Annotated in this window: 105 protein-coding genes, 3 pseudogenes and 2 riboswitches (2 of these 110 only partly in view); of the genes and pseudogenes, 46 read left to right on the top strand and 62 right to left on the bottom strand. The window is 72.2% G+C overall.

The window, feature by feature from the left end; all coding sequences use genetic code 11:
- On the bottom strand, positions 1-1,145 hold the 5' portion of the coding sequence (locus tag ACZ6WH_RS31210) for a HelD family protein (RefSeq protein WP_469732715.1). Its footprint begins 1,096 nt before the window's first position; only the first 1,145 of its 2,241 coding nucleotides appear in the window; it begins with the start codon at positions 1,143-1,145; its stop codon lies off the left edge, out of view.
- 202 nt (positions 1,146-1,347) lie between these two features.
- Entirely contained in the window at positions 1,348-2,721 is a 1,374-nt protein-coding gene (locus tag ACZ6WH_RS31205) for a purine-cytosine permease family protein (RefSeq protein WP_432860521.1), read from the bottom strand.
- 59 nt (positions 2,722-2,780) lie between these two features.
- Positions 2,781-2,877, top strand: a riboswitch (TPP riboswitch).
- A gap of 3 nt (positions 2,878-2,880) precedes the next feature.
- Between ACZ6WH_RS31205 and thiM the strand changes: the two genes are divergently transcribed.
- Positions 2,881-3,717: a hydroxyethylthiazole kinase gene (gene thiM / locus ACZ6WH_RS31200; RefSeq protein ID WP_469732523.1), complete on the top strand. Its 837-nt coding sequence runs from the start codon at positions 2,881-2,883 to the stop codon at positions 3,715-3,717.
- Positions 3,714-4,400 carry a thiamine phosphate synthase gene (gene thiE / locus ACZ6WH_RS31195; protein ID WP_469732521.1) on the top strand — a complete coding sequence of 229 codons (687 nt, stop codon included), beginning with the start codon at positions 3,714-3,716 and terminating at the stop codon, positions 4,398-4,400. Before thiM ends, thiE begins: the two co-directional genes overlap by 4 nt.
- Positions 4,401-4,574: 174 nt before the next feature.
- Here thiE and ACZ6WH_RS31190 read toward each other — a convergent pair whose 3' ends face one another.
- The 4 genes and pseudogenes from ACZ6WH_RS31190 to ACZ6WH_RS31175 form a co-directional block, all read right to left on the bottom strand.
- On the bottom strand, positions 4,575-5,351 hold the full coding sequence (locus ACZ6WH_RS31190) for a DedA family protein (RefSeq protein WP_469732519.1): 777 nt from the start codon (positions 5,349-5,351) through the stop codon (positions 4,575-4,577).
- Positions 5,344-5,874, bottom strand: a pseudogene (locus ACZ6WH_RS31185) (lysophospholipid acyltransferase family protein); the annotation flags it as partial. The gene ACZ6WH_RS31190 and the pseudogene ACZ6WH_RS31185, both read right to left, overlap by 8 nt.
- 282 nt (positions 5,875-6,156) lie before the next feature.
- Positions 6,157-6,657, bottom strand: a pseudogene (locus ACZ6WH_RS31180) (GNAT family N-acetyltransferase); the annotation flags it as partial.
- 216 nt (positions 6,658-6,873) lie between these two features.
- On the bottom strand, positions 6,874-7,617 hold the full coding sequence (locus tag ACZ6WH_RS31175) for a GNAT family N-acetyltransferase (protein ID WP_469732517.1): 744 nt from the start codon (positions 7,615-7,617) through the stop codon (positions 6,874-6,876).
- A gap of 960 nt (positions 7,618-8,577) precedes the next feature.
- Between ACZ6WH_RS31175 and ACZ6WH_RS31170 the strand changes: the two genes are divergently transcribed.
- Positions 8,578-10,215, top strand: a complete 1,638-nt coding sequence (locus ACZ6WH_RS31170; protein ID WP_469732515.1) for a penicillin-binding transpeptidase domain-containing protein — start codon at positions 8,578-8,580, stop codon at positions 10,213-10,215.
- A 22-nt stretch (positions 10,216-10,237) separates the two neighbouring features.
- Here ACZ6WH_RS31170 and ACZ6WH_RS31165 read toward each other — a convergent pair whose 3' ends face one another.
- Together ACZ6WH_RS31165 and ACZ6WH_RS31160 are read right to left on the bottom strand one after the other, a co-directional pair.
- Positions 10,238-11,005: a dienelactone hydrolase family protein gene (locus ACZ6WH_RS31165; protein WP_469732513.1), complete on the bottom strand. Its 768-nt coding sequence runs from the start codon at positions 11,003-11,005 to the stop codon at positions 10,238-10,240.
- 27 nt (positions 11,006-11,032) lie between these two features.
- Positions 11,033-11,485: a DUF3662 domain-containing protein gene (locus ACZ6WH_RS31160; RefSeq protein ID WP_469732511.1), complete on the bottom strand. Its 453-nt coding sequence runs from the start codon at positions 11,483-11,485 to the stop codon at positions 11,033-11,035.
- Between the two features lie 177 nt (positions 11,486-11,662).
- Here ACZ6WH_RS31160 and ACZ6WH_RS31155 point away from each other — a divergent pair, with 177 nt between their 5' ends.
- Complete coding sequence (locus ACZ6WH_RS31155; RefSeq protein ID WP_469732509.1) at positions 11,663-12,133, top strand: STAS domain-containing protein; 471 nt, start codon at positions 11,663-11,665, stop codon at positions 12,131-12,133.
- Between the two features lie 57 nt (positions 12,134-12,190).
- Positions 12,191-12,595, top strand: a complete 405-nt coding sequence (locus ACZ6WH_RS31150) for a four-helix bundle copper-binding protein (protein ID WP_432860501.1) — start codon at positions 12,191-12,193, stop codon at positions 12,593-12,595.
- A 48-nt stretch (positions 12,596-12,643) separates the two neighbouring features.
- On the opposite strand, the gene ACZ6WH_RS31145 is transcribed toward ACZ6WH_RS31150, so the two are convergent.
- Positions 12,644-13,465, bottom strand: coding sequence for an alpha/beta fold hydrolase (locus tag ACZ6WH_RS31145; protein WP_469732507.1), 822 nt, complete (start codon positions 13,463-13,465; stop codon positions 12,644-12,646).
- Between the two features lie 228 nt (positions 13,466-13,693).
- Here ACZ6WH_RS31145 and ACZ6WH_RS31140 point away from each other — a divergent pair, with 228 nt between their 5' ends.
- On the top strand, positions 13,694-14,536 hold the full coding sequence (locus ACZ6WH_RS31140) for an alpha/beta fold hydrolase (protein WP_469732505.1): 843 nt from the start codon (positions 13,694-13,696) through the stop codon (positions 14,534-14,536).
- Here the strand turns inward: ACZ6WH_RS31140 and ACZ6WH_RS31135 are convergent.
- Together ACZ6WH_RS31135 and ACZ6WH_RS31130 are read right to left on the bottom strand one after the other, a co-directional pair.
- Positions 14,520-15,821, bottom strand: coding sequence for an amidase family protein (locus ACZ6WH_RS31135; RefSeq protein WP_469732503.1), 1,302 nt, complete (start codon positions 15,819-15,821; stop codon positions 14,520-14,522). The genes ACZ6WH_RS31140 and ACZ6WH_RS31135 overlap by 17 nt on opposite strands.
- Before the next feature lie 100 nt (positions 15,822-15,921).
- A complete protein-coding gene (locus ACZ6WH_RS31130; protein WP_469732501.1) occupies positions 15,922-16,632 on the bottom strand; it encodes a ribonuclease H family protein in 711 nt (236 codons plus the stop codon).
- 173 nt (positions 16,633-16,805) lie between these two features.
- Here ACZ6WH_RS31130 and ACZ6WH_RS31125 point away from each other — a divergent pair, with 173 nt between their 5' ends.
- Together ACZ6WH_RS31125 and ACZ6WH_RS31120 are read left to right on the top strand one after the other, a co-directional pair.
- Positions 16,806-17,387 carry a TerD family protein gene (locus ACZ6WH_RS31125; protein ID WP_469732499.1) on the top strand — a complete coding sequence of 194 codons (582 nt, stop codon included), beginning with the start codon at positions 16,806-16,808 and terminating at the stop codon, positions 17,385-17,387.
- A 146-nt stretch (positions 17,388-17,533) separates the two neighbouring features.
- A complete protein-coding gene (locus ACZ6WH_RS31120; RefSeq protein WP_469732497.1) occupies positions 17,534-18,310 on the top strand; it encodes a class I SAM-dependent methyltransferase in 777 nt (258 codons plus the stop codon).
- A gap of 127 nt (positions 18,311-18,437) precedes the next feature.
- On the opposite strand, the gene ACZ6WH_RS31115 is transcribed toward ACZ6WH_RS31120, so the two are convergent.
- Complete coding sequence (locus tag ACZ6WH_RS31115; RefSeq protein ID WP_469732495.1) at positions 18,438-19,028, bottom strand: hypothetical protein; 591 nt, start codon at positions 19,026-19,028, stop codon at positions 18,438-18,440.
- 195 nt (positions 19,029-19,223) lie between these two features.
- Positions 19,224-19,703: an ATP-binding protein gene (locus tag ACZ6WH_RS31110; RefSeq protein ID WP_469732493.1), complete on the bottom strand. Its 480-nt coding sequence runs from the start codon at positions 19,701-19,703 to the stop codon at positions 19,224-19,226.
- Positions 19,704-19,876: 173 nt separating this feature from the next.
- Here ACZ6WH_RS31110 and ACZ6WH_RS31105 point away from each other — a divergent pair, with 173 nt between their 5' ends.
- Positions 19,877-20,728, top strand: coding sequence for a helix-turn-helix domain-containing protein (locus tag ACZ6WH_RS31105; protein WP_469732491.1), 852 nt, complete (start codon positions 19,877-19,879; stop codon positions 20,726-20,728).
- Entirely contained in the window at positions 20,725-20,934 is a 210-nt protein-coding gene (locus ACZ6WH_RS31100; protein WP_469732489.1) for a DUF397 domain-containing protein, read from the top strand. Before ACZ6WH_RS31105 ends, ACZ6WH_RS31100 begins: the two co-directional genes overlap by 4 nt.
- 72 nt (positions 20,935-21,006) lie before the next feature.
- Here ACZ6WH_RS31100 and ACZ6WH_RS31095 read toward each other — a convergent pair whose 3' ends face one another.
- From ACZ6WH_RS31095 to ACZ6WH_RS31085, 3 genes are all read right to left on the bottom strand, one after another.
- The gene (locus ACZ6WH_RS31095) at positions 21,007-22,281 is read right to left on the bottom strand and encodes a hypothetical protein (protein WP_469732487.1); all 1,275 of its coding nucleotides are present in this window, start codon (positions 22,279-22,281) and stop codon (positions 21,007-21,009) included.
- A 212-nt stretch (positions 22,282-22,493) separates the two neighbouring features.
- Positions 22,494-24,023 (bottom strand): glycine betaine/L-proline transporter ProP, encoded by a 1,530-nt coding sequence (gene proP / locus ACZ6WH_RS31090; RefSeq protein ID WP_469732485.1) that lies wholly within the window; start codon positions 24,021-24,023, stop codon positions 22,494-22,496.
- A 366-nt stretch (positions 24,024-24,389) separates the two neighbouring features.
- The gene (locus tag ACZ6WH_RS31085; RefSeq protein WP_469732484.1) at positions 24,390-25,226 is read right to left on the bottom strand and encodes an AraC family ligand binding domain-containing protein; all 837 of its coding nucleotides are present in this window, start codon (positions 25,224-25,226) and stop codon (positions 24,390-24,392) included.
- 110 nt (positions 25,227-25,336) lie between these two features.
- On the opposite strand from ACZ6WH_RS31085, the gene ACZ6WH_RS31080 reads away from it, so the two are divergent.
- Positions 25,337-26,323: a DMT family transporter gene (locus ACZ6WH_RS31080; protein ID WP_469732482.1), complete on the top strand. Its 987-nt coding sequence runs from the start codon at positions 25,337-25,339 to the stop codon at positions 26,321-26,323.
- Here ACZ6WH_RS31080 and ACZ6WH_RS31075 read toward each other — a convergent pair.
- Positions 26,295-27,062 carry an aminoglycoside adenylyltransferase family protein gene (locus ACZ6WH_RS31075; RefSeq protein WP_469732480.1) on the bottom strand — a complete coding sequence of 256 codons (768 nt, stop codon included), beginning with the start codon at positions 27,060-27,062 and terminating at the stop codon, positions 26,295-26,297. The two genes, ACZ6WH_RS31080 and ACZ6WH_RS31075, sit on opposite strands and share 29 nt — an antisense overlap.
- A gap of 108 nt (positions 27,063-27,170) precedes the next feature.
- On the opposite strand from ACZ6WH_RS31075, the gene ACZ6WH_RS31070 reads away from it, so the two are divergent.
- Positions 27,171-27,434, top strand: coding sequence for a GlsB/YeaQ/YmgE family stress response membrane protein (locus ACZ6WH_RS31070; protein WP_432860467.1), 264 nt, complete (start codon positions 27,171-27,173; stop codon positions 27,432-27,434).
- Between the two features lie 153 nt (positions 27,435-27,587).
- Here ACZ6WH_RS31070 and ACZ6WH_RS31065 read toward each other — a convergent pair whose 3' ends face one another.
- Together ACZ6WH_RS31065 and ACZ6WH_RS31060 are read right to left on the bottom strand one after the other, a co-directional pair.
- Positions 27,588-28,001 (bottom strand): tellurite resistance TerB family protein, encoded by a 414-nt coding sequence (locus ACZ6WH_RS31065; protein ID WP_361561427.1) that lies wholly within the window; start codon positions 27,999-28,001, stop codon positions 27,588-27,590.
- A gap of 171 nt (positions 28,002-28,172) precedes the next feature.
- A pseudogene (locus tag ACZ6WH_RS31060) lies at positions 28,173-28,397 on the bottom strand (ArsR/SmtB family transcription factor); the annotation flags it as partial.
- A gap of 255 nt (positions 28,398-28,652) precedes the next feature.
- Between ACZ6WH_RS31060 and ACZ6WH_RS31055 the strand changes: the two are divergent.
- Positions 28,653-29,228, top strand: coding sequence for a TerD family protein (locus ACZ6WH_RS31055; protein ID WP_399712956.1), 576 nt, complete (start codon positions 28,653-28,655; stop codon positions 29,226-29,228).
- Between the two features lie 25 nt (positions 29,229-29,253).
- On the opposite strand, the gene ACZ6WH_RS31050 is transcribed toward ACZ6WH_RS31055, so the two are convergent.
- The 7 genes from ACZ6WH_RS31050 to ACZ6WH_RS31020 form a co-directional block, all read right to left on the bottom strand.
- A complete protein-coding gene (locus ACZ6WH_RS31050; RefSeq protein ID WP_469732478.1) occupies positions 29,254-31,638 on the bottom strand; it encodes a molybdopterin-dependent oxidoreductase in 2,385 nt (794 codons plus the stop codon).
- A 542-nt stretch (positions 31,639-32,180) separates the two neighbouring features.
- Entirely contained in the window at positions 32,181-33,740 is a 1,560-nt protein-coding gene (locus ACZ6WH_RS31045; protein WP_469732476.1) for an amidase, read from the bottom strand.
- Entirely contained in the window at positions 33,737-34,960 is a 1,224-nt protein-coding gene (locus ACZ6WH_RS31040) for an MAB_1171c family putative transporter (RefSeq protein WP_469732474.1), read from the bottom strand. The genes ACZ6WH_RS31045 and ACZ6WH_RS31040 overlap by 4 nt, the downstream gene beginning before the upstream one ends.
- An 11-nt stretch (positions 34,961-34,971) precedes the next feature.
- Positions 34,972-35,544, bottom strand: coding sequence for a hypothetical protein (locus tag ACZ6WH_RS31035; protein ID WP_469732472.1), 573 nt, complete (start codon positions 35,542-35,544; stop codon positions 34,972-34,974).
- Complete coding sequence (locus ACZ6WH_RS31030) at positions 35,541-35,978, bottom strand: hypothetical protein (RefSeq protein ID WP_432860456.1); 438 nt, start codon at positions 35,976-35,978, stop codon at positions 35,541-35,543. The genes ACZ6WH_RS31035 and ACZ6WH_RS31030 overlap by 4 nt, the downstream gene beginning before the upstream one ends.
- Positions 35,979-36,116: 138 nt before the next feature.
- Complete coding sequence (locus ACZ6WH_RS31025; RefSeq protein ID WP_469732470.1) at positions 36,117-36,284, bottom strand: hypothetical protein; 168 nt, start codon at positions 36,282-36,284, stop codon at positions 36,117-36,119.
- Positions 36,281-37,219: a hypothetical protein gene (locus ACZ6WH_RS31020; protein WP_469732468.1), complete on the bottom strand. Its 939-nt coding sequence runs from the start codon at positions 37,217-37,219 to the stop codon at positions 36,281-36,283. Before ACZ6WH_RS31020 ends, ACZ6WH_RS31025 begins: the two co-directional genes overlap by 4 nt.
- A 188-nt stretch (positions 37,220-37,407) precedes the next feature.
- Between ACZ6WH_RS31020 and ACZ6WH_RS31015 the strand changes: the two genes are divergently transcribed.
- The 9 genes from ACZ6WH_RS31015 (at position 37,408) to ACZ6WH_RS30975 (ending at position 45,202) form a co-directional block, all read left to right on the top strand.
- On the top strand, positions 37,408-37,707 hold the full coding sequence (locus ACZ6WH_RS31015; RefSeq protein ID WP_469732466.1) for a heavy-metal-associated domain-containing protein: 300 nt from the start codon (positions 37,408-37,410) through the stop codon (positions 37,705-37,707).
- A gap of 94 nt (positions 37,708-37,801) precedes the next feature.
- Positions 37,802-40,075 (top strand): heavy metal translocating P-type ATPase, encoded by a 2,274-nt coding sequence (locus ACZ6WH_RS31010; protein WP_469732464.1) that lies wholly within the window; start codon positions 37,802-37,804, stop codon positions 40,073-40,075.
- Between the two features lie 13 nt (positions 40,076-40,088).
- A complete protein-coding gene (locus tag ACZ6WH_RS31005) occupies positions 40,089-40,370 on the top strand; it encodes a metal-sensitive transcriptional regulator (protein ID WP_361560975.1) in 282 nt (93 codons plus the stop codon).
- A 148-nt stretch (positions 40,371-40,518) separates the two neighbouring features.
- A complete protein-coding gene (locus ACZ6WH_RS31000; RefSeq protein WP_361560973.1) occupies positions 40,519-40,917 on the top strand; it encodes a BlaI/MecI/CopY family transcriptional regulator in 399 nt (132 codons plus the stop codon).
- Positions 40,914-41,852, top strand: a complete 939-nt coding sequence (locus tag ACZ6WH_RS30995) for a M56 family metallopeptidase (protein WP_469732461.1) — start codon at positions 40,914-40,916, stop codon at positions 41,850-41,852. Before ACZ6WH_RS31000 ends, ACZ6WH_RS30995 begins: the two co-directional genes overlap by 4 nt.
- A gap of 122 nt (positions 41,853-41,974) precedes the next feature.
- Complete coding sequence (locus ACZ6WH_RS30990; RefSeq protein WP_432860443.1) at positions 41,975-42,451, top strand: GNAT family N-acetyltransferase; 477 nt, start codon at positions 41,975-41,977, stop codon at positions 42,449-42,451.
- Between the two features lie 177 nt (positions 42,452-42,628).
- Positions 42,629-43,483 (top strand): class I SAM-dependent methyltransferase, encoded by an 855-nt coding sequence (locus ACZ6WH_RS30985; protein ID WP_469732458.1) that lies wholly within the window; start codon positions 42,629-42,631, stop codon positions 43,481-43,483.
- Positions 43,484-43,577: 94 nt separating this feature from the next.
- On the top strand, positions 43,578-44,633 hold the full coding sequence (locus tag ACZ6WH_RS30980; RefSeq protein WP_469732713.1) for a helix-turn-helix transcriptional regulator: 1,056 nt from the start codon (positions 43,578-43,580) through the stop codon (positions 44,631-44,633).
- 137 nt (positions 44,634-44,770) lie between these two features.
- The gene (locus ACZ6WH_RS30975; RefSeq protein ID WP_432860439.1) at positions 44,771-45,202 is read left to right on the top strand and encodes a Fur family transcriptional regulator; all 432 of its coding nucleotides are present in this window, start codon (positions 44,771-44,773) and stop codon (positions 45,200-45,202) included.
- Between the two features lie 58 nt (positions 45,203-45,260).
- On the opposite strand, the gene ACZ6WH_RS30970 is transcribed toward ACZ6WH_RS30975, so the two are convergent.
- The 6 genes from ACZ6WH_RS30970 to asnB form a co-directional block, all read right to left on the bottom strand.
- Positions 45,261-45,560, bottom strand: coding sequence for a hypothetical protein (locus ACZ6WH_RS30970; protein ID WP_469732456.1), 300 nt, complete (start codon positions 45,558-45,560; stop codon positions 45,261-45,263).
- Positions 45,561-45,705: 145 nt separating this feature from the next.
- The gene (mshA, locus tag ACZ6WH_RS30965; protein WP_469732454.1) at positions 45,706-47,133 is read right to left on the bottom strand and encodes a D-inositol-3-phosphate glycosyltransferase; all 1,428 of its coding nucleotides are present in this window, start codon (positions 47,131-47,133) and stop codon (positions 45,706-45,708) included.
- Positions 47,134-47,237: 104 nt separating this feature from the next.
- Positions 47,238-48,803 carry a class I tRNA ligase family protein gene (locus tag ACZ6WH_RS30960; protein WP_469732452.1) on the bottom strand — a complete coding sequence of 522 codons (1,566 nt, stop codon included), beginning with the start codon at positions 48,801-48,803 and terminating at the stop codon, positions 47,238-47,240.
- Positions 48,804-48,872: 69 nt separating this feature from the next.
- Entirely contained in the window at positions 48,873-49,616 is a 744-nt protein-coding gene (locus ACZ6WH_RS30955; RefSeq protein ID WP_469732450.1) for an SDR family oxidoreductase, read from the bottom strand.
- 130 nt (positions 49,617-49,746) lie between these two features.
- The gene (locus ACZ6WH_RS30950) at positions 49,747-50,703 is read right to left on the bottom strand and encodes a PrpF domain-containing protein (protein ID WP_469732448.1); all 957 of its coding nucleotides are present in this window, start codon (positions 50,701-50,703) and stop codon (positions 49,747-49,749) included.
- Positions 50,700-52,505, bottom strand: a complete 1,806-nt coding sequence (gene asnB, locus ACZ6WH_RS30945; RefSeq protein WP_469732446.1) for an asparagine synthase (glutamine-hydrolyzing) — start codon at positions 52,503-52,505, stop codon at positions 50,700-50,702. Before asnB ends, ACZ6WH_RS30950 begins: the two co-directional genes overlap by 4 nt.
- Before the next feature lie 175 nt (positions 52,506-52,680).
- Between asnB and ACZ6WH_RS30940 the strand changes: the two genes are divergently transcribed.
- Complete coding sequence (locus ACZ6WH_RS30940) at positions 52,681-53,421, top strand: PIG-L deacetylase family protein (RefSeq protein ID WP_469732444.1); 741 nt, start codon at positions 52,681-52,683, stop codon at positions 53,419-53,421.
- Positions 53,422-53,457: 36 nt separating this feature from the next.
- Here the strand turns inward: ACZ6WH_RS30940 and ACZ6WH_RS30935 are convergent, their stop codons facing one another.
- From ACZ6WH_RS30935 to ACZ6WH_RS30860, 16 genes are all read right to left on the bottom strand, one after another.
- The gene (locus ACZ6WH_RS30935; RefSeq protein ID WP_469732442.1) at positions 53,458-54,120 is read right to left on the bottom strand and encodes a maleylpyruvate isomerase family mycothiol-dependent enzyme; all 663 of its coding nucleotides are present in this window, start codon (positions 54,118-54,120) and stop codon (positions 53,458-53,460) included.
- 19 nt (positions 54,121-54,139) lie between these two features.
- On the bottom strand, positions 54,140-55,561 hold the full coding sequence (gene ahcY, locus ACZ6WH_RS30930) for an adenosylhomocysteinase (protein ID WP_469732440.1): 1,422 nt from the start codon (positions 55,559-55,561) through the stop codon (positions 54,140-54,142).
- Positions 55,554-56,417, bottom strand: coding sequence for a methylenetetrahydrofolate reductase [NAD(P)H] (gene metF / locus ACZ6WH_RS30925; protein WP_469732438.1), 864 nt, complete (start codon positions 56,415-56,417; stop codon positions 55,554-55,556). The genes ahcY and metF overlap by 8 nt, the downstream gene beginning before the upstream one ends.
- Positions 56,414-59,878, bottom strand: coding sequence for a methionine synthase (gene metH / locus ACZ6WH_RS30920; RefSeq protein ID WP_469732436.1), 3,465 nt, complete (start codon positions 59,876-59,878; stop codon positions 56,414-56,416). Before metH ends, metF begins: the two co-directional genes overlap by 4 nt.
- Positions 59,875-60,858, bottom strand: coding sequence for a carbohydrate kinase family protein (locus tag ACZ6WH_RS30915; protein ID WP_469732434.1), 984 nt, complete (start codon positions 60,856-60,858; stop codon positions 59,875-59,877). The genes metH and ACZ6WH_RS30915 overlap by 4 nt, the downstream gene beginning before the upstream one ends.
- Before the next feature lie 20 nt (positions 60,859-60,878).
- Entirely contained in the window at positions 60,879-62,084 is a 1,206-nt protein-coding gene (metK, locus tag ACZ6WH_RS30910; RefSeq protein ID WP_469732432.1) for a methionine adenosyltransferase, read from the bottom strand.
- Between the two features lies 1 nt (position 62,085).
- On the bottom strand, positions 62,086-62,328 hold the full coding sequence (locus tag ACZ6WH_RS30905; RefSeq protein ID WP_362216837.1) for an acyl carrier protein: 243 nt from the start codon (positions 62,326-62,328) through the stop codon (positions 62,086-62,088).
- Between the two features lie 10 nt (positions 62,329-62,338).
- Positions 62,339-62,779 (bottom strand): holo-ACP synthase, encoded by a 441-nt coding sequence (locus ACZ6WH_RS30900; RefSeq protein WP_469732429.1) that lies wholly within the window; start codon positions 62,777-62,779, stop codon positions 62,339-62,341.
- 58 nt (positions 62,780-62,837) lie between these two features.
- Positions 62,838-63,740, bottom strand: a complete 903-nt coding sequence (locus ACZ6WH_RS30895) for a class-II aminoacyl-tRNA synthetase family protein (protein ID WP_469732427.1) — start codon at positions 63,738-63,740, stop codon at positions 62,838-62,840.
- 86 nt (positions 63,741-63,826) lie between these two features.
- Positions 63,827-64,717 carry a diiron oxygenase gene (locus ACZ6WH_RS30890; RefSeq protein WP_469732425.1) on the bottom strand — a complete coding sequence of 297 codons (891 nt, stop codon included), beginning with the start codon at positions 64,715-64,717 and terminating at the stop codon, positions 63,827-63,829.
- Positions 64,718-64,746: 29 nt separating this feature from the next.
- Complete coding sequence (locus ACZ6WH_RS30885; RefSeq protein WP_469732423.1) at positions 64,747-65,838, bottom strand: methyltransferase domain-containing protein; 1,092 nt, start codon at positions 65,836-65,838, stop codon at positions 64,747-64,749.
- Positions 65,835-66,674: an SAM-dependent methyltransferase gene (locus tag ACZ6WH_RS30880; protein WP_469732421.1), complete on the bottom strand. Its 840-nt coding sequence runs from the start codon at positions 66,672-66,674 to the stop codon at positions 65,835-65,837. Before ACZ6WH_RS30880 ends, ACZ6WH_RS30885 begins: the two co-directional genes overlap by 4 nt.
- Positions 66,675-66,717: 43 nt before the next feature.
- On the bottom strand, positions 66,718-67,230 hold the full coding sequence (locus tag ACZ6WH_RS30875; protein ID WP_432860403.1) for a MaoC family dehydratase: 513 nt from the start codon (positions 67,228-67,230) through the stop codon (positions 66,718-66,720).
- A 125-nt stretch (positions 67,231-67,355) separates the two neighbouring features.
- A complete protein-coding gene (locus ACZ6WH_RS30870; protein WP_469732419.1) occupies positions 67,356-68,585 on the bottom strand; it encodes a trans-sulfuration enzyme family protein in 1,230 nt (409 codons plus the stop codon).
- 182 nt (positions 68,586-68,767) lie between these two features.
- Positions 68,768-70,216 (bottom strand): MFS transporter, encoded by a 1,449-nt coding sequence (locus ACZ6WH_RS30865; protein ID WP_432860399.1) that lies wholly within the window; start codon positions 70,214-70,216, stop codon positions 68,768-68,770.
- A 299-nt stretch (positions 70,217-70,515) separates the two neighbouring features.
- Positions 70,516-71,229: a TetR/AcrR family transcriptional regulator gene (locus ACZ6WH_RS30860; protein ID WP_469732416.1), complete on the bottom strand. Its 714-nt coding sequence runs from the start codon at positions 71,227-71,229 to the stop codon at positions 70,516-70,518.
- Positions 71,230-71,390: 161 nt separating this feature from the next.
- Here ACZ6WH_RS30860 and ACZ6WH_RS30855 point away from each other — a divergent pair, with 161 nt between their 5' ends.
- The 5 genes from ACZ6WH_RS30855 (at position 71,391) to ACZ6WH_RS30835 (ending at position 76,339) form a co-directional block, all read left to right on the top strand.
- Complete coding sequence (locus tag ACZ6WH_RS30855; protein WP_469732414.1) at positions 71,391-72,566, top strand: FAD-dependent oxidoreductase; 1,176 nt, start codon at positions 71,391-71,393, stop codon at positions 72,564-72,566.
- Positions 72,567-72,791: 225 nt separating this feature from the next.
- Positions 72,792-74,003: a cytochrome P450 gene (locus tag ACZ6WH_RS30850; RefSeq protein WP_469732711.1), complete on the top strand. Its 1,212-nt coding sequence runs from the start codon at positions 72,792-72,794 to the stop codon at positions 74,001-74,003.
- Positions 74,004-74,008: 5 nt separating this feature from the next.
- A complete protein-coding gene (locus tag ACZ6WH_RS30845; protein ID WP_469732412.1) occupies positions 74,009-74,821 on the top strand; it encodes a TetR/AcrR family transcriptional regulator in 813 nt (270 codons plus the stop codon).
- Complete coding sequence (locus ACZ6WH_RS30840; protein WP_432860391.1) at positions 74,805-75,005, top strand: ferredoxin; 201 nt, start codon at positions 74,805-74,807, stop codon at positions 75,003-75,005. The genes ACZ6WH_RS30845 and ACZ6WH_RS30840 overlap by 17 nt, the downstream gene beginning before the upstream one ends.
- A 68-nt stretch (positions 75,006-75,073) precedes the next feature.
- Positions 75,074-76,339 carry a cytochrome P450 gene (locus tag ACZ6WH_RS30835; RefSeq protein WP_469732410.1) on the top strand — a complete coding sequence of 422 codons (1,266 nt, stop codon included), beginning with the start codon at positions 75,074-75,076 and terminating at the stop codon, positions 76,337-76,339.
- 113 nt (positions 76,340-76,452) lie between these two features.
- Here the strand turns inward: ACZ6WH_RS30835 and hglS are convergent, their stop codons facing one another.
- The 3 genes from hglS to ACZ6WH_RS30820 form a co-directional block, all read right to left on the bottom strand.
- Positions 76,453-77,886: a 2-oxoadipate dioxygenase/decarboxylase gene (gene hglS, locus ACZ6WH_RS30830; protein WP_469732408.1), complete on the bottom strand. Its 1,434-nt coding sequence runs from the start codon at positions 77,884-77,886 to the stop codon at positions 76,453-76,455.
- A gap of 74 nt (positions 77,887-77,960) precedes the next feature.
- Positions 77,961-79,133, bottom strand: a complete 1,173-nt coding sequence (locus ACZ6WH_RS30825; RefSeq protein ID WP_469732406.1) for an NAD(P)/FAD-dependent oxidoreductase — start codon at positions 79,131-79,133, stop codon at positions 77,961-77,963.
- Between the two features lie 187 nt (positions 79,134-79,320).
- The gene (locus tag ACZ6WH_RS30820; protein ID WP_469732404.1) at positions 79,321-80,751 is read right to left on the bottom strand and encodes a sugar porter family MFS transporter; all 1,431 of its coding nucleotides are present in this window, start codon (positions 80,749-80,751) and stop codon (positions 79,321-79,323) included.
- Positions 80,752-80,931: 180 nt separating this feature from the next.
- Here ACZ6WH_RS30820 and ACZ6WH_RS30815 point away from each other — a divergent pair, with 180 nt between their 5' ends.
- Both ACZ6WH_RS30815 and ACZ6WH_RS30810 read left to right on the top strand, forming a co-directional pair.
- Positions 80,932-81,918 (top strand): LacI family DNA-binding transcriptional regulator, encoded by a 987-nt coding sequence (locus tag ACZ6WH_RS30815; protein WP_469732402.1) that lies wholly within the window; start codon positions 80,932-80,934, stop codon positions 81,916-81,918.
- A 160-nt stretch (positions 81,919-82,078) separates the two neighbouring features.
- Positions 82,079-82,312, top strand: coding sequence for a hypothetical protein (locus ACZ6WH_RS30810; RefSeq protein ID WP_432860379.1), 234 nt, complete (start codon positions 82,079-82,081; stop codon positions 82,310-82,312).
- Positions 82,313-82,389: 77 nt separating this feature from the next.
- Here the strand turns inward: ACZ6WH_RS30810 and ACZ6WH_RS30805 are convergent, their stop codons facing one another.
- The gene (locus tag ACZ6WH_RS30805) at positions 82,390-83,310 is read right to left on the bottom strand and encodes a LysR family transcriptional regulator (protein WP_469732399.1); all 921 of its coding nucleotides are present in this window, start codon (positions 83,308-83,310) and stop codon (positions 82,390-82,392) included.
- Between the two features lie 177 nt (positions 83,311-83,487).
- On the opposite strand from ACZ6WH_RS30805, the gene ACZ6WH_RS30800 reads away from it, so the two are divergent.
- Both ACZ6WH_RS30800 and ACZ6WH_RS30795 read left to right on the top strand, forming a co-directional pair.
- On the top strand, positions 83,488-84,693 hold the full coding sequence (locus tag ACZ6WH_RS30800; protein ID WP_469732397.1) for an MFS transporter: 1,206 nt from the start codon (positions 83,488-83,490) through the stop codon (positions 84,691-84,693).
- A 170-nt stretch (positions 84,694-84,863) separates the two neighbouring features.
- Positions 84,864-86,294, top strand: coding sequence for an MFS transporter (locus tag ACZ6WH_RS30795; RefSeq protein WP_469732395.1), 1,431 nt, complete (start codon positions 84,864-84,866; stop codon positions 86,292-86,294).
- A 127-nt stretch (positions 86,295-86,421) separates the two neighbouring features.
- On the opposite strand, the gene ACZ6WH_RS30790 is transcribed toward ACZ6WH_RS30795, so the two are convergent.
- The 5 genes from ACZ6WH_RS30790 to ACZ6WH_RS30770 all read right to left on the bottom strand — a co-directional run bounded on the left by ACZ6WH_RS30790 (position 86,422) and on the right by ACZ6WH_RS30770 (position 91,715).
- Positions 86,422-87,474 carry a chitinase gene (locus tag ACZ6WH_RS30790; protein WP_469732393.1) on the bottom strand — a complete coding sequence of 351 codons (1,053 nt, stop codon included), beginning with the start codon at positions 87,472-87,474 and terminating at the stop codon, positions 86,422-86,424.
- Positions 87,475-87,624: 150 nt separating this feature from the next.
- A complete protein-coding gene (locus ACZ6WH_RS30785; RefSeq protein WP_469732391.1) occupies positions 87,625-88,542 on the bottom strand; it encodes a pirin family protein in 918 nt (305 codons plus the stop codon).
- Positions 88,542-89,363, bottom strand: coding sequence for a DeoR/GlpR family DNA-binding transcription regulator (locus ACZ6WH_RS30780; RefSeq protein WP_432860364.1), 822 nt, complete (start codon positions 89,361-89,363; stop codon positions 88,542-88,544). Before ACZ6WH_RS30780 ends, ACZ6WH_RS30785 begins: the two co-directional genes overlap by 1 nt.
- Positions 89,364-89,391: 28 nt before the next feature.
- A complete protein-coding gene (gene pdxA, locus ACZ6WH_RS30775) occupies positions 89,392-90,396 on the bottom strand; it encodes a 4-hydroxythreonine-4-phosphate dehydrogenase PdxA (protein WP_469732389.1) in 1,005 nt (334 codons plus the stop codon).
- Positions 90,393-91,715 (bottom strand): four-carbon acid sugar kinase family protein, encoded by a 1,323-nt coding sequence (locus ACZ6WH_RS30770; protein ID WP_469732387.1) that lies wholly within the window; start codon positions 91,713-91,715, stop codon positions 90,393-90,395. Before ACZ6WH_RS30770 ends, pdxA begins: the two co-directional genes overlap by 4 nt.
- A 230-nt stretch (positions 91,716-91,945) precedes the next feature.
- On the opposite strand from ACZ6WH_RS30770, the gene ACZ6WH_RS30765 reads away from it, so the two are divergent.
- The 12 genes from ACZ6WH_RS30765 to ACZ6WH_RS30710 all read left to right on the top strand — a co-directional run bounded on the left by ACZ6WH_RS30765 (position 91,946) and on the right by ACZ6WH_RS30710 (position 104,588).
- The gene (locus ACZ6WH_RS30765) at positions 91,946-92,953 is read left to right on the top strand and encodes an aldo/keto reductase (protein WP_469732385.1); all 1,008 of its coding nucleotides are present in this window, start codon (positions 91,946-91,948) and stop codon (positions 92,951-92,953) included.
- 33 nt (positions 92,954-92,986) lie between these two features.
- The gene (locus ACZ6WH_RS30760) at positions 92,987-93,790 is read left to right on the top strand and encodes an HpcH/HpaI aldolase family protein (protein ID WP_469732383.1); all 804 of its coding nucleotides are present in this window, start codon (positions 92,987-92,989) and stop codon (positions 93,788-93,790) included.
- Positions 93,787-94,761, top strand: a complete 975-nt coding sequence (locus tag ACZ6WH_RS30755; RefSeq protein WP_469732381.1) for a phosphoglycerate dehydrogenase — start codon at positions 93,787-93,789, stop codon at positions 94,759-94,761. Before ACZ6WH_RS30760 ends, ACZ6WH_RS30755 begins: the two co-directional genes overlap by 4 nt.
- 111 nt (positions 94,762-94,872) lie before the next feature.
- Complete coding sequence (locus tag ACZ6WH_RS30750) at positions 94,873-96,294, top strand: Nramp family divalent metal transporter (RefSeq protein WP_469732379.1); 1,422 nt, start codon at positions 94,873-94,875, stop codon at positions 96,292-96,294.
- Positions 96,295-96,332: 38 nt separating this feature from the next.
- A riboswitch (cobalamin riboswitch) is annotated at positions 96,333-96,515 on the top strand.
- Positions 96,516-96,545: 30 nt separating this feature from the next.
- Positions 96,546-97,250, top strand: coding sequence for an energy-coupling factor ABC transporter permease (locus tag ACZ6WH_RS30745; RefSeq protein ID WP_432860349.1), 705 nt, complete (start codon positions 96,546-96,548; stop codon positions 97,248-97,250).
- Entirely contained in the window at positions 97,247-97,615 is a 369-nt protein-coding gene (locus ACZ6WH_RS30740) for an energy-coupling factor ABC transporter substrate-binding protein (protein ID WP_469732376.1), read from the top strand. The genes ACZ6WH_RS30745 and ACZ6WH_RS30740 overlap by 4 nt, the downstream gene beginning before the upstream one ends.
- A gap of 6 nt (positions 97,616-97,621) precedes the next feature.
- Positions 97,622-98,371, top strand: a complete 750-nt coding sequence (cbiQ, locus tag ACZ6WH_RS30735) for a cobalt ECF transporter T component CbiQ (RefSeq protein ID WP_469732374.1) — start codon at positions 97,622-97,624, stop codon at positions 98,369-98,371.
- Positions 98,368-99,219, top strand: a complete 852-nt coding sequence (locus ACZ6WH_RS30730; protein WP_469732372.1) for an ATP-binding cassette domain-containing protein — start codon at positions 98,368-98,370, stop codon at positions 99,217-99,219. The genes cbiQ and ACZ6WH_RS30730 overlap by 4 nt, the downstream gene beginning before the upstream one ends.
- Before the next feature lie 181 nt (positions 99,220-99,400).
- Complete coding sequence (locus tag ACZ6WH_RS30725; RefSeq protein WP_469732370.1) at positions 99,401-100,198, top strand: IclR family transcriptional regulator; 798 nt, start codon at positions 99,401-99,403, stop codon at positions 100,196-100,198.
- Between the two features lie 134 nt (positions 100,199-100,332).
- On the top strand, positions 100,333-102,015 hold the full coding sequence (locus tag ACZ6WH_RS30720; protein WP_469732368.1) for an OPT/YSL family transporter: 1,683 nt from the start codon (positions 100,333-100,335) through the stop codon (positions 102,013-102,015).
- A gap of 105 nt (positions 102,016-102,120) precedes the next feature.
- The gene (locus tag ACZ6WH_RS30715; RefSeq protein WP_469732366.1) at positions 102,121-103,185 is read left to right on the top strand and encodes a 2,5-dihydroxypyridine 5,6-dioxygenase NicX family protein; all 1,065 of its coding nucleotides are present in this window, start codon (positions 102,121-102,123) and stop codon (positions 103,183-103,185) included.
- Between the two features lie 104 nt (positions 103,186-103,289).
- Complete coding sequence (locus tag ACZ6WH_RS30710; protein WP_469732364.1) at positions 103,290-104,588, top strand: alpha/beta fold hydrolase; 1,299 nt, start codon at positions 103,290-103,292, stop codon at positions 104,586-104,588.
- A gap of 31 nt (positions 104,589-104,619) precedes the next feature.
- On the opposite strand, the gene ACZ6WH_RS30705 is transcribed toward ACZ6WH_RS30710, so the two are convergent.
- Both ACZ6WH_RS30705 and ACZ6WH_RS30700 read right to left on the bottom strand, forming a co-directional pair.
- Positions 104,620-105,549, bottom strand: coding sequence for a phytoene/squalene synthase family protein (locus ACZ6WH_RS30705; RefSeq protein WP_469732362.1), 930 nt, complete (start codon positions 105,547-105,549; stop codon positions 104,620-104,622).
- A 112-nt stretch (positions 105,550-105,661) separates the two neighbouring features.
- Positions 105,662-106,372: a GntR family transcriptional regulator gene (locus tag ACZ6WH_RS30700; protein ID WP_469732360.1), complete on the bottom strand. Its 711-nt coding sequence runs from the start codon at positions 106,370-106,372 to the stop codon at positions 105,662-105,664.
- 306 nt (positions 106,373-106,678) lie between these two features.
- Between ACZ6WH_RS30700 and ACZ6WH_RS30695 the strand changes: the two genes are divergently transcribed.
- The gene (locus tag ACZ6WH_RS30695; protein ID WP_469732358.1) at positions 106,679-107,209 is read left to right on the top strand and encodes a hypothetical protein; all 531 of its coding nucleotides are present in this window, start codon (positions 106,679-106,681) and stop codon (positions 107,207-107,209) included.
- Here ACZ6WH_RS30695 and ACZ6WH_RS30690 read toward each other — a convergent pair.
- Complete coding sequence (locus tag ACZ6WH_RS30690; RefSeq protein ID WP_432860325.1) at positions 107,175-107,585, bottom strand: Fur family transcriptional regulator; 411 nt, start codon at positions 107,583-107,585, stop codon at positions 107,175-107,177. The two genes, ACZ6WH_RS30695 and ACZ6WH_RS30690, sit on opposite strands and share 35 nt — an antisense overlap.
- A gap of 360 nt (positions 107,586-107,945) precedes the next feature.
- Between ACZ6WH_RS30690 and katG the strand changes: the two genes are divergently transcribed.
- A complete protein-coding gene (gene katG / locus ACZ6WH_RS30685; RefSeq protein ID WP_469732355.1) occupies positions 107,946-110,174 on the top strand; it encodes a catalase/peroxidase HPI in 2,229 nt (742 codons plus the stop codon).
- A gap of 66 nt (positions 110,175-110,240) precedes the next feature.
- Here the strand turns inward: katG and ACZ6WH_RS30680 are convergent, their stop codons facing one another.
- Entirely contained in the window at positions 110,241-111,125 is an 885-nt protein-coding gene (locus ACZ6WH_RS30680) for a geranyl diphosphate 2-C-methyltransferase (protein WP_432860321.1), read from the bottom strand.
- Between the two features lie 14 nt (positions 111,126-111,139).
- Positions 111,140-111,980: the 3' portion of a family 2 encapsulin nanocompartment cargo protein terpene cyclase gene (locus tag ACZ6WH_RS30675; RefSeq protein ID WP_469732353.1), read on the bottom strand. 464 nt of this gene lie beyond the right edge of the window; 841 of the gene's 1,305 nt are visible here — the last part of the coding sequence; the start codon falls outside the window, past its right edge; the stop codon is at positions 111,140-111,142.

Genomic DNA, 111,980 nt, shown 5'->3' with positions numbered 1-111,980 from the left:
CCGCTGGCCGCGACGCCCTTGCCGAGCTGGGCGATGTCGTCGGGCCCGAGGAAGTTCGGGCCACCGTACGGGTCGGCGCCGAGCCGGTCGGCGAGCTGGGCGGTCAGCGCGTCGATGATGCGGAAAGCGAAGTGCGGGCGGGCGAGGTTGTGCGGCAGCCTGGTCTCGCGCGCCTGGTGGCGGGCCTCCAGGACGATGTCGGCGTCCAGCAGCAGATCGCCGTCCTCGTGCGGGACGATCGTGTCCGGCTCGGGCAGCCGCTGCCGGTCGCGTACGTACGCGGCCAGCGCGTCGGCCATCGCGGCACCGCCCTTGACCGCGGCGGCCCGGGGCGTGTCGGTCCCGGTGGCGGTGACGCCGGGGAAGAGTTCGCCGGGCGAGGCGAGCAGCACGCCGGTCTCGCCGAGCGCGGGCAATACCTCGCCGATGTAGCCGAGGAACGCCGGGTTGGGGCCGACGATGAGGACCGCGCGCCGGGCGAGCACTTCGCGGTGGGCGTAGAGCAGGTACGCGGCGCGGTGCAGGGCGACGACGGTCTTGCCGGTGCCGGGGCCGCCCTCGACGACCATGACGCCGCGGTGCGGGGCGCGGATGATGCGGTCCTGCTCGGCCTGGATGGTCTGCACGATGTCGTGCATGCGGCCGGTGCGGGCCGCGTCCAGCGCCGCGAGCAGCACGGTGTCGGCGTCGGTGCCCTCGTGGCCGGTGCGCACCGTGTCGGCGAGGTCCATCAGCTCGTCGTGCAGGGCGGTGACGCGGCGCCCTTCGGTGGAGATGTGGCGCCGGCGGCGCAGCCCCATCGGGGTGTGGCCGGTGGCGAGGTAGAAGGGGCGCGCGACGTCGGCGCGCCAGTCGATGACCAGCGGCGTGTGCTCGGCGTCGTCGCGCCGGATGCCGATCCGGCCGATGTGGTGGTCGCTGCCGTCACGGAAGGAGAGCCGGCCGAAGCACAGGCCGTGCTCGCCCGCGTCGAGGGCGGCGAGCACGCCGGCCTGCTCGGCGACGGTCACGTCCCGCTCCAGCCGCGCCTGCATCGTGCCGGCGTCGGCGACCGCGAGGGCGCCCTGGACCGCGGCGCCCGCCCCGGCGCGCAGCTCGCCGAGGCGCTCGTAGAGCATGTCGATGAATTCCTGCTCGCGGCGCATCTCCTCGTCGGCGGCCCGGTCCGGCCCCACGCCCGATTCCCCGCCCGGCACCTGGATTGACAATTCGACTCCCGCCTGGTTAAGATGACTCCAGTTAGCTTCGCCCTGCCTGAAATATTTCTTGGCATGCGAATCTCCCAATATACGCGGAAGTCCACCCCGGCCGCCAATGCGACCGGGGTTTTGTTGTGTCCGGCAGAGGTCAGTCGCGGCGTGCGCGGCGCAGCCGAAGCGGCGCGTAGACCGCCACCGAGACGACGAAGGCCACGTAGTACGCCAGGTCCGCGCCGTGCAGCGCCTCGGCGACCGGGCCGACGTACAGCGAAGTGTTCATGAAGGGCACCGCGACGGCGAACGCACCTACAAAGGCGAGCACCGCCGGCCACCACGGCTGCGGACGGGCGAATTCCTCGTGCACCTCGACCGGCCGGCCGCCGCGCGCCCTCGCGCGGGCGAGCCAGTCGACCACGACGACACCGATGAAGCCGGGAATCCAGTAACCGACGAAGAGCAGCACGTTCTGGAAACGGGCCGTGGTGTCGGCGGCGTGCATCCACAGCACGAGCAGGAAACCGAGCACGGCGGCGACGGCCGCGGCGAGCGGCCGGGGGATGCGCACGCCCGCCGTCTGCAGCGCCAGCGAGCCGCTGTAGTCGTTCATGGCGTTGCTGCACACCGCGGACGCGGCGATGGCCAGCAGCCCGAAGGCGCCGAGCGCCCCGCCACCGAGCAGTTCCTGCACGCCCGCCGCCGTCTGGTCGGTGAACAGGCCCGCGGCCCACAGGCCGAGCGTCTGCACCCAGAGGTACGCGGCGGCCATGCCGAGCAGCGTGTACCAGAACATCCGCTGCCGGGACGCCGAGCGCGGCAGGTACCGGCTGAAGTCCGAGGCGTACGGCGCCCAGGAGATCGCCAGGCTCAGCGCGACGGTGGTGGTCAGCAGGAACGCGCCGGCCCGGTCCGCGCCGTGCGCGCTGGCGGCCGACGGCAGCGGAACACCGTTCAGGAGCTTGACGCTGAGGGCGAGGAAGGCCGCACCCAGCACGAAGGTCATCACGGTCTGGAGGCGGTGGATGGCCTCGTACCCGAGGACGCCGACGACGCCCTGGAGCAGCAGCACCGTCAGCGCACCCAGCCAGAACGGCCAGCCCACCAGCCGGGCCAGCGCATCCCCGCCGAACAGTCCGATCAGTGCGTCCCAGGCGATGGAGGACAGCCATTGGAGGACGCCGGGCAGTACGACACCGCGGCCGAACGCCAGCCGGGAGAGCGGGAGTTGGCCGGTACCGGTGAGACTCCCCCACGTGCCGAGGTACGCGGACGGGGCGGCGCCGAGCAGCGTGCCGAGCGCCATCGCGGCGAACGCCGTCCAGAAGTCGAGCCCGAGGCCGATGCCGACGGTGCCGGTGAACACGCCGGTCATGGTCAGGTTGGGCGCGAACCACACGGTGAAGAGGCGGCCGGGCCGGCCGTAGCGGTTGCCCTCCGGCACCGGGCCGATGCCGTGCCGCTCGACGGACAGATCGCCGGCTCCGGCGGGCATGCGCCCGTCGAAGACGGGCCTCTCGATGGTCATGGGGTTTCCAGAGGTCGGGGTTCCCGATCGGGAACGGGGTGCGGGTAGCATGGTGAGGCACACGAGACACGGGGTGCCCCATCTCAAGGGCTGAGATCACACCCGTCGAACCTGATCTGGATCGCACCAGCGAAGGGAATGTCACGGAGGAATGCCCCTATGACGCGTCCGGCCGACGACCTGCTCGCCTTCACCCGGCAGGCCCTCAACCGCGTACGCCATGAAACACCACTGGTCCAGTGCCTCACCAACCAGGTGGTCGCCAACTTCACGGCGAACGTCCTGCTCGCACTGGGCGCGGCCCCGGCGATGGTGGACATCCCCGAGGAGGCCGGCCCGTTCGCCGGCGCCGCCTCCGGGGTGCTGGTCAACCTGGGCACCCCGCACGCCGAGCAGCGCGCGGCCATGACCGAGGCGGTCGCTTCGGCGGCCGCCGCCGGCACACCCTGGGTGCTGGACCCGGTCGCGGTCGGGTCGCTGCCCGTGCGGACCGCGCTGGCGCGCGAACTCGTCGCCCAGGGCCCGGCCGTCGTCCGCGGCAACGCCTCGGAGATCATCGCGGTTGCCGGGACCGGCGGCGGCGGGCGCGGCGTGGACGCCACCGACGAGGTCGAGTCGGCGGCCGCCGCCGCGGGTGAGCTGGCCCGCGCCACGGGTGCCGTGGTCGCGGTCTCCGGCCCCGTCGACCTGCTCACCGACGGCGAGCGGGCCGTACGCGTCGCCAACGGGGACCCGCTGCTGACGCGGGTGACCGGCGGCGGCTGCGCGCTGGGCGCGGTGCTCGCGGCGTTCGCGCCGCCGACCACGCCGGAGGACGCGGCGCGGGCCGACCGGCTCGCCGCCGCGACCGCCGCCGTGGCGGTCTACACCGTGGCCGCCGAGATCGCGGCGGAGCGCAGCGGCGGACCCGGGAGCTTCGCGGCCGCCTTCCTGGACGCGCTGTACGGCCTGGACGAGGAGACGCTCGGCAAGCGGGCGGCGATCTCGTGGGCGTGAACGGCACTCCCGCTGACGGCACTCCGGCCGCGCACCCCGACCTCTCCGTGTACCTGGTCACGGACGCGGCGCAGGCCGCGGCGTGCGGCCGGGACGTACCGGGCACGGTCGCCGAGGCCGTGGCGGGCGGCGTCACCGCCGTGCAGGTGCGCGAGAAGGACACCGACGCACGGGTCTTCCTGGAGACGGTGGTGCGGATCGCCGCGGTGCTGCCGGAACGGGTCGCGCTGTTCGTCAACGACCGGGTGGACGTGTACCTCGCGGCGCGTGCGGCCGGGGCGCGGGTGACCGGGGTTCATGTCGGCCAGTCCGACCTGCCGGTGGCCGCCGTCCGCTCGCTCGTCGGGCCGGACGCGGTGATCGGGCTGAGCGCCGCGACGGAGGAGGAGCTGCGGGCCGCCGCCAAGGAACCGGCCCGGGTCGACTACGTCGGCATCGGCGCGCTGCACGCGACCCGTACCAAGGCGGACGCGCCGCCGGAGCTGGGCGTCGAGGGCTTCGGCCGGCTGGCGCTGCCCACCCCGCTCCCGGCGGTCGCGATCGGCGGGGTGACGGTGGCGGACATGCCGCTGCTGCGGGCCACGGGCGCGGCGGGCGGTGCGATCGTCTCGGGCATCTGCGCCGCCCCCGAACCGCGGACCGCGGCACGCGCGTACGCGAAGGCCTGGTCCGGTAGGGCCTGACGGGCGGGTTCTCCCGGCGCCCGCCCGTGACGCAAGTCAGCTCGGCCAGTACCGGCTGACGGACACGGGCGGGGACTTCCCCGCGCGCCCGCCCGTGACGCACCTCAGCTCGGCCGGTACTCGGCCGGTGCCACCTGACGGGCAGGGACGGGGACATCCCAGCGCACCCACCCGTCACGCGCCTCGGTTGTACCGGTCCGCCCGTACCGCCGTCGGGCCGTCCGTCGGGCCATCCCTCGGGCCGTCCGGCAGGAGCGAGCCCTCGGAGGCATCCGGCAGGAGCGTGTCCTCGGCGGCAGGGGGGACGGTGCCGGCGACGACGGTCGTGCGGCCGGACGCGGCGCCCCGGCGTCGGGCGACCAGCCGGCGGGTGGCCTCCAGCAGTCCGACGATCACCAGGGCCAGCGCGAAGGCGAGCAGCAGTCCCTTCACCGGGTCCTCGGCGAAGGCCGCGCCGCCGAGGTACCCGATGGCCGTGCTGAGGACCGCCCACAGCGCGGCGCCTGCCGCGTCCAGCAGCACGAAGCGGCGGAACGGGAAGCGCAGGCTGCCGGTGGACAGCGCGGACGCCACCCGCCCGCCGGGCAGGAAGCGGCCCGCGACCACCAGCGACGTGGCGTGCCGCCCGACCATGGCACGCCCCCATGCGTACCGTTGCCGCCCCTTCTCGCCGCGGAGCAGCCGGCCGATCGCCTTCGGCCCTGCCCAGCGGCCGATGCAGTGACCGAGGCAGTCGCCGCCCAGCGCGCCCAGCGCGGCGACCACGGCCAGCAGCGCGAGCTGCGGAAGGTCGGGGCCGGTCAGCACGGCCACCGTCACCACCGTCGTCTCGCTCGGCATGAACGGCAGCAGCGCGTCCAGGCCGGCCACCAGCAGCACGATCAGCCAGAGCCAGGGCGAGTCCAGCTGCGTCTTGACCAGCTCGGCGAACTGGCCGAACAGCTCAGACATGGACCGGCGGCCGGCTGCCGCGGATCGCTGCGTGCGCCTCGGCGGCCAGCGCGCGCCGGTCCCCCGCGGGCTCCAGCCGGGGGTGCGCGGTCGCCCGTACCGTGAGGCCGTCGGCGCCGATCACTCTGTGCAGACAGCCGGCGAAGTCCTCCTCGCCGAGGAACGCGGCCACGGTGCTGGGCGCGCCGTGCTGCGCGTAGGTGATCGTCACCGGGCGGACGGGCGCCCCGGCGTCGAGCGCGGCCTGGAACGTCGCCCGCCGGAAGCCGCCGGTCTCCGTGCACCAGGTCGTGCCCTGCGGGAACACCAGGACCGAGCGGCCGGCGCGGAGCGTGGCGGCGAGCCGGCCGACGGTACGCGGCAGCGTGCGCAGCCCGTCCCGGTCGATGAACTCCGTCCCGGCTCTGCGCGCCGGCGTGCCGAAGAACGGCCACCCGGCGACCTCGCGCTTGGCCAGCGGGGTGGCGGACTCCACCGCCAGCACGGCGATGACGTCGAGCCAGGAGATGTGGTCCGCGACGATCAGCGTGCCGGGGCCGCCGGGACCGCGCGGCACACTGAGCGCCGGCGTACTGGTCTCCAGCCGCAGGCCGAGCGCGCGGAGCACGGCGCGGGCCCGGAGCCGCATGATCCGGGGGTCGGCGAGGCGCGGTCCAGCCGCCGCGCCGCGGGCCAGGGCCGCGTACCGGCGGGCCCGCTCGGCGCGGGGCACGAGGGGCACGGCGTGCGCGGTCGCTCCGCACACCCGGGCGCCGAGCCGCAGGTAGCCCCGGAAGAGCGGCGGGACGCGGGGGAGGGAGGGCTTGGCGGCGCACAGGGACCAGGCGCTCGCCGCGTCCGCTCCGCCGTCGCCGAGCGATACGGAGGCGCAGCCCGCGAGGTAGCGGTGGCCGGACAGCAGGACGTAGCGGGCGAGCGCGGCCCACATCAGGTTGATCACCGCGCCCGAGCGGTGGTCGGGGTGGACGCAGGAGCGGCCCGCCTCGATCATCGAGGAGCGGATGCCGGCCAGCGCACCGAGGTCGAACTCGCCGACGGAGCAGGCGCGTTCGGTACGGCCGGGCGGCAGCTGCCGGTAGGTGCCGACCACGTCGCCGGTGGCGGCCTCGGTGACGATCAGGTGGTCGGCGAGGTCGTCGAAGGCGTCGGTGTCGTGACCGGCAAGGGCCGGATCGAGGGTGGCGCCCAATTCCTCGCCGAACACCAGGTGACGGAGGCGCTGGGCGGCCCGCGCCTGCGCGGTGGAGTCCGCGAGGGAGGTGACGTAGGTGCTGGTCCCGGTGGTGGCGGGTGGCATCGTCGGCATGGTCTCGCGTCTCCGGTTCACTGGGTTTCCGCGGCGTGGGAGCCGGTCCTCGGCGGCCACGCACCCTTCCGAACCGACGGTAGGAGCGGGGTGCGTGGCGCCACAGTGCCCGAAGATCGGAGCCCGCCCCCGACCTTCGTCAGGGGCCGGTTCCACCGGCCGGAGGAGCACGGTTCCGCGGTGTCAGGGCGAACCCCTGGCCCTCCGGGAAAACCCTTACTCCCCCGGGAAGTGGCGTCGGTGGCGGTCGTCCATCCGTTCCGTGTCCAGCAGGAGAAAGAAGTCCGCGACACCGGAGTCCGGGTCGTGCGCCGGCGCTCCGCACATCCACGCGCCGGCCCGCAGGCAGCCGCGGAGCAGCGGCGGCAGCAGCGCGTAACTCGGCTCGTTCTCGCTCACGCCCTTCGGCGTCCAGGGGCGGTACGGGTGGACCCGCAGCTCGACCGGTACGCAGTGCTTCACGTTGCCGAGCAGCCAGGCGCTGGACGCGGCCTGGCCGCCGTCGTCCAGCGGGACGGACGCGCACCCGGCCAGGTAACGGGCGCCGTTCAGCAGGACGTACCGCGCGAGTCCGGCCCACATCAGGTCGAGCACCGTGCCGGTCCGGTGTCCGGGGTCGACGCACGAGCGGCCCGCCTCCACCAGCCGGCCGCGCAGCGGCTGGAGTGCGCGGAGGTCGAACTCGTCCTCCGCGCGCAGGGTTTCGGCGCGGCCCGGCGGCAGCAGCCGGCAGGTACCGACCACGTCGCCGCTCGCCGTGGCCGTCACGATCAGATGGTCCGCCGACGCGTCGGATCCGTCGGCTTCACGGCCCGCGCGCCGGGTGCGTGCGGTTGCTCCCTTCGCCTCGGCGAAGACCCGTTGGCGCAGCCGCTGGGCGGCCCGTATCTCCCCGGCCGTGTCGGCGATCGAGACGACATACGAACCGGTGGCCGCGACTGCGGTGGATCCCGAGAGCATGTGAAACGTTCTCCCTTCCTGGAGACGACCGGGCGCCGGCACAGCGCGCCCGGCGGAGCCGCACGCCGGGCGGCTGTTGCGCCGCTGGACCATGAAAGCCACGCGCGGCCCCCGGGGCCCGGCATCGGCCGAAAGCCACCGCCCGCGCCCGGCTTCCGGCAGGGCCTGTCGGAGTACCCCGGCAACGCGCCCGACAGGCCCTCCGGCCCGCTGTCCAGAGGCCGACCGGCCCATGCCCGCCGACCGCCGGCGGTGGCAGAATCCCAGTCGCTCCCGCGTCGCCCCCGCGTCGCGCCACGGCGGGCCGCGACGGCTAGTCCCAGCAGGTCCTGATGCCGAGGGAGACCGCGATGACGTGGACCGCTCCTTCCCTGCACCCGTGGTGGGCCGCTGTTCGCCACCGTCTCCGCACACAGCTCGTGCCGGTTTCCGCCCGGCCGCCCGTGGCGGGCGGTGCCGCGCTGTCCGGTCCCGCCGCCGCGCCGACCGGGCCGTCCCCGGTCGCGGTACGCCGGTACGCCGACCGCACCGTCATCGAGGTGCACCGCCCGATCCGCCCGACGGCCGAACCGCATCTGGGGCGGCTGCTCAACGCCGTCATCCGTCCCGGCAGCGGCAACGTGGTCGTCGATCTGCACCGGGTGGGCCGGGCCGGCGACACCGCGGCGCTCGTACGGCTGGCCGAAGTCCTGTGCGCCCACCACGAGGTGGAGTGCTCCATCGAGTACGAGGCCGCTTCGGCACCGGCGGTGCAACGGGCGCCGGAGGCCGTCGCCCGGTCGGCGCCGAGCAGACGCGGCCCGCCGCCGAACGGACCGCCCCGCTCCGGAACGGTATCCGTAGATCGCTATCCCATAACGGACTTCCGTTCGAATGCCTCGGTCACCCCATCTGCCCCGTACCGTACCTCTCGTTGCCCTCTTGAACTTGTTCAAGAGGCACTCAGGGGAGGGAGCGCGGATGCGCAGCGGGGTGAAGATCACCATTGTCGGCGGGGTGCTGACCGTCGTGGGCGGGGGCGTGCTGTACCTCGGCTACAACCTGGTCAACGGCGTCATGGGGTACGGCGGTTCGGAGACCACGGCACAGGCGGCGCCGGTACGGACCGGGCCGCCGAGCGCCGACGAGACGACGAAGACGGCCACGGCCTTCCTCGCCGCATGGGCGAAGGGCGACAACGCCACCGCCGCCGGCCTCACGGACAACCAGGCGGTCGCCCGCACCGAACTGGCCGGATTCCATGACCAGGCGCACTTCACCCACGTCGTGATCAAGCCCGGTGAGCGGAGCGGCACGACCGTTCCGTACACCGTCAAGGCCGAGGTGTCGTACGACGGGCGGACCAAGCCCCTGTCGTACGCCTCGGAACTGCGGATCGTGCGGGGCCGGACCACGCACAAGCCGCTGGTGGACTGGCGGTCCTCGGTGCTGCACCCGCAGCTCAGGGACGGCGAGTACCTGGTGACGGGGGCGAGCGAGACACCGGAGATCCGGGCCGTCGACCACGCGGGGCGGACGCTGACCAAGGAGGAGTACCCCTCGCTGGGCCCGCTGCTGGACGGCCTGCGGGAGAAGTACGGCAGGAAGGCCGGCGGCACGGCCGGCATCGAGTTGCGCATCGACAACGCGTCGGGCGAGCCCGCGCGCACCCTGCTCACCCTCCGCAAGGGCCGGGCCGGGACGCTGCACACGACGCTGGACGCGGACGTGCAGGCGGCGGCGGAGCGGGCGGCGAAGTCCTATCCGGAGTCGTCGGTGGTGGCGGTCCGGCCGAGCACGGGCGAGATCCGGGCGGTGGCCAACAACCGCGCGGACGGCTACAACGCGGCGATGCTGGGCAAGGTGGCGCCCGGCTCCACCATGAAGATCGTCACGGCCGCGATGATGATCGAGAACGGGGTCGCGGACGCGAACGCCAAGGTCGCCTGCCCGCCCACCGTCAGCTGGGAGGGCTACACCTTCCACAACCTGGACGACTTCTCGATCGCGGACGGCACCCTCACCGATGCCTTCGCCCGGTCCTGCAACACCGCGTTCATCAAGGCGGTCAAGCCGCTCAACGACCGGGGCGTCGCGGGCACCGCGCTGGGCCGGACGGCCCGCGACTCCTTCGGCCTCGGCGGGGACTGGCAGACCGGCTTGCCGTCCTTCGACGGCAGCGTCCCGGAGTCGTCCGGGGTGGAATCCGCCGCCTCGTACATCGGCCAGGGCAAGGTGCAGATGTCGCCGCTGGCCGTGGCGTCGGTGACCGCGACCGTCGTCAACGGCGGCTTCCGGCAGCCCGTCCTCGTACCGCAGTCGCTGGACGGCCGGACCCTGGCGACCGCGCGCCCGCTGCCCCCGTCCGTCACCCGGCAGCTGCGGCAGATGATGCACGCGGCGACCGTCGGCCGGGGCACGGCCGTGGCCGCGATGGCGGGCGTCGGCGGGGCGAAGGGCGCGAAGACCGGCTCCGCCGAGAAGGACGGGCAGTCCCGGTCCAACAGCTGGTTCACCGGCTACAGCGGCGACCTCGCGGCCGCGGCGCTCGTCCAGTCGGGCGGCCACGGCGGCGACGCGGCGGGACCGGTCGTCGCGCAGGTGCTGCGCGCCGGGTAGCGCCGCGTCGCGTGACGCATCGTCAGGCCTGCTTCAGCGTACGGGCGAAGAGGTCCAGCAGCGCTTCCCAGTGCCGGGCCAGGCCCGCCTCGCTGTACGCGGCGGTGTCGGACATGGTGAAGCCGTGGACGGTGTCCGGGTACACCTCGGAGCGGTACGTCACGCCAGCGGCGTCGAGCGCGGTCTCCAGCCGGGAGATGTGCTCGGCGTTCATGGAGTCGTCCTCGGAGGCGTGCCCGAAGTACAGCTCGGCGCGGACGTCACCGGCCGACCGGTGCGGGCTGTCCGGCGCCTCCGTGGCGAGGTGGCCGCCGTGGAAGCTCGCCGCCGCGGCCACCCGGTCGGGGAACCGCGCCGCGGTGCGCAGGGAGAGCACCCCGCCCATGCAGTAGCCCGTCAGCCCCACCGGGCCGCTGCCGACCTGGTCCTGGGCGGCCAGGAAGCCGAGGTAGCTCTCGGCGTCGCGCAGCGCCAAGTCCGGCGTCAGCGCGTGGACCAGCGGCATGACCTTCCCGAAGAACTCCGCCCGGCGCTCCGGGGTCGAGAGGTCGCCCACCTCCACCACGGGCGCCGGGCCGCTGCGGTAGAAGAGGTTGGGCACCAGTACGTAGTACCCGTGGGAGGCCAGCTCGCGGGCCATGTCCTCCAACACCGGACGCAGGCCGATGGCGTCCATGTAGAACAGCACCGCGGGGTGCGGGCCGTCCCCCGCCGGGCGCGCGACGAAGGCGTCGCACGAGCCGTCGGGGGTAGCGATCGTCACCGACCTGGATTCCGTCTTCACTGCCACGTTCTCTCCTCACCGGGACCTGCATCGTCAAGATGCATCATGCACCGATGGTGGGTCGTGGAACGCATCCGGGGGGATGTTCGGCAAGGCTTGGCTGGTTATGCGGTAGCGCCCGTTGGGCAGCGAGTGGCCCGACTCGGCCACATGGACGGTGAGCGGGCCCGCCCACTCGTAGCCGCGTTCCGCGGCGTGCCGGGCCAGCGTGTCGGTCAGCGTCTGCGCGACGACCTCGTCCCGTTCGCCGAGTCTTTCGTGGACGTACGGGGCGAGTTCGACGTCGTAGGCGTTGGGCACCAATATCCGGTTCTCGCTGCAGACGACGGCGTGATCGTCGCACTCGCGTTGCAGCGCGTCGACCAGCTGCACCGGATCACTGCGGAACACCCTGTTGACCAGCGTGTGCTCCCAGTGCTCCACCGCGTCTTCCCATTGCGTGAGCAATCCCATGGGGTGTCGGGTGCCCTGGATGAAATCCCTCATGCGGGCCGGAAACGGTGCCGCCGGACGAAACCCGCGGAGTCACTGGCCGATCACCGTGCGCATCATTCCGGCCATTACCACGCTTGGCAGGAAATCACACGCTTTCCAAGAACAAGACCCGCTACTGTCAGCAACGTGAGAGTAGCTCACAACTCCCCCGCACGATGAGGTAGTCAGATGCCGCTCCCCGACGGCTTGGAGATGACCGCGCTCGCCTCCGGTGACGACTGCGTGGTCCTGCAGATCAGCGGCGAGCTCGATCACTTTACCGAGCAGCCGTTCCGCGCGTCCGTCGGCGCCTTCCTGGGCCGCGGGCACCGCCATGCCGTCCTGGACTGCTCCGCGCTCACCTTCTGCGACTCGCGCGGGCTGAACTGCCTGCTCAGCGTCGAATGGCTGCTGGAGCGGCGGCAGGGCAGGCTGCTGCTGGCGAGGGTGCGTCCCAACGTCGCCCGCGTCCTGCAGCTGACCGGCACCCTGCTGCGCACCTTCCCCACCGTCGAGCGGGCCCTGGCGACCCTGCCCCCGGAGCAGCGCCCCGCATGGCCTCCACCATCCGGCCGGCACCGACTTCCCGGCGGCCACTCGGAATCTGCCGCGAGCGGGGCTCCGGTGACGCGCCACGGGTCTAGCGTGGAGGCAGGCTGAGGCGGCTCCGCAGGACCGCAGGAGTCGGCCGCCCCGGCACGAACCGAGGAGGGGGCCATGCTCCAGACCCGCGAACTGTTCGACACGATGGCCGCCAAGGGCGGGTTCGACAGTGCCGTCCTCGCCGATGCCGTCGATGTCCTCCAGGAGTGCGAAGAGGCCGTCATGGCATGCGCGACGGGCATGCTGGCGGGGTCCGACGCCGCGCAGACGTCCGGCATCGGCCGTGACCTGGACTGCGCCGACGTCGCCGGGACGACCCGCCGGGTACTGACGCGGAGCGGCGGCCCCGACGACACCCTGGTCCGCACGCAGCTGGAGGCTTGCGTGGTGGCGTGCGAGCGCAGCAACGAAGTGTGCGGTGCGCAGGCCGGCCACCACGCACACTGCCGCATCTGCGCGGAGACCACCCGCCGCTGCGCCGAGATGTGCCGCCGCCTGCTCGGTACGCTCCCCGGCTGAGGCCGCCGGCCGTTGCGCCCCCGGCCCCCGAGCCGCCGCCCCCGGGCCTCAGTCCTTGAGGAAGGCGAGCAGGTCGCGGTCGAAGGTCTCCTCGTATTCACCGGTCAGGCCGTGCGGCGCACCGGGGTAGACCTTCAGCACCGCGTCCTTCACCATCGGGGCCGCCTTGTGTGCCGCGGCCCCGATGGGCACGATCTGGTCGTCCTCCCCGTGGGCGATGAGCGTGGGTACGTCGATGCCGCGCAGATCCTCCGTGAAGTCCGTCGCGGAGAACTGCTCCACGCAGTCGTGCGCGGCCTTCATCCCGACCTGCATGCTCATCAGCCAGAACGCGTCCCGCGTGCCCTGCGGGACGTCCGCGCCCGGCCGGTTCGCACCGTAGAAGGGCGCGCTCAGGTCCTGGTAGAACTGCGACCGGTTGTGCAGCACCCCTTCACGGAGGGAGTCGAACACCTCGCCCGGCGTGCCCTCCGGGTTGGCCTCCGTGCGGAGCATCAACGGCGGTACGGCGCCGAGCAGTACGAGCTTGGCGACCCTCGCCGAACCGTGCCGCCCGAGGTAGCGCACCACTTCCCCGCCGCCCGTCGAGTGCCCGACCAGGACCACGTCGCGCAGGTTGAGGATTTCGAGGAGCCGGGCCAGGTCGTCCGCGTAGGTGTCCATGTCGTTGCCCTGCCACGGCTGCCCGGAGCGCCCGTGGCCGCGGCGGTCGTGCGCGAGGGCGCGGTAGCCGTGCTCGGCCACCAGGCGCAACTGCGGGTCCCAGGCGTCCGCGTTGAGCGGCCAGCCGTGGCTGAAGACGACGGGGCGTCCGCTGCCCCAGTCCTTGTAGAAGATCTCGGTGCCGTCCGCCGTTGTGAACGTCCCCATGACGACCTCCTGTTGTCGGTCCACTGCCGTGCGCCGCGGGACCGAACCTAGAGGGCCGGGGCGCCCGCCGCCCACTGCCCGGCGGCGGAACACGCGGCGTACTTTGCCTACGCCACCGGCCCGGACCGCTACAAGTAAGGAGTAAAATGAATTACACTCCTTAGCAAGGATCCGGCGGCCCGAGGGCTCGTCCGTCCCCGTCCGCCCCCGCGCGAAAGGACCGGTCCGTTGTCCGAGACCCGCACCTGGCAGTTGAGCAGGACCTTCCGGAGCACCGCCGGCACGGTGCGCTGGGAACGGCTCGGCCCGGAGGACGCCGAGCCGGTGGTGCTCCTGCACGGCACGCCCTTCTCCTCGTACGTCTGGCGGGAGATCGCGCCCGCGCTGGCACGGCGGTACCAGGTGTTCGTCTGGGACATGCCCGGCTACGGCGCGTCGGAGAAGCGGCAGGGGCAGGACGTCTCGCTGGCGGCCCAGGGCCGGGTCTTCACGGAACTGCTGGAGCACTGGCGGCTGTCCCGGCCGTCCGTCGTCGCGCACGACTTCGGCGGGGCCGTGTCCCTCCGGGCCCACCTGCTGCACGGAGTCCCCTACCGCCGGCTGGCCCTGGTCGACCCGGTGGCGCTCGCGCCCTGGGGCTCCTCGTTCTTCCGGCTGGCCGGTGAGCACTCCCCGGTCTTCGAGCAGCTGCCGCCCGCACTCCACCTCGGGCTGGTACGGGAGTACCTCCGCTCGGCGAGCCACCGGGGGCTGCGCGACGACGTGGCCGAGGAGCTGGCCCGCCCCTGGTCCGACGAGGCGGGCCAAGCGGCCTTCTACCGGCAGATCGCCCAGGCGGACCAGCGGTACACCGACGAGATCCAGGACAAGTACCCCGGCATCGATCTCCCCGTCACCGTCTGCTGGGGCACCGAGGACACCTGGATCCCGGTGGCCAAGGCACACGAACTGGCGGCGGCGATTCCGGGAGCACGGCTCGAACTGATCCCGGACGCCGGGCATCTGGTGCCCCTCGACGCGCCGGTACGGCTCTACTCCGCCCTGCTCGACTTCCTCAGCGCGCCGGCGTGACGCTCGGGGCGCACAGTCCGGCGGCCCGCTCGGCCGCCTCGGCGACGGCCAGCAGCAGGGGCTCGGCCCCGTGCGGGGCCACGACCTGGAGGCCCACCGGGCAGCCGTCCGCGCCGAACCCCGCCGGGATGCTCGCCGCCGGATGCCCGCTGAGGTTGAACGCCCAGGTCAGTGCGGTGCTGTAGCGCTCCCCCGGCCCTTCGTGACCGTGCGGCGGATTCGGGGTGGCGGGCGTGAGCAGGAGCGGCACGCGGGCGAAGAGCGCGGCGAGCCGCCGGTCGTTGTCCGCCCGTACCCGCTCCGCCGCGGCCGGGTCGGCGCCGGGGGTCCGCAACGCCTGCCAGGCGGCCCCCGGGTCGGCCAGCCGGACGGGCTCGTCCGTCACGAAGCGGACGACGCCCGCCTCGGCGAGCCGCTCGGCCGCCCGGCGGGCGATCGCCGCCGGCTCCCGGTCCGGCCGCGCGAACCCCAGGTCGTCCGACCAGACGGCGGCGAGGGGCAGCGCCGCGCCCGCCGGGCCGGACAGCGCATTCGGGCCGGGCACTGCGTGCGGACCGGGTGCCGCATCCGGGCCCGGAGGCCGCTCGGCGCCGGCCGGGCCGCCCGCGCCGCACACCACGCGCCAGAAAGCCGCCATGTCCGCCGCGGACCGGGCGAGCACGCCGGGCGCTGCGAGGCCCGTACGGTCCGGCGAGGGCAGCAGGCCGTTGGTGACCTTCAGCCCGAAGACCCCGCACCAGGCGGCCGGGATGCGCACCGAGCCCGCGCCGTCGCTGCCCGTGGCCAGCGGCACGAGACCGGCCGCGACCGCAGCGGCGGAACCGGCCGACGAGCCGCCGGGCGTCCGGTCGGCGCGCCACGGGTTACGGGTCCGTCCGCCCCCGCCCAGCCCCCAGGTCTGCCACGGGGTGCCGGGCCCCGGTACGGACGTCGCCCCGAGCGGCACGCAGCCGGCCGCCACCAGCGCCCGTGCCGCCGCGGCCCGCGCGCCGCGCACGCCCTTGACCCCTATCGGCACCCCCGCGAGGGGCAGCTCCGCCCCGGCGGCGACCAGCCGGTCGACCTCCGCCGCCCGCTCCAGCGCCGCTTCGCCCCACACCTCGTGGAAGGCGTGCAGCTCCGGCTCGATCTCCGCGGTCCGGGCGAGCGCGGCCGTGACCGCCTCGACGGCGGTGAGCTCCCCTGCCCGTACGGCCGAGGCGATCCCGGCGGCGGTGAGCGACGCATCGCCGTCCCGGCCGGGCCGCGGCCCGGCGGACGGTCCACCGACGTTCTTGTTCGACATGACGGGCCCCCTGGATCTCCGAAGTTGTCCGGGCTGTCGCCCACGGGGGGGCGTCACCCGCCGTCCCGGCCGCCGGCAGGCCGGCGCCGCTGTCTCTCCGCTACCCCTCCGCCGCCGCGGTGCGGCAGGCCGGGTGGCCCCAGCCCTCGGAATTCTTCGCGATGGACTCGCCGGCCGTGTAAGCGCGCCCGCAGCGGCAGCGGCCCGGGAACTTGGCCTTGAGCGTACGAGCGGTCGAGCCGCGCCGCTTCGACGCGCCCGCGGAGGTCTTCGCGCCCGCACCGGAGGACTTCGGGCCGGCGGCGCGGCGGGTCGAGGCGGGGGCGGGCGGCGGGTGCGGGGAGCCGTGCTCGCTGCCGGCGGGCTGCTGTGCGGTGGCGGCCTGGCTGGCGGCCCGGTCGGCGAAGTCGTTCAGGACGTCGCCGTCGACCTGGTGGGCGGGCACGTACTGGAAGTCCACCGAGCGGCCCGTGAGCAGCGCGTCGATGCGGACGACCAGCTCCTGGTTGGCGACCGGCTTGCCGGCGGACGTCTTCCAGCCCTTGCGCTTCCAGCCGGGCAGCCAGGTGGTGACCGCCTTCATCGCGTACTGGGAGTCCATCCGGACCTCCAGCGGGACATCCGGGTCGACCGCCGTCAACAGCCGCTCCAGGGCGGTGAGTTCGGCGACGTTGTTGGTCGCCGTGCCCAGCGGGCCCGCCTCCCAGCGGGCGGGTTCGCCCGCCGCGTCGGCGATGACCCAGCCCCAGCCGGCCGGGCCGGGATTTCCTTTCGACGCCCCGTCACACGCGGCGATCACACGTTCAGCCATGCCCCGATCATCCCAGTCCGGCGGGGTGCCGTGCGCCAGGGCCTCCCGGATGCCGTGGGGGACGATGGGGTACGACAACGGCTGGGGCGCCGATTCCGGATCTCTACACTGCTGTAGATTCGCACCCGGCTCCACCCACCGCCGGGACCCCGACACGAGCGAGGCTTCTCCGAATGTCCGTGAACCTGAACAAGGGCCAGCAGATCAGCCTGAGCAAGTCCGACGGCGGCACGCTCAGCACGGTACGCATGGGGCTGGGCTGGCAGGCGGCCCAGCGCAAGGGCTTCTTCGCGAAGCTGGCCGGCGCCCGGGAGATCGACCTGGACGCCTCGGCGGTGCTCTTCGCCGCGGGGCAGGGCGTCGACGTCGTCTTCTTCCAGCACCTGACCAGCAACGACGGTTCGGTCCAGCACAGCGGGGACAACCTCGTCGGCGGCACGGGCCAGGGCGACGACGAGTCCATCGCGGTCGATCTGCGGCGGGTTCCGGCCAATGTCGACCAGATCTTCTTCACGGTGAACTCCTTCACCGGCCAGACCTTCGAAGAGGTGCAGAACGCCTACTGCCGCCTCATCGACGAGTCCACCGGGGAGGAGCTGGCCCGCTACACGCTCACCGGCGGCGGCCGGCACACCGCCCAGATCATGGCCAAGGTGTACCGCTCCGGCACCACCTGGCAGATGACCGCCCTCGGCGAGCCCGCCACCGGCCGCACCTTCCAGGACCTGATGCCGTCCATCAGCCGCCTGCTCTGACCTGCCCGGTGGGGGCCGCGCGAGGCCCCCACCGTCCGCACGCCACCCGCACCGCGCCTCACTCCACCCATCTATACACCGAATGTATACGTGCCATGTATAGTCCCCGGCATCCGGCGAACCCGCCTCACGTTGGAGAACACCACATGGCTTCGAAGAAGAACCTGGTCGCCAACCGCGCCGCCCTCGCCCACAAGGTGCGCTACGCCGTCGGCCATCCGCAACGCATCGCCCCGTACGTCAAGCGGGCGGCCCGGGACCGCTGGCTGGCCTTCAAGCACCCCGACCACGTCGGCTACTACCGGGCGGTCATGGCGTCCGACACCCGGCGCAACCCCGAGGCCGCCGTCGGCAGCCAGACCCACGACCGCTGGCTCGCGCTCGGCCGCATGCAGTTCGACTACCTCCGCGAGCACGGGCTGAAGCCGGAGTCCCGCATGCTCGACATCGGCTGCGGCAACCTCCGCGCCGGCTGGCACTTCATCGAGTACCTCGACGCCGGCAACTACTACGGCATCGACATCTCCCCCGACATCCTCGTCGCCGCCAAGCAGACACTGACCACGCAGGGCCTCCAGGCCAAGCTCCCGCACCTGACCATCACGCAGAACCTGACCCTGGACTTCCTGCCCGACGCGCACTTCGACGTCGTGCACGCCCACAGCGTCTTCTCGCACTCGCCGATAGAGGTCATCGACGAATGCCTGGCACACGTGGGACGGGTGCTCGCCCCCGGCGGCTTCTTCGACTTCACCTTCGACCGCACCACCGGGGCCGAACACCACGTCCTGCGCGAGGACTTCTACTACCGCACCGAGACCCTCGTCGACCTCGCCGCACGGCACGGCCTCACGGCCCGCTTCATGGACGACTGGGAGACCCGCCGGCACGGCCAGTCCAAGATCCGCGTCACCGCGTCCTGACGGGCCCGCGGCGCTGTCCAAGCCTGCCCTTGCCCCCGTTGGCATACCGCCGCACCATCGGCACTCCGCGCGGCTCGCGGGGTCGCGGGCCGTTCCGGCAGGCTGTGGTGGTGCACTGGTTCCGGAGCTAGGTCCGGGCAGGAATATCCAGCTGTTCCGAGTGGTCCCATGCAAAGGTGTGATCCGGTTCCAGCCGGGCACTGCCCCAGTGGACGGCGTGTATGCCGCCCTCCGGATCGGCCGTGAAGAACACGGACACCAGCCGGGCCGTCCGCCCCAGCTCCTCGAACGCCTCGTGCAGTTGCTCGTACTCCTCGCTGGTCAGTTCCTCGTCCAACGGGAACAGCCCCTCCTGCCCCTCAGGGCCGTGCGCGTGGTACAGCCGCTGCCGGGTCATGGAGGCGTGGGGCATCCGCGCCCGGCCCAGCGGAAGCGGCCGGTCCGCGTACTTGTACGGGAACAGCACGTGGTCGTTGAGCACGGCGTACGTGTATCCGTGCAGCTCGCGGGCGTCCCCGCCCAGGGCCTGAGCGCCCTCGGCAAGCTCTTCGCGCGCGGCCTCCAGCAGGGTCCGCCCGTACGGGCCGCGCCGCTTCAGCCCCGCCCCGAGATGCGCGGCGAGGGCCCGCTCGTGGGCCCGGAGCAGCCGCTCAGGTACGGCCGCGGCGAGAGGGGCAGCGGCTTCGCCGAAACAGCGCCGGGCCCATGACGAGGGCACGGAGCCGCCGTGCTCCCCACCACTGCCACCCCGGCCGTCTCCCCGCTGCCCCCCGCCGTCGTGACCCCGTGCACCGCCCTGGCTCCGCGCGTACGACATGGCACGTCCCTCCCCCATCGGCTCACCGTTCCCGCCACTTCCTGTTTGGCATATGCCGAGACGTCCGACAAGGGCGCGCATCAGGCGCACGACCGGTCAGCGAGCGCGGTACCGCGCCCATACCGTCTTCCCCGGCGCCCCGGTGCGCGGCCGCATCCCCCAGGCGTCGGACAGCGCCGTGACCAGGAGCAGCCCCCGACCGGACTCGGCGTCCGCGGGGGCCTCGGCCACACCGCCGACGACCGGGGCGACCGGATCGGGCATCCGCTCACCGCGGGTATCGGTCACCTCGACACGCAGCCTGTTGCCGCACTCTTCGGTGAGCCGAAGGTGGAAGTCCCTCCCCGGTACGTGTCCGTGCCGCACGGCGTTCGCTGCCAGCTCGGCGGCGATGAGGGTCACCACCTCGTTGGCCGTCGAGTCGTACGGGTGCCCCCAGTCGTCGAGCCGGTGCGAGACGAGCCGCCGTGCGAGGCGTGCGCCTCGAGGAGTGGAGGTGAACCGCATACCGAAGTCACGCTCGCCGGCTGCGGGTTGCTGTCCCGCTGTCACGTAAGGAGGAATCGCTCCGTTCATGCGGAAGACCCTCCCGGCGTGTGCGTACGGTGACCAGCAGGGACGCGCCGACGGGCACGGGTTGTACGCGTCGGCGCAGGTCTTGTACGCGGCACGACGCGTGCCTCGACGCGGAGCGTGGCGTTGGGGCGTACGAGTGCGGGATGCGGCAGCGGTGCGGGAGGTACCGGCACATGGACGATCGGCAGCCGTCCGGGCAAGAGGACGGAGGCGAGCACGAGTACGGACCCGGCTCAGGCACGCTGCACGTCTTCGGGCAGCAGCTCAAACTGTGCCGTCTGCGTGCGGGGATGGAGCGGTCCCGGCTCGGAGCGCTGACGGGGTACTCCGCGTCCACGATCGCCTCGTTCGAGCAGGGCCGCCGCATCCCGCCGCCGAAGTTCATCGACACGGTGGACGACGTACTGGACGCGGGCGGCGTACTGAAGGCCGGCAAGGAGGAGATCGCGCGGGCGCAGTACCCGGCGTTCTTCCGCGATGCGGCGCGGTTGGAGGCGAGAGCGGTTGCCCTCCATGTGTACGCGACCAAGGCCGTTCCTGGCCTGCTTCAGACGGAGGAATACGCGCGTGCGGTGTTCGCCATGTGGCGACCGCTGCTCGACGAGGCAACCGTGGCCCAGCGGGTCGCGGCGCGGCTGGCACGCCAAGAGATCTTCTCCCGCTTGCCGCTGCCCACCATCAGCTTTGTCGTTGAGGAGTTCGTATTGCGGCGTCCTCTGGGGGGACGTTCTGTTATGCGGGGACAACTGGAACAGGTCCTGATGCATGGGCATCGCCGCAACGTCGAAATCCAGGTCATGCCGATCGAGCGTGAAGAGCACGCTGGGCTCGAAGGTCCCTTCACCTTGATCGAGACGGGGGAAGGGCAGAGGATCGCGTACGTGGAGGCCTACAAGGACAGCCGCCTCTACACCGATCGGACGTCGGTCCGGGAGATCGAGGAGCAGTACGGCATCCTCCGGGCACAGGCGCTCCCACCCCGCGAATCGCTGGCCTTCGTCGAGAACTTGCTGGGAGAAGCATGAACGTCAAAGAGACCGGACAGTCGGCACGGCGCGAGTCGGCCTGGTGCAAGAGCAGCTACAGCACCGGCTCGGGCGGCGAATGCGTAGAGGTGGCGCAGAGCGCGGACATGGTCCGCATCCGTGATTCGAAGGACGAGGCGGGGCCTGTGTTGTCCATAGCCCCGGCCGGATGGGCGGCCTTCGTGGAGTTCGCGGCGCGGGGCTGACCGCGCACCGCACAGCGGGCGGCGCCCCGCCTCCGGCAATGATCCGGTGGCGGGGCGCCGCGTTCGTGCGCGTCAGGACTTCTTGACCGGCCTGCGGTCCTGCGGCCGCTGGAGGTCCTTGAAGTCGTCGAAGAACCCGTACCCGTGGGCCGGCAGGCCGCCGCCCGGGTTCTCGACGGTGCGGTTGGCGTAGAGGCTGTTCAGCAGCCAGGGCTGCTTGTCCGGCCCGAAGTTCTCCGTCATGGCCCTGGCCTGGGTGACGCCGTACGTGGCCACGGCGAGGCGCCCGGTGTCCCGGAAGCGGCGCACCTGGTTCTGCAGGAAGTGCTTGTGGTTCTCGAACCAGGGGCTCATGGCGAGGAAGTCCCTCCACTGGTCCGCCGGTACGGGGTGTTCGATGGCCTGCTTGATCACCTGCCACACGCGGGTGTCCTGCGGCAGGCCGTAGCGGCGCGCGTACGGGGCGGGCACAACGTCCTTCATGTGCTGCTCCCACAGCTTCACCAGGGAGAACTCGGTGACCAGGAACTTCTGCTCCTTGCGCATCCGGGGCAGCACATAGTCGAGGTACGCCTGCACGTTCTCGGGCCCGGCCACGTGGGGGTGGATGTCCACTCCCTCGATCTCCGGGGTGTCGCGCGTGTAGGACAGCCAGCGCTCGGTGGCCTTCGTCCGCTTGTCCGGCTGGTCGAGGAAGTTGAGCGCACCCATGTAGAGGTGCGTCCGGCAGCCCTTGGGGAAGTGCTTCTTGCGGTACGCGATGACGTGCGCGGCGACCTTCTCGTAGAACGCGTTGAGCGCGCCCGAGTCGCGGTCCGGCTGAAGACTCTCGATGAACGGCTCGTTGCCGATGGCCAGCACGTCGACGGAGTCGAGGACGGCGTGCAGGACCTTGTCGACCCGGTCCAGCTCCGCGGCCATGGCCGGGGAGTCCGGCCGCGGCAGGGGCCGGTTGTTGTACGGGAACTTCAGGGAGAGCACTGTGCCGTACTTCTGCCGGTGGGCGTCCAGCAGCTTCTTGACGGCGCGCTGCTGGGAGGCGTCGTCCTCGACCTCGGGCATCGGGACGAAGCCCCGGAGCCAGCTCGCGGAGAGCTCGCTCAGCTCGTCGAACGTCACGCTGTCGGGGTCCTCGTTGAAGTTCGCCCCCAGGATGCCGGCCGGGCCGCCGGCGCCTCCCCCTGCGGCGGCCTTCCCGGTGACGTCGCTGCCGGCGACGTCACGGCCTTCCTTCCCCGCGGACTGTTTTTCACCCGACGAGCACCCCGCGACCACAAGAGCCCCGCCCGCCAGTGCCAGAAGACGCCGCCGCGTAACCAAACCCCACTCGCTTTCCTGCTGGTGCATGCGATCCGGCCACGGCGTCCCGTCCGGCCGCCGCGGCCCCAGTGGCCACCGTAGGCCCCTGACCGGTCGCCCGCCCCGCCCGGCCGCTCCGCCGGACACACTCTGCCCTCAAGTACATCCGTGCCCGCCGGTCGGGTAAGGACCGGCGGGCACAGGAGCGGCGGAACCGTAGGGCTTTCCCGGAAGCGCGGGTTTCTTCCGGAATTGTGGGGCTATTCGTCCTTCCGCTCGTGGTGCCGCGGCAGGCGGCCGTGCCGGAGACCGATCCAGACGTCGCGGGCGCGGCGGCCCGCGCGGGTACGGCTGCGGGCGACCAGCTGGCGGGCCTGAAGTTCGTCCTCGACCATGTGCGAGGAGCCGCGCAGCGGCTTGCCCGCCGTTTCGTGCAGGAAGAACGCCGAGATGACGCCGATGACGCCCGCCGCCATCAAGTAGTAAGCGGGCACCATCTTGTCGCCCGTGGACTCCACCAGCGCCGAGGCGACCAGCGGGGTCGTACCGCCGAAGATCGAGACGGAGACGTTGAAGGCGACGGAGAGACCGCCGTACCGCAGGTGCGTGGGGAAGAGCGCGGGCAGGGTGGACGCGCTCGTCCCCGCGAAGCAGACGAGCAGCAGGCCGAGGATGACGCAGCCCAGGGCCGGGAACAGGATGCCGCCCTGCTTGATGAGCAGGAACGCCGGGATGGCCAGGACCACCATCGCCGCGCCCGCCCACAGGAACATCGGCCGGCGTCCGAAACGGTCCGAGTACCGTCCGACGGTGGTGATCGTCAGGACGACCAGGACCATCGTGCCGAGGACGAGCAGCTGGGCGGTCAGGCTCGGTTCGCCGAGGGTGCTGGTCATGTAGGTGGGCAGGTAGGAGGTGACCATGTAGTTGGTCACGTTGTAGAGCAGCACCAGGCCCATGCAGATGAGCATGGCCTCCCAGTGGTGGGTGAACAGCTCCTTCAGACGGCCCTTGCCGGACATCCGGGCCTGTTCGACCGGGTCCTCGTCCGGGGAGCCGCCCTGCTCGGCCGCCGCCTTGTGCTTGGCCTCGACCTCCTGGAAGGCCGGGGTCTCCTCCAGCTTCATCCGCATGTAGAGGCCGATCAGGCCGAGCGGCCCGGCGACGTAGAAGGGGATGCGCCAGCCCCAGGAGAGCATCTGCTCGTCGCTGAGCACGGCGGTCAGGACGGTGACGAGGCTGGAGCCGAGCGAGTAGCCGACGAACGTGCCGAAGTCGAGCCAGCTGCCGAGGAAGCCGCGCTTGCGGTCGGGTGAGTACTCCGCGATGTACGTCGTGGCGCCCGCGTACTCGCCGCCGGTCGAGAAGCCCTGCACCAGTCGGCAGAGGAGAAGCAGTATCGGGGCGGCCAGCCCGATGGCGCTGTAACTCGGCAGGAAACCCACCGCGAAGGTGCTGATCGCCATCATGATCATGGTGGCGGCGAGCACCCGCTGCCGGCCGATGCGGTCACCCAGCGGCCCGAAGACCAGGCCGCCGAGCGGCCGCACCAGGAAGGCCGCGGCGAACGTGGCGAAGGTGGAGATGACCTGCGCGCCGGGCGAGCTGGAGGGAAAGAAGACCTTGCCGAGGGTGGACGCGACATAGGCGTAGACGCCGAAGTCGAACCACTCCATGGTGTTGCCCAGCGCCGCGGCCGAAACGGCCCGTCTGACCTGGGGTTTGTCGACGACGGTGACGTCCTCGGGATCCACCGAGTTCTTGCGTCGGCGGAGCAGCGTGCGCACCATGCGCTCGGTCCGTACGCTGCCCGATCCGTACCCGGCGGACTGCGTTCCCTTGCGCGCTTGCCTGGATCGTTCGTTCTGCCCGTGTTTCATGGCTCCGCGTACTCGTCGTCGGGTCGGGTGGCGTGGGCGGGTGCCGTCCGGAGCGTGGATGATCGCAGCGACTGGCACGCTTTCGTCATCCTATTGCCGTTTTGCCCCACTGGGCACAGTTTGCCAGCTCGCGTGCCGTGCGTACCGTAAGCTCCCACCGGCCCCCGTCTACCCACATGTACGCGGGCAAACGACCTTGGTTGCGATCGAGGGGTCCGGACGCACCGTCACCCGATCGGGCGCGGGGCCCCGGGCGCGCCCCGCGGCGCTCGCGGGTCAGCCGCGGAAGACGGCCGGGGTCACCCCGTACACCCGCTGGAACCAGCGGGTGAAGTGGGGCTGGTCGGCGAAGCCGGCGGCGGCCGCGGCGTCGGCCGGGGTCGCACCCGCTCGCAGCAGCGAACGGGCCCGGCGCAGGCGCAGTTGGCGCTGGTAGTCGCTGGGGGCGAGGCCGTATTCGGTGCGGAAGGCGCGGTAGAGCGCGAACCGGCTGCAGCCGGCGGCCGCCGCCAGCCGCTCGGCGGGCACGGGGTCCAGGTACCGCTCGTCCAGGAACGCGCGCGCCCGGCGGGCCGCCTGGCGCCGTGCCCGGTCGGCCGGCGTACGGACGGCGAACGCGGCGGGCCGGGTCGCGGTGGTGCCGCGGCGGGTCATCGCGATGACGGCCGCGGTCAGCCGCTCGTCGCGGACGAGCGGATCGGTGGTGCCGGCCAGCGCGGCGTGCAGCCGGGCGAGCGCGTCCGCGAGCTGCGGGTCCGTCAGCACGGGGTGCGGGAAGAGCGGGAGGGCGCCGGACCGGCCGTCGGTGGCGTCGGCGAGCACGTCGCTCACCACGGCGGGGCCGAGGTGCACGATGCGGTACTGGTAGCCCAGCTCGGCCGCGGCCCGGCCGTCGTGCACCTCGTCCGGGTTGAACGCCATCACCATCCCGGCGCCGCTTGTGTGGGCCCCGCCCCGGCAGCGGAAGCGCTGCGCACCGGCGTCGGTGATGCCGAACGAGTACGTGTCGTGGCTGTGCGGCGGGTAGACGTGGTCGCGGAAGTGCGCGTGCATCGCCTCCACGGGACGGGTGCCGTCCCGCCAGTACCGCACCCAGCCGCCGCGCGTCGCCATGGCCGCATTATGACCCGTGACCGGCGCGGCGGGGCCGCCCGGCCGGATCGGCCGCCGGGCGCGCACCAGCGTTCAAGACGGGGCCGGGTGCCGGGCGCCAGAGTCGGGGCATGCCAGCGAAGAAGGGCGTGCACAGCCCGTATCTGATGTTGTCGGTGACGATGGTGCTGTGGGGCAGCGCCTTCGCCAGTTCCAAGTCGGTGGTGGCGTACGTACCGCACTCCGTCGCCGCGTTGCTGCGCTTCGGCGGTGCCGCGCTCGCCCTGCTGGTGGCGCTGTACTTCTTGGGTGACCGGCGGGCGGCGCCGAAGGGCGCGGGCCGACGCGCCGCGCTGGCGGGCGTCCTCGGGGTCTTCGCCTACAACAGCGCGTTCTTCTGGGGGCTTTCGCTCGCGCCCTCGCTCGACGCCGGAATTCTCATCCCCGTCATGAGCCCGGTACTCACCAGCCTGTTCCTGCTGGTCACCAAGCGCGAACGGGCCTCGTGGGCGCGGCTGGCGGGGCTGGCGCTCGGGCTCACCGGAGCGGTGGTCTTCTTCCTCGGCGCGGGCGGCAGCGACCGGGGAAGCCCGTCACGGCTCGCGGGGGACGCACTGTTCCTGCTCAGTGCGGCGTGCTGGGCCGCGTACACGCTCGCGGGGCCGCGGGTACTCGCCGGCGTCGACCCACTGCGCGCCACGACGTACGCCACCTGCGCGGGCGCCGTGCTGCTGGGACTGGTCGCCGCGCCCGCCGTGCCGGACGTGCGCTGGGCCGAACTGCCGCCGGGCGTCTGGCTGAACGCGCTGTACCTGGCCCTGGGCGCAGCCGCCGTCGCCAACCTCCTCTACTACCGCGGCGTGGGCGCGGTGGGCCCCGCCTCCGCCTCGCTGATGATGTTCACCGTCCCGGTGGTCAACACCCTCTGCGGCACCCTCTTCCTGGACGAGTCCTTCGCCCCGGCACAGGCCGCGGGCGCGGCGGTCCTGCTCTGCGGCGCCGTACTCGCCGCGACCCAGGGCCGATTGCCGTGGCGCCGGACATCCACGCCGACGTCCCTGGAGCGCGCCCCCTCCGAGCAGCCGGCGGCTACGCGTCTCCCCCGGTCAAGTGAGTGATCTCGGTGGTGACACGGGTGGCGTACGGGTGGAGTCGGGGGCGGAGGTCGGGCCAGTGGTCGGGGGTGCGGCCCAGGTAGACGTCGCGGGCGCGGGTGGGTACGGGGTGGTGTTCCGGGGGGAGGCGGGTCAGGGCCCAGTCGGCTGCCGCGTCCTTGGTGGTGAGGGTGCCGGTGGCGAGCGTATGCCAGATGCGGGCCAGGGTCAGGACGACGTTGCGGGTGTCCTGTTCGAGGTCGGCCAGGAGTTCCGGTACGCCGGCGACCAGCGCGCGGCGGAGGTCGGCGGGCGGGACCGGGGCGAGTACGCGGGCCGGCGGTGGGCCGGTGAGCGGTGTGTTGCCCTGGAGCGCCATCGTGATCAGCGGCGCGAGGTCGGGGCTCGGTGCCGGCCGCGGTAGCAGGCCGCGCGCGAACTCGGCGCGCAGCCACTCGCCGTACTGGAAATCGCAGCGGGGCGGGTAGCGCCAGGGACGGATGTCGCCCTGCGCGACAACGGTGAGTTCGACGGGCCGCAAGGGGCCGGGCTCATCGGTCGGCGCTGAGATCGCCCGCAGGCCGTCGGTCAGGGCCCGCCGTTCCGGCGGCGTCATGCGGCGCCGCGACACGACGAGCAGGTCGAGATCGCTGTACGGCCGCGTGCGGCCAAGCACGGCGGAACCGTGCAGGTAGATTCCCACGACGGCGTCCGCGCCGAGCACTTCGCGCACCAGGCGCACGGTGTCGTCCGTCTGCGTCATCGCCGCTTCCCCGCCTTCCTCGTGCGTCGGTGCCTGGGTGCCGGGACGACTGGGAGCGGATCCCGGGGGCACACGTCATGGCACAAGCCGGGCGACGGGAGATCGAGCATGGAAGCTTCAAGCATCATCGGCGCCATCGTGATCGGCATTGTCATCGGTGCCCTGGGCAGGCTCGTCGTCCCCGGGCGCCAGCACATCGGCATTCTCTGGACGATGCTGATCGGCATCGTCGCGGCGTTCGTCGGCGCGTGGATCGCGATGGGTCTCGGCGTCGCCGACACCAGGGGCGTCGACTGGATCGAGTGGGGCATCCAGGTCGCCGTGGCGGCCCTCGGCGTCATGGCCATGGAACGCGTCCTGGTACGCCGCTGAATTCTGCCGCGTACGCCGCCGACCCTTGCGCGTACGCCGCTGACCCTGCCGCCTGTGGGTCCCGAGCGGGGCCCACAGGCCGTTCGCGACCAGGGCACACAGGCCGTTCAGGCCGTTCATCGGCCACCCGTGCTCGCTCCTCAGGCCCGCCGCTCACAGGCCGAATTCCCGCGGCGCCAGCCCCAGCGTCCGGCACGCCTCGCGCACGACGGCCTGCTCGCTCTCGACGAACTCGCCGTCGGCCACGCCGATGACGATGCCGATCTGTACGACGGCCCGGGCCTCGGACGGCTTCTTCACCCTGGCCACCTCGTGCAGCACGGCGGCCGTGCCCGCGCGGAAGTCGGGGGTCAGCCGGTCGAGGTTCTCCTCGAAGCGGCGCTGGAGGTCGTCCGCCGCGAAGTTCTGCAGCACCTCGTTGGTGGCGATCAGTTGCGCGACCCGGCGCCGCTCCGCCGGGTCGATGATGCCGTCGGCTGCGGCGACCAGCGCGCACATGGCCATGCTCGCGTCACGGAACGCACCGCTCCGCAGCTCGTTCTTGCGCGCCACGAGCTGCGCCTGCATGGCCGACACCGACCCCTTGAGCCGGTCCCACACCGTGTGGCGCCCGCCCGCCGTACGGCCACCGCCGGGTACGTGCCCGTCCGCGCGGCCCTGCCCGTCCCCCGGGCCCGTGGGCGGTAGCCGGCAGTGGTCGAGGTAGTCGTGCAGCACCGACAGCCGGTGGTCCACCGCGGGGCTGTCGATCCGGTAGTAGATCTGCTTGCCCTCCTTGCGGGCTTCGACCAGCCCGCCGCGGTGCAGCAGACGCAGGTGCTCGGAGGCTGTGGAGGGCCGCAGCCCGCTGCGTTCGGCGATCTCGCCCGCGGTGAGTTCGCCGACGCCGGAGAACTGGGCCAGCATCTGCTGCCGGGTGTCGCTCGCGAGTGCCTTGAGGAAGACCGCCGTCGCCTCGTCCATCGCCGCCTCCTCATGGTCGCGTGGGAAAGTTCACCTTCTCATGGGGGCGGGGGCGTCTCCGGCCCGGCTTCGGGCCGCAGACGCCCCCGCGGGAAGGCCCGGGGCGACCGGTCCACCCGGCCGGTCCACGCAGCCCGCCACGCGGGCACCCCCACCGTTAACTTCTACAGTGCTGTAGATTTTACTGACACCCCGCAGACCACCAACAAGCACCACCAACACACCATCAGCAGACCACCAGCGGAGGAGAACGACGTGGCAATTTCCCTGGCCAAGGGCGGCAATGTCTCACTCAGCAAGGAAGCACCGGGGCTGACCGCGGTCGTCATCGGCCTGGGCTGGGACGTGCGCACCACCACGGGCACCGACCACGACCTGGACGCCAGCGCCCTGTTGTGCGACACGTCCGGCAAGGTCGGCTCCGACCAGCACTTCGTCTTCTACAACAACCTCAAGAGCCCGGACGGCTCGGTCGAGCACACCGGTGACAACCTCACCGGCGAGGGCGAGGGCGACGACGAGCAGATCAAGGTGAACCTCGCCGCCGTCCCCGCCGACGTGGCGAGCGTCGTCTTCCCGGTCTCCATCCACGACGCCGAGGCCCGCGCGCAGAACTTCGGCCAGGTGCGCAACGCCTACATCCGGGTGGTCAACCAGGCCGACGGCCAGGAGATCGCCCGTTACGACCTCAGCGAGGACGCCGCCACGGAGACCGCGATGGTCTTCGGCGAGCTGTACCGGCACGGCGCGGAGTGGAAGTTCCGCGCCGTCGGCCAGGGGTACGCCTCCGGTCTCGCCGGTATCGCCGCCGATTTCGGCGTCAACGTCTGAGATCCAAGGGGGAGTTGAGTACGCCTCAGGGCCGGACCGGCGCAGGGTCGAAGGCCGTCACCGGGAGTGGTTCGCCGTCGTAGCGTTCGATGCCGACGAGGGTGGTGCCGGACGTCGGGCCCTGCGCGAGGCGGGAGGTGCCGAGGTCACGGGTGAGCACGTTGGGGTTGCCGTGCTTGTCCAGGCTGCCGGCGGTCCGCGCGTCGGCCGGGTCGTACCAGGCGCCGGTCGGCAGGGCGAGGACGCCGGGCCGGATGTCGTCGGAGAGTGCGGCACCGGCCAGGCACGCGCCACGGTCGTTGAAGAGGCGCACCACGTCGCCGTCGCTGATCCCGTGGGCCGCCGCGTCCTGGCGGTTGACCGTCACGGGTTCGCGCTCGTGGATCTTGCCTGACCTGCTGTGCGCACCGTGGTCGTACTGGCTGTGCAGTCGGTTCGCCGGCTGCGGCGAGATGAGGTCGAAGGGGCGGCGCCGCCGGGCGTCGCCCCGCCATTCGCGGGGCTCCAGCCACACCGGGTGGCCGGGGCAGTCGTCGTAGCCGAAGCCGGCGACCGTCCGGGAGAAGACCTCGATGCGGCCCGACGGCGTGGCGAGCGGATGGGCGTGGGGGTCCTCGCGCAGCAGCTGGAACTGGTTCGGCCCGTCGGGCACCGGCGGCGTGACGACATGACCGTCCGCACTGCTCCGGCCCCGGCCCCGGCGCGTGCCCGGGTCCCGGCCCGCCGCCCAGAAATCCGCGAAGGCCGGCAGGTCCACGCCCGTCTCCGCCAGCCGGGCACGGGTGCGCTCGTACAGTTCCTCGACCCACTCGTCGGCGGTCCGCCCCTCGGTGAACTCCTTCTCCAGCCCCAGTTTCCGGGCGATCTCGCTGAACGCGTCGTAGTCGGTACGGCTCTGCCCCGGGGGCTCGGCCGCCCGGTGCATCGCGGAGAGCGACAGGTCGGTCTTGCCGGCGGCGAAGTCGTTGCGTTCCAGCATGGTCGCGGCGGGCAGGACGATGTCGCAGTGCCGGGCGAGCGGATTCCACCAGGGCTCGTGGCAGATGACGGTTTCCGGCCGCTGCCACGCGCGGACCAGCCGGTTCAGGTCCTGGTGGTGGTGGAAGGGGTTCCCGCCCGCCCAGTAGACGAGGCGGATGTCCGGGTAGCGCAGCCGGCGGCCGTCGTAGTCGAAAAGCTCTCCGGGGTGCAGCAGCATGTCGGCGACGCGCGCGACCGGGATGAACGTCCCGACCGCGTTGTGCCCCTGCGGCAGCGACGCGATGGCGTGGCGCTCGCGCTCCACACCGGTCTGCGAGATGCCCAGCGCGGCCGCGAAGCCGCCGCCCGGGCGCCCCATCGAACCGGAGAGGGCCGCCAGCACGACGGCCGTCCAGTACGGCTGCTCGCCGTGGTCCTGCCGCTGCACCGAAAAACTGACGTTGATGACGGTCCGGTGGCGGCCGATCCGCCGGGCCAGGCCGACGATGGTCGCGGGGTCGACCCCGGTGAGCTCCGCGGCCCAGGCCGGGTCCTTGACGACGCCGTCGCTCCGGCCCAGGACGTACCGCTCGAAGACCTCGAAGCCCGTGCAGCAGCGCACCATGAAGTCCGTGTCGTACCGCCCCTCCGTGATCAGTACGTGGGCCAGCGCGAGCATCAGCGGGACGTCGGTGTTGGGCCGCAGCGGCACCCAGTCCGCGCCGAGTGCCTCGTGCGCGTCCGCCCGCCACGGCGAGACGTTCACGAACGCCACGCCGTTGTCCCGGCACCGCCACTGCCAGTCCACCGCCTGGTGGCGGCCGACCCCGCCGGAGTTGGCCTGGGCGTTCTTGGCGGCCAGGCCGCCGAAGGAGACGACCAGCTCGCCGTGGTCGGCGATCTCCCGCCACAGCGGGTTCTGCGCGACGGCGTTCCACGGCCCGCCGCCGATCACATGCGGCATGACCGCCTCCATCGCCGCGGCGCTGTACGACCCGACGGAGGAGGTGAAGCCGCCGAGCACGTTCAGGAAGCGGTGCACCTGGCTCTGCGCGTGGTGGAACCGCCCGGCGCTCCCCCAGCCGTACGACCCGCCGTAGATCGCCTCGTTGCCGTACGTCTCACGCACCCGGTCCAGCTCGGCGGCGATCAGGCTGCCCGCCTCGTCCCAGGAGACGGGGACGAAGGGCTCCGCGCCCCGGCCCCCGCCGTCGTACCGCGGCCCGTGCTCCAGCCAGCCCCGGCGCACCATCGGCTGGAGTATCCGGTTGCGCGCGTGGTGGGCGTCCGCCACGCCCCGCCCGATGGGCGAGGGCCGGGGGTCGTCCGCAGCGGGCTCCAGCTTGTCGATGCCGCCGTCACCGTCCGTGACGACCTCGTAGTTGCCCCAGTGGGTGGCCGTGGGAACGCGCCGGGGGGTGCCGGCGCCGGGGTTCGGGGTCGAGGTCACTGTGTCGCCTCACGTCCGTGCGGTGGTGCGGGGAGCGGGTCGGCAGGTCGGGATGGTGTGGACCGGGTGCCCGCCAATCGCGACGGGTATCAGCCGACCGAGCCGACACCCCCGAATGGCTGCATGCGGGCAGGGTGACCCGGGGTGACGACCACCGTGGCCAAAGGCCGCGCCTCGCCCCTCCACGGCCGGGGAGACGGCGCTTCCGGTGTGTCCGGCATCCCGGCACCCACGACGGCGCCGGCGCTGACGGAGGTCAGTCGTCCCGGTAAGGGCCTCGTCCGTGGTGGAACCGGTCGGCGATCCGCGGTTTTCGGCCCCTGGCTGTCCGTCCGGCGGGGCGTCCGGCTAAGCTGATCACTGGCCCGGATGCCGCATCCCCCGTCGGTATCCGGGCCCTTCGCATGCCATCAGGCGCTGCTGCCCATGCCGGCGGACAGCGCAGAGGGCCCCGGGCTGGTTCGCCCGGGGCCCTCTGCTGTGCGGGCTCGTCCTGCCCCACCCCCGTGGAGGCGGGACGAGCCCGGGTCAGTGGGGCCCGCTCATGTGGTGAAAGCGGGCGGCCGTACGGGCTCGGGCAGGAGCCGCGCGAGGTGCCCGGCCACGTCGAGGACCGTGCGGTCGGCCAGGTAGGGGCCGATGATCTGGACGGACAGAGGCAGCCCGTCGGCGGTCTTTCCGGCGGGGACGACGGCGGCCGGGAGCCTGACGTGGCCGGCCAGGTTCAGCCAGGTCGTCTGGGCGTAGTACGGGCGCTTCTCGCCGTCGACGGTGATGTACCGCTGCGGCACCGGGACGGCGGTCTGGTCCTCGACTGCCGCGGTCGGCGCCGCGGGCGTGATCAGCACGTCGTGGCGGGCGAAGTAGCCGGCCCAGCGGGCCCGCAGCTTTTCGCGCGCCTCGTCGGCGAGCAGCCAGTCCCGGTGCCGCATGGTCCGCGCCCGCAGGTAGGGGGCGTTCGGGTCGTCGGCGGGGGTCGTCCGCGCGGCCGCGACGTCGGCGGCGAACTCCTCGTCGGTGGCGGTCGCGCTCGCCGTGGCGTACATCAGGCGCTGGAACAGCTCGTCGCTGTCGGCGAGGTCCACAGGGCGGGTGGTGTCGTCGACGGTGGCGCCGGCGGTCCGTACGCGCTGCCCGACCGTGTCCAGCAGGGCCCGGGTCTCCTTGTCGACGGGGCAGTACGGGTCGTCCCGCCAGATGCCGATCCGGTAGTCGGCGAGGCGGCGGTGGCGCGGCGCCGGGAGATCGATCCGCCAGGCCGGGGCGTCGGCGGGGGCCGGCGCGGCGAGCACGTCCAGGAGCAGACCGAGGTCCTCGGGCGTACGGGCGAGGGGGCCGAGCGTGTTCATGTCGGAGCTGGTCAGCCAGCCGGGCGGGCGCGGGATGTGGCCGCGGGTGGGCACGATGCCGAAGCTGGTGCGCAGCGCGTACACACCGCAGTAGGCGGCCGGGAGGCGGAGGGACCCGGCGAGGTCCGAGCCGACTTCGAGCGCGGTGAGGCCGGCGGCGACGGCGGCGGCCGGGCCACCGGAGGAACCACCCGCGGTCCTGCTGCCGTCGTGGGGGTTCGCCGTTTTGCCGAAGACGGGGTTCGACGTCTGGATGTCCTGGCACAGGGCCGGCACGTTGGTCTTGCCGACGAGGACGGCGCCGGCCGCGCGCAGCCGGGCGACGGCGTCGGCGTCCCGGGCGGGCACGTGGTCGGCGAGGCCGGGCGAGCCGCAGGTGGTGCGCAGCCCCTTCGTCTCCAGCGCGTCCTTCACGGTGAGCGGCAGGCCGTGCAGCGGGCCGAGCGGCTTGCCGGTACGGGCCAGGTGGCGGTCGGCCCTGTCGGCGGCCGCGCGGGCACCGTCGGCGTCGAGGGTGACGATCGCGTTCAGGCCCGGGTTGGCCGTGGCGATGTGCCGGAGGTACTGCTCCAGCAGGTCCCGGCTGGTGGTCCTGCCCCGGCGCAGCGCGGTGAGCTGTGCGCGGGCGGGTGCCAGGTGCAGGGCGCGGCGGGCGGCCTTCCCGGTGCCGGAGCGCGGGCGGGCGGCCGCGGAGGAGGTCATGGCGGCCGTCGCGGCGGCGGCCGTGGCGAGCAGGCTGCGGCGGCGGATCACGGGCGGGCTCCCGGGGCGGCGCTGTGCGCGGCGGAAGCGGCGGCGGAGCCGTCGGCCGGCGGGGTGAAGTACGCGGCGACGCGCTGAAGGTGCGTCAGCTCGTCCTCGGTGGTGTCGAGGGGCAGTTCGGCGTCGGCGTACTCGGCCGGGGTGTCGACCGGTTCGTCGGCGCGGTGCCGGAGGAGTGCGTCGTGGATCTGGTCGGCGGTGACGGCCGCGGCGAGGCCGGCGCCGGTGAGACCCTCGGCGCCGCGCCGGGCCGTGGACTCCTCCCGTACGGCCGGGTCGAGGTAGCGGCGGAGCAGCTTCTGGCCCTGGCGGATCTCCACGCGGCGGCGGAGCAGCGGGAAGTGTGCGCTGCGGCCGCGCAGCAGGGCGGCGCGCTGCGGGGCCGGGCGGCGCAGGGTGATGCCGGGGTCGGCCTGGTCCAGCGCGGCCCACAGGTGGCGCAGGCGCCGGTAGTGGAGGTGCGCGGTGGTCCAGTCGCGGGCTGCGGCGGTCCGGCGGGCCAGTGTCGGGAGGAAGTATCCGATCTGGGTGGCGGTGGCGCCGATGTCGCCGCACGCCCAGGCGAACGGGTCCAGGTGCCGGACGTCGAAGCCGACTTCGGCCCCGACGACCGCGCCGATCCGGATGGTGCTGTATCCGAGGGTGATGATGGCGCCGACCGTGATGAGCCGCAGGCCCCACGCGATCGACGGGTTGCTCGCGGTGCGGGCGTACTTCCAGCAGGAGCGCGCCAGGTAGACCTCGGCGACGGTGTACGTGCCGAAGTACAGCAGCACGTACGCCTGGTAGAAGGGGTCGTGCGCGTAGTACGTCGCGAAGTCGGCGGGGCGGGTCGTCGCCGGGGTGAGCAGCGCGAACAGTACGGCCATGCCGGCGATGACGGCGGCGGCCGCGATGAGCAGGATCCGTCCGCGGCGGCGGGCCTCGGCCGCCGGCTTCGACCAGTACGCGAGGACGGTGGCCTGGAGCGCGAAGACGAGGATCACGCAGCTCTGGGCGAGCGGTACGGAGAAGTTGGTGATGCCGAGGACCCCGTCGATGCGCACCCATACCCAGGTGAGGGAGACGGCGTAGCTGATCGCGGAGAAGCCGTAGGTGAACGCCAGGGCGACCAGGGCGCGGTCGCGGCGGCTCCTGCCGAGGTCCCGCAGGAGGAAGAGGAACCCGGTACCGGCGATCGCCAGACACAGGGGGTGGAGTATGTCTTTCACAGCCTGATCCGTCAGCGCAGGAGGGTACGGGCGATGGGGTCGGCGTCCCGCGAAGTGCGGGAGGCCGCGGCACGCGAGACGCTCACGTGCTCCTGCAGCAGTGATCCGAGCATTTCGGCTTCGAACTCCTCGGGTTCGTTGTAGCGGGTCCGGCCCAGGACGAGCTGGACGATGCTGGGGTCGATGCCGGTGATCAGGCCGCCGAGGTTGCCGGTGTCGACCGGCGACTTGCCGCGGTGCCGCCTGAGCATGTGCGCGAACTCGTGGCCCACGATGACCTCGGCGTGCGCGCGGCTGATGCCGGTGTCGTAGAAGACGTAGTCCGTCGTTCCGGTGGCCAGCCACATGCCGCAGGGGGCCGAGGAGTCCAGGGAGTCCGGGTCGGACGGGTCCGGCGTGAAGGGCATGAGGCGGATCGACCGGCCGAACCGATTCTCCATGAACGGCACCAGGTCGAGGACGCTGTCCACGGGCGGCAGGTCCAGCTCCGCGACGAACTCGCGGTTGCGGCGCTCCACTTCGTCGCCCGCGCGGTCACGCCGCGCGCGGCCGCCTCGCCACATCGGCATCCTGGGGCCCGTCACGGCGAGCCCCTCTCGGGGTCGTCGGGCAGCCCTTCCAGCTCCCGGACGGCGTCGATCGCCTCCAGGACCTTGCGCTGGCTCCTGTCGGACAGCCCCATCGCGCGGAGGGCGATCTCCCGCACGCCGGCTTCGCTGAGCTTCCGCAGGAGTTCGAACTGGTCCGCGACCTTGCGCGTGATCTCGTCCTCGACGAAGTAGCCCGCCTCCACACCGAAGAACCGCGCGAGGAGCGGCACGAGGGTGATGGTGGGGGTGCGCTCCCCCTTGCGCAGCATGCCGAGGTAGGCACCGGTGAAGCTGTCGTCACCGTAGGACGAGATCGTCCGCGCCACGTGCGCGTTGCTGAACTCCTTGGCGCCCGGCGCGCGTACGCGGTCGAAGAGGAAGTTCAGCCGGTCGGCGAACGGAGCCCCGGGGGCGGGTACGGGAACCACGGGTTCCTCCCCCGGCGTCCCGGCATCGACTCTGTCATCCACTGCGGCCACGTGCTGCTCCCTCTCGATCGCCTTAAACTATAGTTGACGATCGAGAGTGCGGAAGCCCCCGTTCCCAGCCGTGAGCGAACCGAGACGTCAGCGGGCCCCACCGGCCCGGTGCCGACAGGCGGCACACGCCCGCGAGCCGCCCTCACCGGCGGCCTTCCCCAGGTGGGTCGCGACGGCCTGGAGCAGCGCGACGGCCACCAGCCTCGTCACGGGGTGCTCGACGGCCCGGCGCAGCGCCGCCGTGCGCGAGGTCATCGGCTTCCCCCCGCGTGGACGGTGAAGGCGGCAGTGCGGACCGTGCCCTCGTGCCGGAAGTCCAGGAAGAGCCGGTACGTGCCCTTGCTCGGCGCCGTCGCGGTGAAGGAGACCTCCGGTCCGGGCTTCGTCCGCCCGTCGCCCGGTTCACCGTTGGGGTGGACGTGCAGATACGCGAGGTCACCGGCGCGCAGGGCGACGAGGTGGCCGTAGGCGCCCAGGTAGGGCTGGAGGTCGCGGACCGGCTCGCCGTCCTTCGTCACACGCAGCGACAGCTCGCCGGCCTTGCCCGGTACGAGGTGCCCGTCGAGCCGGACGTCGTAGCCGTCGACGGTCGCGGTGGTGGTGTGTTCAGGCAGTTCGGTCCGCTCGGCGGAGCCGCTCACGGCGAGGTCCGAGCCGAGGGTCAGCCCCTCCTTCTCGCCCTTCGGCGTGAAGTCGGCGAAGACGCGGTACCCGCCGGCCTCGGGCAGCTCGACCGGCGTGGACCATGTGCCGTCCGCCGCGCGGATCGGGTGGAGGTGCCGGTACACGGTCAGGTCGCGCGAGGCGACGATGAGGTGCAGCTCCTTGCCGTGCTCCTGCTGGTACGCGGTCACCGGCCGGCCCGTGCCGTCCCGGACGATCGCGAAGCGCAGCTCGGCCGGGGCCCCGGCCTTGATGTCCGGCTTCTTGAGGTCCAGCGTGTAGCCGCGCTCGGCGACCTGGAGTCCGCCCGGCGTCGCCGCGCCGTGCCCGGTGGCCCCGCTCTCGGTGCCGCCCTCCCCGTGCCCGCCGTGCGCGCCGCCCTCCTTCTCCGGGCCCGCGGCGTGCTGCCCGTGCCGCGTACCGGTCTCAGCCACGACCGGGTCCACCGCGTTCCCGGCTCCGTATGCCGCACCGAACGTCGCGGCGAGCGCTGCGGCGAAGACGCCGACCTTCACTCCGGTGTGCATGGCGCACTCCCTCCTTCGGGGCCGCCCGGCGGGCGACCGACAAGCTCACCATACCCCTGGGGGGTATTACGTCAAGCGGGTCGAGCCCTTGCCACACATACCGGCAGGGGGTATACATGGAGCCACGCCGACAGATACCCCCCTAGGGTATACGGCAGACCGTTACGGCCCTGCTACCGGAGGAACCCATGTCGTCCTGCTGCACCCCTGATGGCAGCTGCCACACCAACAGCACCGCCACGCCGGAGGCCGGCACGGCCACCACGACCGCCGAGGGCCGGACCGTCGTCTACCGGGTCAACGGCATCGGCAGCGCGCACTGCCAGGGCGTCGTCGCCAAGGCCGTCGGCGGGCTGGACAGCGTCGTCGACGTCCAGGTGGAGATCGGGACCGGCCTGGTCACCGTCACCACCGGCGGCGAGCCCGACGACACCCTCATCGCCTCGACGGTCGACGAGGCCGGCTACGAGTTCACCGGCCGGGCCTGACCGCCGAGGGAGAACAGGGGGACGGGCGGGGCCATCCCAACCCCCGCGCCCCGCCCGTCCCCCGTCCGCACACCGTGAGCTGCGAGGAGCAGACATGACCACCACCAGCCCCGGCGCCGCCGAGGTCGAGCTCGCCATCGGCGGCATGACCTGCGCCTCCTGCGCCGCCCGCATCGAGAAGAAGCTCAACCGCATGGACGGGGTCGAGGCCACCGTCAATTACGCCACCGAGAAGGCCAAGGTCACGCACCGGAGCGACATCTCCGTCGGCGACCTGATCGCCACCGTCGAGGCCACCGGTTACAGCGCGCAGGAGCCCGCTCCCCCGGCCGGCGCGCCGGGCGGCGGCGACGGTACGGGCGAGGCCGGCCAGGAGGCGGACGACGAGCTGCGGCCGCTGCGCCAGCGCCTGATCACCGCCGTGGCGCTCGCCGTACCGGTCATCGCGATGGCGATGGTCCCGGCGCTGCAGATCGAGTACTGGCAGTGGCTCTCCCTCACCCTCGCCGCGCCCGTCGTCACCTACGCCGCCTGGCCCTTCCACCGCGCCGCCTGGACCAACGCCAAGCACGGCGCCGCCACGATGGACACCCTGATCTCGGTCGGCACGACGGCCGCGTTCCTGTGGTCGCTGTGGGCTCTGTTCTTCGGCACCGCCGGTACGCCGGGCATGACACACCCCTTCGAGCTGACCATCGCCCGCAGCGACGGCGCCGGGAACATCTACCTGGAGGCCGCGGCCGGCGTCACCGCCTTCATCCTGGCCGGCCGCTACTTCGAGGCCCGCTCCAAGCGGAAGGCCGGCGCCGCCCTGAAGGCCCTGCTGGAGCTGGGCGCCAAGGACGTCACCGTGCTGCGCGACGGCGGGGAGCGGACCATCCCGGTCGGCGAACTGCGCGTCGGCGACCGCTTCCTGGTCCGCCCCGGCGAGAAGATCGCCACGGACGGCACGGTCGTCGAGGGCGCCTCGGCGGTGGACGCCTCGATGCTCACCGGCGAGTCCGTACCCGTGGAGGTCACCGCCGGCGACGGCGTCACCGGAGCCACCCTCAACGTCGGCGGCCGGCTCGTCGTCGAGGCGACCCGCATCGGCGCCGACACCCAGCTCGCCCGGATGGCCAAGCTGGTGGAGGACGCACAGAACGGCAAGGCCGCCGCCCAGCGCCTCGCCGACCGGATCTCCGCCGTCTTCGTCCCCGTCGTCATCGCGCTCGCGCTGGGCACGCTCGGCTTCTGGCTGGGCAACGGCGCGGGGCTGACCGCCGCGTTCACCGCCGCCGTCGCCGTCCTCATCATCGCCTGCCCCTGCGCCCTGGGGCTGGCCACGCCCACCGCGCTGATGGTCGGCACCGGCCGCGGCGCCCAGCTCGGCATCCTCATCAAGGGGCCCGAGGTCCTGGAGACCACCCGCAAGGTCGACACCATCGTGCTGGACAAGACCGGCACGGTAACCACCGGGCGGATGACGCTGCTGGCCACGCACGCCGCGGACGGCACGGACGAGACCGAAGTGCTGCGGCTGGCGGGCGCGTTGGAGCACGCCTCCGAGCACCCCATCGCCCAGGCCGTCGCCGCGGGCGCCGCCGCCAGGACCGGCACGCTGCCCACCCCCGAGGACTTCACCAACGTCGCGGGCCTCGGCGTCCAGGGCGTGGTCGAGGGCCACGCCGTCCTCGTCGGCCGCGAGAAGCTGCTCGCCGAGTGGGCCATCACGCTGCCGCCGGAGCTGGAGCGCGCGAAGGCCGAGGCCGAGTCGGCCGGGCGTACCGCCATCGCGGTGGCCTGGGACGGCGAGGCCCGCGCCGTCCTCGAAGTCGCGGACGCCGTCAAGGAGACGAGCCCCGAGGCGATCCGGCGGCTGCGCGCCCTCGGCCTGACCCCCGTCCTGCTCACCGGCGACAACCAGGCGGTCGCCCGGTCCGTCGCCGCCGAGGTGGGCATCGCGCCGGACCAGGTCATCGCCGAGGTGCTCCCGCAGGACAAGGTCGACGTGGTCAAGCGCCTCCAGCAGGAGGGCAGGTCCGTGGCCATGGTCGGTGACGGCGTGAACGACGCCGCCGCACTCGCCCAGGCCGACCTGGGGCTGGCGATGGGCACCGGCACCGACGCCGCGATCGAGGCCGGCGACCTCACCCTCGTACGCGGTGACCTGCGCGCCGCGGCCGACGCCATCCGGCTCTCCCGCAAGACGCTCGGCACCATCAAGTCCAACCTCTTCTGGGCCTTCGCCTACAACGTGGCCGCCCTGCCGCTCGCCGCCTCCGGCCTGCTCAACCCGATGATCGCGGGCGCGGCCATGGCGTTCTCTTCGGTCTTCGTCGTCGGCAACAGCCTGCGGCTGCGGGGATTCCAAGCGGCGGACCACTGACACGGAGGCCACGATGCCCGGGTACCAGGAACAGCGGGACGGCGTCATCAGGCGCCTGCGGCTCATCGAGGGCCAAGTGCGAGGCGTACAACGGATGGTCGAGCAGGACACGTACTGCATCGACGTCCTCACCCAGATCTCCGCGACCAACGCAGCGCTGCGGTCCGTCGCCCTGGTCATGCTCGACGAGCACCTCAACTGCTGCGTCACCGAGGCCATCGTGGAGGGCGGCGAACAGGCGAAGGCCAGAGTCGGTGAGGCGTCCGCGGCCATCGCCCGCCTCGTGCGGACCTGACGGAGACACCCTCCGTACCCACCACGGGTATGGAGGGTGTCTCCATGTCCCAAGTGCCCACAGCGCCATACGATGTGGCACATCCGAACAGTCCCGAGCAGTCCTGATTTCGGTCCATAGCGGTGAAGCCCTGGGAGGGGATGCGGTCGTGCGACGGCTGGGCGATCTGGAAGCTGAGATCATGGACCGCCTCTGGCGATGGCAACGGCCCACGACGGTCCGCGCGATCGTCGACGACATCAACCGCTCCCGGACCGTGGCGTACACGACGGTGATGACGGTGGCGGACATACTGCACCGCAAGGGCTGGCTCCGGCGGCAGAAGGTCGGCCGGGCCTGGGCGTACGAGCCGGTGCGCGGCCGCGAGGACTACACCGCGGGGCTCATGCAGGACGCGCTCGGACGCAGCGAGGACCGGCAGGCCGCCCTGATGCGCTTCGTCGAGCACATGTCCCAGGAGGACTGCGCCGCCCTGGACGCGGCCCTGCGCGCCGTCGGGCGCGAAGCCGCGGGCGAGCCCTTCGGCGTCAGCGGTGACCGGTCATGAACCACCACGTCCTTCCCTCGCTGCTCGTCGCCCTGCTCAGCGGGGTGCTCTTCCCCCGGGTGGTGGCCCGCTCCCGCTGGACGCGCGAGGCACCGCGGACGGCGGTCGCCGGCTGGCTGCTGCTCTCCGCGTCCTTCGTGCTCGCGGTGGCGACCGGCGTCCTGCAGCTGTTACTGCCGTACGCCAGCAGTCACGCGCTCGCCGACCGGGTGGCCGCCTGCCTCCCGTGGACCCCGGAGGGCTGCCGGCTGCCCGGCGCGGCGTCCCTGGCGGGGCTGTCGGCCGAGGAGTACGTCGCGGTGGGCGGGGCGGCCGCCGCGCTCCTGCTGCCGGGGGCTGCGCTCTGCCACCACCTGGCGCGCGCCCGGCGCAGCCGGGCCGAGCACTCCTCGGTGCTGCGGCTGGTGGGACGCGCGGATCCCGCACTGCGCGCGGTGGTCATCGATCACGACACCCCCGCGGTCTACTGCCTGCCGGGCCGCGCGGCCCGGATCGTGGTGAGTTCGGGCGCCCGGAAAACTCTCACCCCGGCGCAATTGGCCGCGGCATTGGAGCACGAACGGGCACACATCGCGGGCCGCCATCATCTCCTGATCTCGGCCGCCGAGACATTCGGCGGGATATTCCGAAGGCTGCCGCTGGGCCGAATGGTACGTACCGAAGTCCCGCTGCTGTTGGAAATGGCGGCCGACGACCGCGCTTTGCGCCGTTGTTCGCGCGACGCACTGGCCACCGCGCTGTACGCGATGGCGACCGGACAGCAGACGCCGCCGATGGCGTTCGCGGCCGGCGGGCCGTCCGCCGCGCTGCGCATGCGGCGCATCCTCACGCCGCACCGCCACGGCCACCCGGCGCTGCGCGGGATCCTGGCGGGCGCGCTCGCGGCGGCCGCCGTCACCCCCCTCGTCCTGGCCTGCTGCTCCCAGCCCGGCTGAGCCTCTTCTACGTATTTACTTCGTAGCTTCGTAATTGCGGCTTCGCGGCCCGGAGCGGTAATTCACCGCTATTGTTGGGCTGGTTGGGGCGGCAGTTGGCGCCCCCGGGAGGGACAGACGATATGCGCCCGGTGGAGGTGCGGCCGGCCGTTCCGGCCGATGCGACCGCGATATCACAGCTGCTGGGCCAGGTGATTCGCGACAGCTATTCGGGGATTCTCAACAAATCAGCCGTACAGCGACTGGTCGGCACGCATTGCTCGCTCAGCCGCCTCCGCGCCGAAATCGGAATTCCCGGCGGGGCGCCCGGGTGGCTGGGCTGGCTGGTGGCCACCGACGGCGGCGGCCGGATCATCGGCGCCGCGGCGGGCGGCGTGCCGATGCCGGGCGAGGGCGAGCTGTACGCGTTGGGCGCCGCCACGGACAGCCGGTACCGGAAGGTCGGCGCGACGCTGCTCTCCGAGGTCACCGACCGGATGCGCGAGCACGGCGCGGTACGGCAGGGCTTCTCGCTGCCCTGCGATCAGGACCCCGCGCTCCCCTTCTTCACCCGGCACGGGTTCGAGCGGTCCGGGAACCGGCTCGTCCGCTTCGTCTGACGCTCCGTCCGACAGTGCGTCGCCCCCTGGCGGATCCACGCCATAGCGTGGACGCGCAGCGGTTTCGGCTGGTCCGGCGGCATGGGGCCGGGACACGATTTCCTCGGCGGCGAGGTCCCGGCGGCACGGGGCCCCGCCCGGAAGGCAGGGACCGAGACCGAGCCCCCTGGAGGAACGATGCACACCCCGTCGAGCGTGCCGGCGCCCGTTGCGCCCGGTCCGGCCCTGCCCCGGCACCACCTCCCCGTCCTCCCCGCGTACCTGCCCGGACTGGAGTCCACGGCGCCCCACGAGGAGGAGAGCGTGTGGCTCCACGACGCGCTACTCGGACCGTTCAGCGCGGACATCGTCGAGTACCTGCGGCTGGCCAGGAAGACCGCGGGCCCCGTACTCGACCTCGGCTCCGGTGCCGGGCGGCTGGCGGTTCCCTTCGCCCGGCACGGGTTCCCCGTCGAGGCCGTGGACCGCGACCGCCGCAGCCTGCGGCGGCTGCGCGCCTGGGCGGCGCGGATCGGCCCGCACGTCGAGCGGCTGGTCACCACGACCCCGGCCGACCTGCGCCGGCTCCGACTGCACCGCCCGTATCAACTCGCCCTGCTGGCCGGTGCGATGCTCACCGCGGTGCCGCCGCGGGACCGCTCCGGGCTGCTGCGCGAGATCGCCGCGCATCTCGGTACCGGCGGGGCCCTGGCCCTCGACTACACCGAGCACGAGCCGGCCGGTCTCGCCGCCGACCCCCGGCGCACATGGACGTTCCCGGTCCCCCGGGTCGACGGCGTCACGGAGTGGGTGGTGGCGCGGCAGGTGTTCGATCTCAACACACGGATCGAACACATCACTTACTATTGCGAGCGCGCTGAAAAGTCACGTATCCGCAGGTCCGTCCTGACCACGGACAAGTGGATCGTCGACCGGGGTCGTTTGACCGAGGAGCTGACCGCCGCGGGACTGCACATCACCGACCGCCGGCAGCAGCAGCTCGACGAGCGGACCCGGAGCGTGCTCCTCGTCTGCCGTCCCAAAGGTGACTAGGGTCACACCGGCTGTCGGGGGCTGAGAACGGTCGTTGCAGCTGTGACAAAGTGTGACGAGCGTGACCGACATCAGGACATGGGGGGCCTTGAGCGTGGTCAAAGCCGGTGGCAAGGTGCGGACGCAATCCACTGACCTGGCACTCGCCCTCTACCAGGAACTGCGGTCGCGCGGCGCGTCCAGCTTCGACGCCGTGGTGTCCGACATGGCACTCGGCCAGGAGGAACGGGAGCGATGTCGCAGCGAACTGCTCGACCTCGGTTTGATCGTCCACACGGGAACGACGCACGACGATCAGATCTCCCTGGCCTCGGGCAAGCAGGCCGAGGCCGACACCGACGCGGTCGCGGTCATCGACCCCGAAATCGCCCTGCTGCGCCTGCTGGAGAAGGAGCGGCTGCGGCTGCGTGACCACCTCCACCAGGCCGACGAGGCGTACAGCACCCTGGAGACCCTGGCCGGCAGCTTCCTGCGGGCGGGTGCCATCGCCGGATCCGAGGTCGAGGTGGAGGTCCTCACCGACTACCGGCGCATCCAGCAGGTCCTGGAGGACATCACCGACGTCATCCAGCACGACCTCGCCTCGATGCACCCCAGCGCCCTGCAACGGGAGGTCCCGGAGCGGGCGTTGAGCCGCGACCGTCGCCAGATCGAGAACGGCGTACGCGTGCGCACCGTCTTCAACCAGCGGTTCGCCTCCGTGCCGGACATGGCCGAGCACTTCCGGCAGAAGGTGGAGCTGGGCGTCGAGCTGCGCCTCTCCCCCGTCGTGCCGATGAACATGGTCATCGCGGACCACCAGTTCGCGGTGCTGCCGGTCGACCCCGAGGACAGCGCGGCCGGTGCCATCCTCGCGCGCGGCCCCGCCCTGGTCCGCTCGTATCTCGCACTCTACGAGCACTGCTGGCATACCGCCGTGCCCTACGGCGAGCAGCTGGCGGCCGAGCGCGGCGGCGACGGGCTCTCCGAGCAGCAGCGCGCCGCGCTGCGCATGCTCGCCTCCGGCATGAAGGACGAGAAGATCGCCCGCAGCCTGGGCGTTTCCCTGCGTACGGTGAGCCGCCTGCTGTCGGAGCTGATGCAGGAGCTGGGCGCGTCCAGCCGCTTCGAGGCCGGGGTGCGCGCCACCCGCCTCGGCTGGCTCGACTGAGCCGTACGGCTCCGGTACAGCCACCCCCCTTTTCCGGCCCTCCGCGCCGGTCCGCCCTGCCCGTACGCCCCGGTCCCTTCTGGCGACGCAAGAGGTACGATGCGGGCAAACTTTTGGTCTCACCAGATGGCGGCGCGATGACACGAGAGACGGCGACGGCGAGCGGACGGGACGCGGCGATCCAGCGACTCCGCGACGTCGGCCTGCGCGTGACGGGCCCGCGGCTCGAAGTCCTGCAACTGCTGTCCGCGGGCGGCCACTTGGACGTGGAAGGCCTGACGGCCGCTGCCCGCGAGAGGCTGGGCACACTCACCAGCCAGGCGGTCTACGACATGTTGCGGCACTTCCTGGACACCGGACTCGTCACGAAGTTCGAGCGGCCCGGTTTTCCCGCCGTATTCGAAATCGCGGGAGAGCCGCATCAGCACGCGCTCTGCACGGGCTGCGGCCGCGTGGAGAATGCCGAATACGAGGATCCGGTTCCACCGGAAAAGGCTTTTCGGGACTGGCGGATGAACGGCGCCGAGATCATTTTCAAGGGCCTGTGCCCCGACTGCAGAAAGGCATGAAAAGGCTCCGGCCCGCTCCATGGAAGAGCGGACCGGAGCCCGGGTGTCACCGCGGCCGTTACGCGGCCGGCGCCACCGGCCAGGTGTTGTCCGTGCCGTCGCCGGCGGCGACCGGCTGGACCGGCCAGGTGTTGTCCTCGCTGCCCAGCGAAGCGGCCGACAGCATCGTCGTTCCGGGCTGCACGGGCCAGGTGTTGTCCTGGTCACCGGCCATGACGCGGGCGGTGGCGCCCGCCAGTGCCGGCACGCCCGCGGGCGCGGCCACCGCACCGCACAGCACGGCCGCCACGGCGAACTGCCGGACCACGGTGCGCAGCCGGACCGCGGGGACGGTGTGAACTCGGGTGGCGACAGACATGATTCCTCCAGGACACGAAATTGAATGGTCGGTGCTTCCCTCACCCGTGCCGCCGGGTGCCGGGGAAGACACTTAGATAATCTCCCGCCGGCACCCCGGGAACCAGAGTCATCAGACGTCGCATCCGCGCCATGGCAAAAGTGCGTCAGACTTTCTCGCAGTTATTGTCGGCGGCCACCGGAATTACGTACCGAGGAGTCGTAATTGGGTTGCACCATTCTTTTGGTGCAACAAAGAGGGCTGCTAGGCTGGAACCGCGGCGCTCCCTTTCCTCCAGGGCGGGGGCGCCCACTGGGGCAGGGGCGTGCCGCCGCCTCTGCCCCGCTTCTGTCGCCGGCGAGCCAAGTGCGCGCCCGTACACCGCGAGCATCGCGTCCGCCGCCACCCGCCAGCTCATGCCCTCCGCGTGCCGCACCGCCGCATGCCCCAGCGATGCCACCGCGCCGGGATGCCGGGCCAGCCACGCCAACCGCCGTGCGTAGTCGGCAGGTTCATGCCCTCGTACCAGGATTCCCGTCACCCCGTCCCGTACGGCCGTCCGCAATCCGCCGACCGCGGCGGCCAGTACCGGCGTCCCGCACGCCTGCGCCTCCAGCGCCACCAGGCCGAACGACTCGCTGCGCGACGGCATCACCACGACGTCGGCCGCGCGGTACCAGTCGGCCAACCGGTCCTGCGGGACGGCCGGTTCGAAGCGGACGCGGTCGGTGATCCCGAGTTCCCGGCAGAGCGCGGCGAGCCGGCCGGGGCGGTCGGCGCCCGTACCGCTGAGGCCGCCGATGACCGGCACGAGCAAGCGCCCGCGCAAGTGCGGTTCGAGATCCAGTAGTTCGGCTGCGGCGCGGAGCAGGACGTCCGGCGCCTTCAGCGGCTGGACACGTCCGGCGAAGAGCGGGACGAAGGCGTCGGCGGGGAGTCCGAGCCGGCGCCGGGCCGCCCGCCTGCCGTCGTGCGGGTGGAAGGTCCGCAGGTCGACGCCCGGCCGGACCACCTCCGTGCGCGCGGGCGACGCACCGTACAGATCCCGCAGGGCCCGTGCCTCGTCCGCGGTGTTCGCCACCAGCCGGTCGGCGTCGGCCACCACGCGCCGCTCACCGGCGATCCGGTGGCCGGGCTCGGGGGTGTCACCCGCCGCGAGCGAGGCGTTCTTCACCCGCGCGAGGGTGTGCATGGTGTGCACGAGCGGGACCTGCCAGTGCGCGGCGGCGGCCCGGCCCACCTGCCCGGCGAGCCAGTAGTGCGAGTGGACGAGGTCGTACGGCCGGATGCCACCGCCCCGCGCGTCGCGCAGCAGGGCCAGCGAGAACTCCGCCAGCCGGCCCGGCATCTCCTCCTTGGAGAGCGGGCGGCGGGGGCCCGCCGGCAGATGCCGTACCCGTACGCCGGGGGCGAGGGCCGTCCACGGCGGGTGGCCCTCGCCCCGGCAGCGGGTGAAGAGGTCGACCTCGGCGCCGTGCTGGGCGAGGGCGCGGGACAGTTCGACCATGTAGACGTTCATGCCGCCGGCGTCTCCGGTACCGGGCCGGTGCAGGGGCGACGTGTGCACGCTGAGCATGGCGATGCGCAAGGACACGGGATCTCCTCGGAGTGAGGCCGCGTGTCCTGCCGCCGCGGGCCGGCGTCCGGCCACGCGGCGGTGGGAACAGCAAGGTGCGGTGTGCGGGTGGTGCGGGACCGTCAGAAGCCGAAGACCGGGCCCGACGGCGGGGCCAGGCGCGTACCGGCCGGCGGGGCGGCGAGCGCTTCCCCGGTCACCGGGCCGCCGGGGGCGATCCCCAGCGCCGCCGCGAGCCGGTCGGCGCCCTCCGGCATGACCGGGCGCGCCCACGCGGTCAGCGCCGCCGCGACGCCGAGCTGCGCGACGAGCGGCGCCAGGTGGCGTCCGTCCCCGCGCGGCCGCCGCCGTTCATGGTCGTTGACGTGCCCGAAGTCGTCGGTGGACCGGACGATTTCGTCGAGCATGGCCACAGCCCGGCGCGGGTCGAAGGAGTCGAGGCTGTACGCCTCGCGCAGCTCGTCCACCCCCCGGTTCAGCCGCCGCGCCTGGACGTCCCAGCCGGTACCGCCCGGCAGCACCTCCGGTACCACCCCGGCACTGTCCTCCCGGACCGCGGTGAAGAGCCGGGTCAGCCAGCCGTTCCAGGTGCCGTCGAGCAGCTGCCGCGCCCGGTCGAGCCGGTCGCGGTCGAAGGCGGTGTCCCGGCCGACCGGGCGCGCTTCGAGGACGTGGCGACGCAGCGTGTCGGAGCCGAACTCGGTGAGCAGGTCCAGCGCCCAGGTCTCGTCGGCGCCGGCGTCGTGGAGGCGGTACCCCTCGTTGACAAAGAAGTCCTGGGGCAGTTTCACGCCCTGGGCCAGTAACAGCGCGGGCAGCAGCACCGCGTGGCAGAAGGCGTGGCCGAATCCGCAGAAGTGCACCGTGCGCTCCGGCCACGGCTCGTTCCGTGCCGCATGGCCGAAGAGCTGGAGGGCCGCCGATTCGAAGCAGGCGTCGATGCGATGGTCGGCGAACTCCTCGACGGGGACCTCGACGCCCCAGTCGCCGGGGTGTCCGACGGCCACATCGGGCAGCCCGTCCTCGATGAGGCCCTCGCACAGCGCGGCGAGCCGCGGTGGCAGGTCGAGGGTGGCCCAGTAGTCGGCGAGGGTGTCCCGGAAGGGCTCCAGCGGCAGGTAGAGCCGCCGGCAGCGGCGGAGCCGCGCCGGCGTGCCGCACCGGTCGCAGGACGGGTCGAGGAGGTCACCGCAGTCGTTGGGCCGGGCGCACGCGCGGCAGACGCCGCCGGCCCCGGTGACGCCGCAGTGCGGGCAGCCGCCGCTGAGACGCGCCCCGTACAGCCAGCGGTCGCACGGCTCGCAGTACGGCAGCAGCCTGGCGCGCGGCGCGATGACGCCCTCGGCGTGCAGCCGTACGAACAGGTCCTGGACCCAGCGGAGGTAGCCGCGGTCGTGGCGCGGCTGGACGATGTGGTCGAACGTGATGCCGGAGCGCCGCCAGTCGGCGGTGATCGCGGCGTGGTAGCCCTCGGCGACCTCCGCCGGCTTGCGGCCGGTGCGCAGCGCACGCTCCTGCACCGACACGGCGTGGTCGGCGGTGCCGGTGGTGAACCGGACGGGGCGGCCGTCGGCGCGCAGGAAGCGGGCGAGGACATCGGCGGCGACGTACGGGCCCGCCAGGTGTCCGATGTGGAGTTCGCCGTGGGGGGCGGGTGGGGTCGCCGTGATCCAGAGAGGCGTGGGCACGGGTGGACCTCCTTGACGCGTGAACGCGGAGAGTGGTGCGAGACGTGGGTACGGGGCCGTGGTGACGGCTCAGCGGGGTTCGAAGTGGAACGACCGGATGAAGCAGTCCCGCGGCTGCTCCACGGCGTAGACGATGCATTCGAAGAGCGCCTGCGTGGTGAGCTTCTCGTCCTGGTGCGACGCGTCCGTTCCCATTCCCGCCCATTCCGCCGACCGCGGGTCCGAGGTCGAGAAGTCGGGCGGATAGAGGGAGAAGACCCGCACACCGGAGGGGCCGAGCCGCCGGGAAAGAATGTCGGCGAATCCGGCCTGCGCGCTTTTCGCCGCGTAAAAGGCCTCATGCGCACGTGCGTTCACAGCGCCGGGGCCGTATGCGGCGCTCACCGCGACCATATTGACGATGTCGGGCCGATGGGAGGCGCGCAGCAGGGGCAGGAAGTGTTTCACCATGAGCACGTTGCCGCCCGCCGTGGACTCGATGGTCTCGACGATCCGGTCGTCGCTCGCCGCTTCGAAGTCCATGCCGTCGAGCCAGCGGGCACCGTTGTTGACCAGCAGGTCCACGTGGCCGGTGCGCTCGCCCACCCGGCGGGCGAAGTCGCGGATCTCGGCGGGCCGGCTCAGATCGCAGCCGAAGGCGTGAATGCGTTCCCTTGCCGCGCCGACCACCTCTGTGCGGGTGCGTTCGGCGGCCTCGACGGTCCGGGCCGAGACAAACACCTCGGCGCCCAGGTGGGCGAATCCGATGGCGAGTGCCCGGCCGAAATGGCGGGATGCGCCGGTGACCACGACGCGCAGATTCTCGAATGTCATTTTCGTCGGCTCTCCCGGCAGGGGACACGAAAGGACTCCGGCCTCCCCTGGAAATGGAGCGGAATCGGGAGCCCGTGGTCACCAGCCTGACAGAGGACGCGGCACGAAATGGCCCCGTAAGGCTGCGCGTTCACGCCGTGACGTGGATACGCCACGGCAGCGGCAGCCCGCGCTCGACGAGGTGCGCGCGCTTGCCGTGCACGGCCACCTCGACCGGCCGGGAGCCGGAGACGGCCGCCGACGTGGCCACGGTCCCGCCCGGTGTGGTGAGGCGCAGGGCGAGCCGCCCGGACGGCCGCGGCGCGGCGGTGCCGGGCCGTGCCAGCAGTGCGGGCAGCGTCCCGGGGACCGCGGCCGCCGCGGTGACGCACAGCGCACCGGTCAGCGCGATGCTCGGATGCCAGCCCGGTACCGTCACGGCGCGGACGGCCGGCCCTTCGGCACCGTCCGCGGCGAGCACGGCGACCTTCGGTACCGCGCCGTCCGGCCGGTGCCCCAGCACCGCGGCCGCGGCCGCCCGTACCCGGTGCAGGCGCGCGAGCACCGCGTCGCCGGCGCCGTACAGCTCCCGGGCGGTCGGCAGCCCCAGGTCGGCCGCGCTGACGAAGACGTACGGGTTGCCGAACCGGACCAGCGACACCCGCAGCCCGCAGAGCCGGTCCAGCGGCCGGCCGGTGGGCAGCAGCGCGCTCAGGGGCGCGGGACGCACGAGGCGCACGGTGTACGCCCCGCCGGGCTCCGGCTCGCACACCACGGTGTCGCCCGTGGTGACGGCCCGCACCCGTACCGGCCCGGTCCGGCCGGTCGCCGCCACGCACGCCAGGAGGGAGTGCCCGCAGCCGGTACGGAAGTCGAAGGCGCCGCCGGGCAGGCACTGCACGAAGCGGTAGTCCAGGTCGTACGCCGGGTCGGCGGACGTGCCGTACAGCGCCAGCTTGCGGATGTGCCCGCGCCCGGTCCGCTCCAGCCAGGCGCGTACGGCGAGGAGGTCGGCCCGGGACGCGAGGGTGCCGGGCGGCAGCCGGTCCCGGTCGAGGACGAGGGTCGGCCCCGGGGCGCCCTCGGCCCGGACGACGTCCGCGGTCATGCGGCGCATCCGGCGGGGACCCGCATCCCCTGGACGACCTCCGTCCACAGTTCATGGACGGCGATGGCCCAGAGGGCGAGCGCGTCGCCGTCGGACGGCGTGGCCAGCTGACGGGCCAGCAGGGCCCGCACCCGGTCCGCGCGCAGCCGCCCGGACCTGCGCAGCCGCGCCGGGGAGAGCAGTTCGCCGACGGTGTCCAGCAGGGGGCTGCCGGCGGTGAGCATGGCGGCCACCGGCAGGGTGAACGGCTGCTTGGGGCGGCGCAGCACCGCCGCCGGGAGCAGCCCCCGGCCCGCTTCGTACAGCGCGCGCTTTCCGTCGCGCGCCGATGTGGGCAGGCTCCGCGCGTAGCCGGCCACCGACGGCTGGCAGAACGGCATGCGGGCCTCGACGGCCCACGCCATGCTCAGGTGGTCGACCCGGCGCAGGTGGTAGGCCGGGAGGCGGCGCCGTGTCTCGAAGCGGGTGAGGGTGGTGATCCGGTCCGCTCCGTCCTCTTTCGCGTGCGCGCGCAGCTCGGCGGTGACGCGGTCCGCCGCCGAGCCCCGCTCCGCGAGGTACGCGCGGTAGGCCGGGGTGTAGAGCCGGTCGCGCAGCAGCCGCGGCGCGGCACCGAGCGCGTCGACGTACGGGGTGATCCAGTCGCTGCCCGCCGGTGCCGCCAGCGCGGCCCGCACCCGGTCGTAGCCGCCGAACAGCTCGTCGGCCCCGTCGCCGGTCAGTGCCACGGTGAAGCCCGCCTCGCGCACGGCGCGGAACAGCGCGTAGGTGCTCAGCGCGATGGGGTCGGCGTTGGGCTGGCCGAGGTGGCGGACCGTACGGGTGAGCAGTGACCCGAATTCGGCGGGGTCGACGGCGATGTGGTGGTGTGCGGTGCGGGCCCGGCGGGCGACGGCGCGGGCGTATTCGTGTTCGGCGGCGGGCCAGCGCCCCCGGTAGCTCAGGTGGAAGGTGTGCAGCGGTCCGCCGCCGGCCTCCCGCACCTCCTCGGCGGCGAGCGCCGTCACCAGCCCGGAGTCCAGGCCCCCGCTGGTGATGGCGCACAGCGGGCTGCCGGTCCGCGCCAGCCGGCGGACCTCGTGCCGCAGCACGTCCCGGGCGTCGCCGGCCGGGGCTGCCGTACGCGGTGTCCGCTGCCGCACGCGCAACGGCTCACCCCGGCGCAGTACGGCCGTGGCCCCGGGCGGCAGCACGCGGATCCCCTCCAGCGCGGTCTGCGTGCCCAGCGCCGTACGCGTCGCCAGCACCGTGTCCAGCGCGTCCTCGCGGAGGACCGCCGGTACGCCGTCGAAGGCGAGCAGGCCCGCGATCTCCGAAGCGAAGCGGATGGCGCCGCTCTCGGCACCGCCCGCGGCAAGGTGGTAGTGCAGCGGCTTCATCCCCATGTCGTCCACGGCCAGCACGAGTTGGGGCCGCGACCGCAGATCGAGGACGGCGACCGCGAACATGCCGTCGAGGTGCTCGGCGAACGCGGTCCCGTACTCGGCGTACAGCGCGGGCAGCAGGCTGCCGTCACAGGCGTCGGGGAAGCGGTGGCCGCGGGCGGTGAGCCGGCGGCGCAGCTCGGCGTGGTTGTAGAGCTCACCGTTGAGCACGGCGAGGACGCCGGGTACGGCGGCGAGGCGGTAGGGCTGGGCTCCGCCGACGGGGTCGGTGACGGCCAGCCGGTCGCACCCCAGCGACCAGCCGGGGCCGCGGAGCACGCCGCGCTGGTCGGGTCCGCCGTGCCGTTGCCGGGCCGAGACCGCCGCCAGTTCGGGGCCGGTGGCCCCGACGGCGAAGGAGCCAAAGATCCTGCACATGCCGGTCGCCTCCGGATGCTCTCGCGGACCCGCAGCGGGCCCGGCTCGGTCGATTTACCGAGCTGTACCAATGATTTGACGCTACCAATTATTTGGCTGGCGCGTAAGTGCCATGTCGCGAACGCGCCATCGGCCGCGCCTTGTCCGCCGGCCACCCGGTCAGCAGGCTGGCCCCATGGGCGAATTGACCATCGACTCCCCCGACCGCGCCGCCCCCGAGAGCCTGCTGGTCGTGGCCGCGCACCCGGACGACATCGAGTTCTGCGTGAGCGGCACCGTGATGCAGTGGATCTCCCACGGCACCCGCGTCACCTACTGCATCGTCACGGACGGCGGCGCGGGCGGCTACGACGAGCAGCTGCCGCGCCAGGCCATGGCGCATCTGCGCCGCGCCGAACAGGTCCACTCGGCGAAGCTGAGCGGCGTCCACGACATCCGCTTCCTCGGCTACCCGGACGGCTTCGTCGAGCCGAGCGTGGCGCTCCGCCGCGACCTGTGCCGGGTCATCCGCGACATACGGCCGCAGCGCGCCATCATCCCCAGCCCCGAGATCAACTGGCAGCGGGTCGCGGACCTCCACCCCGACCACCGGGCCGTCGGCGACGCCGCGCTGCGGGCCGTCTACCCGGAGGCCCGCAACCCCTTCGCGCACCAGGAACTCCTGAAGGACGAGGGCCTGGAGCCGTGGGCCGTCACCGAGTTGTGGCTGATGACGGGCCCCTCCCCCAACCAGTACGTCGACGTCACCCCGGTCTTCGACCGCAAGGTCGACGCCCTGCGTCTCCACACCTCCCAGACCGCGCACTTCGACGATCTGGCCGGCCTGCTGCGCGACTGGCTCTCCGCACACGCCAGAGCGGGCGGCCTGCCACCGGGCCGCCTCGCCGAGGCCTTCCAGATCGTCGACACGACCTGACAGTGCGTCAGTGCACACTCATCGAGTGGCGCGCGGTCAGCGATAGATGAGCAACTCGTCCTCCGTCGCGCCGGTCAGTTCGTACCGGGTGCCGACCAACGGCCGGCCGGCGTAGAGACGGACCAGGGTCGCCCTGTCCCCGTGGAATCGCGCGGCCGGCCGGCCGTTGGTCTCGTTCCCGAGCGCCAGCGGGGTGGCCGCACCGTCCAGGTGAGCGTGCAAGCGGGGGGTCTCCCGGCGCCTGCTCGCGCGCGCCAGGAGCGGCAGCGCGTACTCGGCGGCGTCACCGCCGTACGCACCAGGAACACCGAACGCCTCCCGTACGTCGCCCGCGTGCACCCACTCCCCGAGCGCCACGGCGTCCAGCGTGCCGTCCTCGTACGCCGAGATCGCCGGGCCGGCCGCCACGAAGCCGCGCTCCAGCTCGTCGAGGACGCGGGACAGCGGCCAGTCGACGCGCTCGGCGACGTCCGCCGCATTGGCCTCGGGCAGGAACACCCCCTCTTCGAGGCGGCCCTCCACGATGCGGACGAGCGCCGCGCCACAGTGTGCGAGAACATCCCGCACGGTCCAGCCGGGGCACGCGGTACGCAGGGCGAACCGGTCCTCCGGCGTCGCACGCAACAACGGCAGCAAGACCTCGCGTTCGGCCAGCAGCAACCGTCCCGGCAGCTCCGGATCACGCTCGGAACCGGACATGTCGCTCCTCTCAGTAGCGTCAGTAGCGGTAGTGGTCGGGCTTGTACGGGCCCTCGACCTCCACGCCGATGTACGCGGCCTGCTCCGGGCGGAGCGTGGTGAGCTTGACGCCCAGGGAGTCCAGGTGGAGACGTGCGACCTTCTCGTCCAGGTGCTTGGGCAGCACGTAGACATCGGTCGGGTACTCACTCGGCTTGGTGAACAGCTCGATCTGTGCCAGCGTCTGGTCCGCGAAGGAGTTGGACATCACGAACGAGGGATGACCGGTGGCGTTGCCCAGGTTCAGCAGCCGGCCCTCGGACAGCACGATCAGGACCTTGCCGTCGGGGAAGGTCCAGGTGTGCACCTGCGGCTTGACCTCGTCCTTGACGATGCCCTCGATCTGCGCCAGGCCGGCCATGTCGATCTCGTTGTCGAAGTGACCGATGTTCCCGACGATCGCCTGGTGCTTCATCCGGGCCATGTCCGAGGCCATGATGATGTCCTTGTTGCCGGTGGTGGTGACGAAGATGTCCGCCGTCTCCACCACCTCCTCCAGCGTGGTCACCTGGTAGCCGTCCATCGCCGCCTGCAGCGCGCAGATCGGGTCCACCTCGGTGACGATCACACGGGCGCCCTGGCCGCGCAGCGACTCCGCGCAGCCCTTGCCCACATCGCCATAGCCGCAGATGACGGCGGTCTTGCCGCCGATCAGGACATCGGTGGCGCGGTTGATGCCGTCCACCAGCGAGTGCCGGCAGCCGTACTTGTTGTCGAACTTCGACTTCGTCACGGCGTCGTTCACGTTGATCGCCGGGAAGAGGAGAGTGCCGTCCCGGTGCATCTCGTACAGCCGGTGCACACCGGTGGTGGTCTCCTCGGTCACGCCGCGGATCTCCGAAGCGACGGCGGACCAGTCGCAGGTACTGGCGCCCAACAGGGCCAGTACGACGGCAAGTTCCTCGTTGTCGGCCGTCGAGGGATCGGGGACGGCACCGGCCTTCTGGTACTCGACGCCCTTGTGGACGAGGAGGGTGGCGTCACCGCCGTCGTCCAGGATCATGTTCGGACCGGACCCGCCGGGCCAGCTGAGAGCCCGTTCCGTGCACCACCAGTACTCCTCCAGCGTCTCGCCCTTCCAGGCGAACACCGGAACGCCCTGGGGGGCGTCGGGGGTGCCGTTCGGGCCGACGGCGATGGCCGCGGCGGCGTGGTCCTGGGTGGAGAAGATGTTGCAGGAGGCCCAGCGGACCTCGGCGCCCAGCGCGACCAGGGTCTCGATCAGCACGGCCGTCTGCACGGTCATGTGCAAGGACCCCGTGATCCGGGCGCCGGCCAGCGGCTGCGCCGCGGCGTACTCCCTTCGGATCGCCATCAGGCCGGGCATCTCGTGCTCGGCGAGGGTGATCTCCTTGCGGCCGAAGGCGGCCAGGGAAAGGTCGGCGACCTTGTGATCAGGCATGGACACTCCTTGACGTGAGGACGTTGCGGTGGATGTCGAGGGCCGCTGTGGAGCGGTTGAGAGTGATGTAGTGGAGTCCGGGCGCGCCTTCGGCGAGGAGACGTGTGGCCATCTCCGAGGCGTACTCGACGCCGATGAGGTGCCCTTCCGCCGGCCGGTCCCGGGCGGCTTCCAGGCGGTGGGCCAGGTCTTCGGGGAAGGCGGCGCCGCTGAGTTCCGCGAACCGGCGGATCTGGCGTACGTCGGTGGCCGGCATGATCTCCGGAATGATCGGGGTGACACAGCCGGCGGCGGCCACCCGGTCCCGCAGCCGCAGATAGTCCTCGACGTGGAAGAACATCTGCGTGATGGCGTAGTCGGCACCCGCCCGGCACTTGGCGACGAAGTGGCGGAGGTCGCTGTCCCGGTCGCGGGAGCGCGGATGCCCCTCGGGGAAGGCGGCGACGCCGATGGTGAAGTCCCCCAGCGAACGGACCAGTTCGACGAGTTCGTACGCGTACGTGAGGCCCTGCGGGTGCGGGCGCCACGTCCCCCCGGGGTCTCCCGGCGGGTCGCCACGCAGCGCGAGGACATCGCGGATGCCCGCATCGGCGTAGCTGCCGATGATGGCACGCAGCTCGGCGACCGAGTGCCCGACGGCGGTCAGATGGGCCACCGGGCGCAGGGTCGTCTCGTCGGCGATGCGCCGGGTCACGTCGACGGTACGGCCGCGGGAGGAACCCCCGGCGCCGTACGTCACGGACACGAAGTCCGGTGCCAGGGCCTCCACTCGGCGGATCGTCTCCCACAGCACCCGCTCGCCGGCCGGCGTCTTCGGCGGGAAGAACTCGAAGGAGAACGTCGGGGCGGACGTCATATCCGTCTCCCGGCGTTGAAGTAACCCGCTTCCGGGTGATGGGCGACGAGGGCGTCCGTGGACTGCTCCGGGTGGAGCTGGAACTCCTCGGAGAGCACGACCCCGATGCGCTCGGGACGCAACAGATCCGCGATTTTCGCGCGGTCCGCCAGGTCGGGACAGGCCGGATACCCGAGGGAGTAGCGGCATCCCTGGTACTCGGCACGGAACATGTCCCCCATGTCGCTGGGGTCGCCGCCCTGGATTCCCAGTTCGGCGCGGACGCGGGCGTGCCAGTACTCGGCGAGGGCCTCGGCGAGCTGGACGGAGAGGCCGTGCAGCTCCAGGTAGTCGCGGTAGGAGTCGGCCGCGAACAGCTTGGCGGTCTCCTCGCCGATCTTCGAGCCCACGGTGACGACCTGGAGGCCGACGACATCGGTCTCGCCGGACTCCTCCGGGCGGAAGAAGTCCGCCAGGCACAGCCGCCGGCCGCGACGCTGCCGCGGGAAGGTGAAGCGGGTCCGCTCCGTCCCGTCCTCGTCCAGGACGAGCAGATCGTCTCCCTTGGAAACACACCGGAAGTACCCGTGCACAACGGCCGCTTCGAGCAGGTTCTCCGTACGCAGCCGATCCAGCCACATGCGGAGCCGCGGCCGGCCGTCGGTCTCGATCTGCTCCCGTCGCAGGCCCCACTGGCCCTTGAACAGTGCGCCCTCGTCCAGCCAGGAGGCGTAGTCGGCGAGCTGGATGCCCTTCACCACACGGGTGCCCCAGAACGGCGGCTCCGGGACGGGGTTGTCCGTGGCCACGTCGGAGCGGACCGCGCCCTCGGGCTCCTCGACCTCCAGCGCCGCGGTGTCCCGCTTGGGGACCCTGCGCTGCTTCAGCTCCGGCAGCGTCGCCCCGGGCACGCCACGCTTGACCGCGATGAGGGCGTCCATCAGACGCAGGCCCTCGAAGGCATCGCGGGCGTAGCGGACCTCGCCCTCGTAGATCTCGTGCAGGTCCTGCTCCACATACGCACGGGTCAGCGCCGCGCCGCCGAGAATCACCGGGAACTGCCGGGACAGGCCCCGGCTATTCAGTTCCTCCAGGTTCTCCTTCATGATCACCGTGGACTTCACCAGCAGGCCCGACATGCCGATGACGTCGGCCTTGTGCTCCTCAGCCGCCTCCAGGATCGCCGAGACCGGCTGCTTGATGCCGAGGTTGACGACGTTGTAGCCGTTGTTGGACAGGATGATGTCCACCAGGTTCTTGCCGATGTCATGGACGTCGCCGCGGACGGTGGCCAGCACGATGGTGCCCTTGCCCTCGGAATCCGACTTCTCCATGTGCGGTTCGAGGTGCGCGACCGCGGCCTTCATGACCTCGGCGGACTGGAGCACGAACGGCAGCTGCATCTGCCCGGAGCCGAAGAGCTCGCCGACGACTTTCATGCCCGCCAGGAGGGTGTCGTTGACGATGTCGAGCGCGGGGCGGGTCAGCAGGGCCTCGTCGAGGTCGGCGTCCAGGCCGTTCTTCTCGCCGTCGATGATGCGGCGCTGGAGGCGCTCCTCCAGCGGAAGGGCGAGCAGTTCCTCGGCCTTGCCGGCCTTCAGCGACTTGGTGGATACCCCCTCGAAGAGCTCCATGAGCTTCTGCAGGGGGTCGTAGTTCTCTTCGCGGCGGTCGTAGATCAGGTCGTGGGCGACCTTGACCTGCTCCTCGTCCAGGCGCGCGATCGGCAGGATCTTGGAGGCGTGCACGATCGCCGAGTCCAGGCCCGCCTTGACGCACTCGTCCAGGAACACGGAGTTCAGCAGGATGCGCGCGGCCGGGTTCAGGCCGAAGGAGATGTTGGACAGGCCCAGCGTGGTCTGCACCTCCGGGTGGCGGCGCTTGAGCTCGCGGATCGCCTCGATGGTGGCGATGCCGTCCTTGCGGGACTCCTCCTGACCGGTGCAGATGGTGAAGGTCAGGGTGTCGATGAGGATGTCGGACTCGCGGATGCCCCAGTTCCCCGTCAGATCGGCGATGATCCGCTCGGCGATGGCGACCTTGTGCTCGGGAGTACGGGCCTGCCCCTCCTCATCGATGGTCAGCGCGATCAGCGCCGCCCCGTGCTCCCGGGCCAGCGCCGTGACCTTCGCAAAGCGCGACTCCGGCCCGTCACCGTCCTCGTAGTTCACCGAGTTGATCACCGCGCGGCCGCCGAGCTTCTCCAGCCCCGCCCGGATCACGGGAACCTCGGTGGAGTCCAGCACGATCGGCAGCGTCGAGGCCGTGGCAAACCGCCCGGCCAGCTCGGTCATGTCCGCCACGCCATCGCGGCCCACGTAGTCCACGCACAGATCCAGCATGTGCGCGCCCTCGCGGATCTGGTCCCGGGCCATCTCCACACAGTCGTCCCAGCGGGCATCCAGCATCGCCTCGCGGAACTTCTTCGAACCATTGGCGTTGGTCCGCTCACCGATCGCCAGATACGAGGTGTCCTGCCGGAACGGGACGTGGGCGTAGAGGGATGCCGCGCCCGGTTCCGGACGCGGGGCCCGGGGCGCCGGCGCCCTGCCGCGTACCCGCTCGACAACGCTGCGCAGATGCTCCGGGGTCGTACCGCAGCAGCCGCCCACCAGCGAAATCCCGTAGTCCCGTACGAAGGTCTCCTGGGCGTCGGCCAGCTCGCCCGCCGTCAGCGGATAGTGCGCGCCGTCCTTGCCCAGCACCGGCAGGCCCGCATTGGGCATGCAGGAGATCGGCACGCGGGAATGACGGGCCAGATAGCGCAGGTGCTCGCTCATCTCGGCCGGACCGGTCGCGCAGTTCAGACCGATCATGTCGATGCCCAGCGGCTCCAGCGCCGTCAGCGCCGCACCGATCTCCGACCCCAGCAGCATCGTCCCGGTCGTCTCCACCGTCACCGAGACGATCAGCGGCAGATCGCTGCCCGCCGACTCCAGGGCCCGCCGGGCGCCCAGTACCGCGGCCTTGGCCTGCAGCAGGTCCTGGGCGGTCTCCACCAGCAGCGCGTCCGCACCGCCCCGGAGGAGCCCGGCCGCGTTCTGCTCGTACGCGTCCCGGAGCGTTCCGTACCGGGCGTGGCCGAGCGTGGGGAGTTTGGTACCCGGGCCGATCGAGCCCAGGACCCAGCGGGGCTGCCCGTCCCGTGCGGTGAAGGTGTCCGCGGCCTCGCGGGCGATGCGCGCCCCGGACTCGGACAGCTCGAAGACCCGCTCGGGGATGCCGTACTCCCCCAGCGCCGCGTGGTTCGCGCCGAAGGTGTTGGTCCCCACGCAGTCGACGCCCACCGAGAAGTACTCCTCGTGGACCGAACGCACGATGTCGGGGCGGGTGAGATTGAGGATCTCGTTGCAGCCCTCGTGGCCCTGGTAGTCGTCCAGGCCGGGGTCGTGGGCCTGGAGCATGGTGCCCATGGCTCCGTCGGCGACCACGACACGCGAGGCGAGGGCACGGCGGAGCGTCGCCGCCCGTCCGGCCGTCATGTCAGCTCCTTCAGGTGGGCGACCAGGTGGGCGATGCAGCCCACGCCGTACGTGCCGCGGACGCGTGCGACGAGGGCGTCGCGGTAGAGGCGGTACTCCTGCGTGCCGACGTAGTCCAGTGCGGTAGCGGCGACCGCGCAGCCCAGCTGGGCCGCGCACTTCTCAGGGACGCCCCACGCCATGCCGGCGAGGAATCCGGCCCGGAAGGCGTCGCCCACCCCGGTCGGGTCGACGACGCCCGCCACCTCCACGGCCGGGACGGCGAGCGGGGGCCGGCCGTCCCGCCGGATGCGGGCGCCGGCTGCCCCGTGCGTGGTGATCCAGCAGCCGACGCGGCGCAGGATCTCCGCCTCGGTCAGGCCGGTGCGCTCCGCCAGGAGGGCCGACTCGTACTCGTTGGTGAACAGCCAGCGCGCGCCGTCCACCAGCTCCAGCACGTCCGCCCGCGTCAGCCGGGCGAGCTGCTGGGACGGGTCGGCCGCGAACGGGATGCCGAGGGCGCGGCAGGCACGGGTGTGACGCACCATCGCCTCCGGATCGTCCGGCGAGATCATGACCAGGCCGAGGCGTCCCACCCGTGCCAGGACCGCGCCCAGGTCGATGTGGCGTGCCTCGGCCATCGCCCCGGCGTAGAAGGTCGCGATCTGGTTCTGCATCCGGTCCGTTGTGCACACGAACCGGGCCGTGTGCAGCTCCTCGCTGACCCGTACCGAGTCCGTGTCCACGCCGTGCTGCTTGAGCCATACGCGGTACGGCTCGAAGTCGGCGCCGACCGCGCCCACCAGCACCGGGCGCAGCCCGAGCAGGCCGAGGCCGAAGGAGATGTTGGCCGCCACCCCTCCCTTGCGGATGTCGAGCCGGTCCGCGAGGAAGGAGAGGGAGACCCGGTCCAGCCGGTCGGCCAGGAGCTGGTCGGTGAAGTTGCCGGGGAAGGTCATCAGATGGTCGGTGGCGATGGATCCCGTGACCGCGATCCGCATGTCGGGGTCTCCTCCGCTCGTCAGGCACCGGCGGCCGCGCGCAGGGCCGCCACGCGGTCGGTGCGCTCCCAGGTGAAGCCGGGGAGTTCACGGCCGAAGTGCCCGTACGCGGCGGTCTGCGCGTAGACCGGACGGAGCAGGTCCAGGTCGCGGATGATCGCCGCGGGGCGGAGGTCGAAGACCTGCCCGATGGATTCCTCGATGCGGGCCTGCGAGACGACCGCGGTCCCGAAGGTCTCGACGAAGAGACCGACCGGCTCGGCCTTGCCGATCGCGTACGCGACCTGCACTTCGCAGCGGGTGGCCAGGCCGGCGGCCACCACGTTCTTCGCGACCCAGCGCATGGCGTAGGCGGCGGAGCGGTCCACCTTGGACGGGTCCTTGCCGGAGAACGCGCCGCCGCCGTGCCGGGCCATGCCCCCGTACGTATCAATGATGATCTTTCGGCCGGTGAGGCCCGCGTCGCCCATCGGGCCGCCGATCTCGAACCGCCCCGTGGGGTTGACCAGCAGCCGGTAGTCGTCGGTCTCCAGCTTGATGCCGTCCTCGGCGAGCCGGCCGAGGACATGGTCGACCACGTGCGCGCGGATGTCGGGCGCCAGCAGGGAGTCCAGGTCGATGCCGCCCGCGTGCTGCGACGAGACGACCACGGTGTCCAGGCGCACCGGGCGGCTGCCCTGGTACTCGATGGTGACCTGGGTCTTGCCGTCCGGACGCAGGTAGGGAACGGTGCCGTCCTTGCGGACGTCGGTGAGGCGCTGGGAGAGCCGGTGCGCGAGATGGATCGGCAGCGGCATCAGCTCGGGGGTCTCGTCGCAGGCGTACCCGAACATCAGCCCCTGGTCGCCGGCGCCCTGCCGGCCCAGCTCGTCACCGCCCACGGCACTGTCCTCGTCCATGGTGTCGACGCCGCGGGCGATGTCCGGTGACTGGGCGCCGAGGGAGACCGAGACGCCGCACGAGGCTCCGTCGAAGCCCTTGGCCGACGAGTCGTACCCGATGTCGAGCACGGCGTCGCGCACGAGCTGGGCGATGGGCGCGTACGCGGTCGTGGTGACCTCGCCCGCGATGTGCACCTGGCCGGTGGTGATCAGTGTTTCCACCGCGACGCGGGCCCGCGGGTCCTGGGCGAGCAGGGCGTCCAGAACGGTGTCACTGATCCGGTCGGCGATCTTGTCGGGGTGTCCCTCGGTGACGGATTCCGAGGTGAAGAGCCGTCTGCTCACGTCAGTCCACCTCCGCACCGAAGAAGTTCGCCTCGATGGCGTCGAGCGTGCGGATGGCGTCGACCTCCAGCGTCTCCATCTCGATGGACCTGCCGCACTGCTGCTCCAGCAGGAAGACGAACTCCACGAAGGAGAGCGAGTCGATCAGGCGGTTCTCGATGAGATCCAGGTCACCCGGGATGTCCTCGCGCTCCGGGTGGCGCTTGAGGATCCAGTCCTTGACCTGCTGCAGTCCGTCGTTCATGGGGTGCTCCTTACGGTGCCGATGGTGCGGAAGAGGGGTGTACGGAAGAGAGGTGGGGGCGATCCCGTGCGGGGTCGTCCGCCGCCGGGTCGCCGAGGATCGGGGCGGCCACGGCCACCGCGTAGTCCACGTCGTGACTGATGCTGACGGTGATCTCGGTGATGCCGGCCTGTGCGGCGTACTCGGCTGCCTTGCGCCGGAGCTGGACGAGCGGCCATCCGCCGTCCGCGCGCCGCACCACGATGTCCCGCCAGGGCAGCAGTACGTGACGGACGCGCAGCGTCTTGAACGCGGCCTCCTTGGCGGCGATCCGGCCGCACAGGCCGAGGAGGTCCAGGCCGCTGGACGTACGGCAGTCGTCCAGTTCACCGGTGTCCAGCATCCGGCCGAAGAACTCCTCGCCGTACTCCGTGAGGAGTCTGCGGACGCGGGTGACGGACACGATGTCCATACCGAGATTCGCCCAGCCCAGGCCGCCCGCCGGTGGGGCGGTGGGGCGGGCCGGCACCTCAGGTCACCGGCCGGCCGGACAGGGCGGGACCGGGAGCGGCGGCGTTCGCGCGGCGCACCGCCTCGGTCGCCGCAGCCCAGCTGCCGTGCCGCCGGGTGAGCGCGGACAGCCAGCGTTCCAGGCCGAAGGCCACGCAGCTGGTGAAGGCCGGGCCGCCGTCGCCGGCCAGGGAGATGTCGCAGCGGTCACCGAAGAAGTTGCGGTGCGTGTTGACCGAGGCGATCGCCAGATCCTCGTACAGGAACTCGTGCTTGACGGGCGACAGGCGCTGCAGCAGTGCCTTGGTGTTGCCCTTGTCGTAAAAGGGGTCGCAGGCCGCCTCCCTGCGCAGGGGCAGGTCGAGCGCCTCGGCGAAGGCGGTGATGCGCTCGGTGAAGGCGGCCAGGTGTGCCTCGGCGTGGTCACGGCTGCCGAGTGCGACGATCTCCCGCATACGGAAAGCGAGTTGGCGCCGGAGCCCTTCGTAGTACTGCTCCTGCCGGAAGCACCAGCCGACGATGGTGACGAGCGAGTCGTCGGCCACCTGCCGGCCCTGCTGGTCCAGGAAGACGGCGTAACAGGAGGCGGAGGGCAGGCCGAGTTCGGCCGGCTGGAGCGCCTGGCAGGGGAAACAGCCGGTGTCCGCGCAGAACGGCGAGGTGTCGCGGCGCGCCAGGTCGAGCGGGGCCGCGACGACTGCCTGCTGCGGGAAGTTGTCGTAGTAGTCGAGCCGCGCCAGATCGGCTGCGGGCAGCAGCGGCGGCATGGTCATCGGCCGGGCGCCGGCCGCCACGCCCCAGCTCTCGAAGGTGTCGTCGAGGAGCCGGAGCAGGGCGGTGCCCTCCGGCCCGAGCGTCGGCAGCCCGCTCTGCGGCTGTTCTTTGTTCGGGGACTGGGGCTGAGCAGGTGGTGCTGTGGTCACGGTCCACCTCGCAGTGGTGGGTAGGAAGACGTACGAAGACGTGGGACGACGTGGGAGGACGTGGGGGCGTACCTGGCGGGTGGGCGTCAGATCGCCGGCAGTGTGTCGTCCGAGAAGATGCCGGTCCTGAGGAAGAAGGCGAGCGGCTTGCGGATGGCCTTGCGCTCGTGCTCCCGGCGGGCCTCGTCGGCGATGAGGGCGTTGCGGAGACCCAGCGGGTCCGCGATGCCGGCGTCGCGGTAGACGTGCGGGTTGTAGAGGGAGTTGACGCTGAAGACGACATAGCGCTTGAGGTAGGACTCGACCTCGGCGAGCCGTTCCGCGGCGAGGGTCTCCCGCATCCGGGTGTACAGCAGTGAGACCAGCTCCCGGCCGAAGGCGATGTGGCGGGACTCGTCCTGGTGGTGGATGCGGTTGACGTGGCGGATGGTGTCGCACAGCGACGCGTCCTGCGCCATCCGCGAGTTGTAGTGGTCGACCAGCTCCTCGAAGAACAGGATGCGCGCGAAGACCAGGAAGTTCTCGGCCTCCGGCTCCCACGCGGAGTCGGCGCGCAGGGCGGTCGAACCATAGATCTTGCCGCCGTAGCGGCGGCAGAACTCGGCGAAGAACCACATGTGTTCGTTCTCCTCGCCGATGAAGTGGTGGAAGAAGTCCGACGGCACCTCGAAGCCGGGCATGTGGATCCGGCCGACGACCTCGATGAGCAGCTCACGGATGCCGTGCACGTTCAGGCTGTAGAAATTCACCGACTCCCACTTCGAGAGCCTGCGGAGGGTGTCCCCGTCCAGTTCGTCGAAGTACCGGGTGCCGTACGGGGTGAGCAGCTCGGGGCTCATCCACATACGGTTCTCGTCGAGCCGCTCGGGCCAGTCGAACTGCTGGTAGGGGTTGTAGTAGTCCTCGACCGACTTCTCGCTCAGTCGGGCGAGGACTTCCAGGAAACGGTCGGTGGTGGGCAGGGCGGAGCCGGCCATGGTGTTCTCCTCGGTTCGTACCGTGCCCGTCAGGGCCTGACCTCGTACACCGCGTTGACGGGTGTCTCGGTGGCGCGCCGCCAGCGGCCGAAGCCGGCCTCGGTGGCGATGGCCCGGAAGGCCTGCTCGCCGGAGTGGTTGCCGAGCGCGTGCGGGCCGCGCTGGGCGACCGCGACCGGCAGGCACATCACCGCGGACAGTGCCATGAACATCCGGGCGGCGGGGGTACCGGCGTCGACGTCGTCGGGTGAGACGTTCGACTCGACGAGCATCCAGGTGCCATCCGCGTCGAGGGACTTGCGGACGTGCTGCGCCGCGGCGACCGGGTCCCCCATGTCGTGCAGGCAGTTGAAGAAGGTGACGAGGTCGTAGCCGGTGCCCGGGTAGTCGTCGGCGGAGGCCACGTCGAAGACCACCCGGTCGGAGAGACCGGCGTCCTCGGCCAGCTGCCGGGCGATGGTGATGGCCTCTTCGGAGTAGTCGAAGCCGTGGACCGTGGCGTGCGGGAACGCCTCGGCGATCAGCAGGGTGGTGTGCCCGACGCCGCAGCCGACGTCCGCGACGGTGCCGCCAGCGGCCAGCTTCTCCGGCACGTCGTGCAGCGACGGCACCCACTCGGAGAGGAGGCGGTGCTGGTACGTCGGCTCGAAGAAGCTGCCCATACCGGTGTCGAGGGCCGGGTCGTGCTCGGCCCAGCCGACGCCGTCGCCGGTGCGGTAGGCCTCGACGAGCAGGTCCTCGGTGGCGTACAGCGCCTTGAGGGCGGTGAAGAAGCCGGCCGCGTAGGTCACGGCGTCGGGATCGGCCAGCACGGCCGCGTGCGCGGCGGGCAGCGCGTACGTATCGGTACCGGGGGCGTCCTGCCGTCGCTCGACGTACTCCGCGCTGAGCTGGGCGTGCAGCCACTCCACCGCGTACCGCTCGCTGATGCCCGTCCGCTCGGCGAGCTGGGCGGCGGTGAGCGGCCCGTGCTCGGCGAGCGCGCGGTACAGGCCGAGCCGCCGGCCGAGGGAGACGGTCAGACCGCGTACGGCGGCTGCCGCGTCCCCGATGACGCGCTGGTGGAAGTCGGCGGCAGCGGTGGCGGCCGGGGCGACCGGGGTGGTCGTCACCGTGGTCATGAGGGGTTCTCCTCGCCGGTCGGCAGGTCGCAGGTGAACAGGAAGGAGCGCGGGACGCGGGGCACCTCGCGCGGTGTTACGGAGTAGGGCCAGCGGCCGAAGTCGGCGCCGTCCTCCCCCGGCTGCTTGACCTCGCGTACCGCCCAGCCGCACTCGGCGAGCAGCCGCTCGGGCTCCTCCGTACCGAACAGCCAGGGGTTGCCGTCCTCTTCGAGCGCCCTGAGGAAGGGCCGGGACAGCGGGTTCTGCAGCGCGGCCCGGCTGATCACGTCACCGAGGAGCACCGACCCCGGAGCGCTCTGCCCGGCCAGGGTGGTGATGAGCGTGCGCACCGCGGCCTCCGGCAGGAAGAACAGCAGCCCCTCCACGACCCAGAGCGTGGGCAGCTCCGATCGCCAGCCGGCTTCCTTCAGCGGGCCGGTCCAGTCCTGGGTGAGGTCGACGGCCACGGTGCGGCGCTCGCGCCCGGCCGGTGCGGGCTCCCCGGCCAGCATCGCGGCCTTGGCGTCCAGCAGGGCCGGCCGGTCCAGCTCGTAGACGGTGACGCCGGCCGGCCACTCCAGCCGGTAGAAGCGGGTGTCCATGCCGGCGGCCAGGAAGACGACCTGCTGGATGCCCTTGTCGTTGACCGCACGGCTGACGGCGCGGTCGAGGTAGGTGGTGCGGATGGCGAGGAACGGTACGGTTCCGGCGCCCGCGTAGCGCTCCAGCAGCTCGAAGCCGATCTCGTCGGCGACGGTGCGGGCGTACGGGTCGGCGAAGAGCCGGTCCTCACGTTCGGTCTCCAGGGCCCGCGCTGCGGCGGTCCACTGGGCGGTGCGGGATACGGCCTCCATGAAGGCCCCCTTCACTTGGGACGGTGTGGGAGGACGGCCGTGCTCAGCTGATCCGTGCGCAGCCGACCGGGTCCTCCGCCGCGGGCATCGACACGGGGGTACGGGCGGAGGAGTCGGCGGGGCGCCGCCGGAAGATGCTGTGCAGGATCATGCTGAACACGACCGTCCCGTCAGCGGCCACCAGCTCGCAGCGGGGCTGCACGATGCCGGTGGCGGGGTTGCCCAGAGAGGGGCGCGAGCCGAGCACCTCGATGCGGGCGGTCAGTGTGTCGCCCGGCCGGACCGGCCGGTGGTAGCGGATCTCGTCGATGCCGGGCGAGCCGGCACAGGCGCTGTAGGCGAGCAGCCCGTCGACGTAGCGCCGCATGAACAGCGCCGAGGTGTGAAAGCCGCTGGCGATCAGCCCGCCGAAGGGCGACCGCTTCGCCAGCCCGGGATCGGTGTGGAAGGGCTGCGGGTCGAACCGCCGGGCGAACTCCAGCACCTCCTCCTCGGTGACGGTGACGGTGCCGAGTTCGTGGATGTCACCGGCGCGGAAGTCCTCGAAGTAGCGCATGGCGCGCCTCCCCCTTGAGCTGAAGAGTGCTTCTCTGAGCTGCCCCCAATCTACGAATCAGCCATTTATTTTGTCAATCCAAATCTAGCGCCGTCTTCCTCAACTCTGCTTTTTCGTAGGGCCGTTCAAGCCCGCAACGCCTGCTCGATGTCGCCCCACAGATCCTCCGCATGCTCCACCCCCACCGACATCCGCACTGTTCCGGCGCCGATACCGGCAGCCGAGAGCGCCTCCGCATCCAGTTCCCGGTGAGAGGTGGAGGCCGGGTGCGCGACGAGGGTCTCCACACCGCCGAGCGAGAGCGCCAGCCGGGCGAGCCGCACCCGCTCGATGAACGCGCGCCCCGCCGCCCGCCCGCCGGCCAGCTCGAACGAGACCATCCCGCCGCCACCCGCGAGCACCTTGCGGGCCATGTCGTACGAGGGATGGCCGGCCAGCCAGGGCCAGTGGACGGCGGCCACCGCGGGATGCTCCGCCAGCCGGCCCGCGAGCAGTTCGGCGTTCGCGCAGTGCTGCCGCATCCGCAACGGCAGCGTCGGCAGCCCCCGCAGGGTCAGCCAGGCCGCGAACGGGTCGGGCGCGGCGCCGAGTTCGACCGTACGCGGCCACACCCGCTGCCGGAGGCCGTCCTCGGCGAAGACGGCCACGCCGCCGAGTACGTCGGAGTGCCCGGCGAGGTACTTCGTCGAGGAGTGCACCACGACGTCCGCACCGTGCTCGATCGGACGGCAGAGCACGGGCGAGGCCAGCGAGTTGTCCACGACGCCGACCACGCCGTGCCCGCGCGCGGCGGCGAGCAGCCCGCCGAGGTCGGGTACGCGTCCGGTCGGGTTGGCGATGGTCTCCAGGAACAGCAGCCGCGTCCGCGGCCGGACCAGGCGCGCGAACTCGGCCACGTCGTCCCCGGCCACGTAGTCGACGTCGATGCCGTACCTGGCCGCCAGGTCCGACAGCACCGCGTACGTCCCGCCGTACAGGCACCGTTGCGCGATGACGTGGTCCCCGGGCACGAGCAACGCCAGGAGCACACCGCTGATGGCCCCCATGCCGGAGGCGAAGGCGATCGCCGCCGCGCCCCCTTCGAGGTCGGCGACGGTGCGCTCCAGCGCCCGCACGGTGGGGTTGCCGCGCCGACTGTAGACGTACCGCTCGTCCGGCCCCGCCATCGCGTCGGCCAGCGCATCGGCCGAATCGAAGGCGAAGGCGGAGGACTGCACGATCGGCACACTGAGCGGCCGGCTCACCCCGTTCGAGAACTCATTGTGGACATGCACGGACCGGGTACGGAGGTCCAACCCTCGCCGACCTGTACCCTCCCCCGGTACCCGAGACACCGCTCCACCACCATCCAACATGACCCAACTCCCTTATATCCACTGCGACTTGCGCGCCCGTACGGGCGGAGGTTCGCGGCCCTCCGGGCGCATGCATGGCGAAGGCCGCCCGATGCCTGGTGCGAGACATCGAGCGGCCCTTGGTGCGTGCGAGGCTGCCACCGGTCCGGTGGCGGCCGTACGGCTGCCGGGCAGCCCATCGGTCAGACGCCGACCTGCTCGCCCCGGGACGCCGGGGCGGCCTGCGCCTGCCCGGCGGCAGCGGCGGCGGCCTTCTCACTGCGCATCACGAGCAGTGTGATGAGCCCGCCGATCGCGGCGACGGCGGCGGCACCGAGGAACGCGGCACTGAAGCCGTCGGTCAGTGCGGGGAGGTTGCCCAGCTCGCCGGCGCCCTGCGAGGTGGCGAGCGCGGTCAGCGCGGCCAGACCCAGCGCGGAACCCACCTGATACGTGGTGTTGACGATGCCGGAGGCCAGGCCCGCCTGCTCCTGCGGGGCGCCGGACATGGCGGCCATCATCGCCGGGATGTACGCGAGCGACATGCCCAGCGCGGACACCAGCGAGGCGGGCAGCACATCGACCAGGAAGGTGCCGGTCGGCTCGACGGCCGACAGCCACACCAGACCCAGCGCGAGGACCAGCAGACCGCCGCCGATCAGGGCCTTCGCGCCGACCTTCGCCATCAGCTTCGCCGTGATGACGGTCATGAAGAGCATGAGCAGCACGGTCATCGGCAGCAGCGCAGCGCCGGACGCGAACGCGCCGTAGCCCAGCACCTGCTGGAGGTAGAGGTTGAGGAAGTACCACATCGGGATCCATGCGGCGCCGAGCAGCGTCATGCCGAGGTTCGCCGAGCCCAGGCGCGGGACGCGCCAGATGCCGAGCGGCATGAGCGGCTGCCGGACGGCCTTCTGGATCACGAAGAAGAGCACCAGCAGCGCGGCCGCGCCGACCAGTTCCAGCACGGTCTCCGTGGCGCCCCAGCCGACCTCCGGCGCCCGGACCACCGCGTACACCGCGAGCGCGAGACCGGCCGTCACGGCCACGGCGCCCAGCACGTCCACCGAACCGCGGCGCGACTCGACGGCGGGCAGCAGCTTCGTGGCGGCGAGCGTGGCGACGCCGATCGGCACGTAGATGATGAACACCCACGGCCAGCTCATCCACTCGGTGAAGACACCGCCCATGAACACACCGGCCGTACCGCCCGCGGGAGCGGCGGCACCGTACAGCGCCATGGCCTTGCCCAGCTCCTTCGGGTTGTGCCCGAAGAGCATCATCAGCAGCGTCATGGCCGCGGGCGCGATGAGCGCGCCGCCGACACCCTGCACCGCACGCCCGACGACCTCCACCCACGCGGTGGAAGCGGCCGCCGCGACGATCGAACCGGCGATGAGGACGACCCAGCCGGCGGTGAAGACCTTCCGCGCACCGAGCAGGTCGGAGAGCCGGCCACCGAGGAGCAGCAGCCCGCCGAAGGCGATGACGTACGCGTTGAAGACCCACTGCAACTCGCCCTGCGAGAAGCCCAGATCCTTCTGCATCTCGGGAAGTGCGACCCCGATGATCGACGTATCCATGATGACCATGAACTGAGCGGCAGCCAGCACAACAAGTGCCCACCAGCGCCGCGGATTGACGGTTGACATTCCACTACCCCTTCTCCGACATACCCCCAGGGGGTACCTGGGAAGCGGACAGTAACATACCCCCGGGGGGTACATAAGAAAAGGGTGCGTCCCATCGATCGCAGCGGGAGTCGCCGCCCACATCGGAAACCAGGACAACCAGCGAAGCGGGGGCGGCTTTGATCAGCCGCCCCCGCGTGCGGCGTGGGAGTGGTGGGGGGTGAGGTTGCGGACGAAGACCGGCTTGAGGTGGTTTTCGGGCAGGGCTCCGGGGCGTCGCACCCGGTCGAAAACGTGGGAGACGACGCGCTCCCGCTCGCCTACTCGGCAGGCGCCTGCGGAACACCCTCGGGCAGTGGCGTGTGCTGGAGGCCGGCGAGGAGCATGCGGAAGGTCCAGGTGCGGCGCTGTTGCGGGGTGCCGGACAGGAGTTGGGGGGCGCGCCCCGCGATGTTCGGGTGGTCGGCCGGTGAGGCGTTCCGGAGCGCCTCGGCCACCGCGTGCCACTCGCTCTCGGCGTGCGGCGACTCGTCGAGCGTGGCGTGCTCCGCGGCATTGGCGGTGGCGACCTGGAGCAGTACGTCCACTCCCCACGCGGCCCGGTCGTCGGGAACGCCGCCCTCCTTGAGCAGGGCGAGCAGTGCGTCGAGCAGGCCGAGGTAGTGCGGCCCCGAAGGGCGGGTGACCAGCGCGGTGCGGGCCAGGCTGGGGTGCTCGTACAGCACGTGGAGGTAGGAGACGAGGACCGCCTCGATCCGCTCCTGCCAGTCACCGGAGTCGCGGACAGGGGTCAGATCCACGTCACCCAGCAACTCGTCCAGGACCGCCGCGTGCAGCTCGGCCGTGTTCGCCACGTACACGTACAGCGAGGCGGGACCGGTGTCGAGCTCCTGCGCCAGGCGCCGCATGGTGACGCGCTGCAGCCCCTCGGCCCGCAGCAGCCGGACCGCCGTGTCGATGATCCCCGCGCGGCTGAGGGCGGGCTTGGCCGGGCGTTCCCGGCGGCTGCGGTGGTGGGCGCGGTCGGATGACATGCGAGAACGCTAGCGAACACGTTCGGCCGACACCAATGCCGCGGCCACGCTCGCACGATCGCGTTCGTTACGAACTTGTTCGTTACGAACATGTTCGTTTACCGTGAGGAGGAACCCGACAGCGAAGGACCCGACCACACACGCACCGAAGGAGTACGACCATGGCTTCCCGCACTTCCCGCGCTTCCCACTCCCCCCTCGCCATCGCCGGAGCCGGCCTCGGCGGGCTGGTCCTGGCCCGCGCACTGCACGTGCACGGCATCGACGCCACCGTCTATGACCTGCAGGAATCCCGCTATTCCCGGGCCCAGGGCGGCATGCTCGACATCCACACCGAGAGCGGCCAGGCCGCCCTGCGCGCCGCCGGGCTGCTCGACGACTTCCGTACGCTCGTGCACCCCGGCGGCGAGGCCACCCGGGTGCTCGACCAGCACGGCACCCCGCACTGGGACGAGGCCGACGACGGGACGGGTGAGCGCCCGGAGGTCGACCGGGGCCGGCTGCGCGACCTGCTGCTCGACTCACTGCCCGAGGGCACCGTCCGGTGGGGGCACAAGGTCACCGGCGCCCGGCCGCTGGGCGGTGGTGCGCACGAGGTGACGTTCGCCGACGGCTCGACCGCCACCACGGACCTGCTGATCGGCGCGGACGGCGCCTGGTCGCGCGTCCGGCCCCTGCTCAGCGACGCGAGGCCGGCGTACACCGGCATCTCCTTCGTCGAGGTGGATCTGCTCGACGCGGACGCCCGGCACCCGGACAGCGCGGCCGTCGTGGGCGGCGGATCGCTCTTCGCGCTCGGCGGCGGCAAGGGCTTCCTCGGCCACCGCGAGTCCGACGGCAGCCTGCACATCTATGTCGCCGTACGGACCGGCGAGGAGTGGCTCGACTCGATCGACTTCTCCGACACCGAGGGCGCGAAGGCCGCGGTACTGAAGCAGTTCGAAGGGTGGGCCGCGAGCCTGCGGGCGCTGGTGACGGACGCGGACGGCCCGCTGGTACCGCGGAAGATCAACGCGCTGCCGGCCGGGCAGCGCTGGGAGCGCGTCCCGGGCGTCACGCTGCTGGGCGACGCCGCGCACCTCATGTCGCCGTTCGCGGGCGAGGGGGCGAACCTCGCCATGCTCGACGGCGCCGAGCTCGCGCAGGCCCTCGCCGCCCACCCCGGCGACACCGAGAAGGCCCTCGCCGCGTACGAAGAAGCACTGTTCCCGCGCAGCGCCGAGAAGGCCGCCGAGTCCGCCGCGAACCTGGAACTCCTCTTCCACGCGGACTTCACGGCCGGCGACCTGGTCGCACTGTTCTCCGGCGAGGAGGAGGCGACGGCCGAGGCGCCGTGACACGGGCCGGGCGCGGCACAGACCGGCAGCCCGTGCTTGCGCAGATCCGATGGCCGACTCAGTAGTTGCTCGCCGCAACCGTAAGTCATGCGATTGACTTAACTCTGCTCCGGGGTGTTCACTGCCCAGCGGACGCAACCCGTCGCACCCCGTCGCGACCCGTCGGCCAGCACGGCCACAGGTCGACGTCGGAGGTCAGAGTGCAGAGGAGGCCCGGTGACAGACATGCGGGACGTGGAGTCGCTGCCCTATCCGTTGCGGGCGCCGTCGGCGCTGGAGCCCTCCGAGCGGTGGGCGGAGCTGCGGGAGAAGTGCCCCGTGGCGTCGGTGACCCTGCCGAGCGGCGACCGGGCGGCCCTGCTGACCCGGTACGAGGACGTACGCGCCGCACTCTCCGACCCGCGCTTCAGCCGGGAGGGGCTGGCCCGGCCGGATGCCGCCCGGGTCTCGGCGGGCGACGCCGACGGGGTGTTCAACAGCCCGATGGCGAGGACGCTCAACGCGCAGGGGCACGAGCGGTGGCGGCGCATGGTCGGCAAGTGGTTCACGGCGAAGCGGATGGCCGCGCTGCGGCCGGACATGGAGGCCATGGCCGACCGCCTCATCGACGGGATGGTGGCGCGGGGCCGCCCGGCCGACCTGGTGTCCGGGCTGGCGTTCCCGCTGCCGGTGTACGTCATCTGCCGCGTGCTCGGGGTGCCGGAGAGCGACCGGGACCGGTTCAAGACCTGGTCGGACATCTTCCTGAACACCACGCGGTACACGAAGGACGACATGGCGGCGGCGTACCAGGACTTCGCCGCGTACATGGCCGGCCTCATCGAGGGCAAACGGGCCGAGCCCGGGGACGACCTGCTCAGCCTGCTGATGACCGGCGCGGACGGCGCGGGCGAGCCGATGTCCGAGGAGGCCCTGGTGGCCACGGGACAGGCGCTGTTGCTGGCCGGGCACGAGACCACGGCGGGCTTCATCGGGCTGATGGTGGCGCATCTGCTCGCGGACCGGCGGCGCTGGGAACGGCTGCTGGCCGAGCCCGCGCTGGTGCGGCTCGCGGTGGAGGAGAGCCTGCGGTTCGACCCGAACGGCGCCAACTTCGGCATGCTGCGCTACGCCCACGAGGACACCGAACTCCCCGGCGGTGCGGTGCCCGCGGGGACCACGGTGGTGTGCAGCATGGCGGCCGCCAACCGTGATGAGAGTGCGTGGGACAACGCGCACGAGATGGACCTGGGGCGCAGCCCCAACCGGCACCTCGCCTTCGGCGCCGGCTCGCACTCCTGCCTGGGCCAGCCGCTCGCCCGCACCGAGATGCAGGCCGCGCTCACTGTGCTGTTGCGCCGCCTGCCCACCCTCGAACTTGCCGTATCTGTCGAGGAGTTGCGTGCTCACGAAGGGCTGCTTACCGCACCGCTGCGTGAACTGCCTGTCACCTGGTGACCGTTGTGCGGTCCGTTCAGCGGGAGCAGCGAGAGCAACGGGACCGTACGGCGGGCACGCGTGAGGCGATCCTGTCCGCGGCGGAACGGCTCTTCGGCGAGTACGGGCTGTCCGCCGTCTCCCACCGGCAGATCGGCCGGGCGGCCGGCCAGCGGAACGTCACGGCCGTCGGCTACCACTTCGGCAGCAGGTCCGACCTGGTACGCGCGATCATGGCCCGGCACGGCGAGCGGGCCGACCGGATCCGGCAGCGGTACGTGGCGGCGCTCGACGGCGACGCGGACCTCAGGGACTGGGTCGAGGCGCTGGTCAGACCGGTCATGGAGCATCTGGCCTCGCTCGGTTCCCCGTCCTGGCATGCCCGGCTGGCGGCCCAGGTCATGACCGACCCCGCGATGCGCGTGCTCGTCTCCGAGGAGGCGTGCGCCCGCCCGTCCCTGCGGCAGGTCCTCGACGGACTCGGGCGCTGCCTCGCGGATCTGCCGACCGGGGTACGCGCCGAGCGCGGGGCCATGGCCCGCAACCTGATCACGCATATGTGCGCGGAACGGGAGCGGGCCCTGGCCGAGAACCCCGCTCTGCTGCACGAATCCTGGAACCGCACGGCCGACGCGCTGACGGACGCGATCGTCGGCCTCCTGACCGCCCCGGTCACACCACTCGGGCGCGACAGCCGACCCGCACCGACCAGTCCACACCGAGCCCCCATACCGAGCACACCAAACACCGAGCACACCGCATACACCCAACACACCGAGCACACGGCATCGAAGACACCACACCGAAGGGAGACACCTGACCATGAAGATCAGCGTTGACGAGGAGAAATGCTGCGGCGCAGGGCAGTGCGTCATGATCGCGCCGGACGTCTTCGACCAGCGCGACGAGGACGGCATCGTCGTGCTGCTCGACGACCGGCCGGCAGCGGAACAGCACGAGGCGGTACGGGAATCCGCCGTCGTGTGCCCGGCAGCGGCCATCCACCTCGGCGAGGACGCGTAACGCACCAGCAGCCCCGGATGTGCGCCGGCGGTCGCCGGACGCGTCGGCCCGACCAACGAAGGACAGCCATGACCAGCACCGCGCCCACGCCGGACGCCGCCCCCGCCGGCCTCCCCGAGCTCCCCGACCTCTCCGACCTCCCCGACTTTCCCGCCCCCCGTTCCGCCGCCTGTCCCTTCGGTGTCTCGGCGGAGATGCGTGCCCTGCGGGACCGCGGCCCGGTGAGCCGCGTCAGGTCATGGGGCGAAAGCGCCCCCTGGGTCGTCACCAGCCACGCCGAGCAGAAGGCCCTGCTCTCCGACCCCCGCCTCAGCGCCGACTTCTCGAACCCCGGCTTCCCCAGCCCCGTCGACCCCGAGAAGGCCGGCAAGGGGAAGCGGGACATGAGCTTCGTCGGCATGGACGACCCGGAACACGCTCGGCTGCGGCGCATGGTCAGCGGGGTCTTCACCATCAAACGGATCGAGGCGCTGCGCCCCGCCGTACAGCGGATGACGGACGGCTTCCTCGACAGCATGCTCGCGGGCCCCAAGCCCGCCGACCTGGTCCAGTCGCTCGCGCTGCCGCTCCCCTCCCTGGTCATCTCCGAACTGCTCGGGGTGCCCTACGAGGACCACGAGTTCTTCCAGCGCAACAGCAAGACCATCGTCTCCTCCGTCGCCACGGCCGAGGAGCGGACCGCCGCCCACACCCACCTCGCCGAGTACCTCGACGACCTGGTCGGCAAGAAGATCAGCGAACCCGGCGACGACCTGCTGTCCCAGCTCGGCGCGCGCATCGAGGCGGGCGAGCTCACCCGGCACCAGGCGGCCACGATGGGCGTGCTGCTGCTCCTCGGCGGGCACGAGACCACCGCCAACATGATCACGCTGGGTACGCTCCTGCTGCTGGAGCACCCGGACCAGCTCGCCGTCGTCCGGGACACCGACGACCCCAAGGTGGTCGCCGCCGCGGTGGAGGAGCTGCTGCGCTACCTCTCCATCGTCCACCTCGGGCGGCGCCGGACCGCGCTGGAGGACATCGAGGTCGCCGGGCGGACCATCCGCGCCGGAGAGGGCGTCATCCTCCTCAGCGAACTCGCCAACCGCGACCCGCGGGTCTTCCCCGACCCCGACACCCTGGACATCACCCGCAACGCCCGCCCCCACCTGGCCTTCGGCGCCGGAACCCACCACTGCGTCGGCCAGCCCCTGGCCCGGATGGAGCTCCAGGTCCTCTACCCCACCCTCTTCCGCCGCATCCCCACCCTGCGCACCGCCGTCGACCTGGAGCAACTCCCCTTCAAGCACGACGCCGTCATCTACGGCGTGCACGAACTCCCCGTCACATGGTGAAGGGCTCCTCCACCGCCGGAACGCACGGCGAGAGCAACGCCTCGGCGTCATGAGTGACCGCGCCACGGGCGAGCCTGAGCACACGCACCTCCGTGCTCCTCACGGGGTAGAGATCAGCTGCGGATGCCACCGGATTCCCGGTCGTCGCCCAGTTCCCCGGCGCCGCCGAGTTCCAGTGCGTCGGCGATCTGCGCGAGGGAGTCGTCCCGCTGTCGGGCGTAGAGCGTGAACGGGTCGAGCACCTCGCGGCCGATGGCGCCGGAGAGCCGGTCGGCGTCGTAGGCGGTGCCTTCCTGTGTGGTGTTGCGGGTGCCCTCGCCGGTGAGGTTGGACTGGAAGATGCCGGCGGCGGAGCGGGGCAGGAAGTCCTCGTAGACGATCGGCCGGGCGTGGATCCAGCCCTGCCGCACCAGCTCCCCCAGGCCGGCCGGCGGGCGGCTGCCGTCCCGCGGCCTGCCGGGGGCGAGGTGGTAGGTGAAATAGCCCAGCCCCTCGGCGGCGAGCTGCTCCTCGCTGCCGGGCATGTGGCGTTCCCACACGGCACGGGCGATGTCGGCGCGGGACTCGCCCGTGCCCTGCGCGACCTGCTGGTCGACGAGGCCGAGCAGTTCGTCGTAGCGGGCCCGGCCTTCCCGGGTGAGGGCGATGCCGCGGGCCTCGACCTCGCCGAAGCGTACGCGCAGGGCGCCGGTGCGGACGGTGCCGTCGGGGGTGCGCATCGCGCGCTTCTCGGCGAGGGCGCGGAAGGAGGTCTGCCGCAGCAGGACGTCCGGCCCGTGCCAGGCCGGCGGCCCCTGGATGGCGTCGATCATCTCGATGCCCCGCTCGGTCATACGCCGGTACAGCTCGTCGATGTCGAGGACGCGCGGGGTGAGGTGGTTGATGTGGGTGCTGCGTACGCCGCCGATGTCCGCGGCGACCGCCGAGACCCGCTCCAGCGTTTCGTACCAGGCCGCATCGACCGGCTCGGCGGACAGCTCGAAGGATCGGACGGCGAGCCGGAGGAACCGCTCGGCGTCGTCGGCGGGCAGTTCCCGCTCACGGGTGGCGCGGTCGGCCAGCGCGAGCAGCTCCGGGGAGAACAGTTCGCGGCCGGCGAGAAAGGTCTTTAGGCGGGAGCGCAGGTCGGCGTCGAAGAAGCGCGGGTCGGCAGGGGTGAGCATGGAGGTGAACACCCGGAAGGGGTTGCGCGCCAGTTCGTCGCGGTCGACGGGCCGGAAGGCGGTGGAGACGACGGGTACGGCGCTGGCGGCGGCCTCCCGCAGGTCGTAGAAGCCGACCGGGTGCATGCCCAGGGCGGCGAAGACGCGGGCGACCTGCTGCATCTCGCGCGGGGTGCCGACGCGGATGGCTCCGTGCCGTTCGGCGGTCACCCGGCCGATGGAGCCGAGCCGTTCGGCGTCGGCTCCGCGGGCGCGCAGGACGTCCTCGTTGACCTCGCGCGAGACGTCCACGAGCGTGGTGTAGGCGGGTACCTCCCGCCCGTACATCTCCGACAGCCGCGTCGCGAACGCGGCGCGCAGCTGCCACTGACTGGTCGTTGACATGGTCTGCTGGTCTGCCTTTCGATCGGATTCACACCACAGGGGCTGTCGGTCTCACACCACGTGGGCCATCGTGTTCACACCACGTGGGCTTCGGGTCGGGTCCCGGCGCCTCGGCGGAAGCGGTCCGCGCTGAGCGGGGTTACGTCGGTGCACGGTTCGCGCTCCAGGTACAGGTCGCGCATGATCTCGCCGACCGCGGGGGCCTGGAGGAAGCCGTGGCCGGAGAACCCGGCGGCGTAGAGGAAGTTGGCGTACTCGCCGGAGCGGCCGATCAGTGCGTTGTGGTCCGGTGTGACTTCGTACAGGCCGGCCCACCCGCCGTCCGTCCGCATGTCCGCGAGGGCGGGGGCACGGCGGCGTGCCGCGGCGCGGAACAGCGCCAGCCACTCCGGGGTCCAGGTGGTGTCGAACCCCTCGGGCTCGTCGGGGTCGGCGAGCCCGAACAGCAGCCCGTCGTCGCTGTTGTGGAAGTAGGCGGTGGAGGAGAAGTCGATGGTGAACGGGATGCGGGGCGCGGGCGGGGTGAGCGGCTCGGTGAACGACAGCTGTCGGCGCACGGGGCGTACCGGGAGGCTGGTGCCGATCATGTCGCCGATCCGGGCCGACCACGCGCCCGCCGTGCAGATCACCGTCGCGCAGGCGATGCGGCCCCGGCTGGTGTGCACGCCGGTCACGCGGTCTCCGGCCGTGTCGAGGCCGGTGACCGCGGTGTGCGTGGCGAGGGTGACGCCGGCCCGTGCCGCGGCCCGCGCGTACCCCTGTACGACCAGTGCGGGGCGGGCGTGGCCGTCGGCGGGCGAGTAGGCGGCGGCCACCAGCCCGTCGGTGCTGACGTAGGGGCACAGGCGTTGCGCCTCGGCGGGGCCGATCATGCGGCTCGGTACGCCGAGGCCGTTCTGGATGTCCACCCCGGCCTCGAACTCCCGCGCCTGCTGTGCGGTGTCGAGCAGGAAGAGGTAGCCGACGGTGTCGAGCCGGATGCCGGCGCCCGGCCGGTGCGGAAAGTCCCGGTAGGCACGCAGACTGCGGTGGCCCAGTTCGATGTTGAGCGGGTCGGAGAACTGGGCGCGTACCCCGCCGATCGGCTTGCCCGAGCTGCCGCAGCCCAGGTCACCACGTTCGACGACGACGATGTCACGCACCCCGGCCTCGGCGAGGTGGAACGCTGTACTGGCACCCATCACCCCACCGCCGATGATCACTACGTCGGCGGTGGGCGGAACGGTACGGAAGGTGGAGGAGGTCAACGGCCGGTCCCTTCGCAGAGGCCGCTCCCGGCGAGTGACGAGACCTCGGTGCCCGGGGCGCGGCGCGGACTGACAGTGCGGGGCGGTGCCGATCAACAGGCTGCCCGACATCGTGCAGCAGCCCGTCCGTTGACGTCCACCAATGGGCCGGGGGGCCGGGAGGCCGAGGGCCAGGGCCCGGGGAGGGTTACGAGTACCGCGCCCGCAGCTCCGTCTCCAGGGTCTCCAGGGAGCGGCCCTTGGTCTCGGGGACGTAGCGCTTGACGAAGGCGATGGCGAGGACGCCCAGCACGACGAAGACGAAGAACGTCCCGGAGACGCCGAGGCCGGAGACCATGGAGGGGAAGACCAGGCCGATGGCGAAGTTCGTCAGCCACAGGACCACCGCCGCGACGCCCATGCCGAAGCCGCGCATCCGCATCGGGAACAGCTCGGAGAGCATCAGCCAGGTGACCGGGGAGATCGCGCCCTGCTGGAAGCCGAGGAAGGTGACGGTCATGGCGAGGACGGCGAAGGCGCGGCCGTCACCCGCGGGCAGCGTCATGGAGAAGACGCCGATGAACAGCAGCGCGAGGGTGGTGCCGAGCTGGCCGGCCAGCAGCATGGGACGGCGGTTGACGCGGCCGAGCAGCCAGATGCCGACGAAGGTGGCCAGTACGGAGATCACGCCATTGGCGATGTTCGCGGTCAGGGCGCTGTCGGCGGCGAATCCGGCGTCGGTGAGGATCTGGGTGCCGTAGTACATGATCGTGTTGACGCCGGTGATCTGCTGGACGACGGCGATGCCGAAGCCCACCCACATCAGGCGGCGGATCCACGGGGTGGCCCGCAGGTCCCGCCACCCGCCGATCTTCTCCTGCTCGTCCTTGACGGCGAGCGCGGAGACCTCGCTCAGCTCGGCCTCGGCCCGCTGCTGGGACCTCACCTGCTTCAGCACTTCGAACGCGTCGTTGAACCGGCCCTGGGCGGCCAGCCAGCGGGGGCTCTCGGGCATCACGAGCATGCCCAGCCACAGGACGACCGCGGGCACGGTGGCGAGGACGAGCATCCAGCGCCAGACGCCGCCGGACTCGCCACCGAGGCGCGCGATGACCGCGTTGGAGGTGAACGCGAGCAACTGGCCACTGACGATCATCAGTTCGTTGCGGGTGACCAGTCCGCCGCGCCACTCGGCGGGCGAGATCTCCGCCAGGTAGACGGGCACGGTCACCGAAGCGCCGCCGACCGCGAGGCCGAGGACGAAGCGCGCCAGGATCATGACCTCGGTGCTGGGCGCGAGGGTGGCGCCCAGCGCGCCGAAGAAGAAGAACACCGCGAGGACGAGGATGTTGCGGCGCCGGCCGCGGGCGTCCGAGAGCTTGCCGCCGGTGACCGCGCCCAGTGCGGCGCCGAGCAGCAGCGAGCTCGTGACCAGGCCCTCGGTGAAGGGCGTGAGGCCGAGATCGTCCTTCATGTACGGCAGGGCGCCGTTGATGACGCCGGTGTCGTAGCCGAAGAGGAGCCCGCCGAAGGTGGCGATGACGGTGATGACACGCAGGCGGCGTCGCACGGGCCGCGGTGCGTCCTCGCCGAAGGCGGGTGGCACGCCGCGTGTGGAAGCGTCGTCCGTGACGTTCATTGACGTCTCCTTGCGTGGGAGGAACGATGCTGTCGCGCTCTACTAGCGCGCTCTAGTTGGCCAGAACGATGGCGTTGTTCAAATGTCATGTCAATAGGTTGTTACGGAGAAGTTGCCTCCGTGGCGCACCGCACGGGAGGGTGACAGCAGGTGGAAACGAACGGCAGTCGACGCCCCACCATGGCCGACGTCGCCGCCCGCGCCGGCGTGTCGCGGGCACTGGTCTCGATCGTCTTCCGCGGCGAAGCCGGGGCGAGTGCCGCGACCCGGGAACGGATCCTGCGCGTCGCCGACGAGCTGGGCTACCGCCCGGACACCGCGGCCCGGCTCCTCGCCCGTGGCCACAGCCGTACGCTCGGCGTCCTGCTCACGCTGCACCAGCCCTTCGACGCCGACCTCGCCGAGGCGGTGCACCCCGAGGCCGAGAAGCGCGGCTACGACGTCCTGCTCTCCACCAACGCGCCGGGCCGCTCCGAGCGCAAGGCCGTGGAGGCGCTGCTCAGCCACCGCTGCGAGGCGCTGATCCTGCTCGGGCCGGGGGCCGGCACCACGTACCTGGACGAGCTGGGGCGGCACACGGTCGCGGTGTCCGTCGGCCGCCGCATCACCGGCGCCCACGTCGACAACGTGCACACCGCGGAGGCCAAGGGAGTACGCCAGGCCATGGACCACCTCCTCGGCCTCGGGCACCGCAGGATCGTCCATGTCGACGGCGGACGCGACCCCGGCTCGGCGGAACGGCGGCGCGCCTACCGTGCCGCGATGCGCCGCCACGGCCTCGGCGACGGGATCCGCGTCATTCCGGGCCGGCACACCGAGGAGGCCGGTGCCGCGGCGGCCCGGCTGATGCTCGCGGAGCACCGGCTGCCCACGGCCGTACTGGCGGGCAACGACCGGAGCGCGCTGGGCCTGATGATGGCCTTCGCGCGGGCCGGGCTCGACGTACCGGGCGATGTGTCGGTGGTGGGCTACGACGACAGCCATCTCTCGCACCTCATGCCCGTGGGCCTGACCGCCGTCCGCCAGGACCCGGCCCGGCTGGCCGAGCACGCGGTGCGGTTCGCCGTCGAGCGGCTGGAGGGCGAGGGGGTGGCGCCGCGCGAGGCGGTTCTCGACCCGAAGCTCGTGGTGCGTGCGTCGACGGGCCTCCCGCGCGACGACGGGTGAGCGCCACCGGCCGACGGCGTCATCGGTGCGCGCACGCCTCGCCGCGAAGGGCCGGAGCACCGGCTCGTTGTGTGCTGGCGCGGCTCCGGTTCCGGTGGGAAGTTGGGGATGCGGCGGCCCCTGCCCCGCCCGTCGCCGGAGACGGATGGAGGGATTCCCCATGGCGGAGTGCGAAGTCTGCGGTAATGACTACGAGTTGGCGTTCGAAGTGCGGGCCGCCGGAGCGGTGCACGTCTTCGACAGCCTGGAGTGCGCGGCCCAGCGCATGGCCCCGGTCTGCGACAACTGCAAGTGCCGGATCCTGGGCCACGGCCTGCAGTCGGACGGCCAGTTCTACTGCTGCGCCCACTGCGCGCGGCAGAAGGGCCATGCCCAACTGGTCGACCACGCCTGACGGTCCACCACAGCGCCCGACCACCGCCCGGCAAGGACAGGCAGGCCGTACGGCTGAGGCAGGCGATCCGTACGGAGCTATCTCCTGCCGGGCGGGAACAGGCCGGACGACGTCGTCTTGATGAGGTCGAGCGCCTGCGCGACGACCGGGTGGCGGGCGGCACCGTTGCGGGTGGCCGCCAGGATCCGTCGCGCGGGCGCGGGCTCTCCCCACAGGGGGACGCGCGCGACGGGCCACCCGGTGTTGATGCGCGCGAGGCGCGGCACCAGGATCACACCGAGCCCCTGGGCGACCATCGCCTGCCCGGTCTCCCACTCGTCGGCCTGGTGGGCGAAGTGCGGGGTGAAGCCCGCCGACATGCACACACCTACCACCAGCTGGTGGTAGGTGCTGCCCGGAGTGCCGAGGATCCACGGTTCGCGGGCCGCGTCCGCCAGGGTGACCCGCTTCTGCCCCGCCAGCGGGTGGTCGGCCGGGACGATCAGGTCGAGCGGGTCGTCGAGCAGGGGCTGCTGGTCGAAGCGGTCGTCGCTCAGCGGCGGCGAGTCGGACGTGACCACGACCAGGCCGAGGTCGGCCTCCCCTGCCAGGAGCAGTTCGAAGCAGCGCACCGGTTCCGCCTCCACCAGGCGGACGGTCAGCCGCGCGTAGCGGTCCCGCAGCGCCGCGGCGGCGGGCGGCAGCAGGTGTGTCGCGGCCGTCGAGAAGCCGCAGAGGGTGAAGCTGCCCGTCGGCTCCTCGGCCGTCGCGGCCAGCTCGCTGCGCGCCTGCTCCCACTGCGCCTGCATGACGGCGGTGTGCCGCAGTACCGTACGCGCCGCCGGCGTGAGCTGGATGCCGCGCCCGGAGGGCTCGATCAGTTTCACTCCGAGCTGCTCGGCCAGCTGCCGGAGCTGGTAAGAGACCGCGGACGGTGTGTAGCGCATGACCTCGGCGGCGGCCGTCACGCCTCCGTAGCGGTCGACCATCTGCAGCACCTTGAGCTTCGGATCAATCATGCAAATATTCTGCACGGTCGCCTCCAAAGCCATTCGATTGTGCGCGTGAGTCGCAGATGTCACTCTGCGTGCGTGTTGTCCACGAGTCTTTTCGGACGCCGCCGGCGGGTCTCCCGCTCGGCCGCGTCCCCATCGCGTACCCGCCACGGCCGGGCGACGGGTCTCTACGTGCTGGTCGTGCTCACGTTCGGGGCCTATCTCCCCAGCTCGCTCTACCCCGGTCATCAGGCCGGCCTGCACGCCGACGATCTGACCATGATGCTGCTCCACGCCGTCTTCGCGCTGGCCAGCGCCCCCGCACTGCTCCTGCTCAGCCCGGTGTCGGACGCTTTCGGGCCGCGGCCGGTCCTGCGTGCGGGCATCGTGCTGGCGGCTCTGGGGTCGGCCTGTTTCGCGTTCGGCCCGGGACTGCCATGGCTGGTCGCCGGGTGCGCCGCGCAGGGCCTGGCCCTCGGAGCGACCACCGGTGCGGCCGCCGCGCTCGTCAGCGGGGAGACGGCGGGGCGCGGCCTGCGGCGCGGGGCGGTGCTCGCCGGCATCGCCTTCGTGGCGGGCACCGCGTCCGGTGCCGCCGTGGGCGGCTTCCTCGCCCAGTACGCGCCGGCCCCGTACGTCCTGCCCTTCCTGCTGCACCTGGTCCTGCTGGCGCTCGCCGCGTACCGGGTCTCCGCCCTCGCGCCCGCCGCTGCCGCCGCGCCGGGAGGGCGCCGGCGGCCGACCGTCCCCCGCGTCCCCCGGGGGATGCGGGCGGCGTTCGCCACGGCCTCGGCCGTCGGCTTCCTGGCCTGGACGACGGCCGGCCTGTTCCTCGCGATCATCCCGGCCCTGCTGGCCGGGTCCGGCCACCACAACATGGCGGTCACCGGCTCGGTCCTCGGTGCCGTACTGGTCTGTTCCGCACTCACCCAGCCCCTGGTCGGGCGGCTCGGCACGCGACGGGCGCAGCTCGCCGGTCTCGCGGCCCTCCTGGTCGGCCTCGCCCTGCTGTCGCTCACCGCGGGCAGGTCGACCGCGCTCACCCTGGTCGCGGCCGTGGTGGCGGGCGCCGGGCACGGCCTGGCCCACGCCGGAGCGGCCACGGCGGTCGACGCCAAGGCCCCCGACCGGGCACGCGGCGCCCTCACCGGGGCCCTCTACCTCTCCTTCTACCTGGGCGCCGGCCTCCCGGCCGTGGCCGTCGGGCTGCTGGCCGTCCCGTTCTCCCCGACCACGGCCACGTCCCTGGTGACCTCGCTCGCCGCGCTGCTCGTCCTGGTGACGAGCGTCGCGGTCGCCGAGGTCGACCGCGCTCCTTCCGGCCGGACCCGCACCCGGGTGACCGGCCGGAAGGTGGAAATCGTCTACATCGAAGTGAGGCCCGCTCAGCACGACCTTTCCGCCTGAGCCGTCGTTCCACCGGCGAGAGCCATCGGAACGCCTGCTCCGGCGCCACCTCAGCCACCAGGGCTGTGAATCGCACGCAGCGCCCGCCGAGGCCCTTCCGGGCACTCGTGCCGCGCTGAATCGCGCTCCCGGCGGCACTCCGCCGGGAGCGATGTTTGAGGGAGTTCTCTGTGCCGGCTGCACATGCCGATACCGAAGCCGTAACCCGGAAACCGCTGACGGCCGACGAGATCACGGTCACCGACCCCAAAGTGACCAGACGGGCCATCGGCGCGGCGGCGGTCGGAAACATCACCGAGTGGTTCGATTTTGGGGTCTTCGCCAATCTGACGCCGGTGCTCACCGCGGTGTTCTTCACCGGCGCGAGCGAGACCGTCGGCACCATCGGCACGCTCGGCCTGTTCGCCGTCGCCTTCCTGGTCCGCCCGCTCGGCGGCATGTTCTTCGGCCCCCTCGGGGACCGCATCGGACGCACCAAGGTGCTGTCCCTCACCGTCATCATGATGGCGATCGGCACCTTCGTCATCGCCTTCATACCCGGCTACGAGGCCTGGGGCCCGGCGGCTCCCCTGCTGATGCTGCTCGCCCGTCTCGTCCAGGGCTTCTCCACCGGCGGCGAGTACGGCGGCGCGATGACCTTCATCGCCGAGTACGCGCCCGACAAGAAGCGCGGCTTCCTCGGCAGTTGGCTGGAGTTCGGCACGCTGACCGGCTACCTGCTCGGCGGCGTGGCCGGCCTGGTCATCCAGCTGCCCGGCGTGATGTCCCACGAGGACCTGCTCTCCTGGGGCTGGCGCATCCCGTTCCTGATCTCCGGGCCGATCGGCATCATCGGCCTCTACCTCCGCCTGAAGCTGGAGGACACCCCCGCGTTCCAGGCCGTCGTCGCGGAGACCAAGGGCCGCGAGGGCAACCAGACCCTCAAGGAGATCCGCAAGATCTTCGTCCGGTACTGGCGGCCGATGCTGATCTGCATGGGCCTGGTGCTCGTCTTCAACGTCACCAACTACATGCTCACCACGTACATGCTGGAGTACATCGGCAAGTTCGCCCCCGCGGTCAGCGCCACCTGGGCGCAGCTGCTGGAGATCGCCGTCCTGGCGCTGGGCATGCTGCTCATCACCTTCGTCGGCCGGCTCTCCGACCGCGTCGGCCGCAAGCCGGTGCTGTACTTCGGCTGCGCCATGCTGATCGTGCTCGGCGTGCCCTCCGTGCTCCTGATCCAGCAGAACACCCTGACGACGGTCTTCCTCGGCCTGACGCTGATGTCGCTGATGCTGCTCTGCTTCAACAGCACCATCCCGTCCACACTGCCGGCGCTCTTCCCCACCGAGATCCGTTACGGCGGCCTGTCGATCGCCTTCAACATCTCCGTCTCGCTCTTCGGCGGCACCACCGCCGTCATCAACGCCCTGCTGATCCAGGGCACCGGAGACATCAACGTGCCCGGCTACTACCTCATGGCCGCCGGCGCGATCGGCGCCGTCGCCTGCTGGTTCACCACGGAATCCGCGGGCCGCCCACTCCCCGGCTCGGCCCCAGCGGTGGCTTCCCGCACCGAGGCCCACGACCTGGCACTCGCGAGCACGGGCACGCGCTGAACGGGGAGCAGCGCCCAGGCCCGCAGCGGCGGTGCGAGCGCGCCGGCCCTCGCCCTGCGCGGTCAAGCCAGCATCGGCACGGGCGGACAGGTGAAGACCCCGTCCGCCCCTGCCGTGCACCCGGGCCTCAGCGGCCCTGTAGCGTCCTGACGTTGTCGCCGAAGGTCCAGCCCTTGGAGCCGTCCCAGTTGAGGGACCAGGTCATCAGGCCTTTGAGGTTGTTGTTGTAGTGCTTCCAGGCCTGGGAGACCTGGGCGGTGGACAGGTGGCCACCGCCGGCGCCCGGCTGGGCGGGCAGGCCCGGTACCTGCTTGTCGTAGGGCACCTTGATGGTGGTGCCCTGTACGACCAGGCCCTTGTTGAGGCAGTCCGTCTGCGCGGTGAAGCCCTCGACGGTGCCGGCGGAGTAGGAGTCGCCGGAGCAGCCGTACATGCTGCCGTTGTAGTACTGCATGTTCAGCCACCACAGGCGGCCGTTGTCCGCGTACTTCTTGATGACCGGCAGATACGCGCCCCAGATCGAGCCGTACGTCACGCTGCCGCCGGTGACGTACGCGGTCTCGGGGGCCATCGTCAGGCCGAAGTTCGACGGCATCTGCGCGAGCACGCCGTCGATGATGCGGATGAGGTTGGCCTGGGATGCCGAGAGCTGGTTGATGTTGCCGCTGCCGGTGAGGCCGGTCTCGATGTCGATGTCGATGCCGTCGAAGTTGTACTTCTTCAGGATCGGCACGATGGTCGCGACGAACCGGTCGGCGACGGCGGTGGAGTTGAGGTCGATGCCGGCCGCGGCGCCGCCGATGGACATCAGGAGCGTGGCGCCGTTCGCCTTGGCCTGGCACATCTCGGCGGGCGTGGCGACCTTCACCGTGGCATCCATTCCGTCCTCCCAGAGGACGGTGCCGTCCGAACGGATCACGGGGAACGCCGCGTTGATCACGTTGTAGCCGTGCGCGCCGATGCGGGAGTCGGTGATCGGGATCCAGCCGAGCCCGGGGTGGACGCCGTTCGCCGCCCCGTCCCAGTTCTCCCAGTAGCCCTGGAGCACCTTGCCCGTGGGCCGGGACTTCACCGCGCAGGTGTCGGCCTGTGGCGCGGCGGGTGCGGCGGCGGCCGGCAGCTGCGCGGCGCACACCAGCGCCAGCCCGGCGCCCAGCAGACGGAGAGCCTTACCGATCATGTCGTGTCCTCTCTCGCCATGGCACGCGGAGGTGTTCATGGCCGGGATGACCGGATGAGTGGCCACACCGTAGATTGGTCCAGACCTTAAATCAATGGGTCTGGACCACTTGAGGACCGAGGGGTTCGGTTCCCTGGCCTTCCTCTGCCGTCAGTGGCGCCGCGGATTGGCGCGCGGGGTGAGGGTGGCGTGGGGCAGGGCGGGGGCGGGGAGGCGCTTCCCGTCGTAGCCGTCGACGGTGCCGAAGCGGTCGGAGGCGCGTTCCCACTCCTCCCGCGCCCGGGCGATGTCCTGGTGGCTGCGGCCGATGAAGTTCCACCACATGACGATCTCCTCCTCGAACGGGGCTCCGCCGAGCAGGACCGCGCGGGCGGTGTCGTCCGAGTCGTTCACCAGCGTCAGGGTGTCGTGTCCGGTGGCGAGGTGGCCCAGTTCGGCCGGGCGCAGCGGGGCGCCGGCCATCCGGACGTGCCCGCGGTCGACGAGGAGACCGTGCTCGAAGGCCGGGTCGAGGGCGAGGGTGGCCGTGGCGCGCGGCGCGAGGGTGAGTTCCGCGCCGAGCAGCGGTGTGAACGTCCGTACCGGGGAGGTGGTGCCGGCGAGCGTGCCCAGGAACACCCGGATCTCGGCCCCGCCGACATGTACGGGAGTGGGGACGTGGTGCTGGAAGTCCCGCTCGGCGTCGCGGTGTTCATCGGGCAGCGCCACCCACAGCTGCACTCCGTGCAGGACGGTGGTGCGCGCGGTGGAGACCTCCGAGTGGCTGATGCCGTGTCCGCCCGTCATGAGGTTCAGCTCACCGGGCCGCACGAAGGCGTGGCTGCCCAGGCTGTCGCGGTGCTCGATCTCCCCGCTGAACAGCCAGCTCACCGTCTGGAGCCCGGTGTGCGGATGCGGGGCGACACGCATGCCGCCGGTCTCGCTGACGTCGTCGGGCCCGTAGTGGTCGGCGAAGCACCAGGCGCCGATCGTCGTTCGGGTCCGCTGCGGCAGCGTGCGGCGTACGGTCATCGACCGGGGACCGCCCAGCGGGACGTCACGCGGGGCGAGGACCTCGACGTTGCTCATCAGGCGTCGCCTTCCTGCGGCTGCGTGGTTCCGCCGCCCGGTTCTTCGAGGGGCTCGACCCGGACGACGCGGATGCCTCGGTCGGTGAAGGGGGTGACCTGGTCGCGGGGCGCCGTGCGGTGGGTGACCAGGGTCCAGCCGGGCGGCAGCGCTGCCCAGGCGTGGAAGGGGGCGCGGCCCAGCTTCTCCGCATGGGCCAGTACGTAGACGTGCGCCGCCCGGCGGGCCATCAGTTCCTTGAGGCGGGTCTGGCGCAGGTCGGCCTCGCAGATCCCGCCGTCGGCCGTGACGCCGTCGGCGGAGAGGAAGACCCGGTCGAAGGTCATCCGCTCCAGCGCCGCCTCGGTCAGCGGGCCCACGAACGCCTGGCTGAGCGGGCGGAGCGTACCGCCCAGACACTCCACGTGGACGGACTCCACGTCGGCCAGTTCGTGGAGCGCCGTCAGGCCGGTCGTCGCCACGGTGAGGTCCTTCGCGGTACGCAGCTCGTGCGCCAGCGCACCCACCGTCGACCCGGCATCGAGCAGCACCGTCTCGCCCGGCTGGACCTGCGCCGCCGCCCACCGTGCGATCGCCCGCTTCTGCGCGTACGCCTCGCCGGTGCGCTGCCGGAGCGAGGCCTCGGGGTGGGCGGTGAGCGCCATCGCGCCGCCGTAGGTCCGGGCGAGGCGGCCGTCGGCGGTCAGCCGGGCCAGGTCGCGGCGGATGGTGGAGGCGGTCACGCCGAAGCGCTGCGACAGTTCCTCGACGCTGGCCAGGCCCGTGGTGTTGGCGAGCTGAAGGATCTCCTCCCGCCGGGCCTGGGATGCGGTGGGCGACATCGTCTGGTGTCCTTACCGGTTCGTCGGTTCAGCGGGCGGTGGCCATCTCGGCGGCCTGCCGCAGCGCCTCGATCATGCTACCGGCCTCGGCCCTGCCGGTACCGGCGATGTCGAAGGCGGTGCCGTGGTCCACGGAGGTGCGGATCACCGGCAGACCGATGGTGAGGTTGACGCCCGCTTCGATGCCGAGCACCTTCACCGGGCCGTGGCCCTGGTCGTGGTACATCGCCACGATGAGGTCGTAATCGCCGCGCGAGGCAAGGAAGAAGGCGGTGTCGGCGGGCAGCGGGCCACGGGCGTCGATGCCCGCCGCGCGCACCTTCTCCAGCGCGGGGACGATCTTCTCCGCCTCCTCGCCGTACCCGAAGAGCCCGTTCTCACCGGCGTGCGGGTTGATGCCGCAGACGCCGATGACCGGGTCCGGCTTCCCGGACCGGACCAGGGCCTCGTGGCCGCGCCGCACGGTCCGCTCGACCAGCCCCGGCTCGATGCGGTTGACCGCGTCGATCAGGCCGATGTGGGTGGTGACGTGGATGACCTTCACCTTGTCGGAGGAGAGCATCATCGACACCTCGTCGACGCCGGTGAGGTGGGCGAGGAGTTCGGTGTGGCCGGGGTAGACGTGGCCGGCGGCGTGCAGCGCGCCCTTGTTGAGCGGGGCGGTGCAGATGCCGTCGATCTCGTCGGCGACGGCCAGTTCGGCGGCCCGCCTGACGTATTCGTACGCGGCGTTGCCCGCCTGTGCGGACAGCCGGCCCCACGGCAGGTCCTCGGGGAGCAGTCCGAGGTCGATGACGTTGATCCGGCCGGGCGCGAACTCGGCCTCGCCGGGAGCCTGTACGGCGACGATGTCGCAGTCGGTGCCGAGGATCGCGGCCGCCTTCCGCAGCCGCGCGGCGTCGCCGATCACCACGGGACGGCACCGGCCGAGCGTGGCGGGGTCCAGCACCGCGGGGACGATGACCTCGGGTCCGATGCCGGCGCCGTCGCCCATGGTGAGGCCGATGAGGGGAAGGGGCTGCTGCGCGTTCACTGGGTGACTCCTTGGCTTGACGCACGGGGGCCCGCCGGCCCGGCCGGGGCCGGGAGCGCGGGGCGGGCCGCGGGCGGTGGGGGCAGAAGGCGGGGCCGCAGCGCGGCGGCGATCCGGTGGAGCGAGTCCGGGCCGCCGAAGCTGCCGGGCCGGGTGACGACCGAACGGCCGTCGGCGGTGCGGCAGTGGACGGCGCCGTGGTGGATCTCGCCGACCGGCCGCAGCGCGGTGATCCGTACGGCGTCCAGCACCCGGCGGGCGGTCTCGCCGCCGGTGAGCACCAGGTCGGGTGTGCCGGTCAGGGCAGCGACCGTGCGCGCCAGACCGGCCACCAGCCGCCGGGCGGCGCCTGGGCGGATGCCGCCGGTCCCGTCGATGGACAGCACGGTGACGCTGCCGGGCGCGAGCGGCGGCAGGGGTACGGGGGCGGGGCCGGTCACCGTGTCGGGCGCCAGCGGCAGATGGCGCGCCCCGGCCGCCGTCAGTCGCGCGATCTGCGCAACGACGCCGGGCTCCGCGCTTCCGACGACGACGAGCAGGGGCCGGTCGGCGGCGGGCGGAGGCCGGTCGGCCGCGGACAGGGGCCCGTCAGCGGCGGGCAGGGGCCCGTAGGCGGCGGGCACGTCCTGCGCCGGAGTGCCGGTGCCGACGTGCCGGCCCAGTGCGGCGGCCAGTCCGCCACTGCCCAACAGCCGGTATTCCGAGCCGAGTTGGCGTACGGCCTCGGCGATGACGTCCAGGTCCACGTCGGTCTCGGCGTCGCACACCGGGTGCCGCCCGCGCGCGGCCACCGCGGCCAGCCGGCCGGCCAGCGCCCGCGGCCCCTGCCGCACCGCATCGAGAGGCACCCCGGTCGTGGGCAGCGGGGCGAGGGCTTCGGCGACGGAGCGGGGCCCCGCACGCTCCTCCGCGCGCCACGCGCCGCTGTCGTGCAGCGGTACGCCCTCGACGTGGACCACACCGTCGCGCACCACGCGCCCCAGGGCGGGCAGCGCCATGGCGGTCACGACGGCCCGGGCGCCCTCGGCGAACGCGACGGCCTCGGCCCCGGCGTTGCCCCGCAGCAGCGAGTCGGACTTCTTGTACCAGGCGGCTTCTCCTGGGTGGCCGGCCAGCGCGGCACGCACGGCCTCGGCGGCGGACGCGCTCGGCAGGTGACGCGAGTCGAGGTCCACCACCACGGCCTCCCCGTCGCGCGGTGGCTGCGCGGGGCGCAACGCCAGCAGTGCCGGCAGCCGCAGCAGTGCGGCCACCTCCGCGGCGCCGGACAGGTCGTCGGCGAGCGCGACGACCGGTGGTACGCCCTTCGAAGGGCTCACGACAACCTCCTCCAGGACCGGGCCCGACGCGGGGCCCCGTACGCGGCGCGCGACGGTCGATGACCGCGGCGCCGATGCGCTCGATGATGGCACAGCTTGCGCGATTCGCGCGAGACTATTGCGCATAACGCGCAGCCATGCGAGCGTTCCTCCACGCGACAACGGCCGTCGCCCCTCAGCCGCCGGACGGGCGGCACCTCGCGCGGCCCCCGTACCGGAAGGAACCGCTCGTGAGCACCGGCAACGGCACCCGTACCGGCCCGCAGGGGGCCGGACTTCCGCCCCTCCCCTTCCCGCTGTCCCGCCTGGTCCTGGGCACGATGACGTTCGGCGACACCGTCGACCGCGCGGGCGCCGCCGCGATGCTCGACGTGGCCCTCGACGCGGGCATCAGCTGCGTCGACACCGCGAACGGGTACGCGGGCGGCGAGAGCGAGCGGATCCTCGCCGGGCTGCTGCCCGGCCGCCGCGACCGGATCGTCCTCGCCACCAAGGCCGGCATCCCCCACCCCGACCAAGGGGAGCACGCCCCGCTCTCCCCCGCCGGCCTGCGCGCGGCGCTGGAGGGCAGCCTCAAGCGGCTCGGCACCGACCACGTGGACCTCTTCTACCTGCACCAGCCGGACCGCCGTACGCCACTGGCCGACACCCTCACGACCGTCGCCGGGTTCGCCGCCGAGGGAAAGATCCGCGCGCTCGGCGTCTCCAACTACGCCGCCTGGCAGATCGCCGAACTGACCCGGACCGCCGACGAAACGGGCGCGCCGCGCCCCGTCGTCGCGCAGCAGCTGCACAACCTCCTCGCCCGCCGTATCGAGGAGGAGTACACCGAGTACGCCGCCGTGAGCGGCCTGCGCACCATGGTCTACAACCCGCTCGGCGGTGGGCTCCTCACCGGACGGCACCACTTCGGCGCGGACCCGGCCACCGGCCGCTTCGGCGACTCCAGGCTCGCCGCGATGTACCGGCAGCGCTACTGGAACGAGGACCTCTTCGCCGCGGTCGCGCGGCTCACCGCGATCGCCGAGGGCGCCGGCCTCCCGCTCACCGAACTGGCCCTGCGCTGGCTGCTGGACCGCCCGTCCACCGACGCGCTGCTGCTCGGCGGCTCCCGGGTCGGCCACCTGCGCGCCAACCTCGCCGCCGCCCAGGCAGGTCCGCTCCCCGCCGACGTCACCGAAGCCTGCGACGCCGTGGGCGCCGGCCTGCGCGGCCCCATGCCCGCCTACAACCGCTGAGCCGCGAACCCTTACCTCCGGAGGGACACCCGTATGACCACCGCAGCCGAATTCACCACCGCCCTGCGCACCAGGCAGCGCCTCATCGGCTACTGGTCGCTGCTCGACTCGCCGGTCGCCGCCGAGCGCCTGGCGCGGATCGGCTACGACTACCTCGCGTTCGACGCCCAGCACGGCCTCTTCGGCTACCAGGGGCTGCTGAACAACCTGATCGCCACCGACACCCGCGGCTCCACCGCCGTCGGCATCGTCCGGGTCGAGGCCAACGACATGACGTACATCGGCCGTGCCCTGGACGCCGGGGCCGCCGCCGTCATCGTGCCGCTCGTCGACACCGCGCAGGACGCCGCCGACGCGGTCGCCGCCGCGCGCTATCCGTCCCCTGCCTCCGGCGGGGAGACCCCACTGCACGGCCGCCGCTCCTACGGACCCATGCGCGCCCAGCTGCGGATCGGCCCGGACCCGGCCGACACCCACGAGCAGACCGCCGTCCTCGCGATGATCGAGACCGCCGACGGGCTCGCCAACGTCGAGGAGATCTGCGCGACCCCCGGCCTCGACGGCATCTACGTCGGCCCCTCCGACCTGCGCCTGGCCATCGGCGGGAAGACCTCGGCCGACCCGGACGTGGCCGAGGATTTCGAGGCGGCCCTCGCCCGGATCCGCAAGGCGGCCGAGGCCGCCGGGATCGCCGCCGGCATCCACAACGCCGACGGCGCGAGCGCCGCCCGCCGCCTCGACGAGGGCTACACCTTCGCCACCGTCAGCGCCGACGTGGTCCACCTCCAGCAGATCGCCGCCGCGCACCTCGACGCGGCCCGGGGCACCCGGTCGTGACCGCGGCGGACGCGTGCGGGCCGGGCCGCACCACGCTCATCACCACGCCGACCTTCGCGCGGCACGCGGCCGAGCCGTGGCAACTGCTCGCCGACGGCGGGGCCGGCCCGCTCCGCCCGTACGAGGACACCGCGCTGCCCCCGCACGAGCTGCCTCGCCGGCTCGCCGGCGCCGACGCCGTCATCGCGGGCATGGACCGGATCACCGCCGAGGTGATGGACGCCGCGCCGCGGCTGAAGGTCATCGCCAAGCACGGCGTGGGCACCGACACCATCGACCTCGACGCGGCGCGCGCACGCGGCATCCCCGTGGTGTGCGCGCCCGGCTCCAACTCCCGCGCCGTCGCCGAGTACACCTTCGGGCTCATCCTCGACGCCACCCGCCGGATCTCCGCCTCGCACACCGCGGTCGTGGCGGGCGGCTGGCCCAAGCACTTCGGTCCCGAGCTGCACGGCAGGACCCTCGGCGTCGTCGGCTTCGGCCGGATCGGCCGGCTGGTCGCGGGCTACGCACGGGCCTTCGGGATGCGCGTCCTCGCCCACGACCCGTACGTGCCCGGCGACGCCGTGACCGCCGAGGGCGCCGAACCGGCCGCGCTCGTAGCCCTGTTGGGCCGAGCCGACATCGTCACACTGCACCTGCCGCCCGCCGGAGAACCGCTGCTGACCGCCGCCCGGCTGGCCGCCATGAAGCCCGGCGCCGTGCTGGTCAACGCGGCCCGGGGCGACCTCGTCGACGACACCGCGCTCGCCGCGGCGCTGCACTCCGGGCAGCTGGCCGCCGCCGCGCTCGACGCGTTCGCCGTCGAACCGCTGCCGGACGGCCACCCGCTGCGCACCGCACCGCGCGTGACCCTCACCTCCCACATGGCCGCCTGCACTCCGGAGGCCAACCGCGCCATGGGCCTGACGGTCGCCGAGGACGTCCTCCGCGTCCTCGCCGGGCAGGCCCCGCTCCACCCCGCGGGCTGAGGCGGCCCCGTACGCGCTCCGCGTGCACCGGCTCGCGCGCAGCCCCCCCACCGCACCGCTGTTTCCCTTCCGCTCCGGCGACGGCGCCGGATCCAGCAAAGGAACACCGCCATGCCGACCACCGAGACCGCCCCGCCAGTGGCGCCCGCGCAGGCCGATCCGTACGCCCTGCGCGCCGAGGACGCCCGGCCGGCGCCCGCCTCCTTCCGGGACCGGCTGCGCCACCTCGGCCCCGGCTTCGTGCTGTCCGCCGCCGTGGTCGGCTCCGGGGAGCTGATCACCACCACCGCGCTCGGCGCCAAGGCCGGGTTCGCGCTGCTGTGGCTGGTGATCGTGTCGACCGGCGTCAAGGTCTGGGTGCAGATGGAGCTGGCCCGCTGGACCATCCTCAACGGCCGTACGGCGCTGGAGGGTTACCGCGAGGTCGGGCCCCGCATCGGCCGGCTGGGGTGGATCAACTGGCTCTGGATCGGTATGGACTTCGCCAAGATGTTCCAACGCGGGGGCATCATCGGCGGCACCGCCGCGGCGTGTTCCGTGCTCTGGCCGGTGATCGGCGGGCCGCTGAGCGCCGGTTCGCTCGCGCTCTGGGCCGTGACCGTCACCCTGGCCGCCGTCCTCCTGCTCCAGACGGGCAAGTACAGCCTGGTGGAACGCGCCTGCGTGGCCTCCGTCATCGTCTTCACACTGATCACCGTCAGTCTCGCGGTGGGCCTGCCCGGGACCGGGTTCGGCTACGGCGCCGGCGAACTCGGCAGCGGTTTCGGCTTCGACATCCCGGCGGGCACGGTCGGCATCGCCCTCGCCGTCTTCGGCATCACCGGCGTCGGCGCCGACGAGATGACGACGTACACGTACTGGTGCCTGGAGAAGGGCTACGCGCGCTGGGCAGGCCCCGACGACGGCAGCGAGGAGCGGGCCCGGCGGGCCGCGGGCTGGATCAAGGTGATGCGGCTGGACGCGCTGGCCGGGCTGGCGGTGTGCGTGGTGTGCACCCTGTCCTTCTACGTGATCGGCGCGGCCGTGCTGCACCCGCAGGGTCTGGTGCCCGAGGGCAACGCGATGATCACCACGCTCTCGCGGATCTACACCGACACCATGGGCCCCTGGGCCGAGTATCTGTTCCTCGTGGGCGCCGTCGCGGTGCTCTTCTCCACCCTCATCGGCTCCACCGCCTCCGTGCCCCGGCTGTGGACCAACACCCTCGGGATGCTCGGCGTCATCGACTGGAGCGACGTACGCAGCCGCACCCGCACCATCCGCGTCCTCACCTGGACCCTGCCGCTGATATGGACCTGCTTCTTCCTGTGGGTGCAGTCCCCGGTCCTGATGGTCCAGATCGGCGGCATCGGCGGCGGGATCTTCCTGCTCGCCGTGGTGGTCGCGGTCTGGCGGCTCCGCCACACCGGCGTACCACGGCGTTTCCGTACAAGTCCGTGGATGACCGTCGCGCTGGTCGTCAGCAGCGTCGCCATCCTGTGCGTCGGCGTCTACGGAGTCCTGGAGACGGTGGGCGTGGTCACGGCCGGGTGAGCGGCACGGCCGTGCTTGCCAGCACCGACGGCCTGGCACTACTGTCGCCACGCCTTGGTAACGGGAAATCCGGTGTGATGCCGGTGCGGCCCTCGCCACTGTGATCGGGAAGTCCGGCTCCGGCCCTCGCGGGCAGCCACTGGGTCCTTGTGACCCGGGAAGGCGGAGCACGGGCGGTGGTACCCGTCAGCCAGGAGACCGGCCTCGGCACGTCAACCATCCACGAGGTGCTGGAGAGGGTCTGCTGAGCCATGCACATTGCCGAGGGTTTTCTGCCACCGGCGCACGCGGTCGCCTGGGGCGTCGCGTCGGCGCCGTTCGTCGTCCACGGAGTCCGGTCACTCACCCGTGAGGTCAGGGAGCACCCCGAGAGCACCCTGCTCCTCGGCGCTTCGGGCGCCTTCACGTTCGTCCTGTCCGCGCTGAAACTGCCTTCGGTGACCGGAAGTTGTTCGCATCCCACCGGTACCGGCCTCGGCGCCATCCTGTTCCGCCCGCCGATCATGGCGGTGCTCGGCACCATCACGCTGCTCTTCCAGGCGCTGCTGCTGGCGCACGGCGGCCTGACCACGCTCGGCGCCAACGCCTTCTCGATGGCGATCGTCGGGCCGTGGGCGGGGTACGGCGTCTACCGGCTGCTGCGCCGGTACGGCGTGCCGCTGATGGTCACCGTGTTCTTCGGCGCGTTCGTCGCCGACCTCTCCACCTACTGCGTCACCAGCGTGCAGCTGGCGCTGGCCTTCCCCGACCCGGGCAGCGGCTTCCTGGGCGCGCTGGGCAAGTTCGGCTCCATCTTCGCCGTCACGCAGATCCCGCTCGCCATCAGCGAGGGGCTCCTGACCGTCCTGGTGATGCGGCTCCTGGTGCAGTCCAGCAAGGGCGAACTGACCCGGCTGGGCGTGCTCCTGAGCGGCGAGCGGAAGCAGTCCGACGCGACCGCGGAGGCGGCCCGGTGAAGCGCCACACGAAGATCAACGCACTGCTGCTGCTCGCGGTGGTCGCACTCGCCGTCCTGCCGCTGGCCCTCGGCCTCGGCGACCACAAGAAGGAACCGTTCACCGGCTCCGACGCCGAGGCGGAGACCGCGATCACCAAGATCGAGCCGGACTACGAGCCGTGGTTCTCGCCGCTCTACGAACCGCCGTCCGGGGAGATCGAGTCGGCGCTGTTCGCCCTCCAGGCCGCCCTCGGCGCCGGCGTGCTCGCGTACTACTTCGGGCTGCGCCGCGGCCGCCGGCAGGGCGAGGAGCGGGCGCGGGCACGTCAGGACGACGGGCCCGCGCCGGACGGTGCCGGGACATCGGCCGCCGAAGGGGCCTGAGCCCCCGTGCTGCCGATCGACGCGGCGGCGCACAGCAGTCGCTGGCGCCGCCGCCACCCCGTGGACAAGGCCGTGCTCGGACTGGGGCTCACCGTCCTGGCGATCTCCCTGCCGCCCTGGCCGGGCGCCGCGCTCGTCCTGCTGACCGCGCTCGCGGTACTGCTCGGCCCGGCGGGCGTGCCCGGACGCCGGCTGTGGCGCGCGTACCGGGTGCCGCTGGGCTTCTGCGTCACCGGCGCGCTGCCCCTGCTCGTACAGGTCGGCGGCGCGGACGGCTTCGTGTCGCCGGCCGAGGGCGGTGCGGTCCGGGCCGCCGAGCTGCTGCTGCGTACCTCGGCCGCCTCCCTCGGCGTGCTGCTGTTCGCCTTCACCACCCCGATGTCCGACCTGCTGCCGCGGCTGGTGCGGGCCGGGGTGCCGGCGCCCGTCGTGGACGTCGCGCTGGTCACGTACCGCATGAGCTTCCTGCTGCTCGACTCCGTGCGGCGGATCCGCGAGGCGCAGGCCGCGCGGCTGGGGCACACCACGCGGGCGGCCGCCTGGCGTTCGCTCGGCGGGCTCGCCGCCACCGCCTTCGTGCGGGCCTTCGACCGGGCGGCGCGGCTCCAGACCGGGCTCGCCGGACGCGGGTACGACGGCACGCTGCGCGTCCTGGTGCCCGAGGCACGGATCTCCGCGCGCTTCACGGCGGCGAGCGCGGCGCTGCTGGTCGCGCTGGCCGTCCTCACCCTCGTTCTGGAAAGGCCGCTGTCATGAGCGACTCCCCCGCCCTGCTCACGCTGCGGGGCGCCTCCTTCGCGTACGAGGACGGGCCCGCCGTCCTGCGCGACCTCGACTTCGATGTGCCCGAGGGGCGCGCGCTCGCCCTGCTGGGGCGCAACGGCAGCGGCAAGACGACGCTGATGCGGCTGCTCAGCGGCGGACTCGCGCCGCGCACCGGGCGGCTGGCGGTCGCCGGTGAGCCGGTGCGGTACGACCGCAAGGGGCTGACCCGGCTGCGGACCACCGTGCAGCTGGTGGTGCAGGACCCGGACGACCAGCTGTTCGCCGCCTCGGTCGCCCAGGACGTGTCCTTCGGTCCGCTGAACCTCGGCCTGCCCGACACGGACGTGCGGGCCCGCGTCGAGGAGGCGCTGGCCGCGCTGGACATCGCCGCGCTCGCCGACCGCCCCACCCACCTCCTGTCGTACGGGCAGCGCAAGCGGACCGCGATCGCCGGGGCGGTCGCCATGCGGCCGAGGGTGCTGATCCTCGACGAGCCGACCGCCGGGCTCGACCCGGACGGCCAGGAACGGCTGCTCGCCACCCTCGACGGGCTCCGCGCGGGCGGCACCACGGTGGTGATGGCGACCCACGACGTGGACCTGGCGCTGCGCTGGTCCGACGACGCCGCGCTGCTCACCCCGCAGGGCGTGCACACCGGCCCGACCGCCGCGACGCTGGCGCGCACGGACCTCCTCCACGACGCCGGGCTGCGGCTGCCGTGGGGCGTCGCGGTGACCGGCCTGCTCCGCGCGCACGGGCTGCTGCCGGACACGGCGCCGGGCCCCCGCACCCCGGAGGAGCTGGCTGCGGGTACCCCCGCGGTGCCCGCCGATGGCTGACCAGCGCCGGGCGCTGCCGGTCACCGTCGACGGCACGGAGCTGCCGAGGCGGTGCCAAGCGCAGACCCCTTGACACCTCTCTTCCGCGGGCTCATAGTTCTCGCCGCTCAGCGCAACGGCGTTGCGCTGAGCGCACCGACCGGCGCAAGGAGGCCGGTCCCGGGAAGAGAGGTGCGGACACATGGCCGACGCGGGCCCCGAGGAGACGGCTCCTCGCAGGACTCCGGCGGCGGGCGGCATTCTGCAGAGCGCCGACCGCGCTCTGGTCGCCCTGCTCACCTTCTCCGAACGGCGCCCCGAGTGGGGCGTGAGTGAACTCGCCCGCCACCACGGCTGGGACAAGGCCGTGGCACAGCGGCTGCTCACCACCCTCATGGCCCGCGGCTTCCTCGTCTGCGACCCCGCCACCCGCCGCTACCGTCTCGGGCCCTCGGTGTCCCGGCTGGCCCGGGTCGGTGAGCACAGCGGCGTCCTGCCGTCACTGGTGCGCCCGACCCTCGCACAGCTGCTCCGGGAGACCGGCGAGAGCGTCGTACTGAACGTCCCGAACGGCAGCGGCTACCGCTGCGCCGCGGCCGTGGACGGTACCGGGCCCATCCGCTACACCGCGATCGTGGGCGCCCTCATACCGGGCCACGCCGGTGCCTCCGGGCACGCGATCTTCGCCCACTACCCCGAGGCGGAGATCCGGCAGATCTTCGGAGCCACCCCGCTCCAGCGCTTCAACGACAACACCATCACCGACTTCGACGCGCTCCTGGAGTGCTACGCCGAGGTCCGCAGGACCGGCCACAGCATCAGCCACGGCCAGTACGACGAGGCCGTCGCGGCCGTCGCCGCGCCCGTCTTCCAGGCCGGCACCGTCGCCGCGTCCCTGACGGTCATCGGCCCCGCCCACCGCATCACCCGTGCCACCGACCGCATCGTCGACCTGGTCGTCGCCGGAGCCGCCGAGGCCACCGCCGCCTTCGGCCCCTGATTCCGGGCCCGGCGGGCGGAACCCTTACGCACGCCGTCGCCCGCGCGCTCCCCCGCTCCTCCCCCCCACGCGCCCATCCGCCCACTCGCGTGCGCCGGCACGCTGCTCCGCCCTGCCCGCAAAAGGGGTGTCCCATGTCGCACCACGCCTCGGCCACGGCCGAATCCGCCCCGGACCCATCGGAGTCCCCCGGCGGCCCGGCCGCTCATCCACGGGTCCGCGAACCGCTCGTCCTCGCCGTACTCGTCGTGCTGTCCGTCGTCGGCGCCGTGATCGGCGCCGACCTCGTCGCCAAGCTCGGCATCTCCGCCAACACCTCGGTCGTCGGCGCGCTGATCGCCATGCTGATCGGCCGCGTCCCGCTGGCCGGGCTGCGCCGCATGCGCTCCGTCCACCGGCAGAACCTCGCCCAGAGCGCCATCTCCGCCGCCACCTTCGCCTCGGCCAACGCCCTGCTGACGTCCATCGCCGTGCCGTACGTCTTCGGGCGGACGGATCTGGTGTGGCCGATGCTGGCCGGCGCGTTCATCGGGCTGCTGATCGATACGTGGGTGCTGTACCGCTCCTTCGGGTCGCGGCTGCTGCCCGCGACCGCCGCCTGGCCGCCGGGCACCGCCGCCGCCGAGACCATCAGGGCGGGCGACAGGGGCGGCAAGCGGGCGCTCGTCCTCGGCGCCGGCACGCTCGTCGGCATCGGCGGCACGCTGCTGAGCCTGCCGCTGTCCGCCGCGGGCGTCGCGTTCCTGGGCAACGTCTGGGCGCTGCTGATGTTCGGCGTGGGCCTCGGACTGCGCGAGTTCAGCCCCGCGCTGTTCCACACCGACCTGGGCGTGGGCTACGTACCGCACGGCGTCATGGTCGGCGCCGGAATCGTGGCCCTCGGACAGGCCGCCGTCGTCCTCGTACGCCGCCGCGGCGGGGCAGGGAAGCCCGAGGCTGCCACGAGCAGCACCGCCGCCCCCACCGGACCGGCCGCCGCCGATCCCACGACCGCCGTCACCGTCGACGAGTCCGGCCTGCGCCGGACGCTCCTGCGCGGCTACGCCCTCTTCGTCGCCGGTGCCGCAGCGCTCGCCGTCGTGGGCGGGCTCCTGGGCGACATGAGCCCGGTGGCCCTCGTCGGCTGGGTGCTCTTCGCGGCGTTCGCCGCGCTGGTGCACGAGCTGATCGTCGGGCTGGCGGCCATGCAGTCCGGCTGGTTCCCGTCCTTCGCCGTCACCCTGATCTTCCTGGTCCTCGGGCTCCTCATCGGCATCCCCTCGGTACCGCTCGCGCTGCTCGTCGGCTACGTGTCGGCCACCGGCCCCGCCTTCGCCGACATGGGGTACGACCTCAAGGCCGGCTGGCTGCTGCGGCGGGACCACCGCCCCTGGGACCCGTACGAGCGCGAGGGCCGCCGCGAGCAGTTCCGCGCCGCGCTCATCGGCTTCGCCGCGGCCCTCGTCGTGGTCGCCGTGCTGTGGCAGTCGTACTTCCGGCAGGGCCTGGTCCCGCCTGTCGCCAAGGTCTACGCGGACACCGTCCGGCACGGACTCGGCGACCCGGGCGTGCTCCGCACGATGCTGCTGTGGGCCGTGCCCGGGGCGCTGGTCCAGCTCCTCGGCGGCACCCGCCGCCAGATGGGCGTCATGCTCGCCACCGGCCTGCTCATCCTCACCCCGCACGCCTGCTGGCTGGTGCTCGCCGCCCTGGCCGTGCGCGTCGCGTACCGGAAGCTGCGCGGACCGCGGGCCGACGAGGAGCTGAACCTCGTCGGCGCCGGGCTCATCGCGGGCAGTTCGCTCGGCGACTCCGCACAGATCCTCAAGGCCGGCTGACGCCGGTTGCCCGCCCCCGCCCGGACGCCCGTGCCCGCCACGGCCCGCCCGCCACCGCCGCCGCCCACCCCGCACCGACCACGACGTACGTACAAGGAGAACCTCATGGAGATGTACAGCCGCCTCGAACCGCGCGGTGAGTATCTCGCCTTCGAACTCGCCCTCGCCGCCCGCAAGCTCGTCGAGCAGGTCATGCTGGTCAAGCCGGGCGAGCACGTCGTCCTCACCGGCGACACCAGCAGCGACCGCCGGGTGGTCGACGCGACCGCGCAGGCCGTCGCCGCCGCCGGCGCCCACCCCGTCGTCGTCTGGTACGAGACCCTGCCCAGCTCCTCGATGGAGCCGCCGCGGCCGGTCGCCGGCGCGATCGCGGACGCCGACGTGTGGATCGAGTTCGCGGTCTCCTACGTCATGCACTCCGACGCCTTCCGCACCGCGATGGCGAACGGCTGCCGGTACACCAACCTCACCGCCATGGACGTACACATGCTGGTGGCCACGGTGGGCCGCCCCGACTTCGAGGGCGTGATGAAGCTCGGCAAGGCCCTCGTCCGCCTGCTGGAACAGGCCGACGAGGTCCGCATCACCTCGGCGAACGGCACGGACCTGGTCGGCCGGAACGGCGACCGGCCGGTCAACCTGCGCGGCAAGCCCGCCGAGAAGCCCGGCGAGACCGTCATGCTCTCCGGCCAGATCTCCTGGAACCCGCTGGAGGCGACCCAGGACGGCGTCCTCGTCTTCGACGGCGCCCTGTGGCCGCCGGACCAGCTCGGCCTGCTGCGCTCGCCCGTCCGCTGCACCGTCGAGAAGGGCGTCGTCACCCGGATCGAGGGCGGCCAGGACGCGGACGTCTTCCGCCGCTGGATGGAGTCCTGGAACGACCCGAACATGTTCCGGATCGCGCACTGGTCGCTCGGCTTCAACCCGGGTGTGCCGGCGCCGACCGGCCGCATCGTCGAGGACGAGCGCGTCTTCGGCTGCGTGGAGCTGGGCATCGGCACCAAGGGCGCCTGGATCGGCGGCGAGCCGTGGGTCGCCGCCGCCCACACCGACGGCTCCGTGCTCGGCCCGTCCCTCTACCTCGACGGCGAGGCCATCGAGAAGGACGGGGTCTACGTCCACCCCGAACTCGTCGAGATCTGCCGCGAGCTGGGCGTCGAGGGGTACTGAAGAGCCTGAACCCGCAGGTCCCCGGGGGCGTCCGCACCGGGCGCCCCCGGAGGCGTACGCACACGCCCTGAATCTCCCCGTCGCCGAACCCGCTGGAGCCCCCCATGACGACCTCTGCGCCGACCACCTACCGTCACGACGGCCTGGTCTGCACCGACCACACCCTCGACGTGCCACTCGACCACGCGCGCCCGGACACCCCGGCCATCAGCCTCTTCGCCCGCGAGGTCGTCGCCGCGGAACACGAACACCGCGACCTGCCCCGCCTGTTGTGGCTGCAGGGCGGGCCGGGAGGCCGCGCCGAGCGGCCCCACGCGGCCGGCGCCTGGCTGCGCCGCGCCCTCAAGGACTACCGCGTGGTGCTCATGGACCAGCGCGGCACGGGCCGCTCCACCCCCGCCGACCGCCGCACCCTCGCCGGCCACGCGGACGCCGCGGCGGCCGCCGGTCACCTCGGGCACTTCCGTGCCGACTCGATCGTGCGCGACGCCGAGCTGCTGCGCCGCATGCTGTGCGGCGACCGCCCCTGGACCGTCCTCGGCCAGAGCTTCGGCGGCTTCTGCACGCTGACCTACCTGAGCCTCGCTCCCGAGGGGCTGGAGCGGGCGCTCGTCACCGGCGGCCTGCCTACGCTGACCGGCCACGCGGACGAGGTGTACCGGGCCGCGTACCGGCGCACCCTCGCCCACAACGACCGCTACTTCGCCCGCTACCCCGGCGATCAGAAGCTCGCCGAATCGGTCGCCGCCCACCTGGCATCGCACGACGTACGGATGCCGTCCGGCGAGCGCCTCAGCGTCCGCCGCTTCCAGACCATGGGCATCACCTTCGGCACGTCGTCCGGCTTCGACACCCTCCACTACCTTCTCGAATCCGCCTTCGTCGACGGCGCACACGGACCCGAGCTGTCCGACACCTTCCTGCGCGGCGTCGACGCCGTCGTCTCCTTCGCCCCGCGCCCCCTCTACGCCGTGCTCCACGAGCCGATCTACGCACAGGGCGGCCGCCCCACCGACTGGTCGGCGCACCGGATCCGCGCCGAATTCCCGGAGTTCGACGCGGACGGTCCGGGCCCGCTCCGCTTCACCGGCGAGATGATCTACCCCTGGCAGTTCGCGGAGGACCCCGCCCTCGTACCGCTGCGCGGGGCCGCTGACCTGCTCGCCCGGCGCTCCGACTGGCCGGCCCTCTACGACCTGGACCAACTGGCCCGCAATGACGTGCCGGTGACCGCCGCCGTCTACTACGACGACATGTTCGTCGACCGCGAGCAGTCCCTGGCCACCGCTGACCTGGTACGCGGCCTGCGCCCCTGGATCACCGACGCCCACGCCCACGACGGCGTACGGGCGGACGCCGCGGTCCTCGACCGGCTGCTGGCCATGGCCGACGGCCGGCTCTGAGCATCCGTACCGGCCGCCGTAAAGGCTCTCCCTACACCCCGCTCCGCTCGTATTCCTTCCGGGTCTGCGGGGCGGGGTGCCGGCCGTGGTGCGGGCGGCGGGCCCTGGCCAGCAGGCGCAGGCAGGTCAGCGGGTTGTCCCTGGCCGGCCGCCGGGTGACGGTGGCGCCCATGGCCACCACCGTTTCCAGCCGCTGGTGATGCAGGTCCAGGACGAACCGCATCAACGGCCCGTACTCCTCGGGGAGTTCGTCCAGCAGCCGGGCGGCCTCACGCAGCGTGCGGTGCGCCTTGCCGGCGCCGTCGGCGAGGAGCGCCCGGACGCCGGGGATGTCGCGCCCCGCGTCGAGGTCGGCGCGGGTGACCCCGTGCCGCTCCAGTGCGTCGAGGGGCAGGTAGAGGCGCCCGTCCCGCAGGTCCTCCGCCAGGTCCGTCAGGATGTCGGTGCGCTGGCCCGCGTCGGCGATCAGCCGGCAGCTCTGCGCGAACTCCGGCGTGCCGCCGCCCGGCTGCGCCAGCCCGGTGGTGATCATGAGGAACGGCCACGTCAGCCGGTCCACATACGCCTGGTAGTCGGCCTCCGTCTTAAATCCCGGGAAGTCCAGGTCGATGCGCGCACCGTCCAGGTAGGACTCGATCCAGTGGCGGGGCAGATCACGCAGGCCGGACGTGTGGAGGAACGCGCGCAGCAGCGGGTGCCGGGAGGTGCCGGAATCCAGCGCCGCCCGGATCTGCCCCGCCCACGCGTCGAAGCGCCGGGTCCGCTCCGCCACGGTGCCCCGGTCGCAGAGGTCGTCGGTGAACGACGCGAAGGCGTAACCGGCCAGCACGTGGGGCTGGAAGTGCGCGGGCGTCAGCATCCGCACCGCCGCGTACCCGGCCGGCTCCCTGCGCTGCATGAACTGCGCGACCTTCAGGTAGTCGGCGCGGGCTTCACTCCCCCACACCTCACCCGCGTCCATACAACGTCGCCACACTCGCACGCATACCCTCCTGCACCAAGAACACCTTGAGTCACAAACAAAAGGTCGAGACTACCTGGGGCAGGTACGAGCGAGCGGGCCGCGCCGCCGCTCAGACGGCTCCCCCGCCCCCGCGCCGGCGGGCGGCCAGCAGCTCCACGAGCTCGTCGGCGCTGCGCCGGGTGTGCGCCTCGACCTCGGCGTCGATGGTGTCGCCGTCGCCTTCGAAGATCGCCTCGACCAGCTTCTCGTGGACGCGCAGCGCCCGGTCGGGGTCGGCGCGCTCGCTCTCGTCGACGGAGATCACCAGGTTGATGTGCGCCTCGACCATGGGCCACATCCGGACGAGCATGACGTTGTCGGACGCCGTCCAGATGGTGCGGTGCAGCTCGATGTGGGCCTTGTGCAGCCGGTCGGCGCCGCCGGCGGCGTGCGCCTCGCGGTACGCCTCCCAGCTGCGGCGTACCAGTGCCTTGCGGGAGCCGTCCGGGTCGTCGGCGACGGCCCGCGCCGCCACCTTCTCCAGCGCGACCCGCACCGCCGCGACGTCGGTCAGGAACTTCTCGTCCACCGTGGCCACCACGACGCCCCGGTAGGGCTGCTGCTCCAGGAGCCCTTCGTGGGTCAGCTGGTGGACGGCCTCGCGCAGCGTCGGGCGGCTGACGCCCATCTGCTGGGCGATCTGCACCTCGCGCAGCCGCTGCCCGGACTCCAGTTCTCCGGTCAGGATCGCCCGCCGCAGCTCGCCGACGACGGCGTCCCGGCGGGTCTGGTTGGCGACCGGCCGCGGCCCGGGGGCCGCCGTGCGTGCGTGCTCACTCATCGAACCTCCGCTGATTGTCAGACACATCGTAGGGGCGCGGCCGCCCCGGCCGCGATCTCGCGGTACGCGCCGATCCGGTGCGGATTTCGCGGCGACCTCTTGACGGCTCCCGTCAGCCCGCCTACGGCCCCGGCCAACGCAGATTGTCAAACAATCTGCAAACCAGGGGTGAACGCTCCACGACCCCCGTCGTCCGAGGCGCCCAGGCGCCCTGTCAGGAGGTACTCGACGCCATGCGGATCATTGTGGTGGGGGCCGGCGCGGTCGGCCTGGCCGCCGCCTACCGGCTGGCCAGCGTTCGCCACCGTGCTCCTCATCGACGCGGCGGTCTCACCGGCCGCCAACGACTGGATCGCCCCCGGCACCGGCCGGACGCTGTCCGCAGCCTTCCTCGCCTCCTGGCTGTGGATCTCCGCGCACGGCGGCTGGTTCCTGAACGTGAGCGGCGTGGCGCGGGAGGGAAGCTGGAGCTTCCCGGTCCACGTCGGTGCCATGACCGCCGCGATCGGCCTCCATCTGCTCGGGCTGCGCGCGGCCGCCACCGCGGAGGGCCGCCGGCAGCTCGACGGCGGCAGCTGGCTGGCCGGCACCCTGCTGGCGGTCCTGGCCCTGTCCCACTACGGCGAGTTCGGACCGCTGGACCAGCCGCCCCTGCCCGGCGCGTACGGCCTGCTCGCCCTGCTCGTCCTCGCCCTCGCCCTCGCCCTCGCCCGCTACGCCTGGGCCGTCCGCAGCGGCTTCCGCACGCAGCAGCTGGAGCGTGCCGTCGCCGAGGACTGCGCCGAGGCCCAGGAGCCCCCGGTCAGGCACAGGACGGGCAGCGCCCGCGGTAGGTGATCTCGGCCGCGGCGACCGTGAAGCCGAAGCGCTGCTCGGCCGGCAGGCCGGCGAGGGGGTCGCCGACGGGGTGGACGTCGCGGATGGTGCCGCAGCCGGAGCACACCAGGTGCTGGTGCGAGCGGTGCGCGTTGGGGTCGTACCGCTTGGCGCGGCCGTCGGTCGAGACCTCCGCGACCTCCCCCAGGGCGACCAGCTCGCCGAGGGTGTTGTAGACGGTCGAGCGGGAGATCTCGGGCAGTCGCCGCACGGCGCGGGCATGGACCTCGTCGGCCGTGAGATGGACGTGGTCACCGCTGAGGACCTCGGCGACGACGCGCCGCTGGGACGTCATCCGCCAGCCACGCCCCAGCAGTCGCTCCAGCAGGTCACTCATTCGGTTCACCCCGTCGGTTTCGATGGTGCACGGTGCCCATGGACGCAGCCGTCCAGCCCGTGGACCGCACCCCACGCACGCCGACGTACTTCTACTGCGTATGAGTTTGGCCAACTTATTGACTTGGATTCTGTCCATCGTAGGATCAGTTCCGGAACCCGCCAAGGGACAGGAGACGACAAAACAGCAGAAGTCCGATGGTCGTACGGTTCGCACCGCTCTTCCCGCGGTGGGACGCCGTAGCCGTCGACTGTCCCGGGTGACCCCACGGGGCGGCGCCCTGACTGCTTCAACCCCTCTCCCGCACCACCCCAACAGCTCCACAACGTGACCCGTTGGCCCGGAAGGATCAGGATCCGCATGTCCGAGAACCACGACGCAATCGTCACCGACTCCAAAACCGAGGGTGAGGCTGGCGGTTGCCCGGTCGCGCACACGCGCGCCCCGCACCCGACCCAGGGCGGTGGAAACCGCCAGTGGTGGCCGGAACGGCTGAACCTGAAGATTCTCGCCAAGAACCAGCCCGTGGCCAACCCCATGGACGACGGCTTCGACTACGCCGAGGCGTTCCGGTCCCTCGACCTGGCGGCCGTGAAGCAGGACATCCAGGAGGTGCTGACCACCTCGCAGGACTGGTGGCCGGCCGACTTCGGCCACTACGGCCCGCTCATGATCCGGATGGCCTGGCACAGCGCCGGTACGTACCGGATCAGCGACGGCCGCGGCGGCGCCGGCACGGGTCAGCAGCGCTTCGCGCCCCTGAACAGCTGGCCGGACAACGGCAACCTCGACAAGGCCCGCCGCCTGCTGTGGCCCGTCAAGAAGAAGTACGGCAAGAGCATCTCCTGGGCCGACCTGCTGATCCTCACCGGCAACGTCGCCCTGGAGTCGATGGGCGCCAAGACCTTCGGATTCGCCGGCGGCCGGGTGGACGCCTACGAGCCCGAGGACGACGTCTACTGGGGCCCGGAGACCACCTGGCTCGGCGACGAGCGCTACACGGGCGACCGTGAGCTGGAGGAGCCCCTCGGCGCGGTCCAGATGGGTCTGATCTACGTCAACCCCGAGGGCCCCAACGGCAACCCCGACCCGCTGGCCTCCGCCCGCGACATCCGCGAGACGTTCCGCCGCATGGCGATGAACGACGAGGAGACCGTCGCCCTGATCGCCGGCGGCCACACCTTCGGCAAGACCCACGGTGCGGGACCGGCCGAGAGCGTCGGTGACGACCCCGAGGCCGCCGGCTTCGAGGAGCAGGGCCTGGGCTGGCGGAACGCGTACGGCACCGGCAAGGGCGCGGACGCCATCACCTCCGGCCTGGAGGTCACCTGGACCAGCACGCCCACCAAGTGGAGCATGGGCTTCTTCGAGAACCTCTTCGGCTACGAGTGGGAGCTGACCGAGAGCCCGGCCGGCGCCAAGCAGTGGAAGCCGAAGGACGGCGCGGGCGAGGGCACCATCCCGCACGCCCACGACTCCTCGAAGAAGATCGCCCCGGCGATGCTCACCGCCGACCTGGCGCTCCGCTTCGACCCGGTCTACGAGCAGATCTCCCGCCGCTACTGGGAGAACCCGGAGGAGTTCGCGGACGCCTTCGCGCGCGCCTGGTACAAGCTGACGCACCGTGACATGGGCCCGAAGTCGCTGTACCTCGGCCCGGAGGTCCCGGCGGAGACGCTGCTGTGGCAGGACCCGCTGCCGGAGCGCGAGGGCGAGGTCATCAACGCCGGTGACATCGCGGCCCTCAAGGCCAAGCTCCTCGACTCGGGCCTGACCGTCTCGCAGCTGGTCAGCACCGCGTGGGCGTCGGCCTCGACGTACCGCGGCAGCGACAAGCGCGGCGGCGCCAACGGCGCCCGCATCCGTCTGCAGCCGCAGCGCGGCTGGGAGGTCAACAACCCCGACCAGCTCGCCCTGGTCCTGCGCACCCTTGAGGGCGTCCAGCAGGAGTTCAACGGCGGCTCGGACCGGAAGGTCTCGCTGGCCGACCTGATCGTGCTCGGTGGCAGCGCGGCCGTGGAGAAGGCCGCCAAGGACGCCGGCATCGACATCCAGGTGCCCTTCACCCCGGGCCGGGTCGACGCGACCGAGGAGCACACCGACGCGGAGTCCTTCGCGGCGCTGGAGCCGGTGGCCGACGGCTTCCGCAACTACCTGGGCAAGGACAGCCGGCTGCCGGCCGAGTTCCTGCTCGTCGACCGCGCGAACCTGCTCACGCTGAGCGCCCCGGAGATGACCGTCCTGGTCGGTGGCCTCCGCGTCCTCGGTGCGAACTACGACGGCTCCAAGACCGGCGTCCTCACCGAGACCCCGGGCACGCTGACGAACGACTTCTTCGTCAACCTGCTCGACATGGGCACCGCCTGGAGCTCGACCTCCGCCGACCAGACCGCGTTCGAGGGCCGGGACCGCGCCACCGGTGCGGTCAAGTGGACCGGCACCCGTGCCGACCTGGTCTTCGGCTCCAACTCCGAGCTGCGCGCCGTCGCCGAGGTGTACGCGAGCGACGACGCGAAGGAGAAGTTCGCCAAGGACTTCGCCGCCGCGTGGAGCAAGGTCATGGACCTGGACCGGTTCGACCTGGCCTGATCCGCACCGGACAGCCGGAAGGGCCGGCCCCGTCTCGCGACGGGGCCGGCCCTTCCGTTCGTGGGATCAGACCCGGTCGGCCGCGATCAGCACGTACTGGAAGGACCCGTCCTTGTACGAGTTGATGAAGGCCTCTTCAATGCCGGTGACCAGGGACGACGTGGCCCGCAGCTCCCAGTAGGGCAGCGTCGCCGGAGTCAGGTCGATGACGGCCTGCGGTACGAGGCGGTTGTCGGCCATCGCCCGCAGGTACTCCCTGCGCGAGTGGATGTTGCACTCGAAGTGCGCGTTGATCTGGGAGACGTACTTCGAGGGCTGCCCGTAACGCGGGTTCCAGCAGCCGGTGATGGTGACATAACGGCCGCCGACCGCGAGGACGCGGGAGTGCTCGGCGAAGAGGTCGTGCAGGTCGACGTACATGCTCGACTCGTTGTTCCACGAGGCCGCGGCCATCCCCGTCTCGAAGGGCGTGTCGAGCATGTTGCACACGCGGGCGTGGACATGGTCGTCGATGCCGAGCTCACCGGCGCGCCGGTTGGCGAAATCGGCCTGCTTGGCCGACAGGGTGACACCCTCGACCTTGCATCCGAAGCGCTGGTGCGCCATGACCATCGACCCGCCCCGGCCGCAGCCGGCGTCCACGAGCGTGTCGTCACGGCCGACGGAGCCGAGGTGGTCCAGGAGGACCTCCGCCTGCGCCGACTCCAGTCGGTGCAGCTCGGCGATCAGCCTCTTCTCGTACTCGCTGTCGCCGCGGTTCCCCAGGGCTGCATGGTCGACCTCGCCGATGCCGTAGTGGTGGTGGTAAAGCCCGTCGACGTCGCCGAGACGCAGGTTCACGGGCCTGGCCTCCTGGTCCCAGTAGCGGGCGATGTCCCCCTGGTAGGGCGACGCCGGGGCGGGGACGAAGGCGGAGGTGCCGTTGAGGGTGGTGAACTCGGTGCTGGTCACAGGTGAATCCGTCCTTACCAGAAATCGGGCAGGCTGTACCGGTAGGTGTTGGTCTGATGCCAGTAGTGGTTGCCGTCGACCCAGGCGGCCACTCCCCGCAGGAAGCGCTGTGCGGTCGGTACGGGGCAGGCCTCGGCCAGGGTGGCGGCCTCGGCCTCGAAGCGGTGCATGAGGTCGTTGTGGACCTCGACCGCCTTCAGATAGGCCTCGCGGTGCGAGACGCCCTCGCGTTCGGCGATCACTACGGGCAGGTTCAAGTGCAGGCCGGGGCTCTTCAGTTCCTTGGTGTAGGAGTACAGGTCGTTGACGATGGTGGTGGCATTGCCGGCGAGTGCGATGACCCGCTGCATGGCCTGCTGTGCATGCAGGTCCGCCGGCAGTTCGTAGCCCCCGACCGTGTCGGTGATGGTCGGGCAGGGGCGGAAGTTGTTGAACTGACGCATCGCCAGGTACTCCCAGACCTCCGGCATCTCCTCCGTCTGGGCCCAGGCGGCCTCGGCGAGGTAGCCCAGGTGCAGCCGGGCCATGTCGTGCCGGTACCGGTCGGCCTGGGAGGGAGTGGCCGTCTGGAGGAAGTACTCCATCGCGGAGCGGTAGGCGCGGCGCGGAGCGTCCGATCCGAGCGACGCCAGCCACGCCGGCTCGTACTCCTCCGTCGTGTACAGCGGGTCGAGAGCGGTGTGCGCCAGCAGAAGGCGGCTGCCGAGCCCGATGGGTGAGCCGCCGTGGTCCTCGCAGTAGCAGTCGTCGACCGCGTTCTCGGCGACCATCAGCCGCGTGGCGACCATGACGTGCTCGACGGTGGGCGCGTCCGGGTGGCAGGCGACCATGTAGCGGCCTACCGAGAAGCCGTCG

This window comes from Streptomyces sp. NPDC050806, assembly GCF_055586425.1.
The sequence above is the reverse complement of the archived record's forward strand: the minus strand, read 5'-3'. Positions and strand labels throughout refer to the sequence as shown.

Bases quoted from the DNA above. Each gene is read 5' to 3' on its own strand.
- ACZ6WH_RS31205 (WP_432860521.1), bottom strand. From the start codon at position 2,721: ATGACCATCGAGAGGCCCGTCTTCGACGGGCGCATGCCCGCCGGAGCC.
- thiM (WP_469732523.1), top strand. From the start codon at position 2,881: ATGACGCGTCCGGCCGACGACCTGCTCGCCTTCACCCGGCAGGCCCTC.
- ACZ6WH_RS31190 (WP_469732519.1), bottom strand. From the start codon at position 5,351: ATGTCTGAGCTGTTCGGCCAGTTCGCCGAGCTGGTCAAGACGCAGCTG.
- ACZ6WH_RS31175 (WP_469732517.1), bottom strand. From the start codon at position 7,617: ATGCTCTCGGGATCCACCGCAGTCGCGGCCACCGGTTCGTATGTCGTC.
- ACZ6WH_RS31170 (WP_469732515.1), top strand. From the start codon at position 8,578: ATGCGCAGCGGGGTGAAGATCACCATTGTCGGCGGGGTGCTGACCGTC.
- ACZ6WH_RS31160 (WP_469732511.1), bottom strand. From the start codon at position 11,485: ATGAGGGATTTCATCCAGGGCACCCGACACCCCATGGGATTGCTCACG.
- ACZ6WH_RS31155 (WP_469732509.1), top strand. From the start codon at position 11,663: ATGCCGCTCCCCGACGGCTTGGAGATGACCGCGCTCGCCTCCGGTGAC.
- ACZ6WH_RS31150 (WP_432860501.1), top strand. From the start codon at position 12,191: ATGCTCCAGACCCGCGAACTGTTCGACACGATGGCCGCCAAGGGCGGG.
- ACZ6WH_RS31145 (WP_469732507.1), bottom strand. From the start codon at position 13,465: ATGGGGACGTTCACAACGGCGGACGGCACCGAGATCTTCTACAAGGAC.
- ACZ6WH_RS31135 (WP_469732503.1), bottom strand. From the start codon at position 15,821: ATGTCGAACAAGAACGTCGGTGGACCGTCCGCCGGGCCGCGGCCCGGC.
- ACZ6WH_RS31130 (WP_469732501.1), bottom strand. From the start codon at position 16,632: ATGGCTGAACGTGTGATCGCCGCGTGTGACGGGGCGTCGAAAGGAAAT.
- ACZ6WH_RS31125 (WP_469732499.1), top strand. From the start codon at position 16,806: ATGTCCGTGAACCTGAACAAGGGCCAGCAGATCAGCCTGAGCAAGTCC.
- ACZ6WH_RS31120 (WP_469732497.1), top strand. From the start codon at position 17,534: ATGGCTTCGAAGAAGAACCTGGTCGCCAACCGCGCCGCCCTCGCCCAC.
- ACZ6WH_RS31110 (WP_469732493.1), bottom strand. From the start codon at position 19,703: ATGAACGGAGCGATTCCTCCTTACGTGACAGCGGGACAGCAACCCGCA.
- ACZ6WH_RS31105 (WP_469732491.1), top strand. From the start codon at position 19,877: ATGGACGATCGGCAGCCGTCCGGGCAAGAGGACGGAGGCGAGCACGAG.
- ACZ6WH_RS31100 (WP_469732489.1), top strand. From the start codon at position 20,725: ATGAACGTCAAAGAGACCGGACAGTCGGCACGGCGCGAGTCGGCCTGG.
- ACZ6WH_RS31095 (WP_469732487.1), bottom strand. From the start codon at position 22,281: ATGCACCAGCAGGAAAGCGAGTGGGGTTTGGTTACGCGGCGGCGTCTT.
- proP (WP_469732485.1), bottom strand. From the start codon at position 24,023: ATGGTGCGCACGCTGCTCCGCCGACGCAAGAACTCGGTGGATCCCGAG.
- ACZ6WH_RS31085 (WP_469732484.1), bottom strand. From the start codon at position 25,226: ATGGCGACGCGCGGCGGCTGGGTGCGGTACTGGCGGGACGGCACCCGT.
- ACZ6WH_RS31080 (WP_469732482.1), top strand. From the start codon at position 25,337: ATGCCAGCGAAGAAGGGCGTGCACAGCCCGTATCTGATGTTGTCGGTG.
- ACZ6WH_RS31075 (WP_469732480.1), bottom strand. From the start codon at position 27,062: ATGACGCAGACGGACGACACCGTGCGCCTGGTGCGCGAAGTGCTCGGC.
- ACZ6WH_RS31070 (WP_432860467.1), top strand. From the start codon at position 27,171: ATGGAAGCTTCAAGCATCATCGGCGCCATCGTGATCGGCATTGTCATC.
- ACZ6WH_RS31065 (WP_361561427.1), bottom strand. From the start codon at position 28,001: ATGCAGGCGCAGCTCGTGGCGCGCAAGAACGAGCTGCGGAGCGGTGCG.
- ACZ6WH_RS31025 (WP_469732470.1), bottom strand. From the start codon at position 36,284: ATGACCTCGCGCACGGCGGCGCTGCGCCGGGCCGTCGAGCACCCCGTG.
- ACZ6WH_RS31020 (WP_469732468.1), bottom strand. From the start codon at position 37,219: ATGCACACCGGAGTGAAGGTCGGCGTCTTCGCCGCAGCGCTCGCCGCG.
- ACZ6WH_RS31015 (WP_469732466.1), top strand. From the start codon at position 37,408: ATGTCGTCCTGCTGCACCCCTGATGGCAGCTGCCACACCAACAGCACC.
- ACZ6WH_RS31010 (WP_469732464.1), top strand. From the start codon at position 37,802: ATGACCACCACCAGCCCCGGCGCCGCCGAGGTCGAGCTCGCCATCGGC.
- ACZ6WH_RS31005 (WP_361560975.1), top strand. From the start codon at position 40,089: ATGCCCGGGTACCAGGAACAGCGGGACGGCGTCATCAGGCGCCTGCGG.
- ACZ6WH_RS30995 (WP_469732461.1), top strand. From the start codon at position 40,914: ATGAACCACCACGTCCTTCCCTCGCTGCTCGTCGCCCTGCTCAGCGGG.
- ACZ6WH_RS30990 (WP_432860443.1), top strand. From the start codon at position 41,975: ATGCGCCCGGTGGAGGTGCGGCCGGCCGTTCCGGCCGATGCGACCGCG.
- ACZ6WH_RS30985 (WP_469732458.1), top strand. From the start codon at position 42,629: ATGCACACCCCGTCGAGCGTGCCGGCGCCCGTTGCGCCCGGTCCGGCC.
- ACZ6WH_RS30975 (WP_432860439.1), top strand. From the start codon at position 44,771: ATGACACGAGAGACGGCGACGGCGAGCGGACGGGACGCGGCGATCCAG.
- ACZ6WH_RS30970 (WP_469732456.1), bottom strand. From the start codon at position 45,560: ATGTCTGTCGCCACCCGAGTTCACACCGTCCCCGCGGTCCGGCTGCGC.
- ACZ6WH_RS30955 (WP_469732450.1), bottom strand. From the start codon at position 49,616: ATGACATTCGAGAATCTGCGCGTCGTGGTCACCGGCGCATCCCGCCAT.
- ACZ6WH_RS30950 (WP_469732448.1), bottom strand. From the start codon at position 50,703: ATGACCGCGGACGTCGTCCGGGCCGAGGGCGCCCCGGGGCCGACCCTC.
- asnB (WP_469732446.1), bottom strand. From the start codon at position 52,505: ATGTGCAGGATCTTTGGCTCCTTCGCCGTCGGGGCCACCGGCCCCGAA.
- ACZ6WH_RS30940 (WP_469732444.1), top strand. From the start codon at position 52,681: ATGGGCGAATTGACCATCGACTCCCCCGACCGCGCCGCCCCCGAGAGC.
- ACZ6WH_RS30935 (WP_469732442.1), bottom strand. From the start codon at position 54,120: ATGTCCGGTTCCGAGCGTGATCCGGAGCTGCCGGGACGGTTGCTGCTG.
- ahcY (WP_469732440.1), bottom strand. From the start codon at position 55,561: ATGCCTGATCACAAGGTCGCCGACCTTTCCCTGGCCGCCTTCGGCCGC.
- metF (WP_469732438.1), bottom strand. From the start codon at position 56,417: ATGACGTCCGCCCCGACGTTCTCCTTCGAGTTCTTCCCGCCGAAGACG.
- metH (WP_469732436.1), bottom strand. From the start codon at position 59,878: ATGACGGCCGGACGGGCGGCGACGCTCCGCCGTGCCCTCGCCTCGCGT.
- ACZ6WH_RS30915 (WP_469732434.1), bottom strand. From the start codon at position 60,858: ATGCGGATCGCGGTCACGGGATCCATCGCCACCGACCATCTGATGACC.
- ACZ6WH_RS30905 (WP_362216837.1), bottom strand. From the start codon at position 62,328: ATGAACGACGGACTGCAGCAGGTCAAGGACTGGATCCTCAAGCGCCAC.
- ACZ6WH_RS30900 (WP_469732429.1), bottom strand. From the start codon at position 62,779: ATGGACATCGTGTCCGTCACCCGCGTCCGCAGACTCCTCACGGAGTAC.
- ACZ6WH_RS30890 (WP_469732425.1), bottom strand. From the start codon at position 64,717: ATGGCCGGCTCCGCCCTGCCCACCACCGACCGTTTCCTGGAAGTCCTC.
- ACZ6WH_RS30885 (WP_469732423.1), bottom strand. From the start codon at position 65,838: ATGACCACGGTGACGACCACCCCGGTCGCCCCGGCCGCCACCGCTGCC.
- ACZ6WH_RS30880 (WP_469732421.1), bottom strand. From the start codon at position 66,674: ATGGAGGCCGTATCCCGCACCGCCCAGTGGACCGCCGCAGCGCGGGCC.
- ACZ6WH_RS30875 (WP_432860403.1), bottom strand. From the start codon at position 67,230: ATGCGCTACTTCGAGGACTTCCGCGCCGGTGACATCCACGAACTCGGC.
- ACZ6WH_RS30870 (WP_469732419.1), bottom strand. From the start codon at position 68,585: ATGTTGGATGGTGGTGGAGCGGTGTCTCGGGTACCGGGGGAGGGTACA.
- ACZ6WH_RS30865 (WP_432860399.1), bottom strand. From the start codon at position 70,216: ATGTCAACCGTCAATCCGCGGCGCTGGTGGGCACTTGTTGTGCTGGCT.
- ACZ6WH_RS30860 (WP_469732416.1), bottom strand. From the start codon at position 71,229: ATGTCATCCGACCGCGCCCACCACCGCAGCCGCCGGGAACGCCCGGCC.
- ACZ6WH_RS30855 (WP_469732414.1), top strand. From the start codon at position 71,391: ATGGCTTCCCGCACTTCCCGCGCTTCCCACTCCCCCCTCGCCATCGCC.
- ACZ6WH_RS30850 (WP_469732711.1), top strand. From the start codon at position 72,792: ATGCGGGACGTGGAGTCGCTGCCCTATCCGTTGCGGGCGCCGTCGGCG.
- ACZ6WH_RS30840 (WP_432860391.1), top strand. From the start codon at position 74,805: ATGAAGATCAGCGTTGACGAGGAGAAATGCTGCGGCGCAGGGCAGTGC.
- ACZ6WH_RS30835 (WP_469732410.1), top strand. From the start codon at position 75,074: ATGACCAGCACCGCGCCCACGCCGGACGCCGCCCCCGCCGGCCTCCCC.
- hglS (WP_469732408.1), bottom strand. From the start codon at position 77,886: ATGTCAACGACCAGTCAGTGGCAGCTGCGCGCCGCGTTCGCGACGCGG.
- ACZ6WH_RS30820 (WP_469732404.1), bottom strand. From the start codon at position 80,751: ATGAACGTCACGGACGACGCTTCCACACGCGGCGTGCCACCCGCCTTC.
- ACZ6WH_RS30815 (WP_469732402.1), top strand. From the start codon at position 80,932: ATGGCCGACGTCGCCGCCCGCGCCGGCGTGTCGCGGGCACTGGTCTCG.
- ACZ6WH_RS30810 (WP_432860379.1), top strand. From the start codon at position 82,079: ATGGCGGAGTGCGAAGTCTGCGGTAATGACTACGAGTTGGCGTTCGAA.
- ACZ6WH_RS30805 (WP_469732399.1), bottom strand. From the start codon at position 83,310: ATGATTGATCCGAAGCTCAAGGTGCTGCAGATGGTCGACCGCTACGGA.
- ACZ6WH_RS30790 (WP_469732393.1), bottom strand. From the start codon at position 87,474: ATGATCGGTAAGGCTCTCCGTCTGCTGGGCGCCGGGCTGGCGCTGGTG.
- ACZ6WH_RS30785 (WP_469732391.1), bottom strand. From the start codon at position 88,542: ATGAGCAACGTCGAGGTCCTCGCCCCGCGTGACGTCCCGCTGGGCGGT.
- ACZ6WH_RS30780 (WP_432860364.1), bottom strand. From the start codon at position 89,363: ATGTCGCCCACCGCATCCCAGGCCCGGCGGGAGGAGATCCTTCAGCTC.
- ACZ6WH_RS30760 (WP_469732383.1), top strand. From the start codon at position 92,987: ATGACCACCGCAGCCGAATTCACCACCGCCCTGCGCACCAGGCAGCGC.
- ACZ6WH_RS30750 (WP_469732379.1), top strand. From the start codon at position 94,873: ATGCCGACCACCGAGACCGCCCCGCCAGTGGCGCCCGCGCAGGCCGAT.
- ACZ6WH_RS30745 (WP_432860349.1), top strand. From the start codon at position 96,546: ATGCACATTGCCGAGGGTTTTCTGCCACCGGCGCACGCGGTCGCCTGG.
- ACZ6WH_RS30730 (WP_469732372.1), top strand. From the start codon at position 98,368: ATGAGCGACTCCCCCGCCCTGCTCACGCTGCGGGGCGCCTCCTTCGCG.
- ACZ6WH_RS30725 (WP_469732370.1), top strand. From the start codon at position 99,401: ATGGCCGACGCGGGCCCCGAGGAGACGGCTCCTCGCAGGACTCCGGCG.
- ACZ6WH_RS30720 (WP_469732368.1), top strand. From the start codon at position 100,333: ATGTCGCACCACGCCTCGGCCACGGCCGAATCCGCCCCGGACCCATCG.
- ACZ6WH_RS30715 (WP_469732366.1), top strand. From the start codon at position 102,121: ATGGAGATGTACAGCCGCCTCGAACCGCGCGGTGAGTATCTCGCCTTC.
- ACZ6WH_RS30710 (WP_469732364.1), top strand. From the start codon at position 103,290: ATGACGACCTCTGCGCCGACCACCTACCGTCACGACGGCCTGGTCTGC.
- ACZ6WH_RS30705 (WP_469732362.1), bottom strand. From the start codon at position 105,549: ATGGACGCGGGTGAGGTGTGGGGGAGTGAAGCCCGCGCCGACTACCTG.
- ACZ6WH_RS30700 (WP_469732360.1), bottom strand. From the start codon at position 106,372: ATGAGTGAGCACGCACGCACGGCGGCCCCCGGGCCGCGGCCGGTCGCC.
- ACZ6WH_RS30690 (WP_432860325.1), bottom strand. From the start codon at position 107,585: ATGAGTGACCTGCTGGAGCGACTGCTGGGGCGTGGCTGGCGGATGACG.
- katG (WP_469732355.1), top strand. From the start codon at position 107,946: ATGTCCGAGAACCACGACGCAATCGTCACCGACTCCAAAACCGAGGGT.